The sequence below is a fragment of the Pararhizobium capsulatum DSM 1112 genome (assembly GCF_030814475.1).
Taxonomy (GTDB): Bacteria; Pseudomonadota; Alphaproteobacteria; order Rhizobiales; family Rhizobiaceae; genus Pararhizobium; species Pararhizobium capsulatum.
In genome coordinates, this window is sequence record NZ_JAUSVF010000001.1 from 795,203 (window position 1) to 909,009 (window position 113,807).

General features: G+C 60.0%; 102 protein-coding genes and 7 pseudogenes (2 of these 109 running past the window's edge). 61 read left to right on the forward strand and 48 right to left on the reverse strand.

The features are described from left to right. Together QO002_RS03730 and alr are read right to left on the reverse strand one after the other, a co-directional pair. A protein-coding gene (locus tag QO002_RS03730; protein WP_307226819.1) for a D-amino acid dehydrogenase crosses the window boundary here: on the reverse strand, nucleotides 1–7 show its beginning. It extends 1,244 nt beyond the left edge of the window; 7 of the gene's 1,251 nt are visible here — the first part of the coding sequence; the start codon lies at nucleotides 5–7; its stop codon lies off the left edge, out of view. A gap of 24 nt (nucleotides 8–31) precedes the next feature. Beyond that, a pseudogene (alr, locus tag QO002_RS03735) lies at nucleotides 32–1,164 on the reverse strand (alanine racemase). Between the two features lie 126 nt (nucleotides 1,165–1,290). Here alr and QO002_RS03740 point away from each other — a divergent pair. Beyond that, nucleotides 1,291–1,752 carry an Lrp/AsnC family transcriptional regulator gene (locus QO002_RS03740; protein WP_307226821.1) on the forward strand — a complete coding sequence of 154 codons (462 nt, stop codon included), beginning with the start codon at nucleotides 1,291–1,293 and terminating at the stop codon, nucleotides 1,750–1,752. Between the two features lie 80 nt (nucleotides 1,753–1,832). On the opposite strand, the gene QO002_RS03745 is transcribed toward QO002_RS03740, so the two are convergent. Further along, complete coding sequence (locus QO002_RS03745; RefSeq protein WP_307226823.1) at nucleotides 1,833–2,900, reverse strand: proline racemase family protein; 1,068 nt, start codon at nucleotides 2,898–2,900, stop codon at nucleotides 1,833–1,835. Nucleotides 2,901–3,153: 253 nt separating this feature from the next. Then, nucleotides 3,154–4,056 carry a LysR family transcriptional regulator gene (locus QO002_RS03750; RefSeq protein ID WP_307226826.1) on the reverse strand — a complete coding sequence of 301 codons (903 nt, stop codon included), beginning with the start codon at nucleotides 4,054–4,056 and terminating at the stop codon, nucleotides 3,154–3,156. A gap of 97 nt (nucleotides 4,057–4,153) precedes the next feature. On the opposite strand from QO002_RS03750, the gene QO002_RS03755 reads away from it, so the two are divergent. The 4 genes and pseudogenes from QO002_RS03755 to QO002_RS03770 all read left to right on the forward strand — a co-directional run bounded on the left by QO002_RS03755 (nucleotide 4,154) and on the right by QO002_RS03770 (nucleotide 7,076). Beyond that, nucleotides 4,154–5,341, forward strand: coding sequence for an MFS transporter (locus QO002_RS03755; protein ID WP_307226828.1), 1,188 nt, complete (start codon nucleotides 4,154–4,156; stop codon nucleotides 5,339–5,341). 30 nt (nucleotides 5,342–5,371) lie between these two features. Further along, on the forward strand, nucleotides 5,372–6,118 hold the full coding sequence (locus QO002_RS03760; protein WP_307226830.1) for an SDR family oxidoreductase: 747 nt from the start codon (nucleotides 5,372–5,374) through the stop codon (nucleotides 6,116–6,118). 48 nt (nucleotides 6,119–6,166) lie between these two features. Then, a pseudogene (locus QO002_RS03765) lies at nucleotides 6,167–6,600 on the forward strand (cyclophilin-like fold protein). Between the two features lie 47 nt (nucleotides 6,601–6,647). Continuing rightward, the gene (locus QO002_RS03770; protein ID WP_307226831.1) at nucleotides 6,648–7,076 is read left to right on the forward strand and encodes a lipocalin-like domain-containing protein; all 429 of its coding nucleotides are present in this window, start codon (nucleotides 6,648–6,650) and stop codon (nucleotides 7,074–7,076) included. A gap of 307 nt (nucleotides 7,077–7,383) precedes the next feature. On the opposite strand, the pseudogene QO002_RS03775 reads toward QO002_RS03770, so the two are convergent. The 4 genes and pseudogenes from QO002_RS03775 to QO002_RS03790 form a co-directional block, all read right to left on the reverse strand. After that, nucleotides 7,384–7,618, reverse strand: a pseudogene (locus tag QO002_RS03775) (transposase domain-containing protein); the annotation flags it as partial. Nucleotides 7,619–7,691: 73 nt separating this feature from the next. Beyond that, entirely contained in the window at nucleotides 7,692–8,594 is a 903-nt protein-coding gene (locus tag QO002_RS03780; protein WP_307226834.1) for a bifunctional methylenetetrahydrofolate dehydrogenase/methenyltetrahydrofolate cyclohydrolase, read from the reverse strand. A 4-nt stretch (nucleotides 8,595–8,598) separates the two neighbouring features. Further along, nucleotides 8,599–9,489, reverse strand: coding sequence for a formyltetrahydrofolate deformylase (purU, locus tag QO002_RS03785; protein WP_307226836.1), 891 nt, complete (start codon nucleotides 9,487–9,489; stop codon nucleotides 8,599–8,601). A 295-nt stretch (nucleotides 9,490–9,784) separates the two neighbouring features. Continuing rightward, nucleotides 9,785–10,387: a helix-turn-helix domain-containing protein gene (locus tag QO002_RS03790; protein WP_307226838.1), complete on the reverse strand. Its 603-nt coding sequence runs from the start codon at nucleotides 10,385–10,387 to the stop codon at nucleotides 9,785–9,787. Nucleotides 10,388–10,629: 242 nt separating this feature from the next. Here QO002_RS03790 and QO002_RS03795 point away from each other — a divergent pair, with 242 nt between their 5' ends. The 5 genes and pseudogenes from QO002_RS03795 to istB (QO002_RS03815) all read left to right on the forward strand — a co-directional run bounded on the left by QO002_RS03795 (nucleotide 10,630) and on the right by istB (QO002_RS03815) (nucleotide 15,210). Next, nucleotides 10,630–11,376, forward strand: coding sequence for an electron transfer flavoprotein subunit beta/FixA family protein (locus QO002_RS03795; protein WP_307226840.1), 747 nt, complete (start codon nucleotides 10,630–10,632; stop codon nucleotides 11,374–11,376). Nucleotides 11,377–11,406: 30 nt separating this feature from the next. Continuing rightward, nucleotides 11,407–12,336, forward strand: coding sequence for an electron transfer flavoprotein subunit alpha/FixB family protein (locus QO002_RS03800; RefSeq protein WP_307226843.1), 930 nt, complete (start codon nucleotides 11,407–11,409; stop codon nucleotides 12,334–12,336). Nucleotides 12,337–12,406: 70 nt separating this feature from the next. Next, nucleotides 12,407–12,796: pseudogene (locus QO002_RS03805) on the forward strand (NAD(P)/FAD-dependent oxidoreductase); the annotation flags it as partial. 109 nt (nucleotides 12,797–12,905) lie between these two features. Further along, nucleotides 12,906–14,426, forward strand: a complete 1,521-nt coding sequence (gene istA, locus QO002_RS03810; protein ID WP_307226845.1) for an IS21 family transposase — start codon at nucleotides 12,906–12,908, stop codon at nucleotides 14,424–14,426. Beyond that, complete coding sequence (istB, locus tag QO002_RS03815) at nucleotides 14,416–15,210, forward strand: IS21-like element helper ATPase IstB (protein ID WP_307226847.1); 795 nt, start codon at nucleotides 14,416–14,418, stop codon at nucleotides 15,208–15,210. Before istA (QO002_RS03810) ends, istB (QO002_RS03815) begins: the two co-directional genes overlap by 11 nt. A gap of 1,005 nt (nucleotides 15,211–16,215) precedes the next feature. Here the strand turns inward: istB (QO002_RS03815) and QO002_RS03820 are convergent. Continuing rightward, nucleotides 16,216–16,443 (reverse strand): annotated as a pseudogene (locus tag QO002_RS03820) (magnesium chelatase domain-containing protein); the annotation flags it as partial. 298 nt (nucleotides 16,444–16,741) lie between these two features. After that, entirely contained in the window at nucleotides 16,742–17,734 is a 993-nt protein-coding gene (locus tag QO002_RS03825) for a FadR/GntR family transcriptional regulator (protein ID WP_307226850.1), read from the reverse strand. On the opposite strand from QO002_RS03825, the gene QO002_RS03830 reads away from it, so the two are divergent. Both QO002_RS03830 and QO002_RS30860 read left to right on the forward strand, forming a co-directional pair. Beyond that, the gene (locus QO002_RS03830) at nucleotides 17,627–18,277 is read left to right on the forward strand and encodes a GDSL-type esterase/lipase family protein (RefSeq protein ID WP_307233129.1); all 651 of its coding nucleotides are present in this window, start codon (nucleotides 17,627–17,629) and stop codon (nucleotides 18,275–18,277) included. The genes QO002_RS03825 and QO002_RS03830 overlap by 108 nt on opposite strands. 341 nt (nucleotides 18,278–18,618) lie before the next feature. After that, on the forward strand, nucleotides 18,619–19,125 hold the full coding sequence (locus tag QO002_RS30860; protein WP_370878448.1) for a GDSL-type esterase/lipase family protein: 507 nt from the start codon (nucleotides 18,619–18,621) through the stop codon (nucleotides 19,123–19,125). Nucleotides 19,126–19,177: 52 nt separating this feature from the next. Here the strand turns inward: QO002_RS30860 and QO002_RS30865 are convergent, their stop codons facing one another. Then, nucleotides 19,178–19,564, reverse strand: a complete 387-nt coding sequence (locus QO002_RS30865) for a hypothetical protein (protein ID WP_370878449.1) — start codon at nucleotides 19,562–19,564, stop codon at nucleotides 19,178–19,180. Between QO002_RS30865 and QO002_RS03840 the strand changes: the two genes are divergently transcribed. From QO002_RS03840 to QO002_RS03855, 4 genes and pseudogenes are all read left to right on the forward strand, one after another. Continuing rightward, a complete protein-coding gene (locus tag QO002_RS03840; RefSeq protein ID WP_307226857.1) occupies nucleotides 19,532–20,305 on the forward strand; it encodes an ABC transporter substrate-binding protein in 774 nt (257 codons plus the stop codon). The genes QO002_RS30865 and QO002_RS03840 overlap by 33 nt on opposite strands. 29 nt (nucleotides 20,306–20,334) lie before the next feature. Continuing rightward, nucleotides 20,335–21,823 (forward strand): annotated as a pseudogene (gene istA / locus QO002_RS03845) (IS21 family transposase). Next, a complete protein-coding gene (istB, locus tag QO002_RS03850) occupies nucleotides 21,820–22,686 on the forward strand; it encodes an IS21-like element helper ATPase IstB (RefSeq protein ID WP_307225648.1) in 867 nt (288 codons plus the stop codon). Before istA (QO002_RS03845) ends, istB (QO002_RS03850) begins: the two are co-directional and overlap by 4 nt. Before the next feature lie 211 nt (nucleotides 22,687–22,897). Continuing rightward, nucleotides 22,898–23,986, forward strand: a complete 1,089-nt coding sequence (locus tag QO002_RS03855; RefSeq protein ID WP_307233131.1) for an ABC transporter ATP-binding protein — start codon at nucleotides 22,898–22,900, stop codon at nucleotides 23,984–23,986. Nucleotides 23,987–24,574: 588 nt separating this feature from the next. On the opposite strand, the gene QO002_RS03860 is transcribed toward QO002_RS03855, so the two are convergent. The 11 genes from QO002_RS03860 to rsmI form a co-directional block, all read right to left on the reverse strand. Next, on the reverse strand, nucleotides 24,575–26,161 hold the full coding sequence (locus QO002_RS03860; RefSeq protein ID WP_307226860.1) for a hypothetical protein: 1,587 nt from the start codon (nucleotides 26,159–26,161) through the stop codon (nucleotides 24,575–24,577). Then, the gene (locus QO002_RS03865) at nucleotides 26,089–26,841 is read right to left on the reverse strand and encodes a hypothetical protein (RefSeq protein WP_307226863.1); all 753 of its coding nucleotides are present in this window, start codon (nucleotides 26,839–26,841) and stop codon (nucleotides 26,089–26,091) included. Before QO002_RS03865 ends, QO002_RS03860 begins: the two co-directional genes overlap by 73 nt. A gap of 1,007 nt (nucleotides 26,842–27,848) precedes the next feature. Next, nucleotides 27,849–28,796, reverse strand: a complete 948-nt coding sequence (gshB, locus tag QO002_RS03870; RefSeq protein ID WP_307226865.1) for a glutathione synthase — start codon at nucleotides 28,794–28,796, stop codon at nucleotides 27,849–27,851. Between the two features lie 349 nt (nucleotides 28,797–29,145). After that, nucleotides 29,146–30,957 carry a hypothetical protein gene (locus QO002_RS03875; protein ID WP_307226867.1) on the reverse strand — a complete coding sequence of 604 codons (1,812 nt, stop codon included), beginning with the start codon at nucleotides 30,955–30,957 and terminating at the stop codon, nucleotides 29,146–29,148. Nucleotides 30,958–31,794: 837 nt separating this feature from the next. After that, on the reverse strand, nucleotides 31,795–33,009 hold the full coding sequence (locus QO002_RS03880; protein WP_307226869.1) for a calcium-binding protein: 1,215 nt from the start codon (nucleotides 33,007–33,009) through the stop codon (nucleotides 31,795–31,797). Between the two features lie 158 nt (nucleotides 33,010–33,167). After that, nucleotides 33,168–34,277: a sn-glycerol-3-phosphate import ATP-binding protein UgpC gene (locus QO002_RS03885; RefSeq protein WP_307226871.1), complete on the reverse strand. Its 1,110-nt coding sequence runs from the start codon at nucleotides 34,275–34,277 to the stop codon at nucleotides 33,168–33,170. Between the two features lie 11 nt (nucleotides 34,278–34,288). Then, nucleotides 34,289–35,131, reverse strand: a complete 843-nt coding sequence (ugpE, locus tag QO002_RS03890; RefSeq protein ID WP_307226874.1) for a sn-glycerol-3-phosphate ABC transporter permease UgpE — start codon at nucleotides 35,129–35,131, stop codon at nucleotides 34,289–34,291. A 13-nt stretch (nucleotides 35,132–35,144) separates the two neighbouring features. Then, nucleotides 35,145–35,969 carry an ABC transporter permease subunit gene (locus tag QO002_RS03895; RefSeq protein ID WP_307233133.1) on the reverse strand — a complete coding sequence of 275 codons (825 nt, stop codon included), beginning with the start codon at nucleotides 35,967–35,969 and terminating at the stop codon, nucleotides 35,145–35,147. A gap of 465 nt (nucleotides 35,970–36,434) precedes the next feature. Beyond that, nucleotides 36,435–37,733, reverse strand: a complete 1,299-nt coding sequence (locus QO002_RS03900) for an extracellular solute-binding protein (RefSeq protein ID WP_307226876.1) — start codon at nucleotides 37,731–37,733, stop codon at nucleotides 36,435–36,437. Between the two features lie 104 nt (nucleotides 37,734–37,837). Next, nucleotides 37,838–38,206, reverse strand: a complete 369-nt coding sequence (locus QO002_RS03905; RefSeq protein ID WP_307226878.1) for a YraN family protein — start codon at nucleotides 38,204–38,206, stop codon at nucleotides 37,838–37,840. Then, complete coding sequence (gene rsmI / locus QO002_RS03910) at nucleotides 38,196–39,125, reverse strand: 16S rRNA (cytidine(1402)-2'-O)-methyltransferase (RefSeq protein WP_307226880.1); 930 nt, start codon at nucleotides 39,123–39,125, stop codon at nucleotides 38,196–38,198. Before rsmI ends, QO002_RS03905 begins: the two co-directional genes overlap by 11 nt. A gap of 302 nt (nucleotides 39,126–39,427) precedes the next feature. On the opposite strand from rsmI, the gene QO002_RS03915 reads away from it, so the two are divergent. The 5 genes from QO002_RS03915 (at nucleotide 39,428) to pyrF (ending at nucleotide 44,858) form a co-directional block, all read left to right on the forward strand. Beyond that, a complete protein-coding gene (locus tag QO002_RS03915) occupies nucleotides 39,428–41,020 on the forward strand; it encodes an arylsulfatase (protein ID WP_307226882.1) in 1,593 nt (530 codons plus the stop codon). A gap of 339 nt (nucleotides 41,021–41,359) precedes the next feature. Further along, nucleotides 41,360–42,478 (forward strand): DNA polymerase III subunit beta, encoded by a 1,119-nt coding sequence (dnaN, locus tag QO002_RS03920; RefSeq protein WP_307226885.1) that lies wholly within the window; start codon nucleotides 41,360–41,362, stop codon nucleotides 42,476–42,478. A 489-nt stretch (nucleotides 42,479–42,967) separates the two neighbouring features. Beyond that, nucleotides 42,968–43,564, forward strand: coding sequence for a phospholipid N-methyltransferase PmtA (gene pmtA / locus QO002_RS03925; RefSeq protein ID WP_307226886.1), 597 nt, complete (start codon nucleotides 42,968–42,970; stop codon nucleotides 43,562–43,564). A gap of 11 nt (nucleotides 43,565–43,575) precedes the next feature. Continuing rightward, nucleotides 43,576–44,157 (forward strand): histidine phosphatase family protein, encoded by a 582-nt coding sequence (locus QO002_RS03930; RefSeq protein ID WP_307226888.1) that lies wholly within the window; start codon nucleotides 43,576–43,578, stop codon nucleotides 44,155–44,157. Beyond that, complete coding sequence (gene pyrF / locus QO002_RS03935; RefSeq protein ID WP_307226890.1) at nucleotides 44,154–44,858, forward strand: orotidine-5'-phosphate decarboxylase; 705 nt, start codon at nucleotides 44,154–44,156, stop codon at nucleotides 44,856–44,858. The genes QO002_RS03930 and pyrF overlap by 4 nt, the downstream gene beginning before the upstream one ends. A gap of 11 nt (nucleotides 44,859–44,869) precedes the next feature. Here the strand turns inward: pyrF and QO002_RS03940 are convergent, their stop codons facing one another. After that, nucleotides 44,870–45,973, reverse strand: a complete 1,104-nt coding sequence (locus tag QO002_RS03940; protein WP_307226892.1) for a NosD domain-containing protein — start codon at nucleotides 45,971–45,973, stop codon at nucleotides 44,870–44,872. A 91-nt stretch (nucleotides 45,974–46,064) separates the two neighbouring features. Here QO002_RS03940 and QO002_RS03945 point away from each other — a divergent pair, with 91 nt between their 5' ends. From QO002_RS03945 to QO002_RS03955, 3 genes are all read left to right on the forward strand, one after another. Beyond that, nucleotides 46,065–46,352, forward strand: coding sequence for a DUF1330 domain-containing protein (locus QO002_RS03945; protein WP_307226895.1), 288 nt, complete (start codon nucleotides 46,065–46,067; stop codon nucleotides 46,350–46,352). A gap of 133 nt (nucleotides 46,353–46,485) precedes the next feature. After that, a complete protein-coding gene (locus tag QO002_RS03950) occupies nucleotides 46,486–47,466 on the forward strand; it encodes a complex I NDUFA9 subunit family protein (RefSeq protein ID WP_307226897.1) in 981 nt (326 codons plus the stop codon). Nucleotides 47,467–47,703: 237 nt separating this feature from the next. Continuing rightward, nucleotides 47,704–47,868 carry a hypothetical protein gene (locus QO002_RS03955; RefSeq protein ID WP_307226899.1) on the forward strand — a complete coding sequence of 55 codons (165 nt, stop codon included), beginning with the start codon at nucleotides 47,704–47,706 and terminating at the stop codon, nucleotides 47,866–47,868. Between the two features lie 273 nt (nucleotides 47,869–48,141). Here QO002_RS03955 and QO002_RS03960 read toward each other — a convergent pair whose 3' ends face one another. Continuing rightward, on the reverse strand, nucleotides 48,142–48,948 hold the full coding sequence (locus tag QO002_RS03960) for an undecaprenyl-diphosphate phosphatase (protein WP_307226901.1): 807 nt from the start codon (nucleotides 48,946–48,948) through the stop codon (nucleotides 48,142–48,144). A 167-nt stretch (nucleotides 48,949–49,115) separates the two neighbouring features. Here QO002_RS03960 and QO002_RS03965 point away from each other — a divergent pair, with 167 nt between their 5' ends. From QO002_RS03965 to QO002_RS04005, 9 genes are all read left to right on the forward strand, one after another. Beyond that, the gene (locus QO002_RS03965; protein ID WP_307226903.1) at nucleotides 49,116–49,808 is read left to right on the forward strand and encodes a glutathione S-transferase family protein; all 693 of its coding nucleotides are present in this window, start codon (nucleotides 49,116–49,118) and stop codon (nucleotides 49,806–49,808) included. A 15-nt stretch (nucleotides 49,809–49,823) separates the two neighbouring features. Continuing rightward, the gene (gene queG / locus QO002_RS03970) at nucleotides 49,824–50,984 is read left to right on the forward strand and encodes a tRNA epoxyqueuosine(34) reductase QueG (protein ID WP_307226905.1); all 1,161 of its coding nucleotides are present in this window, start codon (nucleotides 49,824–49,826) and stop codon (nucleotides 50,982–50,984) included. Next, nucleotides 50,984–51,856, forward strand: coding sequence for an SDR family oxidoreductase (locus tag QO002_RS03975; RefSeq protein WP_307226907.1), 873 nt, complete (start codon nucleotides 50,984–50,986; stop codon nucleotides 51,854–51,856). The genes queG and QO002_RS03975 overlap by 1 nt, the downstream gene beginning before the upstream one ends. A 426-nt stretch (nucleotides 51,857–52,282) precedes the next feature. Next, nucleotides 52,283–52,606 carry a septal ring lytic transglycosylase RlpA family protein gene (locus QO002_RS03980; RefSeq protein ID WP_307233135.1) on the forward strand — a complete coding sequence of 108 codons (324 nt, stop codon included), beginning with the start codon at nucleotides 52,283–52,285 and terminating at the stop codon, nucleotides 52,604–52,606. A gap of 327 nt (nucleotides 52,607–52,933) precedes the next feature. After that, entirely contained in the window at nucleotides 52,934–54,223 is a 1,290-nt protein-coding gene (locus QO002_RS03985; RefSeq protein WP_307233137.1) for an RsmB/NOP family class I SAM-dependent RNA methyltransferase, read from the forward strand. Nucleotides 54,224–54,583: 360 nt separating this feature from the next. After that, nucleotides 54,584–55,864, forward strand: coding sequence for an imelysin family protein (locus QO002_RS03990; protein WP_307226909.1), 1,281 nt, complete (start codon nucleotides 54,584–54,586; stop codon nucleotides 55,862–55,864). A gap of 209 nt (nucleotides 55,865–56,073) precedes the next feature. Further along, on the forward strand, nucleotides 56,074–57,585 hold the full coding sequence (locus QO002_RS03995; RefSeq protein ID WP_307233139.1) for a di-heme oxidoreductase family protein: 1,512 nt from the start codon (nucleotides 56,074–56,076) through the stop codon (nucleotides 57,583–57,585). Next, nucleotides 57,585–58,703 carry an imelysin family protein gene (locus tag QO002_RS04000; RefSeq protein WP_307226911.1) on the forward strand — a complete coding sequence of 373 codons (1,119 nt, stop codon included), beginning with the start codon at nucleotides 57,585–57,587 and terminating at the stop codon, nucleotides 58,701–58,703. The genes QO002_RS03995 and QO002_RS04000 overlap by 1 nt, the downstream gene beginning before the upstream one ends. A 6-nt stretch (nucleotides 58,704–58,709) precedes the next feature. Beyond that, nucleotides 58,710–59,819: a DUF1513 domain-containing protein gene (locus tag QO002_RS04005; protein ID WP_307226913.1), complete on the forward strand. Its 1,110-nt coding sequence runs from the start codon at nucleotides 58,710–58,712 to the stop codon at nucleotides 59,817–59,819. Between the two features lies 1 nt (nucleotide 59,820). Here the strand turns inward: QO002_RS04005 and QO002_RS04010 are convergent, their stop codons facing one another. After that, entirely contained in the window at nucleotides 59,821–60,348 is a 528-nt protein-coding gene (locus tag QO002_RS04010) for a GNAT family N-acetyltransferase (protein WP_307226915.1), read from the reverse strand. Between the two features lie 186 nt (nucleotides 60,349–60,534). Between QO002_RS04010 and QO002_RS04015 the strand changes: the two genes are divergently transcribed. From QO002_RS04015 to istB (QO002_RS04040), 6 genes are all read left to right on the forward strand, one after another. Continuing rightward, the gene (locus tag QO002_RS04015) at nucleotides 60,535–60,987 is read left to right on the forward strand and encodes a TspO/MBR family protein (protein WP_307226918.1); all 453 of its coding nucleotides are present in this window, start codon (nucleotides 60,535–60,537) and stop codon (nucleotides 60,985–60,987) included. A 72-nt stretch (nucleotides 60,988–61,059) separates the two neighbouring features. Beyond that, a complete protein-coding gene (locus tag QO002_RS04020; RefSeq protein WP_307226920.1) occupies nucleotides 61,060–61,512 on the forward strand; it encodes a PaaI family thioesterase in 453 nt (150 codons plus the stop codon). Further along, nucleotides 61,509–62,147 carry a 5'-methylthioadenosine/S-adenosylhomocysteine nucleosidase gene (locus tag QO002_RS04025; RefSeq protein WP_307226922.1) on the forward strand — a complete coding sequence of 213 codons (639 nt, stop codon included), beginning with the start codon at nucleotides 61,509–61,511 and terminating at the stop codon, nucleotides 62,145–62,147. The genes QO002_RS04020 and QO002_RS04025 overlap by 4 nt, the downstream gene beginning before the upstream one ends. Before the next feature lie 302 nt (nucleotides 62,148–62,449). Further along, nucleotides 62,450–64,012: a glutamine-hydrolyzing GMP synthase gene (gene guaA / locus QO002_RS04030; RefSeq protein WP_307226924.1), complete on the forward strand. Its 1,563-nt coding sequence runs from the start codon at nucleotides 62,450–62,452 to the stop codon at nucleotides 64,010–64,012. Between the two features lie 247 nt (nucleotides 64,013–64,259). After that, a complete protein-coding gene (gene istA, locus QO002_RS04035; protein WP_307226926.1) occupies nucleotides 64,260–65,780 on the forward strand; it encodes an IS21 family transposase in 1,521 nt (506 codons plus the stop codon). After that, nucleotides 65,770–66,564 (forward strand): IS21-like element helper ATPase IstB, encoded by a 795-nt coding sequence (gene istB, locus QO002_RS04040; protein WP_307226847.1) that lies wholly within the window; start codon nucleotides 65,770–65,772, stop codon nucleotides 66,562–66,564. Before istA (QO002_RS04035) ends, istB (QO002_RS04040) begins: the two co-directional genes overlap by 11 nt. A gap of 67 nt (nucleotides 66,565–66,631) precedes the next feature. On the opposite strand, the pseudogene istA (QO002_RS04045) reads toward istB (QO002_RS04040), so the two are convergent. The 8 genes and pseudogenes from istA (QO002_RS04045) to QO002_RS04080 form a co-directional block, all read right to left on the reverse strand. Then, a pseudogene (istA, locus tag QO002_RS04045) lies at nucleotides 66,632–67,916 on the reverse strand (IS21 family transposase); the annotation flags it as partial. Nucleotides 67,917–67,993: 77 nt separating this feature from the next. After that, nucleotides 67,994–68,536, reverse strand: coding sequence for an SRPBCC family protein (locus QO002_RS04050; protein ID WP_307226928.1), 543 nt, complete (start codon nucleotides 68,534–68,536; stop codon nucleotides 67,994–67,996). Then, nucleotides 68,520–68,879: an ArsR/SmtB family transcription factor gene (locus QO002_RS04055; protein WP_307226931.1), complete on the reverse strand. Its 360-nt coding sequence runs from the start codon at nucleotides 68,877–68,879 to the stop codon at nucleotides 68,520–68,522. The genes QO002_RS04050 and QO002_RS04055 overlap by 17 nt, the downstream gene beginning before the upstream one ends. Nucleotides 68,880–68,979: 100 nt before the next feature. After that, nucleotides 68,980–69,639 carry a glutathione S-transferase family protein gene (locus QO002_RS04060; RefSeq protein WP_307226933.1) on the reverse strand — a complete coding sequence of 220 codons (660 nt, stop codon included), beginning with the start codon at nucleotides 69,637–69,639 and terminating at the stop codon, nucleotides 68,980–68,982. Continuing rightward, complete coding sequence (locus QO002_RS04065) at nucleotides 69,636–70,076, reverse strand: SRPBCC family protein (protein ID WP_307226935.1); 441 nt, start codon at nucleotides 70,074–70,076, stop codon at nucleotides 69,636–69,638. The genes QO002_RS04060 and QO002_RS04065 overlap by 4 nt, the downstream gene beginning before the upstream one ends. Continuing rightward, the gene (locus QO002_RS04070; protein ID WP_307226938.1) at nucleotides 70,073–70,480 is read right to left on the reverse strand and encodes an ArsR/SmtB family transcription factor; all 408 of its coding nucleotides are present in this window, start codon (nucleotides 70,478–70,480) and stop codon (nucleotides 70,073–70,075) included. Before QO002_RS04070 ends, QO002_RS04065 begins: the two co-directional genes overlap by 4 nt. A gap of 32 nt (nucleotides 70,481–70,512) precedes the next feature. Next, nucleotides 70,513–71,376 carry a sigma-70 family RNA polymerase sigma factor gene (locus tag QO002_RS04075; protein WP_307226940.1) on the reverse strand — a complete coding sequence of 288 codons (864 nt, stop codon included), beginning with the start codon at nucleotides 71,374–71,376 and terminating at the stop codon, nucleotides 70,513–70,515. A gap of 162 nt (nucleotides 71,377–71,538) precedes the next feature. Continuing rightward, a complete protein-coding gene (locus QO002_RS04080; RefSeq protein ID WP_307226942.1) occupies nucleotides 71,539–71,844 on the reverse strand; it encodes a putative quinol monooxygenase in 306 nt (101 codons plus the stop codon). A gap of 152 nt (nucleotides 71,845–71,996) precedes the next feature. On the opposite strand from QO002_RS04080, the gene QO002_RS04085 reads away from it, so the two are divergent. The 7 genes from QO002_RS04085 to QO002_RS04115 all read left to right on the forward strand — a co-directional run bounded on the left by QO002_RS04085 (nucleotide 71,997) and on the right by QO002_RS04115 (nucleotide 78,153). Beyond that, entirely contained in the window at nucleotides 71,997–72,365 is a 369-nt protein-coding gene (locus QO002_RS04085; RefSeq protein ID WP_307226944.1) for a YciI family protein, read from the forward strand. Between the two features lie 149 nt (nucleotides 72,366–72,514). Further along, nucleotides 72,515–73,177 carry a 2'-5' RNA ligase family protein gene (locus tag QO002_RS04090; RefSeq protein ID WP_307226946.1) on the forward strand — a complete coding sequence of 221 codons (663 nt, stop codon included), beginning with the start codon at nucleotides 72,515–72,517 and terminating at the stop codon, nucleotides 73,175–73,177. A 228-nt stretch (nucleotides 73,178–73,405) separates the two neighbouring features. Further along, nucleotides 73,406–74,317 carry an alpha/beta fold hydrolase gene (locus tag QO002_RS04095; protein ID WP_307226948.1) on the forward strand — a complete coding sequence of 304 codons (912 nt, stop codon included), beginning with the start codon at nucleotides 73,406–73,408 and terminating at the stop codon, nucleotides 74,315–74,317. 147 nt (nucleotides 74,318–74,464) lie between these two features. Beyond that, nucleotides 74,465–75,526, forward strand: coding sequence for a succinylglutamate desuccinylase/aspartoacylase family protein (locus tag QO002_RS04100; protein ID WP_307226951.1), 1,062 nt, complete (start codon nucleotides 74,465–74,467; stop codon nucleotides 75,524–75,526). A gap of 8 nt (nucleotides 75,527–75,534) precedes the next feature. Next, on the forward strand, nucleotides 75,535–75,885 hold the full coding sequence (locus QO002_RS04105) for an arsenate reductase (RefSeq protein ID WP_307226953.1): 351 nt from the start codon (nucleotides 75,535–75,537) through the stop codon (nucleotides 75,883–75,885). 3 nt (nucleotides 75,886–75,888) lie between these two features. After that, on the forward strand, nucleotides 75,889–76,362 hold the full coding sequence (ybaK, locus tag QO002_RS04110) for a Cys-tRNA(Pro) deacylase (protein WP_307226955.1): 474 nt from the start codon (nucleotides 75,889–75,891) through the stop codon (nucleotides 76,360–76,362). A 540-nt stretch (nucleotides 76,363–76,902) separates the two neighbouring features. After that, on the forward strand, nucleotides 76,903–78,153 hold the full coding sequence (locus QO002_RS04115; RefSeq protein WP_307226957.1) for an aminopeptidase: 1,251 nt from the start codon (nucleotides 76,903–76,905) through the stop codon (nucleotides 78,151–78,153). Between the two features lie 171 nt (nucleotides 78,154–78,324). Here the strand turns inward: QO002_RS04115 and QO002_RS04120 are convergent, their stop codons facing one another. From QO002_RS04120 to rph, 5 genes are all read right to left on the reverse strand, one after another. Then, nucleotides 78,325–81,396, reverse strand: a complete 3,072-nt coding sequence (locus tag QO002_RS04120) for a hybrid sensor histidine kinase/response regulator (RefSeq protein WP_307226958.1) — start codon at nucleotides 81,394–81,396, stop codon at nucleotides 78,325–78,327. 129 nt (nucleotides 81,397–81,525) lie between these two features. Further along, nucleotides 81,526–82,701 carry a radical SAM family heme chaperone HemW gene (gene hemW, locus QO002_RS04125; protein ID WP_307226961.1) on the reverse strand — a complete coding sequence of 392 codons (1,176 nt, stop codon included), beginning with the start codon at nucleotides 82,699–82,701 and terminating at the stop codon, nucleotides 81,526–81,528. A gap of 38 nt (nucleotides 82,702–82,739) precedes the next feature. Next, complete coding sequence (gene rdgB / locus QO002_RS04130) at nucleotides 82,740–83,396, reverse strand: RdgB/HAM1 family non-canonical purine NTP pyrophosphatase (RefSeq protein WP_307226963.1); 657 nt, start codon at nucleotides 83,394–83,396, stop codon at nucleotides 82,740–82,742. A gap of 11 nt (nucleotides 83,397–83,407) precedes the next feature. After that, complete coding sequence (locus tag QO002_RS04135) at nucleotides 83,408–83,824, reverse strand: VOC family protein (protein ID WP_307226965.1); 417 nt, start codon at nucleotides 83,822–83,824, stop codon at nucleotides 83,408–83,410. A gap of 261 nt (nucleotides 83,825–84,085) precedes the next feature. Beyond that, nucleotides 84,086–84,805: a ribonuclease PH gene (rph, locus tag QO002_RS04140; RefSeq protein WP_307233141.1), complete on the reverse strand. Its 720-nt coding sequence runs from the start codon at nucleotides 84,803–84,805 to the stop codon at nucleotides 84,086–84,088. A 177-nt stretch (nucleotides 84,806–84,982) separates the two neighbouring features. Here rph and hrcA point away from each other — a divergent pair, with 177 nt between their 5' ends. Beyond that, nucleotides 84,983–86,065: a heat-inducible transcriptional repressor HrcA gene (hrcA, locus tag QO002_RS04145; protein ID WP_307226967.1), complete on the forward strand. Its 1,083-nt coding sequence runs from the start codon at nucleotides 84,983–84,985 to the stop codon at nucleotides 86,063–86,065. Nucleotides 86,066–86,153: 88 nt separating this feature from the next. Beyond that, nucleotides 86,154–86,765: a nucleotide exchange factor GrpE gene (grpE, locus tag QO002_RS04150; protein ID WP_307226969.1), complete on the forward strand. Its 612-nt coding sequence runs from the start codon at nucleotides 86,154–86,156 to the stop codon at nucleotides 86,763–86,765. Nucleotides 86,766–86,943: 178 nt separating this feature from the next. Here grpE and QO002_RS04155 read toward each other — a convergent pair whose 3' ends face one another. The 8 genes from QO002_RS04155 to lptC all read right to left on the reverse strand — a co-directional run bounded on the left by QO002_RS04155 (nucleotide 86,944) and on the right by lptC (nucleotide 94,375). Then, a complete protein-coding gene (locus QO002_RS04155) occupies nucleotides 86,944–88,179 on the reverse strand; it encodes a D-arabinono-1,4-lactone oxidase (RefSeq protein WP_307226972.1) in 1,236 nt (411 codons plus the stop codon). A gap of 15 nt (nucleotides 88,180–88,194) precedes the next feature. Continuing rightward, the gene (locus QO002_RS04160; RefSeq protein ID WP_307226974.1) at nucleotides 88,195–88,962 is read right to left on the reverse strand and encodes an SDR family NAD(P)-dependent oxidoreductase; all 768 of its coding nucleotides are present in this window, start codon (nucleotides 88,960–88,962) and stop codon (nucleotides 88,195–88,197) included. Nucleotides 88,963–89,071: 109 nt separating this feature from the next. Continuing rightward, entirely contained in the window at nucleotides 89,072–89,536 is a 465-nt protein-coding gene (gene ptsN / locus QO002_RS04165; protein ID WP_307226975.1) for a PTS IIA-like nitrogen regulatory protein PtsN, read from the reverse strand. A 164-nt stretch (nucleotides 89,537–89,700) separates the two neighbouring features. Further along, nucleotides 89,701–90,276: a ribosome hibernation-promoting factor, HPF/YfiA family gene (gene hpf, locus QO002_RS04170; RefSeq protein WP_307226977.1), complete on the reverse strand. Its 576-nt coding sequence runs from the start codon at nucleotides 90,274–90,276 to the stop codon at nucleotides 89,701–89,703. 261 nt (nucleotides 90,277–90,537) lie between these two features. Continuing rightward, nucleotides 90,538–92,088: an RNA polymerase factor sigma-54 gene (gene rpoN, locus QO002_RS04175; protein WP_307226978.1), complete on the reverse strand. Its 1,551-nt coding sequence runs from the start codon at nucleotides 92,086–92,088 to the stop codon at nucleotides 90,538–90,540. Nucleotides 92,089–92,316: 228 nt separating this feature from the next. Next, a complete protein-coding gene (lptB, locus tag QO002_RS04180; RefSeq protein WP_307226981.1) occupies nucleotides 92,317–93,123 on the reverse strand; it encodes an LPS export ABC transporter ATP-binding protein in 807 nt (268 codons plus the stop codon). An 11-nt stretch (nucleotides 93,124–93,134) separates the two neighbouring features. Next, a complete protein-coding gene (locus QO002_RS04185) occupies nucleotides 93,135–93,695 on the reverse strand; it encodes an LptA/OstA family protein (RefSeq protein ID WP_307226983.1) in 561 nt (186 codons plus the stop codon). A 14-nt stretch (nucleotides 93,696–93,709) separates the two neighbouring features. Beyond that, a complete protein-coding gene (lptC, locus tag QO002_RS04190; protein ID WP_307226985.1) occupies nucleotides 93,710–94,375 on the reverse strand; it encodes an LPS export ABC transporter periplasmic protein LptC in 666 nt (221 codons plus the stop codon). 202 nt (nucleotides 94,376–94,577) lie between these two features. Here lptC and sppA point away from each other — a divergent pair, with 202 nt between their 5' ends. The 3 genes from sppA to QO002_RS04205 all read left to right on the forward strand — a co-directional run bounded on the left by sppA (nucleotide 94,578) and on the right by QO002_RS04205 (nucleotide 96,429). After that, nucleotides 94,578–95,534: a signal peptide peptidase SppA gene (gene sppA, locus QO002_RS04195; protein WP_307226987.1), complete on the forward strand. Its 957-nt coding sequence runs from the start codon at nucleotides 94,578–94,580 to the stop codon at nucleotides 95,532–95,534. Nucleotides 95,535–95,680: 146 nt separating this feature from the next. Beyond that, nucleotides 95,681–95,983 (forward strand): integration host factor subunit beta, encoded by a 303-nt coding sequence (locus QO002_RS04200; RefSeq protein WP_307226989.1) that lies wholly within the window; start codon nucleotides 95,681–95,683, stop codon nucleotides 95,981–95,983. A gap of 104 nt (nucleotides 95,984–96,087) precedes the next feature. Further along, complete coding sequence (locus tag QO002_RS04205; protein ID WP_307226991.1) at nucleotides 96,088–96,429, forward strand: DUF1049 domain-containing protein; 342 nt, start codon at nucleotides 96,088–96,090, stop codon at nucleotides 96,427–96,429. Nucleotides 96,430–96,443: 14 nt separating this feature from the next. Here the strand turns inward: QO002_RS04205 and QO002_RS04210 are convergent, their stop codons facing one another. After that, complete coding sequence (locus tag QO002_RS04210; RefSeq protein WP_307226993.1) at nucleotides 96,444–96,890, reverse strand: SRPBCC family protein; 447 nt, start codon at nucleotides 96,888–96,890, stop codon at nucleotides 96,444–96,446. Between the two features lie 127 nt (nucleotides 96,891–97,017). Between QO002_RS04210 and QO002_RS04215 the strand changes: the two genes are divergently transcribed. From QO002_RS04215 to olsB, 5 genes are all read left to right on the forward strand, one after another. Further along, entirely contained in the window at nucleotides 97,018–98,199 is a 1,182-nt protein-coding gene (locus QO002_RS04215; protein WP_370878450.1) for an RsmD family RNA methyltransferase, read from the forward strand. Further along, nucleotides 98,196–99,074 carry a TrmH family RNA methyltransferase gene (locus QO002_RS04220; protein WP_307226995.1) on the forward strand — a complete coding sequence of 293 codons (879 nt, stop codon included), beginning with the start codon at nucleotides 98,196–98,198 and terminating at the stop codon, nucleotides 99,072–99,074. The genes QO002_RS04215 and QO002_RS04220 overlap by 4 nt, the downstream gene beginning before the upstream one ends. Continuing rightward, on the forward strand, nucleotides 99,071–99,562 hold the full coding sequence (lspA, locus tag QO002_RS04225; protein WP_307226998.1) for a signal peptidase II: 492 nt from the start codon (nucleotides 99,071–99,073) through the stop codon (nucleotides 99,560–99,562). Before QO002_RS04220 ends, lspA begins: the two co-directional genes overlap by 4 nt. 132 nt (nucleotides 99,563–99,694) lie before the next feature. Beyond that, complete coding sequence (locus QO002_RS04230; RefSeq protein WP_307226999.1) at nucleotides 99,695–102,001, forward strand: hybrid sensor histidine kinase/response regulator; 2,307 nt, start codon at nucleotides 99,695–99,697, stop codon at nucleotides 101,999–102,001. A gap of 104 nt (nucleotides 102,002–102,105) precedes the next feature. Next, nucleotides 102,106–102,984 (forward strand): l-ornithine N(alpha)-acyltransferase, encoded by an 879-nt coding sequence (olsB, locus tag QO002_RS04235; RefSeq protein ID WP_307227001.1) that lies wholly within the window; start codon nucleotides 102,106–102,108, stop codon nucleotides 102,982–102,984. Between the two features lie 208 nt (nucleotides 102,985–103,192). Here the strand turns inward: olsB and QO002_RS04240 are convergent, their stop codons facing one another. Continuing rightward, nucleotides 103,193–105,478 (reverse strand): NADP-dependent malic enzyme, encoded by a 2,286-nt coding sequence (locus QO002_RS04240; protein ID WP_307227003.1) that lies wholly within the window; start codon nucleotides 105,476–105,478, stop codon nucleotides 103,193–103,195. A 104-nt stretch (nucleotides 105,479–105,582) separates the two neighbouring features. Here QO002_RS04240 and mutS point away from each other — a divergent pair, with 104 nt between their 5' ends. From mutS to trpS, 5 genes are all read left to right on the forward strand, one after another. After that, nucleotides 105,583–108,327, forward strand: coding sequence for a DNA mismatch repair protein MutS (gene mutS / locus QO002_RS04245; protein ID WP_307227006.1), 2,745 nt, complete (start codon nucleotides 105,583–105,585; stop codon nucleotides 108,325–108,327). Between the two features lie 113 nt (nucleotides 108,328–108,440). Next, nucleotides 108,441–111,287 (forward strand): [protein-PII] uridylyltransferase, encoded by a 2,847-nt coding sequence (locus QO002_RS04250; RefSeq protein ID WP_307233145.1) that lies wholly within the window; start codon nucleotides 108,441–108,443, stop codon nucleotides 111,285–111,287. Next, nucleotides 111,284–112,870 (forward strand): murein biosynthesis integral membrane protein MurJ, encoded by a 1,587-nt coding sequence (murJ, locus tag QO002_RS04255; protein ID WP_307227008.1) that lies wholly within the window; start codon nucleotides 111,284–111,286, stop codon nucleotides 112,868–112,870. The genes QO002_RS04250 and murJ overlap by 4 nt, the downstream gene beginning before the upstream one ends. 11 nt (nucleotides 112,871–112,881) lie before the next feature. Further along, nucleotides 112,882–113,274 carry a VOC family protein gene (locus QO002_RS04260; RefSeq protein ID WP_307227010.1) on the forward strand — a complete coding sequence of 131 codons (393 nt, stop codon included), beginning with the start codon at nucleotides 112,882–112,884 and terminating at the stop codon, nucleotides 113,272–113,274. 110 nt (nucleotides 113,275–113,384) lie between these two features. After that, a protein-coding gene (gene trpS / locus QO002_RS04265) for a tryptophan--tRNA ligase (protein ID WP_307227012.1) crosses the window boundary here: on the forward strand, nucleotides 113,385–113,807 show its 5' portion. 645 nt of this gene lie beyond the right edge of the window; only the first 423 of its 1,068 coding nucleotides appear in the window; it begins with the start codon at nucleotides 113,385–113,387; the stop codon falls past the right edge of the window.

A 113,807-nucleotide genomic window follows, 5' to 3' on the forward strand; every position in this document is an offset into this window, starting at 1 on the left:
CTTTCATGATATCCTCAACGATGAAGAAGGTTCAGCGGTAGTGCCGCTGGTATCGGTGGCCGAGACCGCTGAGAATCTCGTAGGAAATGGTCCCGGCGTCGCGGGCGAAGTCGTCCAGCGTCTGGTTTGGCCCGAGCACCTCAACAAGACTTCCGAGCGTCAGCCGTTCCGCCGGTAAGTCGGAGATGTCGACGATGATGCTGTCCATCGAAACGCGGCCGACGATCGGCAGCCGGACGCCGTCGCAATAGACGGCACCCCTATCCGAGAGGCTGCGTGGCAGGCCGTCTGCATAGCCGGCGGCGATAGTCGCGAGCCGCGTTTCGCGCTTCGTGATATGGGTCGCGCTGTAGCCGATGCCGTTCCAGCCGGCACGGTGCGCGTCTGCACGACGGCGACATCGAGGTGGACAACCGGCTCCATCGGGTTATCCCGACTGCCTGTCGGTGCGCCTCCGTAAAGCGCGACACCCGGGCGAACGAGCACACCATGGTAGACCTCGCCGAGAAAGATGCCGCCGGAATTGGCAAAGCAGACCGAGAACTGGGAAAATTCGGCCGCCACCTTTGCCATTTCAGCGCGCTGGTCGCCGTTCTGCGCACTGTCCGCATCATCAGCGGAAGCCAGATGGCTCATGATGAAATGAACGTCGACGCCGTTTTCGACTTTCACGAGGTCGGCGAGAGCCGCGCGGTCTTCCGGGGCAAGACCCAGGCGCGACATGCCGGTGTCGAACTGCAGGACAGCAGACAGCGTCCGGGTCAACGCACTGGCTGCCGATGCCCATTGCCGCCACTGTTCCAGCGAATTTATAACGGGGACAATATCCTGGCGTGCGCAGGCCTCTTCATTTCCTGGCTGCAGACCGTTAAGCACGAACATAGCCGCATCCCGAGGCAAAAGCCTGCGCAACGCGAGGGCTTCCCCGAACTCGGCTATGAAGAAGTGTCGGCAGCCTTGGCCGTAGAGTTTCTGTGCGATGCGATCCGCGCCAAGGCCATAGGCATTCGCCTTTACGACAGCCGCGACAATCGCCGGCGCGACCTCGGCGCTGAGGCGTTTGTAGTTGCGGGCAAGTGCGGCCAGATCGATGGTCAGATAGCCCGATGCGCCACCAGCGTCCGCTTTCGGCTCATGCACCTTGCTGGGTAAAAAACCATCCATTTTCCGTCTCCCGAATCTCATCGCACCCTATTGAAAGAATCGGAGAATATCCGGCCGGAAGACGCTTGATTATTGCGTGAGTGGATGATTATTGAACGAAATGACAAATTATTGGAAGAATCTGCAATGGGGGCTCTCGACACGATCGATCGCAATATTCTCCGTCTTCTCCGGATTGACGCGCGGATGAGCAACGCAAGTCTCTCCGCCGAGGTCGGTCTGTCGCCGTCCGCCTGTTTACGGCGGATCAAGCTGATGGAACAGTCAGGCGTCATCCGCGGCTACACCGCTCTTGTGGACGCAGGAAATGCCGATGCCAGTATCGCAGTCATCATCAACATCACCCTGGAACGGCAAACTGAAGATCACCTCGACCGCTTCGAGGCGGCCGTGCGCAAATATCCGGAAATCCGGGAGTGTTTCCTGATGACAGGTGGATCAGACTATCTGCTGCGGGTCGAGGTCGAAAGCGCGGGCGAGTTCGAGCGAATCCACAAGGAAATTCTTTCCAAACTCCCGGGCGTTCTGCGCATCCACTCGAGTTTTTCGATTCGCAACGTGTTAGCGACGCGGCCCAAGAGAAATTGAGTCTTCCCATGCCTAGCCCGACGTAACGATTTGTTGCCTCGCAAGGAGGTCAACGCCAGTCAATTTGAGGCGAGCTATAGTCATCGCATAACGACTTTGTCCAAGCCGTCCTGCGGGGTCAAAGGATCGTCGAAATCAACCACGATGCGGGATTGTGAGGTAACCCATCCCGTGCCCGCAATCTGTGCTCGAACACCCTCAAATCCATGATAGGCGAGTTCTTCGGTTAGTGTCGCCTTCAACGAAGTCCCGAATATTGAGACTGTCTTCAGCGTTTCTCCGTAAGAAATGCGCTTCTTGTCGTAGAGTTGGACCAGCATCGCAGTCGTGGGTACTCCTGCCGGAGATCGAACGACACTTTCGCAAGGGTAAACATAATTGCAGGCCCGGCATTCCAAGGTCGTTTCAGCGCCCTGTTCGGGCTCTCCTACAAATTGAACGAACGATAGCGGTCCTTCGTCACCGAACACTGGGTGAACTGGGTTCACGACGCGACGTGCTTCTGCGAGGAAACTTTTCGCAAATCTGACCAACTCCGCTTCCTCTTCTCGAACCAATCTAAAGCCGAAATCCGAGGCTCTGACGAGAGGATAGAAAGCGCCAGTCCACACGAGATCGAATGGTATCGTTCCGATCCGTGGAACATCCACCGTTAGATTTTTCGAGTATAGAAACGACGGAGTGTCTGACTGATAGTGTACGCCTCGTACCTTGCCACCGCGGCAATCGGCCGTGATTTTCACGAGACCCCCGGGTGCTTCCAGGGTAATTTCAGTGGGGCCTTCCTTCATGGGAATGCGGCCGGCCTCCAACAACGCGATTGCGGTGCACATCGTGTTTGTCCCGGAAATGAGTGGATACCCCATCACTTCCATAATGATGTATCCGGCGTGCGCCTCCGGGATCGATGAAGGTACCACCAAATCCGCATAGAGCGATGGGTGGCCGCCCCTGGGTTCATCAAGGAGGAGCTTTCGCAGACCGTCCGCCTCGGTGCGGAGATATTCCATTTTTTCCCGCACGCTTGATCCCGGGAGATTTTTAACGCCTCCGAGAACTATACGGTGAAGGTCGCCACCAACGTGCACATCCACGACATCGACAAAGCCTCGGTTAACACCGACGCCAACGCGAACATTCTCCAGCAAAGCGTTCTCCTTAAAAGGGTGACCGGCCCCAGAGTATCGTGGCTATTGCCGTGGAGAAGAGCGAAAAAATTGTTTCTGATATTAGCTGAAATGTAGGCTGGCTGGCTCATCGGAAGGATATCGACAGAGGTTTCTGCGGCGTAAGCGATGTGCTGATCCCACCTTGGCTGGATAACACCGAACTGTCGTATCAAGCTTCAATCGCAGAAGAGCGCTACGGTCGGATAGCGCCACTAGGAGACATTGGAACCTATCACGGTTTCCGCTGTCTATGCCGAAAAGCATCGACGAACGCCGAGAAGGCTGGCGAAGAATTGCGCCGGCTCGGATAATAGAGATGGTAGCCTTGGAAGGTCGGACACCAGTCCGAAAGCACCTGCCGCAGCCGCCCACGCTCGACATGTCGCAAGACGAGGTCCGTGGGCACGTAGGCAAGACCGATGCCGTCCAAGGCAGCGTCTATCGCGGGAGCGATGTTGCTCAAGGTAAGCTGGCCCTCCACCCGCACGCTGAACTCACGGCCGTCGCGCTCGAATTCCCAGGCATAAAGCCCCCCGGACGTTGGAAGGCGAAGGTTGACGCAGTTGTGGCCTGTCAGGTCCTGCGGGATTGACGGCGGCCCATGCCGCTCCAGATAGTCGGGCGAGGCAACGACGGAATACGACACGTCGGGTCCTATGCGCACGGCCACCATGTCACGGGCGACGGCCTCGCCAAGACGGACGCCGGCGTCGAACTGTCGCTCGACAATGTTGGTGAATCCGTTGTCGACAATGATTTCTACCGTCACGTCGGAGAAGTCCCGCAGAAATGCCGAGAGCCGGCGGCGGAACACAAGCTCGACTGCATCGTCGGGGCAGACGACCCGGACCTCACCAGACGGCTTGTCGCGCAGCGCGCTGATGGCGCTGATACCCACGCTGATGCTGTCGAAATGGGGCTGGATGCTCTCCATAAGGCGTTCGCCGGCCGCCGTGGGTGCGACATCCCGAGTTGTGCGGGAAAGAAGCCGAATGCCCAGCCGCTCTTCCAGCGCGCTGACTGTGTGACTGAGCGCCGAGCGTGTGAGGCCAAGCTTGGCGGCAGCGCGCGTGAAGCTCCGCTCCTTGGCAACTTCCAAGAATGCTCTCATCTCGGTGAACTCGTCCCGCCGCATTGTTGAATGTCCTTCACCTTAACATGCAGATTATACCTTCTAGTCTGTCTAACCCCGTTTGGCTATCTATTGCGGCAACCGCAAAGGAGAGCCCTGAATGGCCATTGAGCTGACAGCGAATGACGCAATCTCGGCAGAAACCGTAGAAACCCCATGGGCGGCCGTGACCTGCCTGTCGCTCCTGACCTTTCTTCTGGTCGGATTGGAGTTCCTGCCGGTCAGCCTCCTGACTCCGATCGCCGGAGAACTATCGGTATCGGAAGGACAGGCCGGGATGGCCATCACCGTCTCGGGCGTCTTCGCTGTAATCACCAGCCTCTTCGGCAACGGCTTTCTGTCGAAATGGGACAGGAAGGCAGTCGTCCTGCTCTACACCGGGGTTCTGGTCCTCTCCAGTCTGACAGTCGCCCTCGCTCCCAACTTCGCCGTCTTTCTCGCGGGTCGGGCTCTTGTCGGCGTCGCGATCGGCGGTTTCTGGTCGCTGTCGACAGCCATCCTCGCACGTCTGGCATCGAAGTCGGACCTGCCGAAGGCCATCGCTCTGCTCCAGGGCGGCACCGCGCTCGCCATCGTTGCAGCGGCTCCTCTCGGCAGCTTTCTCGGCGGGCTGATCGGCTGGCGCGGCACCTTCCTGATCACGGTCCCGATCGGTCTCGTCGCCCTGATCTGGCAATTTGCCGTTCTGCCGAAGATGCCTGCGACGGAAACCGTGTCGGTCGGCCGGATGTTGCGCCTCTTGCGCAACCCCGCCTTCCTGATCGGCATGGCGGCGACGGGTCTCGTCTTCATGGGGATGAACGCGCTTTCGATCTATCTGCGTCCGTTTCTCGAAGGTGTCACCGGGGTGGAACTCAACACGCTCTCGCTGATGCTTCTGGGTGTCGGACTCGGCGGTTTGGCCGGGACTTCCCTGATTGGCTTCGTTCTGCGCCGACACCTGACCGCCGCGCTTATTGGTCTGCCGGGCACGGTCGCCCTGATCGCTCTCCTGCTGATCGGCTTCGGGTCTTCACCGTGGGCCACCGCGGTCCTTCTCGTGCTCTGGGGATTCTTCTCGACCCCGACCCCGGTGGCCTGGAACACTTGGATGGCGAGGCTGGTCCCCGATGAACTAGAAGCGGCGGGCGGTATCCAGGTCGCTCTGATCCAGTTGGCCATTGCAGGCGGGGCGTTTGCAGGCGGCGTTCTTTTCGACATCGCAGGCTGGTGGAGCGCTTTCCTTCTGGCCGCCCTCCTTCTTGCGGGCTCCGCCGCGTTCGGAGCGCTCGCCGGCCGCCGCGTTTGACCTCTCAACAATCTCGAACAGGAGAACATCATGACTCAAGGAATCGAAAATAAAGTCGTCGTCATCACCGGCGCGAGCAGCGGACTGGGAGAAGCTACGGCACGCCATCTCGCCGAGCGAGGTGCCACTGTGGTGCTCGGTGCCCGACGGCGTGACCGCATCGATGCACTGGCCGACGAACTCACCGCAAAGGGCTACAAGGCCAGGGCGGTCCAGACAGATGTCACGGACAGGCAGCAGGTTAGCAACCTGGTGGACACGGCGGTGAGCGAATTCGACCGCATCGACGTCATGCTGAACAATGCGGGCCTGATGCCGCTTGCCCCGCTCGAACGTCTCAAGGTGGACGAGTGGAACCGCATGATCGACGTCAACATCAAGGGCGTGCTCTACGGCATCGCCGCCGCGCTGCCGCATATGAAGGCGCGGAAGTCCGGACACATCATCAACGTTTCCTCGGTCTACGGGCATGTCGTCGATCCGGGTGCCGCTGTCTACTGCGCCACCAAGTTCGCCGTCCGCGCACTCTCCGAAGGGCTGCGCAAGGAGGTGAAGCCTTACAACATCCGGACGACCATCATCTCGCCCGGAGCCGTCAGCACCGAGCTTCTCGATCATATCAGCGAGAGGGATATCCAGGCAGGCACGAAGGAGTTCGTGAGCAAGATCGCCGTGGGTGCGGACACCTTCGCCCGGACGGTCGCCTTCGCGGTAAACGAGCCAGACGATGTCGACATCAACGAAATCCTGTTCCGGCCCACGGCGCAACCAGTTTAACAGGACCCGCATCATGGCGACGAACACCTTGGCTATGACCCGGCGGGGATCGTAGGTGGCGCTCTGGCGGCCGCGACTTTGCCCTTTGGGGTACGTGGGCAGGACGGCCGCGATCCCGCTAGCCAGGAGCCGACCGACGTCAAGATCAGAATGACCTTCAACGACCTGTCGCTGACGGCCACGCTTTACGACAATCCATAAGCGCGCGATTTCGCCTCGATGCTTCCTCTGGACCTCAGGATCGAGGATTTTGGGGGAACGAGAAGATCGTCCGTCTGCCGCGGAAGCTGACCGAGGAAGGCAGCGGCCCGTTCGGAAACGAGCGGCCCGGCGACCTCTGCTACTTCAAGCCATGGGGCAATTTCGCCCTGTTCTACGACGACTACCGCTGGGACGGGCTGATCCGTCTCGGCCGCTTCGACGGGGGCTTCGAGCCTCTGCTCGTTCGCGGCGGATACCCCGTGCGGATCGAACGGATTTGAATTATCCACGCCACCATCCGAAGAGGACTAACCGAATGAAAAACTTCATGATCACACTTATGGCACTGACGCTGGCCGCGTCCTCTCCCGCCTTCGCCAATGACAGCAAGTCTGCGATAACGGGGACGTGGCGCATGACGTCGCTACATGTCACCGACGCGAGCGGCAAGCAGACCGAAATCCCCTATTCAGGCCAGGTCATCTTCTCGCAAGGCGGAACGCTCTCCGTCCAGGCGATGAACCCGGACGCCGCCGCGGAACCGACGCCCTATACGGCGAACGGATATGAGGCGTACTACGGCCCGGTGGAAGTCGACGAAACCAAAAAGACGTTTGCCATCATGGTGGAATCGTCACTTGTCCGAAATCTCATCGGTCAGCGCATGGAGCGGAGGTTCGAGGTCGATGACGATCAGCTCACAATCACGCCCGCCGATCCCAAGGAAGGCTGGCGCGTGACCTACGAAAGGCTCTGAGGAGAATGGCCCACTGAGAGTAAGCTGGAAACGGAAGGAGGCGCTCGACCCGAACGGGAAGCGCCTCCTTCGTTAACCCGGATGACGTCGAACGTGCCAGCTATGCAGCTTGCCACAGGATGTCATCGAAACGGGTGATACGCGATAGATGGACATCGGAATGCTCCTGTTCAAGATGCGCAAAAATATGACATCCCGACGGTGCGATCCGCCCCAACATATTCAATAGACAGGTTGCTCAATCGGCTGGTTTGCTCTTTGAGCGCGCTAGCGGCCAACCCCGATGGATGACCGCAACGGGCGGTGGTCAATTGCGGGAACTGCAATTTATGGCGGGATAATTCCACGGCAAAAGGCCATCAATCTCGCTCTGTTTGTGGCCAGTGACGATGGCCGTGAGGGTGGCGGTCAGATAGGCCAGCGGATCGACGGCGTTGAGCTTGCAGGTCTCGATGAGCGATGGTCGCCCAATTCTCCGCTCCGGCATCGTGGCCCGCGACTAGTGCATTCTTACGATTGAGGGAAATCGGCCGAATGGTTCGCACCGACGATCACGACGTCGAATTCCATGTTCTCTCGGTCGGGGCCGGCCGTTGTGCCGTGGTCTCCAGAGAGTCAGAACTTCGGCGCGGGCTTTCCGGCTTTGCGATGGGCCGCGACGACGGTGTTGGCCATCAGCATAGCGATCGTCATAGGCCCGACACCGCCGGGAACTGGGGTGATGCCGCCGGCAACTTCGGCGCATTCGGCAAAGGCGACATCGCCGACAAGCCGCGACTTGCCTTCACCATTCTCGGGTGCCGCGATCCGGTTGATCCCGACATCGATCACCGTCGCGCCGGGCTTCACCCAGTCCGCCCTGACCATTTCCGCGCGGCCGACGGCGGCGACCAGAATATCCGCGTTGCGGCAGGCGACGGGTAAGTCTTTCGTCCGAGAGTGGGCGATGGTCACCGTTGCGTTGGCCGCCAGTAGAAGTTGCGCCATCGGCTTGCCGAACAGGTTGGAGCGGCCGACAACAACGGCGTTCAGACCGGAGAGATCGTTGCCGTGCTTGTGTTTGACCAGAACCATCGCGCCGGCGGGTGTGCAGGAGACAAGCCCACCATCGAGATCGCCGGTCGCGACCTTGCCGGCGTTGACGACGTGCAAGCCGTCGACGTCCTTCTCCGGCAGGATGGACTGGATGATCGGATCGGAGCTCAGGTGGTTCGGCAGCGGGAGCTGGACGAGGATGCCATGCAGGCTTTCGTCGACATTTAGCGTCTCGACGAGGCTTGCCAGTTCTTCCTGCGTCGTCTCCATCGCCAGCGTATGCTGGACGGATTTGAAAGCGCATTCTTCGGCCATGCGCCTTTTAGCGCCGACATAGGCATGGCTCGCGGGATCGTTTCCGACGATGACGACGGCTAGACCGGTCTTGACTCCTGTATCTCTCTCTAGCGCTGCGGCAGACGCCTTCACGGCTCTGATGACAGACGCGGCGATTTGCTTTCCATCAATTTTCTTGGCGACCATCGTTTTAGCCCATGCGTTCTGAAGCGAAGGAGCCGGGGCTGGCGGGGAAGACGATTGTCTTGTTGCCGTTCATGAAGACGCGGTGGTGGATATGGGCGTGGACGGCACGGGCCAGAACCTGGCTTTCGACGTCGCGGCCGATCGAAACGTAGTCTTCCGCCGACTGCGCGTGGGTGATGCGGGCGACGTCCTGTTCGATGATCGGACCTTCATCGAGGTCTTCCGTCACGTAGTGGGCTGTTGCCCCGATCAGCTTCACGCCGCGCTCGTAGGCCTGCTTGTAAGGGTTCGCTCCCTTGAAGGACGGAAGGAAGGAGTGGTGGATATTGATGATCCTGCCCGACATCTTCTTGCAGACGGCGTCCGAAAGGACCTGCATGTATCGGGCGAGCACGATGAGCTCTGCGCCGGACTGCTCGACGACCTCCATCAGCTTGGCCTCCGCCTGCGGCTTGTTCTCCTTGGTCACCTTGATGTGGTGGAAGGGGATATCGTGGTTGACGATCAGCTTCTGGTAATCGAAATGGTTGGAGACGACGCCGACGATCTCGATCGGCAACGCCCCGATCTTCCAGCGGTAGAGCAGATCGTTCAGGCAGTGGCCAAAGCGAGAGACCATGAGGAGAACCTTGGTTCTCCGATCGCCTCGGTTGAAGGCGTAGTCCATTGAAAATCTCTTTGCCACCTCGGCGAAGTCCTGACGGATATCGGCTTCGGCGACGTTGGTTTCAGAGCGAAATCCGACGCGCATGAAAAAGCGGCCGGTCTCCAGATCGTCGAACTGAGAACTGTCCGTGATGTTGCAGCCCTTCTCAGCAAGATAGCCCGAGATGGCGGCGACAATACCGCGTGTCGATTGGCAGGATACATTGAGGACAAGAGAATTGGCGGTCACGGGAGACTCCAAAAAGAATAGCGGCATTTGCGTTTGGGGCAGATGACTTTGGCTGCTTCCAGATTTGTTTGGGTCCACATCGGTCGGGCCGATCTGGCGCGCTGTCCCAACTAGGCTCTTCATGAAAAAATAGCAATAAAATTTCACGTATGAATAAAAGTTTTTTGGTTCTTGTTTGTGCGGATGGGGAGATTGCTCCGGAAACGTGGAACAAATGCCACAAGAGCCAACCAAAACGGGGGCGGTGTCCGTTCGCAAACGGAAACAGCCTTGCACCAACTTATAGGCGGAACGATCAGTACTGTGGTGGCGTGATTATCCAGACGACTTTGGTCGGCTCGTTACCTGGATTGGCGCAGCGATGAGTCGCCGTGCTTTTGAACGAGAAACTGTCACCTGCGTTCAGGGTGAAATGTTGGCCGGAAACCCATAGATCGAGAGTTCCGCTGATGACAATTCCCGCCTCAACGCCGTCGTGGCTGTAGTCACCGCTGTCGGCACCGACATCGATCGTACTCATCAGCATTTCCAGAGGGCCGCTGAGATTGGGCGAGAGCAACTCTTCCTGAATGCCCAGCTTCGTGAATGTAAGCTTCCGCCTGTTGTCAGCGCGAACAATTATGTCTTTTTCGTCCGCTGGAACATCGCTAGCATGAAAAAACCAGTTGATCTGGACACCAAGCGTCGTGCTGATTTTTTTCAGGACCCCGATCGGCAACTTGGATTGGTTTCGCTCGATCTGGCTGAGATATCCGACGGAGATTCCAGCGGAGTCCGCTACCTCCTGAAGTGTCATGCCCTTGGCTTTGCGCAATTCTCTGATTTGCGATCCGATAACATCCTCATCTGTTTGAGTCTCGTCTGCAGCTTTAAGCCTCTCGGCAGCGCGTTCCGGCATGATCAATTCCTTCCAAAGTGAGAATTGCATATCTCCGCGCAGTTGCAGAGGCAACACTCAACTAACTCCACATTATTCATGAATTGGATATTTTGAGAAAAAATGCGGCATACGTGAAAAATCAATACAAAAATTTCATATTGAAAAAAATAGAGCATGGCTGTACAAGCGTCCTGTCACGCTTTCGTCCGAAGACACAGGTCCGGCCGGAGAATGGCACTTTCTCAAATTGGAGGTTGGCCGTGAAAATTATCGTCCCCGTGAAGCGTGTGGTCGACTACAACGTTAAAATCCGGGTGAAGCCGGACGGTACAGGTGTCGAGCTCGCCAATGTGAAGATGTCGATGAACCCGTTCGACGAGATTTCCGTCGAAGAGGCGCTGCGCCTGAAGGAAGCCGGCAAGGCGTCGGAAGTCGTCGTCGTCTCCGTCGGTCCGGCCAAGGCTGAGGAAACGCTGCGCACGGCTCTGGCCATGGGTGCCGATCGTGCGATCCTGGTCGAGACCGACGATGCGGTCGAGCCGCTGGCCGTCGCCAAGATCATCAAGGGCGTGGCGGAAGCCGAACAGCCCGGCCTGATCATCGTCGGCAAGCAGGCGATCGATGACGATTCCAATCAGACCGGCCAGATGCTGTCGGCTCTCCTGGGCTGGGCGCAGGGCACCTTTGCTTCGAAGATCGAGATCGGCGACGGCAAGGCGCAAGTGACGCGCGAAGTCGACGGCGGCCTGCAGACCATCGAGATCAAGTTGCCGGCCGTGGTCACCACCGACCTGCGCCTCAATGAGCCGCGCTACGCCTCGCTGCCGAACATCATGAAGGCGAAGAAGAAGCCGCTCGACAAGAAGACGCCGGCCGACTTCGGCGTCGATACCAGCCTGCGGCTAAAGGTCCTCAAGACCGAGGAGCCCTCGGGCCGCAAGGCCGGCGTCAAGGTGAACAGTGTCGAGGAACTGGTGTCTTTGCTGAAGACCGCCGGCGTCCTGTAAATCAAGCGGAAGAACAAGGAGTTTACTAACATGGCCATTCTACTTCTGGCTGACCACGACAATGCAACCCTGTCCGACCAAACCGCCAAGGCACTCACGGCGGCAACCGCGATCGGCTCGGATGTCCACGTCCTAGTTGCTGGCTCCGGTGCAAAGGCTGCGTCCGATGCGGCGGCAAAGCTCTCCGGTGTGTCGAAGGTGCTGCTCGCCGAGGACTCAAGTCTTGCCAATCAGCTGGCCGAGCCGCTTGCGTCGCTGATCGTCTCGCTTGCCCCCGGCTATGATACGATTATCGCGGCGGCGACGGCCTCGGCCAAAAACGTCATGCCGCGGGTCGCAGCGCTTCTCGACGTCGCGCAGGTCTCAGAAATCATAGAGGTCGTCTCCGCAGATACGTTCAAGCGGCCGATCTATGCCGGCAACGCCGTCCAGACGGTCCAGTCGGGTGAAGCCAAGAAGGTGATCACCGTGCGCACCGCCTCGTTCGCCGCTGCTGGCGAGGGTGGATCGGCCCCAGTCGAGACGGTGTCGGCTGCCGCCGATCCGGGCCTATCGTCACATATTTCCGATGCACTGTCTTCGTCGGACCGTCCGGAACTCACTTCCGCGAGGATCATCATCTCCGGCGGCCGTGCGCTCGGCTCCTCGGAGAAGTTCCAGGAAGTCATCCTACCCGTCGCCGACAAGTTGGGTGCAGCGGTCGGCGCATCGCGCGCCGCCGTCGATGCCGGCTATGCGCCGAACGACTGGCAGGTGGGCCAGACCGGCAAGGTCGTTGCACCGCAGCTCTACATCGCGGCAGGCATTTCCGGTGCCATCCAGCACCTCGCCGGCATGAAGGACTCGAAGGTCATCGTCGCCATCAACAAGGACGAGGAAGCTCCGATTTTCCAGGTCGCAGATTATGGCCTCGTCGCCGATCTATTCGAAGCCCTGCCTGCGCTTCAGCGAGCTCTTTAATTCCTCTGCTACGTCTACCCAACTTCGATAGCTGCCGGTTTCGCCAGCATCCTCAAATGGAAAAAGCACGATGATCAATATACCCACCAAGGCACGCGTTGTTATCGTCGGCGGAGGCATCTCTGGATGTTCGGTAGCCTATCATCTTGCAAAGCTCGGTTGGACAGACATTGTCTTGCTAGAGCGAAAGCAACTGACCTCCGGCACGACCTGGCATGCCGCCGGTCTTATCGGCCAGTTGCGCGCTTCGCAGAATATGACCCGTCTGGCGAAATACTCCGCTGACCTTTACGTCAAGCTTGAGGCAGAAACCGGGATCGCCACGGGAATGCGCCAAAATGGCTCCATTACGGTTGCACTTACCGAGGAGCGAAAGGAGGAAATCTATCGACAAGCAAGCCTTGCCAGGGCGTTCGATGTCGATGTCCAGGAAATCTCCCCGCAGGAAGTCAAGATGTTGGTTTTCACGCAGAACTGAGCCGGTTAGGCGCATAATTTCCATTGAGAATTGAGCCATGTGAACCTTTCCCCCCAACGCGGTGAGCGACGGGGGCAACGGAGTGATCCACATGGGACTTTTAAACATCATCCGCCGGATGGCGCTGCGCGAGAAGCAGTCGATCCGGGAGATCAGTCGGCGCACGGGGCTGTCACGCAACACGATCGCGAAGTATTTGAGCGCTGGTACGATCGAGCCGACGTTCGCGGTACCGGAGCGACCGAGCAAGCTTGATCCTTTCGCCGATAAGCTCTCTGGCTGGTTGAAGACCGAGGCCGGGAGGTCGCGCAAGCAGCGCCGAACGCTGAAGCAGCTTCATGCGGACTTGGTGGTTCTCGGCTTTACCGGCTCCTATGGTCGGGTCGCCGCATTCGCCCGTGACTGGCGGGCTGAGCAGCAGAAAGCGGGCCGCGGCATATTCGTTCCGCTATCCTTTCGCCCAGGCGAAGCATTCCAATTCGATTGGAGTGAAGATTATGCCGTGGTAGGCGGCGAGCGCACGAAGCTGCAGGTCGCACATATCAAGCTGTCGCACAGTCGGGCTTTTCTGGTCAGGGCCTACCTGCTGCAAACGCACGAGATGCTGTTCGATGCCCATTGGCACGGCTTCCGTGTGTTCGGCGGCGTACCTGGCCGTGGCATCTACGATAACATGAAGACGGCGGTCGATCGCGTAGGCCAGGGCAAGGAGCGGCAGGTCAACATCCGCTTCCTGGCGATGACGAACCATTATGTCTTTGCGCCCGAGTTCTGCAATCCAGCGGCAGGTTGGGAGAAAGGTCAGGTCGAGAAGAACGTCCAGGATGCCCGACCACGCTTGTGGCAACAGATGCCGGACTTTCCAGATTTGGCGGCGTTGAATGCCTGGCTGGAACAGCATTGCCAGGACCTATGGAGGGAGACTGCGCATGGCACCTTGTCCGGCACGATCGCGGATGTCTGGGCTGATGAGCGGGCAGCATTGATGTCGCTCCCCGCCATGTTTGACGGCTTCGTCGAGCAGAGCAAGCGCGTCTCGCCGACATGCCTGATCACCTTTGAGCGTAATCGTTACAGCGTGCCAGCATCGTTTGCGAACCGGCCCGTCAGCCTGCGGATTTATCCCGAGCGACTGGTCGTTGCGGCCGAGGGCAATGTCCTATGCGAGCATGAGCGGGTCATTGAACGCAGCCACGACAAACCGCCGAGGACGATTTATGACTGGCGACATTACCTTGCCGTCATCCAGCGCAAACCCGGTGCCCTGCGCAATGGTGCGCCCTTCCTGGAATTGCCGTTGGCCTTTCGACAACTGCAAGACCAGATGCTTCGCCGCCCCGGCGGTGATCGTGAGATGGCGGACATACTCGCTCTTGTCCTTCATCACGACGAACAGGTCGTCCTCAGGGCTGTGGAACTGGCTTTGGATGCGGGGGTGGCGACCAAGACGCATGTGCTGAACCTGCTGCATCGGCTGATCGACGGCAAGACAATCGATGGTCCCGACATCGATACGCCACAGGCGCTGACCTTGCTGCGTGAACCCAAGGCCAACGTCGAACGCTATGATGGCCTACGCGCCCGGATCGCAGGAGGTCGCCATGCGTCATGATCCTGCCAGTGCCGCCGTCGTCATCATGCTGCGTAGCCTGAAGATGTATGGCATGGCCCAAGCCGTCACAGACCTGATCGAGCAAGGGGCTCCTGCCTTTGATGCGGCCGTGCCCATCCTGTCACAGTTGCTGAAGGCCGAGATGGCCGAGCGCGAGGTCCGCTCCATCGCCTATCACATGAAGGCCGCTCGCTTTCCTGCGTACAAAGACATCTCCGGCTTCGACTTCGCTGACAGCGAAATCAACGAGGCTACCGTGCGCCAACTGCACCGATGCGAGTTTATGGATGGGGCGCAGAACGTTGTCCTAATCGGTGGCCCTGGCACTGGAAAAACGCATGTCGCGACCGCTCTTGGAATCCAAGCCATCGAGCATCATCGCCGAAAGGTCCGCTTCTTCTCGACCATCGAACTGGTCAATGCTCTCGAGCAGGAGAAGGCCAAGGGCAAGGCGGGCCAGATCGCGGAGACCTTGGTGCGCCTCGATCTGCTCATCCTAGACGAGTTGGGATACCTGCCGTTCAGCGCCTCAGGCGGCGCACTACTCTTCCACCTTCTGAGCAAGCTCTACGAGCGCACCAGCGTCATCATCACAACCAATCTCAGCTTCAGCGAGTGGGCAACCGTCTTCGGCGACGCCAAGATGACGACCGCTCTGCTCGATCGTCTGACCCACCGTTGTCATATCCTGGAAACTGGAAATGACAGCTTCCGCTTCAAAGCCAGCTCGGCCGCCGCAGCCCAGAAGAAAGGAGAAAAAGCCAATCTCTTGACCAAACCCTGATCAGAAAACCATACTTAGAGGTGGCTCACTTCTCGGTGGAAAAACCGGCTCAGTTCCGCGTGAAAACCAACACCCTGCAAAACTTTTCACCGTACAAATGCAGCACTGTGGTCAGATTGTAGCGCTTGCGATGCCCGCTTATCGAGAAACTATATTCGGTGATACCGACGTCTTCAATTTCAACCAACGACGACTCCCCACCAGCTCGAGAACCGTGATCTGGTGTCTTGATTTAGAAATAATTATTAAGTTGAGGTCTTGATATAAGTCGCTTTCCCGCTTACCACCTGAATAACAAGACTTCGGTATTCAGTATAATTCAAGACTTCAAAGCGATTTTGGTACTTTACTTCTTGGTTGTTTGTCAGAGGTACTGTTATGATTACATCATTTTTATCAATTTGTCGATCCTTAAATGGAAAATCTGTCGATATCTACTTATGTTCGACAATCGGACTCTGAAGGCTAGCCATGCCACCTGAGATTTTTCCGAAGAAGCATTTTCTGATCGATTGGTCTTCAATCGGCGTCGGTCGTGCTCCTGAGCGACCCCTCCATTTGCGCCGTCGCCAATCAGGATGCGGAAAAACTCTCACCCGCAGTCAAGAGAAAGTGCGTACAGGGTTGTCGGCTAGTGGCCGGCCGCGCAGCGATGTGATGATGGGGGAAACTTGCAGTACGCTATCGTGCTAGGCAGGTAGGCTCATGGCCAGTGACTGCAGACGACGACAAATTGGCAAAAGGTGCCTGACGGCATCCTGCACACACGTTACCAATTTGATCGTCTATATAATTTGATCAGCAGGTTCCGACGCTACGAAGCTCGCCGACCCACAAGGCTGACTGCAGCATCGAATCGTCATGAATGGCTGAGGTTCGACCGGCCTTGACCATCTTCCGCGCCACGTTACCAATATCCATATTCGTGCAAACCTTGGCGATAACATGTTGTAAAGTTTCGTCGATTTGCCACGAATATGATCGCCAATGTGGCTTCCGGATTTCCTCTTTTGGCAGGTCGGCGGGCGCGAGATTGACGGTGATGCGCTTGGGCGGGAGCGACAGGCCCGAAGCGTGAAGAGCGGCTCGCACCCGCTCGCGGCTTTCGGCAACCGCCTTGTCCGGCAAACCGACAATCTGCATGCCGACCTGACCCGGCGCCACCATGACCTGCACATCCACAGGTACGCCTTCTATTCCCTGAAATGCAACCGTACTGACACGTGCGACCATTCCTGCCCCTTTCGTGCGGGCTGGGCCAGAACCCGCCTCTGGCTTTTCCCTCGGGTTGTGAGGGAAAATCTTGCACGGAATACGGAATAAAACAAGAACAATTATCGAACGATTTCGCGTCAGGCGATTGTTTTGATTGTGGCCGGTTGTACCGCGCGAGCAAAAAAGAACAACCAGGTACAGCTTAGGAGAGCTTTGCGCGGGTATTCTTTACGGGTGTATTGATCTGCAATTTTCTCAATCTGAACGATGGATTGAGGAAGGCAATGTCACGTCGGCGCTTTGGTAAACTGTGCTATCAGGCGAGATCTGCAACGCGTCCCGGCGATAGGCGATCAACCCGGCCGGACGCACGGGCAAACACAGCGTGAAGGATTTGCTTCGCCTTATCGCCATCCCCGTTGCTGATCGCGGCCGCGGTATCGCTGTAGTCCGCCATCCGGCATGATTGCACAAATGCGCCGAGCACGCCGCGATGGTGAACTCGAAGACCTTCAACCGCATTCGCGGTCAGGCTCCGCAGAAACGGGTTTCCGGCCGCAACGGCAATCCGCTCGTGAAATTCGAGTATGAGGTCGCCACGTTCCTCGTTTGGCGCAGTCTTTATCTGTGCCGCGATCTCAGGCAACGCAGCAACCGTTGATGGTCGCATCAAGGCGACACGCTCGGCCAGTGCGGGTTGAGTATGGGCCAGAACGCCCAGAAGATCTTCGCCAAAGTGCGGAAATTGCCGGCTTTCGCTGATCCAAGCGGTAATTTCGCGGTCGATCAGGTTCCAGGACTGGGTATCGAGGATCGCGGTACCACGGCGCCGACGTGTTTCCACCACGGATTTGGCCGCAAGATATTTGGTCGCTTCCCGTATGACGGTTCGGCTGACCCTGAGCTGCTCGCCGAGCTCATCCTCTTTCGGAAGATATCCGTTTGCACCCCATTGCTTGGAAACAATAGCCATGAATATCTGTTTGGCTGCCAGCTGATTAAGGTCGACATTCTGCTCGCGCAGAGGAGTCAATGCGCTCCCGATCTCGCGGGGGGCACTGGCCCGCGGTATTGGATCGGGGCGGCGGTAGACGGTCATTATCAGTTCCTGGAACGCGCTTGTTAAGTGAATTGGATGCACGCTTTTATAATAGATGGTACGTATTAAGTCAAACCGCGAAGACGGTGTTTGGGGGCCAACGTGACGACAATACTCTGTTTCGGCGATTCCAATACCTGGGGATGCCCGCCGTTCATCAATCTCGCGCTTGCGCCCAATCGGATACCGAAGGAGCAGCGATGGGCGCACATTATGGCGCGCGAGGCGGGGCAGAATGTCGAAGTCGTAGAAGATGGTTTGAGTGGGCGCACCACTGTTTTTGACGACCCGATCGAGGGGGATCACAAAAACGGATCGCGCCTGATCGTGGCCTCCATTGAAACCCATGCTCCGCTCGATCTTATCGTGATCATGTTGGGTTCCAACGACTTCAAAATGCATTTCAATTCCTCTGCTTTCACCTCGGCCAGAGGCGTGCTGACGCTCGTTCAGCAGATCAAAGGATATTACGTTTTGGCAGAGCGAAATCCTGAGATTCTCATCGTCGCGCCCCCTGCCATAACCCAGCGAGCCGAGCCGGAATTCTGGGGCGATGCATGGCGTCGCTGCGATGGACATGCTGAATATCTAAGGCAGGTGGCGGAGCGAACCGGCTGTTTTTACTTCGATTGCAATCTGGTCGCACGCGCCGGCGAGGATGGCGTGCATCTGGATCTGGCAGGACACCGGGCTCTCGGGCAGGCGCTCGGTCGGGAGGCGCGTCAGATATTGGCGCTTGCAATGACCAGGTAATATCGTCCTATTTACATCATTCGTATTATGTATTAATCGAGTCCTTGAGGAAGCGGCCGCATTCTTGTGCTGCCGAAAATGAGGGGAGGGGCCATGTCGCACTACGGCATGTGTAGCGCCATTGCGCGCGTTTGCGAGGTCACCACGGCAGGGAAGCGCAGGTCTTCTTTCTTCCGGGCAGGGGCGTGCCTGGTAGCAGAGCATCGACATGTGCGGGGATGTGACCGCGCGCGTGCAGCACATGCCGCCGATAGCCCGTGGGCCCTTTGGCAGTACGCTGTCTTCACCTTATTTCGCATGACTGATGGACCGCGCCCGGCGTGAAAACAGGATGGATGTTAATGAGCAAGCAACCGGTAATTCTATGTTTCGGAGACTCCAATACCCATGGCACGCCGCCCATGAGAAGTGTGACGGATCTCGAGCGGTTTCCTCCGGAGAACCGCTGGCCAGGTGTGGTGAGATCCATCCTGGGTCAGCGCGCGCATATCGTTGAAGAGGCTCAGCCCGGACGGACGACAATCTACGATGATCCAACAGGCGGGGGTGATCGTGACGGGTTGACGGCACTCAAGATCGTTTTGGAAACCCACCGGCCCATCGACTGCATCGCCCTTATGCTGGGCACCAACGATCTTCATGCCCGGTTCAACTTGAGTGCGTGGGTCATTTCCCTGAACATCAACCAACTTGTTCTGAAGATCAAACAGATGCCCTGCGGGCCAAGCGCAGGTGAAGCTGCCCAAAATTCTGCTCATCGCTCCACCTCCGGTTCTGGAGCAGGGCTTCGCAGCAAAGGCCCTCATAGGAGCAGCCGCCAAGTCGCAGGAACTGGCAGGGTATTATGAGCAGATTGCCACGGCCGCCGATGTCGATTTTTTCGACGCAGGTTCGGTCATCTCAGTTGATCCCCTGGATGGGGTTCGTTTCAGCGCCGAAAGCAACGTGAAGCTTGGCGAGGCGCTTGCGACAAAATTTATCGAAATTCTCGGTCTGAATGCGGATGACGGGTGGCGTGAATTGAGGAGGCCAAAACGGGCCGATACCCGCAATACGCTCGACGAGCGGGCTTGAGGGGCAACGATCAACAGTGCGCGAGCGGGACAAAGCCCTCTGTCCCAGGCGCGTGTGGAGGAAGAAATGATGCAATTGGTGAAATCTGAAATCCGGCTGGCTTGCCACCGTTCGATAAGAAGATCTCTTGTCGGCGCGATGGCGCTGAGCGGTATCGTTCTGGCTGCTGCTTTCCCTGCGATGGCGCAGGACAAGCCATTTGCCGGTCAGCATCTGTCGGTGCTGATGGTCGGTCATCCGACAAGCGACGCCATTCAGAAAATGCTGCCCGACTTCACGGCGGCGACTGGCATCGAGGTCGATCTTGAAGTCATTCCGGAAGCGGATGCGACGCCCAAGATGCTTTTGGAATTCTCGTCGGGATCGGGCCGTTACGATGTGGTCGAGAACAATTCGGTCATGCTGCCCGGGTTCGTGAAGTCCGGATATGTTGCGCCCCTGGACGAGTTGCTGAGCAAACATGGGGAGTTCGTGGATCTGGCAGATTTCGTGCCGCGATATCTGGAGACCAATAAGGTCAGTGATCATCTCTACGGCCTGCCGGTCATCGGTGAGAGCACCTTCCTGATGTACCGCAAGGACCTGTTTGAACAATATGGCATCTCGGTGCCAAAGTCTTTTGATGACATCGAGGCAGCAGCCAAGACGATCAAGGAGAAAAGCAACGGTGAGGTGACCGGCATAACGATGCGCGGTCAGCAGGGTATTCAAGGTGTCTACGTCTGGGCGTCCTATCTCTGGGGAATGGGCGGATCATTCCTCACCGAGGATGGGAAATCGGCTCTGGATTCTCCCGAGGCAGCAACGGCATTGACCCGTTTCGCCCACGTCCTCAACGAATACGGCCCCGTGGGCGTTGCCAACATGGGATGGGTGGGCAGGGCGGTGACAAAGTCTACCAGTGAACGCCGGCATATTGCCTGGCGGGGCGGAGTAAAATCCAGCCAGTGGTAGGGCTGTCCTCTTTTTGAGGGCGGCCGGGGATGTTTGTCGTGGAGAGTTACGCCGCCGTTCGCCGGTTTGTTTTCGTTGAGGGTCACAGCCGCCGCGAGGCCTCTCGGGTCTTCGGTTTAAGCCGTGAGACGGTTTCGAAGATGTGCCGATTCTCGCTTCCACCGGGCTATACGCGCACGAAGCCTGTAGGCAAGCCAAAGCTTGGAATGTTTGCTTCCAGTCATCGATGAGATTTTGCAGTCGGATCAGGCCGGGCCGGTGAAGCAACGACACAGTGCCAAGCGGATATTCGAACGGTTGCGTGACGAACATGGCTTTGGCGGTGGCTACACGGTGGTGAAGGACTACGTCAGGATTTGCCGATCCAAGGGTCGAGAGACGTTCGTGCCGCTATCGCATCCGCCGGGACATGCACAGGTCGACTTTGGCGAGGCGATCGCCATCATCGGCGGTGTGCGCCAGAAGATACATTTCTTCTGCATGGATATCCCGCAGTCGGATGCGTGTTTCGTGAAGGCCTATCCGCGCGAGACGACGGAGGCATTCCTCGATGGGCATGTCTCGGCCTTTGCATTCTTTGGCGGCGTGCCGCTTTCGATCCTCTACGACAACCTCAAGATCGCGGTGGCCAAAATCTGCGGCGACGGCAAACGCGATCGAACCCGTGCCTTCACCGAACTCGTCAGTCACTACCTGTTCCGGGACCGGTTCGGGCGACCGGCCAAGGGCAACGACAAGGGCAAGGTCGAGGGGCTGGTGAAGTTCTCGCGTGCCAACTTCATGGTGCCGATCCCGCAGGTGGCAAGCTTCGAGGCGTTGAACGCAATGCTCGAAGACCGTTGTCGGGGCCGCCAGAGTGAATGCGCCGGTCGGCACACCGAGACCATTGGTGAACGTCTGGTGGCCGATACCGCGGCACTGCGCCGCCTCCCGGCCGTGCCGCTTGAACCCTGCGAGAAGCGTGCCGGTCGTGTCTCATCAATGTCGTTGGTGCGCTATCGCACCAACGACTATTCAGTGCCGACCGCCTACGGCTTCCAGGATATTGTGGTGAAGGGCTTTGTCGAGGAGGTCGTCATCCTGTGTAGAGGCCAGGAGATCGCACGCCACCCACGGTCCTATGGCGAAGGCGTATTCGTCTCCAATCCGCTGCATTATCTGGCGCTGATCGAGATGAAGCCCAATGCGCGCGACCAGGCAGCCGCCTTGCAGGGGTGGGACCTGCCGGAGGTGTTCCAGCATCTGCGCCATTTGCTGGAAGCGCGAATGGGCAATCGGGGTAAGCGTGAGTTCATCCAGGTGCTGCGGCTTCTGGAGGCAATGCCAAAGGACGTCGTCACCTTTGCTGTGACCGAAGCGATCCATCTGGGCGCAGCCGGCTTCGATGCGGTCAAACTGATTGCACTGGCACGTATCGAACGTCGTCCAGCCCGACTTGATCTTGCTGCCTATCCGCATCTGCCGAAGATGGATGTGAAGATTACCTTGGCGGCAGACTATTCGGTGTTGGCAGCATGACCCGCACAGCAAGCGACACGATGCCATCAGGCACAACGGGTGGAACCCCGCAAATCCTTCTGTCCCACCATCTCAAGCAATTAAAACTGCCGACGGTGTTGCGCGAGTATGAGAAGGTAGCACGGGAATGCGCCGAGAGCGGCGTCGACCATCCCCGCTATCTGTTGCGCCTGATTGAATTGGAACTGATCGACCGGGAACGCCGGACAGTCGAACGGCGCATTCGCGCGGCTCGCTTCCCGGCGGTCAAAAGCTTCGACACCTTCGACTTCACGGCCATACCCGGCTTGAACAAGATGCTTGTCCTGGAGCTTGCCCGTTGCGAATACATCCTGCGGCGCGACAACATCATCGCTCTCGGCAACAGTGGCACCGGCAAGACCCATGTCGCGCTCGCTCTGGGCCTCGCCGCCTGCCAGAAAGGCTTCACCGTCACGTTCACCACTGCAGCCTCGTTGGTCAGTCAGCTCCTGGAGGCGCGTGACGAGCGGCGGCTTCTCAAGCTGCAGCGCGATCTGGCTTCGGTAAAACTGCTGATCATCGATGAACTCGGCTATGTCCCCTTGTCATCGACCGGAGCGGAGCTGTTGTTCGAGACCTTCTCGCAACGCTACGAACGCGGCTCGACGATCGTCACGTCCAATCTGCCGTTTGAGGACTGGACGTCGGTGCTAGGGTCCGAGCGGCTGACCGGTGCGTTGCTCGACAGGCTGACCCACCACGTCAGCATCCTAACCATGAATGGTGACAGCTACCGGCTGAAACAGTCCGCCGCCCGCCGCCGCAATCCGTCATCAGGGGCGGAGCAAAACCAGGCCACCCAAACCGTCGACCCCGATACCGGCGAAATCCTCACACCCTGATCGAAATCACCGCCGCCGACATGGAAATGGCCCCGATCGGGGCCATTTCCATGTCGGCAACACAGCCCTGCCGCTGGCCTGGTTTTACTCCGCCGCACTGGCCTGCTTTTGCTCCGCCGTTGACAATTGTTCTTGGAATGGTCGTTCAGGGCAACATTGTCAGAGGTATGACGCTTGGTAGCGTCAAAGGATAATTACGAAGGTTTTGCTGATGAAATCCTTGTCACTTGAAAATGTATCGAAGTCCTATGGTGCTGCGGACGTGTTGAAAAACATTTCCCTCGAAGCGGAAGAGGGCGAATTCGTGGTGCTTCTTGGGCGTTCGGGTTGCGGAAAATCCACCCTGCTGCACGCGATCGCCGGCCTGCATCCCATAAACAAAGGTAACATCTCGATCTATGGCCGGGTCGTCAACGACATCCCCACCCGCCAACGCGACATTGCCATGGTATTCCAGTCCTACGCGCTTTATCCGAACATGACGGTTGCCGACAATATCGGGTTCCCCCTGAAGATGCGGGGACTGCAGAAGCCGGACATCACGGGCAAAGTGCTTGACGTGGCGCGGACCCTGCAACTTGAAGCGTTGCTGGACCGGCTTCCGCGGCAGCTTTCGGGCGGGCAGCGCCAGGCGATCGGGCGATCCTTGGTGCGTGATCCCAAGATCTTCCTGTTCGATGAGCCCTTGTCGAACCTCGATGCAAGTCTGCGCGTCGAGATGCGCGCCGAGATCAAGCAACTGCATCAACGAATCGGCAAGACGATCGTCTATGTCACGCATGATCAGATAGAGGCCATGACCCTGGCCACGAAGATCGTGATCCTCAACAAGGGGGAGATCCAGCAGATCGGAACACCTGCCGAAGTCTATCACCACCCTGCCAATCTGTTCGTCGCCAGGTTTATCGGCTCGCCTGCCATCTCGCTTCTGGAGTGCACGGTCGAGGGCCGGGAGTTGGCAGAAACGCTGGTATGTGGGAAGGACGAACATCAACTCAACCTGCCTGTTCGAGCCGCTGATAAGCTTGGTCACGGAAAACACGTCCTTCTTGGCCTGCGTCCCGAGCATATTCGTTTGGGCCGGCACCAAGGGGCGGCGGCGCGCGCCTCGGTGGGATTGGTCGAGCCTACAGGCCCCGAGGACGTGGTTTTTCTGGATATCGGCGGGCAAAAGGCCATCGCCCGATTTCCGACAAACGCTGTCGTGCAGGGGCAGATAATCGATATCGATCTGGACGTATCGCGAGCCGTCATATTTGACGCTGTCAGTAATCAAAGGCTTGCTGCAAATTTCATCTGACGCCAGCGTCGCGCCCTATCGGGTTGCGCGGTCGATCAGGTAGGCCAGAAGAAGCCCGGCCCCGTCCTGATTGTATGGTCGCGGCGGCGCTTATTTTAGTTCTTCAGGATTGAAGCCTCGCAGCTGCCCAACAGACTATGATCTTGGGTGAATTCTCACGCCAATGTTGGCAGTGTTGGGTGGCAGTGTTGGGTGGCAGGATATATCCTCATGTAAACACTGGATATTATATGGATTTTGACAATTATTTCGGTGGATTTTTTAAGTAATGAAGAGGGTAATCAATCCGGAATTCGCCTCAGCCGCATAGAATGGAGAAAGTTGTATTTTTGGGGAAACGGTTTTTTATTATTTATAGTTTCTGTGAAAAACGAGTTTTCCACACTCGTTTAAAAATGTTCAAAGTATAAAATCAAAAGTTCTCACTCAGGCGAAAGCAAAAATACAAAGACCGAAATCCGTCCAAATCCATGATTGCGGCGCGACAATCAGGATGAGACCTCTCATCCAGATCGCCGCGCTATATCCATGATCCTCCGACCCATACAATTTGTTCCTGACAAGTGAGAAGGATGCAGGCAAGGAGCCTTAGTCCTGGTGATTATTCTGACGCAGCGCACGAGGGACAATGCGGCGTCCGATGTCCGAATTCAGGAGGCCATCAATATGATCCTGGGTAAACTTATGACCATTTTCCATCAGAGATATCAGGATCGTAATGCTGGTAAAGAAGTAGGTGAACCCGACCGCGAATTTCAGCTGTGCCGCCTGGTCTTTGCCGAATGTCTTCTCGCAAAAGAACACCCATCGACAGTAGACCTGTGGGAAGGTGGCAAGAGCGGCAAACTTTGGAAGCCTGTTAACCATCCAATGACGTAAATCGACGAAGTCGCCGAGGATTTTCTTCAACGTCTTCTTGGCGTGAAGGTAAGCCGGATCGGTGCTTTTGACCATTTGGTACTTCTGGCGGAATAGGGCAACCTCATAGGCAATCTTGGCGGCCATGAAGATCAGCAGGGCAGGAGCGACGGAGGCCAGCTCGTATCCCAATTTCGTACCGAGGAACTCGTCATGGTTCAGCGCGGTGATGGTGCCAAAGAATGCGCCGATAATCCCTCCGCCAAAGAGGGCAACCGGGATGCGTTGCTTGAGCCTTTGTGCCAGGGGATCCGCTGTCTCAACGGCCTGGAGCCAACCCGTAAGCTTGCTGCAGAAGCCTTCGGTCAATCTTTCCATGATCGGCTGGCCAAGCGCGAAAGCCGCTGCAGCGGCCACATCAATTTCCAAGGGTGCCGTTACCCCGTCGGGGTTAAGGTTGAAGGCACGTACGTCGCCCCAGTCGAAAGTCAGCATCACCCCGACATCGGCGATTTCCTTTAGCCCGGTGGCGAGGTAAGCGAGGAGGGTGTCGGCGAGCTGAGGAAGGGCGGTGATCTCGATACCCCGGGCCTGCTCCAGATCGTGGATGCTCAAAGCATCGACCGTCGCTTCGAGGTCGACTTCGAACTCCTCGATGTCAACCGGCCAGTTGGGTGTTGGCGGCGTGCCCAGGTCTGTTCCCGCTAGCTGCTCGATCTTGTGCGTGGCGTCACGTGCGGCAAGGAAGTAGAGAAGCCTGGCATCGGGAGAAGGATGAAGCGCCTTGAAGTTGTTGTGCATATTTCGCCAACTGGGCATACCTGGAACAACCTTTTTGCTCAGATCAGGGTCGGCGCAGGCGCGGGCGACCCGTTCGATAGCTGGCATGGGATCAGCGGTGACGTCGTCAAAATGCTTGTGGCGTGTATCCGTGTCTCCAAAGTCGTAAATTCTCTTGCTGCTATCTGGCTTGACCAGGTACATGCGCTCGGCCTTTTCAAGGACCTTCGGGGTCAGCTCCTGCAGTTGCAGCAAGCACGGATCGACGTCTGAGAACAAATCGGGCCGGATGACGCGGAGAACCGATATGATGTAGGCCTCGCAAGAGGTGAACCCATAGTTGCGACCGGTGGTCAGGGTTTCGCCACGGTTGGTCGACCTCTTATGAAGTTCCTCGATCTGGAGGATGATGGACATGCCCTCGACATCGATTTCCCAGGAAGGAACGACCTCGAACGGATAAATCACGCGATCCAGCCGCTGATTGGGCTCGAGACCGCGGTTGCCGCTTTTGTCGGCCGCATATAGTTCTGCCATGGTCGCGACCCAGTGTTTTCGGCGGACAACGGCGAGCATATTGGCAGGCCCGAGCTTCTTGTTGTCGGAAGGGGGCGCAAATGCCCTGGAGAGATTGTCGGTCGGTTCCACGGAACAAGGCGATCGCATCCGGTGACCTCTCTGAGGATGTCTGCGGCCACCTTCTGTCCCGTTTCATCCGGTACCAGCAAGATGGAGAGGGAGATCGGCTCACCATCCTCCTTCTTATCTGGAACAACGACGCCTTCGGTGTGCACACCTGCACAGGACCCGCTACGCTGACGATGGAATAGCAATGGCACGGAAAACTCGCCACCACCCTTGGCTTTGACTGTCGCCATGACCTCGCGAATGTCATCCGGCGTCAGTACGGACGAACTGAGAAGCAAGGCCCAGCGCGGATCGAGGGGAATGGCTGGAACGAGGCCCAGCTCACATTCAATGCCGGTCTTTCTGCCGTTCACGGGGTTGTCGAACATGGTTCCGATTGCGGCGCGGCAACGCTCTACGAGTGGATAATTCTCCTGCTGGGCTGCAACCAGACCGACCGTGCCGCCGCCAGGAAGGTCATTGGCAATGAGCGCAAGTCTTGCCTCAAGATCGTCCTCCGGGAGGGCGTTGTAACGCTCCAGGAGCGCAGAGAAATCAGCGCCCGGGTGGGCACTCTGGCCGCCCGACATGGGGGGTCGTGCAAGTGGGACGTGCCGGCGCTCATGGTACTGATGTTCAACGTTGTTTGGATATGAGTGTGGTTGAAACGGTAAGGCAGTGATTGAAGGGGTTGTGGGAAAGTGGGATGAAGGTGGTTGGGAGACAGGAAGGAACGGGGGGAACGGTCGCTCTTTATGCTTTCGAGAGAGGTTCAGGTCGGCTGACCGCCTCGAAAATTTGGGGGGAACGCCGCGAAGTTGGCTCGTCTTGATTGGTGCTGGTATCCACGAATTGAGGTCCAGCCGCTGGTGGCGTGGAACTTGCCCAGATACGAGCGAGCGGATGACAGTCGTGTCAATTTAGACGGCGGTCAGCCCCAATAGGGGTGACGGTGGAACGGACGCGGGCTGATTTTTCGTGACGTGGCTTCGTTAATGCGGAAAGGCCGCTGCCGGCAGATAATGATTGGGGCATACTGTCTGAAATCTCCTTGGGGTTCGGCGCTAAAGCAACCTGCTTCGTATTCGGCATCACGCATGGGTTCATCTGCGGCAAGTTTTTAAGGGTTGGAACTGGTGATCCTTTTAGGGTTAAGGCTGGCGGGATATATGTTTGTGTAGTGTTTGTTTCTTCGTATATTTGGCTGTCCGTTCCTTTGTGCATGCGATTTGAGAATGACGATGAAACATCCCGCTTGCTGAAGGTCAGGTTTTCCGCGGTGGTAATCCGCTTGAGACGCCGTCGATCAGATGGAATGGCGTCCCTTTGACATCAATTTCGCGTCAGGCGATTGTCTGGATTGTGGCCGGTTGTGCTCCGCGAACAAAAAAGAATACCCGGGTACAACCAGAGGAAGGGGCAGGCTGTTGTTTGTAGATGCTCCGTGTCTGATCGCGTCGGAGCTGATGATAACAGCCGGTATTCGAGCGGGGATTTTTCGGGGGTATCTTTTTAGGGGCAAGGATTGCCCCTCACCCTAGCCCTCTCCCCGCTTGCGGGGAGAGGGGACGATCGAGAGCGGGGCCGCTCTCCTACATCAAGCCCGTTTGCGTTCGATCGCGTCCCAGAGAAGGGCGGCGACATCGGCGCCACCGAATTTCCTGACTTCGCGGATGCCGGTGGGGGAGGTGACGTTGATCTCGGTCATCACGTCGCCGATGACGTCGATGCCGACAAAGAGGAAACCACGCTCCCTCAAGGCCGGGCCGATACGGGCGCAGATTTCGCGTTCGCGGGTGGTCAGCTCGGTTGGCATCGGCGTGCCGCCGGCATGCATGTTGGAGCGGGCATCGTGCTCAGCCGGAACACGGTTGATGGCGCCGACGGGTTCGCCGTCGACCAGCAGGATACGCTTGTCGCCCTTGCGCACCGCCGGCAGGTATTCCTGGGCGATGAAGGGCTCGCGGAACATCTGGCCGAACATTTCGAGCAGCGAGGACATGTTGCGGTCGTCGCGGGTCGAGTGGAAGACACCGGCGCCGCCATTGCCATACAGCGGTTTCAGGATGATATCGCCCATCTCGGCGCGGAAGCTGGCGATCTCGGCGGGATCGCGGGTGATCAGCGTCTTCGGCATCAGATCGGGAAATTCGGTGACGAAGATCTTTTCCGGCGAGTTGCGCACCCAGGCCGGGTCGTTGACAACAAGCGTCTTCGGGTGGATGCGCTCCAGCAGGTGGGTGGAGGTGATGTAGGACATGTCGAAGGGCGGATCCTGGCGGAGTAGCACCACATCCATGGTCGAGAGGTCGATGCGCTCGGCATCGCCCAGTGTGTAGTGATCGCCCTTGATGTCGCGCAGTGTCATCGGCTGGACAGTGGCGAAGACCTTGCCGTCGCGCAGCGACAGCTGGTTGGGCGTATAATGGAAGAGCTTGTAGCCGCGGCTTTGAGCCTCAAGGCTCATCGCGAAGGTACTGTCGCCTGCGATGGTGATGCCGGAGACATGGTCCATCTGGACCGCGACATTGGTGATCTTCGCCATAGGTCGTTTCCTGTTGATCGTCGTTGTTAAGCCGCGCCGTTCTGGAGAATGTCCGGTTCAGATTGAACCATAAATCCTCCAGATTCTTGTGTTTCCGTTTGTCTTTTCGGGAAAACCGGTTTCCACTTTTCCCTGACAAACTCTAAAGCATATCGCGATCTGTCAGATTCGCTTCCCACGCTTCAGCTCCTTGTTTTTGCGCATGTCGTTATCGCAAAAAAAACGCTGCACACTTTTGCGCGACATGCTTTACATCAAATCGCGTCTCCGGAAACCTGCAGATTTCCGCCGGCTTGCCATCTGGGTGCGACAAGGCTTCCCCCAGCGTGGATTTCCAGGCGTCGTGATGTCATCTGGATAGATCGTCTCTCGACCCCCGCGTTCGCTCGTTGAGGCCCCTTGCCGTGTCCCTTCCGGCTGCTCGGCTTTCAGGCGGTGTTGGTGAGGGGGCCTGGGAGGGGATCACGTCAATAGGTTTGGATTTGTCGAAATAACGCATCGACCAGGCATGTCCGGCCTCTTCCAGCTGTCTGTTATTTTCCCGAATCCCCTCCAGCAAGCCGGGATCGACGCTTGCCGGCGGCAAGTTTCTCATCTTCGTACCGAACTCATCGATAACATGAGGAATGCTGGCTTCTCTTTGCCGCTCTGTTTCGGGATGTCGGCCAAGGATCTTGTCCTGCTCGAGCGTGGCATAATGATTTTCCCCGGAAAATCCTCGATAGTTGCCGGTCGGCCTCCCATTTTTGACATTCAGCAGAAAAATATCGTGCTTTTCGAAACTGTCGATGAGCGGGGAATAGTTGTAATCGACAACCACGAGCTTCTCACCGTTGATCAGCTGGTTGCCTACCCGGACGAGTACTGGCGGCAGGGGCGCTGTGTGGCGAGGAACATAATGATCCAGCGCGTTCTGTATCTGATCGCTATTGGTGATATTTCGAAAATACTCGGCGTTTCGTTGTTTGGACGTGTATGGCTCGTGGTAGGATTTGCCATCAGCAGACAAAACATGCAGCTCTTTTCCGTGAAGTATACGGCCACCTTCAAGGTTTACGTATTCTTCCGCATCCATGAATGTATCGTCATCGATCCGGACGATTACCTTGGGAAGATCATTTCGCGCCGGCCGTCCTGTTATCGCAGCAAATTTCGCTTGCGCGGCATCCCGTTGGTATTGTGAATTATGAAGCTCGTTATATTTGCCGACAGACAAAAACCCATCCGGGTTGTCACGTAAGAATACATCCTTCCCAGGGTATAAGGACGAAAAGTCTTTCAGGTTTTGCGCACCGATCTCGTGACGCCGAAACAGCAGAAAATCGCCCCTTGCGTCATCGACGATGAGTTTTACATTGGCGAGTGCCGCGTTGCCATGCGGGGTAAGGCGCATGGAATCGGGGCCTGATTTGATGAGAACGACGTTGTCTTCCGACTGAAGGTCATCGGAGCGTGGCCTATAGTCAAACGAAGTGGCAATCTTCGGTTGCTCCTCCCCTGAAATATAGATTTTTGTTTCTTCCTGCTCTACCGACCTGCGTGCATCTATCCCCTCTTGATTATTTGTGCCGAATTCAAACGCATCGAGCGCGTCGTCCTCCATGGCGTCCAAGACGTCATCCGCAAATTCGTCACTTCTGTCACCGGCTTTGTCGCCCTGTCGCGATGCGTCGGCCGATTGCGTGGCTGCGGAGGCTTCTGGCAATTGCGCCGCGTGGGCGGCTGGACTTGAAGGAGCCGCGCTTTCGTCTGGTTCCAAACGCAAGTATTTGCTGGGGCGATCGTCGTCCGTGAAATCGCGGTAAACCGGGCTTGCCGGCCTCTTCCGGCCACGGTTCAACCGATCATCACTTTGGTCTCGCCCGTTGCCGGCCGTGCTCCGTCCTGCAAACTCAAGTGCGTCGAGCTCTTTTGCAGTCATGTTGTCCAAGACGTCATCGGCGAATTCATCCCCACCGCCCTTATCGCCCAGTCGCGATGGACCGGCCAAGGGCGTGTGTGTGCCGACCGCCGAGGATGCGCGGTATTCCCTCCTGGCCGACTTTGAAGATGGTCTACCCGGTGAGACAAAAGATTGTGTTTCGGACATAACCCCAAACTTAAGATAAATCTGTCTCAGTTTGTCCAATTCGCTTTCTAGGTTGCTGACGATCTCATTCATCCTGTGGTTTATTTGAAGAAATTTACTTTAGAAAGGTCGTTTCTTACAACTAGAAACAATAATTTACTGTAATTATATCGGAATTTATCTGGAAAACTCAACTAAAATAACCCTGAGAAGCTTGAATTAGAGTTTCATTTGTAATTGATGTAAAGTACGGAATTCCCTTTCACGGCTTGCCGGTCATTATGTTCACGGTCCTTGGGTACGGGTAAGCGGATACGGATGTGCCTTCACGCGGCGTGGTTCGCCCGTGGTTTGGGTGGAATACTCGGCCGGGACACATCGAGTGCCTGGTTGAGGTAGTAAAAATGACACGCGATGTGTCCCGTCTCGGTGGTTTTTACCTGCAACTCCGGTTCCTCTGCAAAGACGGTACCCCTTTCGGTGGGACCGAAGTCAGGAGGCATTGACGCCACCAGCCGTCTGCTTGTGTGCCTCACAGGCACGCCCCGCTCTCTTTCAAGCGAGAGGGAAACCATTTTCTGCAAGCCCCCTTGGCCGCGCCTGCGTTTCAAACCCAGACCAAAGGCACCGGCCCCACCTCGCCGGCAACGCTTTCCGGTGTATCCGATGGCAGGACGGGAGGAGTGTGGCACGGGTGGATGGGGCGGGGATTGGCGGGGATGAGTTTTGTTGAGTTTCTTCGGCCGACGCCACAGGCGGGTTCAAGGCGGCAGCTTAGAGTTTGTCAGGGAAAAGCGGGAACCGGTTTTCCCGAAGAGACAAACGAAAACAAAAGAATCAAGAGGATGTCTGGTTCAATCTGAACCAGACATCCTCTAGGCGCCAGCAACATACGGCCGCCTTGGCCGGGCCAGTCGGATGATGCGTCGATCACGAATCGAAGATAAAGTCGGCGGCCGTGAATTTCGCTTTCAGGATATCCTCGATAACAATCGAACCATGGCTGAAGGTGATGAGGGTGTCGTCGCCGGATTGGGTGATCTTCAGGTCCGAGATCGAATCGATCTTGCTGAAATCGCGGAAGTGAATTTTGTCCTCGCCATCGGTGAAGGTCTTGATGTGATCGGTGCCGAGTTTCTGGTTGTCGCGGTTGCGGAATATGAAGTGGTCGTCCGTTCCCTTGGTGCCGTAGAGCGTATCGTTACCCTGGTAACCTTCCATCCAGTCATCCGTGCCCCCGCCACCCTTGATCACGTCGTTGCCTTCACGACCGCCGAGATAGTTGGCCTTTTTATCGCCGATGATCGTGTCGTTGTACTTTCCGCCGTTGACCTCCTCAATGTTCTTGATCGTGTCCTTGTCGCCGAAACCATCGATGGCCGTTCCCTTGGAAAGATCAACCGTGACCTTTCCTCTGCCGCCGCGCTCGGCGTCGTGCGAATAATCGATACTGTCCCAGCCGGCACCGCCATCGAACACGTCATTTCCAGCAAGTCCGCCGAATTCCTGATCGCTACTGCCGCCGATGAACTTGTCGGCGAAATTGGTGCCTCGGATGCTTTCGATACCGATGAGCTTGTCGGTGAAGCCGTAGGCATCCTTGACAGTCGTATTGTTGACCAAGATACCCTTTGCTGGAATCCAGCTGTGATTGCGAGGTCCGTCGGAATAATCGACCACATCCCAGCCGCTACCGCCGTCATATGTGTCATTCCCGAGGAAGTCCTTGATGTAGTCGTCTCCGGCGCCGGCCTTGACCGTGTCGTTGCCTGCACCGGTTTCGATATCGTCGCCCTTTGCGGTACCTGTGATTATATCGTTGCCGCCGAGGGCGATTCCCTTGAAGTCATAGAGATGGTGGAAATTGTAGCTTTTGATGCTCAGCCCGGTGATCGTATAGATCGCCTGGCCACTCGCATTGTACGACGTTGCGCCCGTTACCGTTCCGCCCGTGATCTCCGTACCCGAAATTGAAAATGCCGAGCCCGTCAGTACGAGCTTCTTGGTCCATCCCGTCTCGAAATCTGAAAACGTATAGGTGACCTTCTTATGGTCGCTGCTCACGGCGAGGGTGAAGGCTGAGTTTTCAGAGAAGACATCCCAAAAATATTCGGGCGCATACTTCGTGTAGGTCACACTTGCCATAGCGTCATATCCCCCATGTTGACGGCCGCACCCCGGCGACTTCTGCGGGTAGGATCGCGCAAATCCTGCTGCTCCTCAATTTACCCTTTCGGACTAGCTCGATTGGTATATGGGCGCGGGCAATAGCATCGCGATGCAGCGATGCCGGTTTCAGCTCTTCACCCGACCACCGCCTCCAAGGCCCCCGTCACCACGCGCTTGCCGCCGCCGAAAGCCTGCGTCAGCCGCTTGCCCGTCGTGGTATCGAAGAAATGCAGGCGCGACGGGGCGAAGGTGAGCGCGAGGGTGTCGGCGATGTCGAGTTCCGGGGAGAGGGCGGCGGTCAGCGGCTTGCCGTCGACGGTGCCGTGGACCAGGCGCTGGGCGCCGAGTTCCTCGATGTAGCTGACCTTCAGGGAGAACGACTGTTCGCCGGATGAGGCGATGCGCAGGTCTTCGGCGCGGATGCCGACGGTAAGGTCGGTCGGCAAAGCGGAGAGGGGGCCGGTTTCGAGGATCTGCGAGCCGAAATGCAGGCGGCTGCCTTCGCGCGTGGCGCGCAGAAGGTTCATGGCGGGGGAGCCGATGAAGCTGGCGACGAAGGTGGAGGCGGGGGTGTGGTAAACCTCGAGCGGGCGGCCGATCTGTTCGATCTCACCGCCGTTGAGGACGACGAGGCGATCGGCCAGTGTCATGGCTTCCAGCTGGTCGTGGGTGACGTAGATCGAGGTGGTGCCGAGGCGTTTTTGCAGCTGCCTGATTTCGCCGCGCATCGAAACGCGCAGCTTGGCATCGAGGTTCGACAGGGGCTCGTCGAAGAGGAAGGCGGCGGGTTTGCGCACGATGGCGCGGCCCATGGCGACGCGCTGGCGCTGGCCGCCCGAGAGGGCGCGCGGCTTGCGCTCCAGGTATTTTTCGAGTTCCAGCATGCGGGCGGCTTCCGCGACGCGGGCGTCGATCTCGGCCTTGGGGGTGCCGCGGTTCTTGAGGCCATAGGCGAGGTTGTTGTAGACGGTCATGTGCGGGTAAAGCGCGTAATTCTGGAAGACCATGGCGATGTCGCGTTCGGCGGGCTCGACATCGTTGATGATGCGGTCGCCGATCTCGACGGTGCCTTTGGAGATGGTCTCAAGCCCGGCGACCATGCGCAGCAGCGTGGACTTGCCGCAGCCGGAGGGGCCGACCAGCACGATGAACTCGCCATCGACGATATCGATCGACACGGATTTCACCGCCTCGACGCCGCCGGCATAGATCTTCGAAACGTTGGTGATGTTGATCGCTGCCATCGGTCGTTCCTTTACTTGTCGCTTTCCGTGAGACCCTTGATGAACCAGCGCTGGAAGATCATGACGATCATGACAGGTGGCAGCATGGCGAGGATCGCCAGGGCAAAGGCCTGATTGTAATCGGGAATGTTGGAGCCGACCCAGACGAGCAGGATCTGCTTGATGCCGCGCACCAGCGTGAAGAAGCTCTCGTCGGTGGTCATCAGCGTCGGCCAGAGATACTGGTTCCAGCCATAGACGAACATGATGATGAAGATCGCCGCCATCATGGTTTTCGATAGCGGCACGATCACGTCGATGAAGAACTTGAAGGGGCCTGCGCCGTCGATGCGGGCGGCCTCCAGCAGTTCGTCCGGGATCGATTTGAAGAACTGGCGGAAATAGAAGGTGCCGGTGGCTGACGCCAGAAGCGGCACGATGAGACCGGTGTAGGTGTTCGTCAGGTGCAGCGTGTTCATGACCTCGTAGGAGGGCAGGATGCGGACTTCGAGCGGCAGGAGCAGGGTCGTGAAGATCATCCAGAAGGTGACGGTCGCGAAGCGGAAGCGGAAATAGACGAGCGCGTAAGCCGCGAGCATCGACAGGATGATCTTGCCGGCGGCGAAGCCGAGGCCAAGGATGAGGGAATTCATCATCATGCGCAGGCCGGTGATCTTGCCGGTGAAGCCGCCCTGCTTGGTGAGCACCGTCTGGTAGGTCTCGATGAAATGGCCGCCAGGCAGGATGGAAAGGCCGTTGCGATGGATATCGGTCGCCTCATGGCTGGACGTCATCAGCGCCACCAGAAGCGGGCCGACCATGATGAAGACGCCCAGGATGAGGATGAAATGATCGAAGAGTTTGACGCGCTGCATGGCCGGGCTCCGCTCAGGTGTAGTGGACGCGCCGCTCGATGAAGCGGAACTGGAAGATGGTGAGCACGAAGACGATGATCATCAGGATGACCGACTGGGCCGAGGATCCGCCGAGATCATTGCCGCGGAAGCCGTCCATATAGACCTTGTAGACGAGCGTGATCGGGTTGTTGGCGGCCTTGTCCTTCACCATCACGTCGATGACGCCGAAGGTATCGAACAGGGCGTAGGTGGTGTTGATGATCAGCAGGAAGAAGGCGGTGGGGGCGAGCAGCGGCAGGATGACGGTCCAGAAGCGGCGGAAACCGGAGCGGCAGTCCATCAGGGCTGCCTCGCGCACGGAGACGGGGATGCCCTGCAGGCCCGACAGGAAGAAGATGAAATTGTAGGGGATCTGCTTCCAGACGGAGACGATGATCATGGCGGCGGCCGTGTCGTTGTAGTTCAGCCCGACTTTCATCTCCCAGCCGAACAGGCCGGCGAATTTCACCAAGGGGCCGATGTGCTGGTCGAACAGCATCATGCCCATGAGGCCGGCGACCGGCGGGGCGATGGCGTAGACCCAGATCAGCAGTGTCTTGTAGGTGGCGTTGCCGCGGATGACGCCGTCTGCCTTGACGGCGAGCAGCAGGCCGATGGCGAGCGAAAAGAAGGTGACGAGGGCGGTGAAGACCGCGGTGAAGCGGGCAATGCCGAGGTATTCTGACGATTTCAGCACGTCGGTGTAGTTGCTCATGCCGACGAAGGTGGAGCCGAAGCCGAAGGGGTCCTCGAGGTAGAAGGACGACTGGATCGCCTGCACCGACGGCCAATAGAAGAAGATGACGATGATCGCCATCTGCGGGGCAAGAAACAGATAGGGCAGGTAGGGTGAATTGAACTGCACGCGCTTGGCGAAAGACGGCTCCGAGGGGGCGGCGCGGAAACGACGGAAAAAGCCGGCCGTCGTCGGGGCTGTCGGGGAGAGCGATGGTGCGTGCGTCATGGGTCGGAGCCTCAAGAGAGTGCTTTAGGTGTGGAGGTATTGCCCCTCACCCTAGCCCTCTCCCCGCAGGCGGGGAGGGGGGCGATCGTAAGTGTGGCGGTCTTCTCGTGTCATCATAGGATGGCGAGGAGGTGCCGCTTGTCCCTTCTCCCCGCGAGCGGGGAAGAGGGTGGCCGACAGACCGGATGAGGGGCGGGGTGGCTCGGAGTTTGCCGCGCCACCCACCTCTGTCAGCTCCGCTGACATCTCCCCCGCAAGGGGGGAGATCGACCCGAGACTCTGGTCACCTCCCCCCGCAGGGAGGGGATGGGGCCGAGATCAGCCATCCGTCTTCGCAAAACGGGCGAGAAGTTCGTTGCCTTCCTTCTCGATCGTGTCGAAGGCGTCCTTGACGGAGACTTCGTTGGCGAAGATGCGGCCGTATTCGCGTTCCATGATTTCGCGGATCTGCGGGTAGAAGCCGAGGCGATAGCCCTTCGACCATTCGCCGGCCGGCAGCATCAGCTGCTTGATGCCGACTTCGGCGGCCGGGGTCTTCTCGTAGTAGCCTTCCTTCTTGGCCATTTCGTAGGCTGCCTTGGTGATGGCAACGTAGCCCGTGGCTTCATGATAGAAGACCTGGATCTCAGGCGAGGTCAGGAACTGGAAGAAGTCGGCAACGCACTTGTTCTCTTCGTCGGTCTTGCCGGACATGGCAAACAGGGCAGCACCGCCGATGAAGGACGAGGTGCCGGCACCCTTGATCGAACCCCAGTAAGGCAGGAAATCGGCCGAGAACGGCATCTGGGTCGTTTTGGTCAGGCCGCCGAAGGAGCCGGAAGAGCCGATCCAGAGGGCGGCCTTGTTTTCTTCGAACATCTTCTGGTTATCGTTCCAGCCGGCGCCGTAATAGGCGAAGTAGCCTTCATCAGCCCAGGCCTTCAGCTTGTCGAACATCATGACGAGGTTCGGGTCGGTGACCTTCAGCTGGGTATCGACAACGCTGTCGTAGCCGTTGTTGTTGGTGGCGAACTGGATGTTGTTACGCGAGAAGAAGTTCTCGGTGAACTGCCAGGTCAGCTGCGACTGGACGAGCGGGATGTAACCGGCTTCCTTCAGCTTCGGAGCAATCGCTTCGAATTCTTCCCAGGTCTTCGGGGCTTCGACGCCGGCCTTTTTCAGGGCTTCGTCGTTGACGTACATGATCGGCGCCGAGGTGTTGAACGGCATGCCGACGAACTTGCCGTCTGCATCGGCGTAGAAGTTGCGGACGCCGTCGATGAAGGCGTTGCGGTCGAAGGTGTAGCCAGCCTTGGTGATCAGGTCTTCAGCCGGGATGACGGCGCCCTTGGCGTTGATGATCGTGGCGGCACCGGCGTCGAACACCTGCAGAATGTTCGGCTGTTCGCCCGAACGGAAGGCGGCGATGCCGGAAGCCAGCGCTTCCTCATAGGTGCCCTTGGAAACCGGGGTGAGCGCGCAAGCGGTCTGCGAAGCGTTGAACTTCTGGGCGACTTCGTTGATGACTTCGCCGTTGCGGCCGGCCATGCCGTGCCACCAGGTGATGTCGGTTGCGGCAAGCGAGGAGGTCGCGGAGAAAGCCAGCGCGAGGCCGGTCATCGTGATGTTCTTGATCATGGCAGTTCCTTTCACCAGGGTTAAGGTGAGGAACCCGCTAAAGCCCTTTCATGACGGCGCGATAACGCTTTGATGTCTGTTCTGTAACAACAGTGCACAGGTGTTCAAAAAGCGTCAATGAGATGCACCGGCCAGCGCCACGGGCTGACGGAGATGATGTCGTAGCGGATGGAAAGCCTTGTGGCGTCGGGCTGGCGGGAAAGCCAGAGATCGCTTGCCGCGCGGATGCGGCGCTGGGCCGTGGGCGAGACGGCGGTGACGGCGCTGTCGAGGTTTGCACGGGCTTTCACCTCGATGCAGGCGACGAGGTCTCCCTTGCGGGCGATGATGTCGATTTCTCCGAGCTTGGTGCGGTAGCGGAACGCAACGATCCGGTAGCCTTGAAACACAAGTGCAAGCATGGCGCGATACTCGGCGATCGCACCCCGGCGCAGCGCCTTCAGTTTTCGGATATCGGCCGGTTCACGCGCCATCGCGCTCCTTCAATTGCAGGAGGCGATCGTAGAGGTCCTTGCGGTTGAGGCCAGTGCGCTTTGCGGCTTCAGTCGCGGCCTTGCCGGTGGACAGATCCTTCGCGAGGGCAGAGAGGAGGACATCGACATCCTTTTCCTTCGGCGGTGCCGGCGCATCGGGTGGGGCGATGACGAAGACGATCTCGCCCTTCACGTTTGCGCCCTCGTCATAGAAGGCCTTCAAGTCGGCGAGCGTGCCGCGGCGGAATTCCTCGAAGGTCTTGGTCAGCTCCCGGCAGACGGCGGCGGTGCGGGCTTCACCGAGAACATCGCAGGCCGCCGTGACGGTCGCGGCGATGCGGTGGGGGGATTCGAAGAAGATGAGGGTAGCGGGGACGGTGGCGAGCTCGGTCAGGCGGTCGCGGCGGGCCTTGTCCTTCGAGGGCAGGAAGCCGGCGAACAGGAAGGTTTCGTTGGACAGGCCTGAACCGACCAGGGCGGCAAGCGGCGCAGATGGGCCGGGGATGGGCACCACGCGATGGCCGGCCTCTATTGCCGACTGGCCGAGGCGGTAGCCGGGGTCGGAGACGAGGGGCGTGCCGGCGTCGGAGACCAGCGCCACGGACTTGCCGGCCTCGAGCGCTGCAATCAGCCGCGGGCCGGCTTCGTCGGCATTGTGTTCGTGATAGGCGTAGGGGCGGTTGACGATGCCGTAGCGGTCGAGCAGGACGCGGGTGACGCGGGTATCTTCGCAGGCCAGCACATCGGCGCCGGCCAAGGTTTCGAGCGCGCGCAGCGTGATGTCGGAGAGATTGCCGATGGGGGTTGCGACGAGATAGAGCGCCGGCTCCAGCGGACGTGCGGGCACGGCGATGTTGTGGATGCGGTAGGACTTCTGCCTGTCGCTTGCTCCGCTGCCGTTGTCTGCCTGGTGTTCCACTGTGTTTTCTTTCTATGTGCTTTGCCGGTCTTTATGGGCGAGCCGTGCGAAGGCGGCAAGAGCTGGTCGATGGATATGGCAAGCCGTACAGCCGGGGGTCTTCTTTTATGCCGGCGAGGCATTTCGGTAGAGAGGCCGTCGTGAACTTGAAGCGCGACGTGTTGACGGCTTCGCTTGATATTGCTGTAACATGGCTCAGCCAGTTTGAGCGGCGTCTCTACGCTATCCATCGACTTTTCGCTCGGTGGTGCCGGTTTCAAATGGAGACGTGCCTCGCGATTTCACAAACTGGGGAAACTGGCATGAGAATGAAGACGCTTCGCACTCTGGTTCTGCAGACGGCCGTGCTTGCTGCCATCCCGACGCTCGCGCTGGCGCAGTCTGTGCTGAGCAAGGCCGAGCGCACCAGTGAGAGCATGGAACCGGCGCTGGTTCATGCAGATCAGGCAACAGCAGCCCAGAAGAAGTTGGACGAACTGATGGCCCGAACCGGTCGGCGGCCAAACATCGTCTGGCTGGTCGTTGACGACATGGGCTATGGCGATCCCGGCGTATTCGGCGGCGGCGCTGCGATCGGCGCAGCCACCCCCAATATGGACAGGCTGGCGCACGAAGGCCTGACGATGACCTCGACCTATTCGCAGGCCACCTGCACGCCGACGCGCTCCGCCATTCTGACCGGGCGGCTTCCGGTGCGCACCGGCCTGACGCGTCCGATCCTTGCTGGCGACAAGATCACCAAGAACCCGTGGGCCGATGAGACGTCGCTGCCGAAGCTGCTTGGCGACGCGGGATACAAGACAGTTCTGTCCGGCAAGTGGCATGTCGGCGAAAGCGTCGGCATGCGGCCACAGGATATCGGCTTCGATGAATTCTACGGCTTCTACGAGGCCGAGAAGGAAATCAGCCAAGGCGTCGACAAAAGGCGTTATCCAGATCTTGTTCTCAATCCCGAACGGTTGGCAATGCTGAAAAAGACCGGTTCGAGCACCGCGCTCGTTCACGGGTTCAAAGGTGGCGAAACCAAGGACGTCGAGCAGATCGACAGCATCGGGAAGATGGCCGAAGGCGACCGGATGCTGAAGGAATTCAGTGTCCAAAAGATCAAGGAGCTTGCCGGGGGTACGGCTCCCTTCTTCCTCGAACATGCCTTCATGAAGGTGCATGCCGACAACTTTGCCTCCAAGGCCTTCGAAGGCAGGAGCGCCAGCAAATACCCGTACAAGGACGACGTGGTGGAGGTTGACGCCTATATTGGCGAGATTGTCGACGCACTCGACAAGGCCGGGGTGCTCGACAACACCTTCATTTTCGTGACCTCCGACAATGGGCCGCAGCTCGATACCTGGCCGGATGCTGGATACACGCCGTTCCGCGGCGCGAAAGGTTCTGCCTGGGAAGGCGGCGTGCGCGTGCCCGGCATCGCCTACTGGCGCGGCATGATCAAGTCCGGCCGCGAAAGCGATGATCTCTTCGATCTGATGGACCTGTTCAACACATCGCTTCACGTGGCCGGTGTGGCGGACAAGATCCCGACCGACCGCTATATCGACGGCATCGACCAGACCTCGTTTCTCCTGGCCGATGACGGCCAATCAAACCGCGAGAAGGTCTATATCTGGAACGAGCAGAACTTCATGGCCATGCGCATGTACGAGTACAAGATCCATGTGAAAGTGGTTCAGGAGCAGGCCCAGTGGTTGAACATCGACATGACCACCGTCAGCGATGTCGGCCTCGCACCCTGGCTGTTCAATCTCTACATCGACCCGAAGGAGCAATACCCGGTCGGCCACCGCATGAACGCTTTCCTGGCCTCGATGGCGGCGGAGATGAAGGCGCACGGGGCGACGTATAAGAAGTATCCGCCGAAGAATATTGGCCTCGGGCAATAAGCAGCAACACGGTCGGTCGCTTTATATTGACTGCTTTTTCTGCAATGCCGATCACATGCCCTGTGACAGGATTCTGCAGACGATTCCGAAGGCGGGTCAGGCGGAAGTGATATGCTGCTGTTTCCGACGCAGCCCTGCAACGTGTGTGGATATGACGGGGATACTGGGGACGACCGCTCGTTCTTGCTCACAATAGTCCTCTCCCTCCCGCGATAGCGCTTGATTTCCGCGGCTTCTTTCTGCCATTTTGCCCGTCCACATCCTTGTGGGCCCGACGGGGCGTCAAATGTAAATGCCGGGAGGCATGCTTCCGGCACTGGTTGAAAGCGGTAGCATCCCATGCGCATTACTCTCGAGCGGTCCAATCTCCTGAAGTCGCTGAACCACGTTCACCGCGTGGTCGAGCGCCGCAATACCATTCCGATCCTCTCCAACGTGCTGTTGCGCTCCGATGGCGCAAGCCTGGAGATGAAGGCGACCGACCTCGACCTCGAAATTACCGAAGCGACGCCTGCGCAGGTCGAGCAGGCGGGCGCAACGACGGTGCCGGCGCATCTGCTCTACGATATCGTCCGCAAGCTTTCCGACGGGTCTGAAGTGGCGCTCGCCACCAACACTGAAGGCACGGCGATGACGGTGCAGTCGGGCCGCTCGAAGTTCTCGCTGCAGTGCCTGCCGCAATCCGACTTTCCGGACCTGACCGCCGGCGCCTTTACCCACACCTTCCGCATCAAGGCGACGGACCTGAAGATGCTGATCGATCGCACCCAGTTTGCGATCTCGACGGAAGAAACCCGCTATTATCTCAACGGCATCTATATCCATACGATCGAAAGCAACGGCCAGCTGAAACTGCGCGCTGTCGCGACCGACGGGCACCGGCTGGCGCGCGCCGATATCGAGGCGCCGTCGGGTTCCGAAGGCATGCCGGGCATCATCATTCCGCGCAAGACCGTCAGCGAATTGCAGAAGCTGGTCGACAATCCCGATGTCATCGTCACCGTCGAGGTGTCGGACGCCAAAATCCGCCTGACCATCGGCTCGATCGTCATGACCTCCAAGCTGATCGACGGCACTTTCCCGGATTACCAGCGCGTCATCCCCGCCAACAACGAAAAGGAACTGAAGATCGATTGCCAGTCCTTCGCGCAGGCCGTCGATCGCGTCTCCACCATCTCGTCGGAACGGGGCCGTGCGGTAAAGCTGTCGCTCACCGAGGGCCAGCTGACGCTTACCGTCAACAACCCTGATTCCGGCAGCGCGACGGAAGAACTGCCGGTCGGTTATGACAGCGATCCGCTGGAAATCGGCTTCAACGCCAAGTACCTGCTCGATATCACCGCCCAGCTTTCGGGCGACGAGGCCGTGTTCATGCTGGCCGATCCCGGCTCGCCGACGCTGGTGCGTGATCTCGCAGGCGACGATGCGCTTTATGTCCTGATGCCGATGCGCGTCTAAAGCGCGTCGCGATCTTTCAGATTCGCTTTCCACGCTTTGGCTCTTTGTTTTTACGCATGTCGTTATCGCAAAACCGCTGCGCACTTTTGCGCGACATGCGTTTAACCTTCAGCCCTGGCCGGCCTGCAGATGGCGCTTTCCCATGCTTCCGGTGCTCACGTACCGAAGTACGCTCAAGCTCCGGGGCACGGAAAATCACCATTTTCGACTCGGCCTGAACTGAATGTCGATCGGTCCTCGCGCTAAAGCTCGCTCGCCGCTGCATCGAACGGTTCGGGAGCGGCTGACGCCGCCCGGGCCGTTTTTTTATGCGTGACTTCTGATAAATATGCGACAACGAGGCTCGCTCGTATTTTCACTACATCTTAATGACGTGAAGAGACTTGTTTTTGTCGCAACTCGCAACACATAATCCACTGCGTCGAAGACTCTGTTCATGAAGGCGGAGATTCGCTGTCAGCGGTGCTCAACCGGATTACGGGAAGAAAAATGAATTTTCGTCTGAAGCAGCGTTTTGAAAAGAAATTTGACGAGGAAATCCGGTTCTTCAAGGGCTGGAAGCAGAACATGAAAGCGGTCGGCTCGATCATCCCGACCTCCGGAATAACGGCCCGGCGCATGGCGAGCGTGATCAATCCGCATTCCGGCCTGCCTGTCCTGGAGCTTGGCCCCGGTACCGGGGTGATCACCAAGGCGATCCTCGAAAAGGGTGTGGCGCCTCAGAGCCTTGTCTCCGTTGAGTTTTCCACCGATTTCTACCAGCACCTCCTCGAACGGTTCCCCGGCGTTGATTTCATCAACGGCGATGCCTTCGACCTGAAGACGACCCTCGGCGAACGGCGCGACCAGCAATTCGATTGCGTGATCTCGGCTGTGCCGCTTCTGAATTTTCCGATGTACAAGCGCGTGGCGCTGATCGAGGATCTGCTGTCGCGCATCCCCGTCGGCCGCCCGGTCATGCAGATCTCCTATGGTCCGCTCTCGCCCGTCGTGGCGCTGCCGGATCGTTACCAGATCTCCCATTATGATTTTGTCGTGCGGAATATTCCGCCAGCCCAGCTTTGGATCTACCGCAAGGCTCATTGAGGCCAGAGGGCATGTTCGGGGTTTATATCACCCATCCCCAGGTTCGGATCGATCCGACTGTTCCTGTGCCGCGATGGGGATTGTCGGAGCTTGGGACAGCCCGCGCCACGGACACGGCCGGGGGTGACTGGGTGCGGCGGATCGGCCGGTTTCTTTCCAGCGACGAAACGAAGGCTGAGGAGACGGCGGCGATCCTTGCGGCTGGACGAAAGGTGGAAATCCTTGCCCGCTCCGGCGAAAACGACAGGTCGGCGACCGGATTTCTGCTGCCCGATGCCTTCGAGGCGGCGGCCGACTGGTTCTTTGCCCACCCGACCGAAAGTTTTCGCGGCTGGGAACGAGCGGCGGATGCGCAGGCGCGGATCGTCTCTGCCGTATCCGGCGTGCTCGATGCGCATAACCCGGAAGTCCCGATCGTTTTCGTCGGCCATGGCGGTGTCGGAACGCTGCTGAAATGCCATCTGGCCGGCGTGCCCATCGCACGCCATGATCAGCCGGCAGGCGGTGGCAATCTCTTCGCATTTTCCCTTGCGGATCGTTGCCTTGCATGCGACTGGACCCCGATGGAACAATGGCGGGGATGGATGGCATGACCCTGAATGCACGCGACAGACTGATCATCGGTCTCGACCTTCCGACGATCGGCGAGGCTGAAAAGATCGTGGCCGCTCTCGGCGACGAAGCGAGTTTCTACAAGATCGGATATCAGCTTGTCTTTGCCGGCGGGCTGGAATTTGCCCGCGATCTCGCCCAGGGCGGCAAGAAGGTCTTCCTCGACATGAAACTGCTCGATATCGACAACACGGTGGCCAAGGGCGTGGAAAACATCGCCAGGATGGGTATGTCGATGCTGACCCTGCATGCCTATCCCAAGGCGATGAAGGCGGCTGTCGAGGCGGCGAAAGGTTCCGATCTCTGCCTGCTCGGTGTGACGGTGCTGACGTCCATGGATGCAGAAGACGTCAGGGATGCGGGCTATGCGCTCGATCCACGCGCACTGGTGCTGAAGCGTGCCGAACAGGCGCGGGAGGCCGGCATGGGCGGGATCGTCTGCTCGGCGGAAGAATCGGCTGCGGTGCGCGGCATTGTCGGTGCGGGCATGGCCGTCGTCACCCCCGGCATCCGCCCGACGGGCAGCGACAAGGGCGATCAGAAGCGGGTGATGACGCCTGCCGACTCGCTGGCTGCGGGCTCAAGCCATCTGGTGGTGGCGCGGCCGATCGTCAAGGCGGAAGATCCACTTGCGGCGACACGAGCCATTCTGGCCGAGATGGATCGCGCGCTTCAGGCGTGAGCGCCGGCAAGTCATTCCACCCTGTTGTGTTCGATCACGTTGGTATCCTCATCATTGCGGATCAGCGAGACGTCGCCGCCGATCACTATATTCCCGGCAACCCTGTTGAACTCGGCGAAATCCCGCGAAATTAACCCGCTGCCGAAGGGGGCCGAGGGGGCTGTCAGGCAATAGAGACGGGCGCCGTTGCGGGAGTTCAGCCAGATGGCGGGTTCGGCTCCACCCTTCGAATAGGAGAAGGTGTTGCCGCTGATCTCGTTATACTGTGGCGACTGGTGGCGGATGGTGCCGCCTTCACCGCAGTTGCGATAGAGGAAGATGCCGCCTTTGACGGGGTCGTTGAACCTGTTGCCGGAGATAAGGTTGTAGGCCGATCCATCCACGGCGATCTGTTCCCGGGATTTGGTGATGACGGCAAAGCTGTTGGCGCGGATCGTGTTGCGAGCCGATTCCGCGTCGAGATAGATCGCCGTGCCGCCGCTGCGCCCGCTGAATGCGGAGTTCTCCACCGTCAGGCCGGTTACACCGGGCGCGACATAGAGCGGGATTTTTCCATCGGCGATGAAGCGAAGCTGCGACAGGTCGATGTTGCGGGGTGCCGATGCCTGAGCGTGTTGTGTATGGCCTGCCTTGAGCGATGACAGCCGGACGTCTTCCGCCTGACCGTTGGCGCCAAGTCCTTGCACGCGGATCGCGCCTTTGACGGTGCAGTTCTTGACCGTGATGTCCTGCGGCACGCTCCAGCGCCCGTCTTTCGCCCTGGTCGAGCGGATGAGGATTGTCGGCCGGCCGGAATTGACGGTGCCGCGCGAGCCGTCGAAGGTGGCGCCGGCACAGTCAATGGTGATGCCGGAGGCCTTTTCGCCGGAAAGCAGCAGGCGCTTGCTGATGATGTCGGTCTTTTCCAGCATCAGCGAGCAGTTGAGCTCGATGCTCGATGCCTGTTGCGTCGCCGGCTGGCGAAGCGCAGCATATGTCCTGGGCAGGCACGCGGGGGCCGGCGCAGTCTGCGAAGCGGCCACGACCGGGTGCGGGAGGCAGAGCCAGGATGTTGCAAAGGTGAGGGCGATGATCGCGCCCAGCGCCGTTTTCAAACCTGTCCGTTTCGATGCCATGCATGCGCTCCGTCATTCATCCGCTTGACCCCTTCGGCAAATTGCCGGAAGACGATCATCTCATGCTTGCGGCGAGAAAGAGGAGAAGGCAATGGCAAAGGGATACTGGATTGCACGCGTCGATGTTCGCGATGCCGAGCGCTACAAGGATTATGTCACGGCCGCCAAGCCGGCCTTCGAAAAATACGGCGCCAACTTTCTGGCGCGCGGTGGCGAGCACGAGCGTCTGGAAGGGCATGTGCGTGCCCGCAACGTCGTGATCGAGTTTCCTTCGCTCAAGGCCGCCCATGATTGTTACCACTCGCCCGAATACCAGATTGCGGCCGCGATCCGCCAGGCGGTTGCGGATGCCGAGATGGTGATTGTCGAAGGCGTCTGAGCGCGCTTTGAAGCCTGCGTCGGAATGCGGCGCGAAAGCCTGCGTGATAAGCCTTCACCTCGCGGGGTGATTGGGCTATGTACCCGTTAGATATCAAGCAACGCGCCTAGCGAACTTCAGGAGTGCCTGTGCCATGACCTTGTCCAATGTTCCGCCGCTCGTCACGGTTTTCGGTGGGTCGGGCTTTGTCGGCCGTCATGTCGTAAGAGCCCTTGCGCGGCGCGGCTACCGCATTCGTGTCGCCGTGCGCCGTCCCGACCTCGCGGGCTTCCTGCTGCCGCTCGGAAATGTCGGCCAGATTTCGCTGGTCCAGGCCAATCTGCGCTACCGCAAGTCTGTCGATGCCGCGGTTCAGGGTGCAAGCCATGTGGTCAATTGCGTCGGCATTCTCTTCGAGAGCGGCCGAAACACCTTTGACGCCGTCCAGGATTTTGGCGCCCGTGCGGTCGCTGAAGCGGCCCGTGCCGCCGGTGCGCAGCTCACGCATGTTTCGGCCATCGGCGCCGATGCCAACAGCGAATCGCTCTACGCCCGCTCGAAGGGACGCGCCGAACGGTCGGTGCTCGATATCCTGCCGGAAGCTGTGATCCTGCGTCCGTCGATCGTCTTCGGTCCGGAAGACCAGTTCTTCAACAAGTTTGCCGAGATGTCGCGCTTCGCACCGGCGCTGCCGCTGATCGGCGGCGGCGAGATGGCCTTCCAGCCGGTCTACGTTACCGATGTTGCCGAAGCGGTAGCGACCTCCGTCGACGGCAAGGTCGCCCGCGGCACGATCTACGAACTGGGCGGCCCGGAGGTCCTGACATTCCGCAACTGTCTCGAGATCATGCTGAAGACGATCGATCGCAAGCGGGCTCTCGTGCCGCTGCCGTTCGGCATTGCATCGCTGATCGGCTCGATCGCCTCGCTTATCCCCTTCATCAAGCCGCCGCTGACCCCCGATCAGGTCATCCTGCTGCGCAGCGACAACATCGTGTCCGAGGCTGCACGCAGCGAAGGCCGCACCCTCACGGCATTCGGCATCGAGCCGACATCGGTTGAAGCCGTCCTGCCATCCTATGTCGTGCACTATCGTCCGCAGGGCCAGTATACCCGCTCTGGCAACGCGGCCTGAAACGAACAATCAATCCGGAGACTTCGCGGGCCGCCGGGGCAATCCGGCGGCTCTTTTCGTTTGCAACACCGCGAAACGTTGCACTTCTGCCGCACTCGTTTTGAGCTTTGGTATTTACCTCGGATTCAACATGTTCCGATATTGATAACGGCCGTCGCAACGCTTAGAGAGCAGCCGCGCTGAGCCTTGCGAATCCTTGAAGGCGGCACGTCATTCCTATCGAGAGGCAGACAGTTCATGGGTAAGTCGATCGCACTCTTTTTTGCGTGCGCAGCGCTGATCATCGTCGCCGGTTCGTTCGCAGCGCCGAAGACCGTTGCGGGCCATCACGGCGATTGCTCTCCGGCCTACGGCGTCGACCCCTGCACCACGGCCTCGATCGGCACGCTTCCGGAAAATTGATCGCTTTCTAGATTCTTTTGTTTCCGTTTGTCTTTTCGGGAAAACCGGTTTCCACTTTTCCCTGACAAACTCCACTGCATAATTCCTTAAACCGGAATCGGTTTAAGGAATTATGCAGCAGGTATAAAGTGCTACAGCGAACCTTGGTGCGTCAGATATGACGCACGGCGCTGTAGCGACATCAGCGCCTGCAACGGCGCTTCTCGTTTATGGCGGGGGCCAGGAACCGCATGCAACCTCTTGAATGGGGCTGCATGCGGTTTTCGTTTGGGATCAGCCGAACAGCCAGAGGCCGATCAGGCCTGCAATGCCGACGACGATGCGCCAGATCGCGAAGGGCGCAAATCCTCGGCTGGAGACGAAGTTCAGAAGCGACCGCACGACGAGCAATGCCGAAACGAAGGCGGCAATGAAGCCGACGGCAATCAGCGAGGCATCGTTGAAGTCGAGCGCGTTGCGGTTCTTGTAGAGATCGAGCGTGAAGGCGCCCAGCATCGTCGGCATCGCGAGGAAGAACGAGAACTCGGCAGCAGACCGCTTGTCGGTTCCCATCAGCAGCGCGCCGGCAATGGTTGCGCCGGAACGGGAGGTGCCGGGGATCATCGCAAGGCACTGGAAAAGGCCGATCTTGAAGGCGAGCGAGGGCGGATAATCCATCACATCGCGATATCTGGGCTGAAGCGGCAGCCTGTCGATCGCGTAGAGAATGACGCCGCCGACGATCAGCACGATACAGATCAGCACGGGCGTTTCAAACAGGACAGCCTTGATGAAGTCATGGGCAATCGCGCCGATGACCGCGGCAGGCAGGAACGCCAAGAGCACCGACAGCAGGAAGCGGCGTGCCTTTTCGCTTGTGGGCAGCGCGAGCGCGATCTGCAGGAGACGCTGGAAATAGACGAGCAGGATTGCCAGGATCGCACCGAGCTGGATCAGCACGGCAAAGGTGTTGCCCGGCGACTTGAAGCCGAGGAAATGTCCGGCGAGCAGAACATGTGCCGTGGACGATACGGGGATGAATTCGGTAAGACCCTCGATGAGGCCGAGGATAAGTGCGCTGATGATCGATTGATCCGCCATGAATTAAGTATCCCTGAAGCATTGGGGGTTAGCCTGGGGGGCCATGAAGGCGTTGGCTGATTCGCTTGTGTTTGCGACAGCAAATTCCTATAGCTTTTTCACACGCCCCACGGCTAGACCAAACCGCCGCGCGCTCTCCCGATAGAACTGACGAAGCCCGATCCCCCATGCCGACATTATATCATCACCCCATGTCCACCGCGTCCCGGTTCGTCCGGCTGATCCTGTCGGAGTACGGTTACCAGACCGAACTGGCAGAGGAGCAACCCTGGGAAAAGCGCAGGGACTTCCTGACGCTCAATCCGGCCGGCACGCTGCCCGTCTATGTCGATGACAGCATGCGGGCGCTCTGTGGCGCCATGGTGATCTCCGAATATCTCGACGAGACCAATGGCGTGCTGAAGCGCGATCGCCGCCTGCTGGCGGAAGATCCGTTCCAGCGCGCGGAAATCCGCCGTCTGGTCGAATGGTACCTGCAGAAGATGGAAGCCGATGTGACGCGCCCCCTGGTGCGCGAGCGTATCTTCAAGCTGCAGATGACGCCGGACCAGGGCGGCGGTGCGCCGGATTCAAAGGCGCTACGCACCTCGCGCGCCAATATCCGCCAGCACATGAAGTATCTCTCGTGGCTGGCCGGTTCGCGCACCTATCTTGCCGGCGACCGGCTGTCCTATGCGGACCTCGCCGCCGCGGCCGCGATCTCGGTTCTCGACTATCTCGGCGAAATCGACTGGACGGAATCACCGATGGCCAAGGACTGGTACCAGCGGCTGAAATCGCGGCCCTCCTTCCGCCCTCTGCTGGCCGAACGCGTGCGTGGCCTGACCCCCGTTTCGCATTACGCGGACCTGGATTTTTAAGAAGGGGCGTCTTCCATGCTTGGCGGCCGCCCATCGCAAGACAGGCAGGACGCCAGACGCTTGAAGCTGACGGCGTTCCTGAAGCAGGAAGCCCGCGACAAGGGCTTCGATCTCTGTCGCGTGACCTTGCCGGATTCGATCCCCGAGGCGCCGGCACGGCTGAAGCGGTTCATCGCGGACGGCCAGCACGGCACCATGGAGTGGATCGCTGAAACGGCGGAGCGGCGGGGCGATCCAAGGGTGCTCTGGAGTGAGGTGCGCTCGGTCGTCGTCTTTGCGATGAATTACGGGCCGGACCACGATCCGCGCGGCGTTCTCGCGATGCCGGATCGCGGCGCGATCTCGGTCTACGCGCAGAACCGCGATTATCACGACATCATCAAGGGCAAGCTCAAGGAAGTCGCGACGCGCTTTGCGGCGCGTGCGGGCGTGGATGTGAAGGTCTTCGTCGATACGGCGCCGGTGATGGAAAAACCGCTCGCCGAGCAGGCGGGGCTTGGCTGGCAGGGCAAGCATACCAATCTCGTCAGCCGTGAATTCGGTTCCTGGCTGTTTCTCGGCAGCATGTTCACGACGGCCGATCTGGTGATCGACGAGCGCGAGGTGGATCACTGCGGTTCCTGCCGCGCCTGTCTTTCCGCCTGCCCGACGGATGCCTTTCCCGCACCTTACCGGATCGATGCGCGCCGCTGCATTTCCTATCTGACGATCGAGCACAAGGGGCCGATCGACCCTGACATCCGGCCAATGATCGGCAATCGCATCTATGGCTGCGACGACTGTCTTGCCGCCTGTCCCTGGAACAAGTTTGCCGCAACGGCATCGGAAATGAAGCTGAAGGCGCGCGAGGATCTGAAGGCGCCGCGGCTTGCGGATCTCATGATGCTGGATGATGCTGCATTCCGGGCCTTGTTTTCGGGCTCGCCGGTCAAGCGGATCGGCCGGGATCGTTTCGTGCGCAATGTTTTGATCGCAGCTGGAAACTCCGGCGATCGGGAGATGGTTGCGCCCTGCCTTGCGCTGGCAGGCGATGCCTCGCCGGTGGTGCGGGGCATGGCGGTCTGGGCCCTCTCGCGGCTGATGGCCTCTGGCGAATTCCGTGAATTTGCGGCAAGACGGCAGGATGAGACCGATCCGGATGTGATCGGGGAATGGACCACTGCGGGAGTGACGTGATGCATGTTTTGATCCTGGGAGCCGGCTATTCCGGCAAGGCGATCGCCAAGGAACTTTTCTCCCAGGCCGCAAGCGTCACAGGCACCACCCGCTCGGCGGAAAAGCTGGTGGAGCTGGCCGGGCTCGGCATCGATGCTCTTCTTTATGACGGGCAGGATATCTCGGCGGAGCTGGCAGCGGCGATGGCGCGATCGACCCATCTCATCCAGTCCATAGCGCCCGGGCGCGATGGTGACCCGATCACGCGTCTCGGGGTTGATCGCATGCACGAATTGATGCCCGCGCTCGAATGGGTGGGCTATCTTTCAACCGTGGGCGTTTACGGCGATCACAAGGGTGGCTGGGTCGATGAGGAGAGCCCCTGCAAGCCCGTATCGCTGCGCTCGCGCGAGCGGGTTGAGGCGGAAGCGGCCTGGACACGTTTCGGCGAAAAGGCCGGTATTCCCGTCGGCATTCTTCGGCTGGCGGGCATCTACGGGCCGGGGCGCAACACCTTCCGCAATCTTGCCGAGGGAACCGCCAAGCGCCTGATCAAGGCGGATCAGGTTTTCAACCGTATTCGGGTCGAGGATATTGCCGGCGCAACGGGGCTGCTGATAGCGCAGAAGGCGGGCGGCATCTTTAACATCACCGACAATGAACCGGCCCCGCCGCAGGACCTCGTGACGCTCGCTGCCGAGATGATGGGCGTCCAGCCGCCGCAGGAGCTTGCCTTTGAAAATGCCGAACTGACGCCGATGGCGCGCTCCTTCTATGGGGAAAACAAGCGGGTCTCCAACGGCAAGCTTCGGGCAACAGGCTACGAGATGCGCTTCGCCGACTATCGCGCTTCGCTTTCGGATCTCTGGCGGAACGACAATTGGAGGGGGTGAGCGTTACAATCAAAGAGAGAGGATTATAAGGCAATACATCTTTTGAAATAAGTTCTAAATACAACCATTACGGGATGTTGCGATTTTCTAGCCTGTGGATTGGTGGATTTTTGGCGATTTAAAAAAATTTAATCCGATTTTTATCGGGTACTAGAACTATTGTTTTATGATTTAAGCTGATTTTTGTTTACGCATTGAATCTAAAAGGATTCTCCTATGCTCTTCGAAAGATTCAATTTTTTGTGTTTTTTAAAATCCTCGGAACCGCCCGAAGTCCTAACGTACGGTTAAAGGTTGAAGCACGTTTTCGCCACTTTTCGTCATGACAAACATAGGCTTCGTAAGACTTGACTAAATTTCAAGCGAAGGGGTCAATGTTTGAACAACCGCAAATTTTCAGCCGCAGCGGCGGCATTCGTCTTTGCCTTGGGGGCATCACTTACATCGACAACATCAGCTGAAGCCAAGAGTGCCGCATGTGGCGGCGCGTCGTGGTATGCGCTGGGTTCACGCACCGCCTCCGGCGAGCGCATGAACGCATCCAACCTCACCGCTGCCCACCGCAGCCTGAAATTCGGCACCAAGGTTCAGGTCATCAACAAGCGCAACGGCAAGAGCGTCGTCGTTCGCATCAACGATCGCGGACCCTTCATCCGCGGCCGCGTACTCGATCTCTCCAAGGGCGCAGCCTCCCAGATAGGCATGATCCGTTCTGGTACGGCCAGCATCTGTTATCAGGTTATCGGCTAGAACCGATCGGCATTCAGTCCATGCCGGTCTGCAAATGGCGCTTTCCTGCGCTTCCGGTGCTCACGTACCGAAAGTACGCTGCGCTCCGGGTCACAGAAAATCACCATTTTCGATCCGTCCTGAACTGAATGCCGATCGGTTCTTGAACGTACACGACTGTTGAACGTGCCAGCCCGGGAAAGGTTCCGGGAGGGATGTGAAGGCGGTTGGAGAGCGCGGCTCTCTGACTTTGGAAGGCGAATAGGACTTCAACCCGCCGCCGATATCGATGGCGGCTTGCTCTCGCGCTCCATCATCGCTACCACGGCGGAAAATGGAGTAATGAAGATGCGACTGGGTGGCAGGCTTGCCGGAGCCATTGAAGTTCTGGCCGATATCGAAGCGCGCAAACGTCCGGTGGCCGATGCCCTGAAAGATTGGGGCCTGGCGCACCGCTTTGCCGGATCGGGCGACCGCGCCGCGATCGGCAATATCGTCTATGACGCCCTGCGCATGAAGCTTTCCCACGCCTATCTGATGAACAGCGACAGCGCCACCGCGCTCGGCCATGCTGTTCTCTTCCGCCAGTGGGGCGTGACGCCCGAGCAGCTGGCAGCGGAGCTGGAAGGCGACCGCTTTGCGCCGGAGCCGCTGACCGAAGACATGAAGGCCGCATTCGCCAGCCGCAAGCTGGAAGATGCGCCTCTCCACGTGCAGGGCGATATCCCGGAATGGCTGCAACCCTCTTTCGAGGATAATTTCGACGAGGAATGGCTGGCGGAAGCCCAGGCGCTTGCCGGCCGCCCTTCGCTCGACCTCAGGGCCAACACGCTGAAGGCGAGCCGCGAAAAGGTGCTGAAGGCGCTGGAGCGCAGCGGCGTCGAACCGACCGTGATTGCGCGCAACGGCGTGCGCGTCAAAGCCGGCGAGGGCGCCTCGCGCCTGCCAAACGTCACGGCCGAGCTCTCGTTCCAGAAGGGCTGGTTCGAGGTGCAGGACGAAGGCTCGCAGATCGTTGCCGATCTCGTTTATCCGCAGGAAGGCGATCAGGTTCTCGATTATTGTGCCGGCGGCGGCGGCAAGACGCTCGCCATGGCGGCGGCGATGAACAACAAGGGCCAGATCCACGCCTATGACACCGACCGCAAGCGGCTCGCCCCGATCATCGAGCGGCTGAAGCGCGCAGGCACCCGCAATGTCCAGGTGCATGACCGCTTCGAGGACCTGGCACCCTTCATGGGCCGCTTCGACAAGGTTCTGGTCGATGCGCCCTGCACCGGCACCGGCACCTGGCGGCGCCGGCCCGACATGAAATGGCGCCTCACGCAGAAGAGCCTCGAAGAGCGCATCGGCCAGCAGCGGGAAGCGCTGATCAGCGCGGCGAATTTCGTCAAGCCGGGTGGCCAGCTCATCTATGTCACCTGTTCGATCCTGCCGGAAGAGAACGAAGCTCAGGTCTACGCTTTCTGCGAGGAAAACCCGGATTTCGAGATCATCTCGGCTGCCGACCGCTGGGCCGAGCTTTTCGGCGAGGACAAACCGCAGCCCTGGTCTGCGGACATGATGAGCGTGACGCTGACGCCGGCCGCTACCGATACGGACGGGTTTTTCTTCTGCGTGATGGAGCGGGCTTCCTGAAGCACTCCCACTTCTCCCCAAAGGGGGGAAGTGCCGTACGTATGTGAGACGATGAGGGGGGCTTCGCCGCAAATTCTGTGCCGGCCGGCCCCCTCATCGGCCCTACGGGCCACCTTCTCCCCGCTGGGGAGAAGAGGGAGCGGGCTTCCGTCACTTCCCCGCGCAACAGACCTCCTCCGACGCCCCTTCCACATTGAAAATATTCTAAACTATACTCTTTGACACCAGTTTGCTTTTGGTCCATGACACCGGGGTTGTTTTAGGTGTGCCTCATCCGGGGCCGCCGGGGACTGCCCGCCGATTTCTGCGACGGGTGGTGGGGATACCGAAAGTCATTCGGAAAAGACATCAGGAGAGGTCATGACCACATCATTTCTTCGCAGCGCCGTGCTGGCGCTCGTGACCGCGACATCGGCGCTGGCGATCCAGCCGGCCAATGCGGCAACCGATGCTGCCGCTGTCGTCAAGCACTATACCGAACTTGGGCACGCCAAGTATGAGGATGCGCTGAAAACAGCCGAAGCGCTCGACAAGGCCGTCGACGCGCTGATCGCGACCCCGAGCGAGGCGACGCTCAAGGCGGCCCGCGAAGCCTGGCTTGCGGCCCGCAACCCCTATCAGGAAACTGAAGTCTACCGCTTCGGCAATCCGATTGTCGACGATTGGGAAGGCAAGGTGAATGCCTGGCCGCTGGACGAAGGCCTGATCGACTATGTCGACCCGAGCTACGGCACTGAAAGCGACGAGAACGCGCTGTTCACTGCCAATGTGATCGCCAACAAGACGATCAAGATCGATGGCAAGGATGTGGATGCCTCCAACATCACGCCGGAGTTGCTCTCCGGCACGCTTGCGGAAGCCGGCGGCGTCGATGCGAACGTCGCGACCGGCTACCATGCCATCGAGTTTCTGCTCTGGGGCCAGGACCTGAACGGCAACGGCCCGGGCGCCGGAAACCGGCCCTATACCGACTATGACAAGGCCAATTGCACCAACGGCAATTGCGACCGCCGCGCCGCTTACCTCAAGGCTGCGAGCGAACTGCTGGTTTCCGATCTCAAGGAAATGGTTGCCAACTGGACGCCGGATGGCGCAGCCACCAAAAATGTCGAGGGCGACGCCAAGGCCGGTCTTGCTGCGATCCTGACGGGCATGGGCTCGCTGTCCTATGGCGAACTGGCCGGCGAGCGCATGAAGCTCGGCCTTCTGCTGCACGATCCGGAAGAGGAGCACGATTGCTTCTCCGACAACACCTACAACTCGCATCTGCATGACGCGATCGGCATTCAGGCTGCCTATCTGGGTGAATATACCCGGACCGACGGTACCAAGATGGCTGGCCCTTCGCTCTCCGAAATCGTGGCCGCCAAGGACCCGGCGCTCGACAAGGAAATGAAGGACAAGCTGGCAGCAACCATCACCGCGATGGAAGCGATGGCAAAGCGCGGCGACACGGTCGAGAAGTACGACCAGATGATCGCCGAGGGCAATGTCGAGGGTAACGCCACCGTCCAGGCCGCGATTGACGGGCTGATTGCCCAGGCCAAGACCGTGGAGCGCGTTATTGCCGCACTCGATCTCGGCACAATCGAGCTTGAAGGTTCCGACAGCCTGGATAATCCTAACGCTGTCTTCCAATAAGCAGAAAAGGCGGGCGGCAGCGTTTCGTGGTCGCCCGGTTTTCGCGAATGCGCATCATGCCGATTCGCCATCTCCTTCTGCCGTCCGTTGCCGCCCTCGTGCTGGCGACGGGCGGTTTTTCCGTTTTCCGGACGGAAGGTGCGGTTGGCGAGCCGATGAGGGGGATTTCTCCGCAAACTGGGGGTCAACCGGCCCCCTCATCCGGCGCTATGCGCCACCTTCTCCCCGATGGGGAGAAGAGGGAGATCGCGACCGCCACTGAACCATCCGCAGCTTTGGACAAACCACGCACGGATCTTTCCGAGAAAGATCGTGCCCGCGTTCGCGATGTTACCCAGCCAACCACCGATTTCGCCAAAGCCGAGCCTTTCGAGGCGATGTCCGGCGGTGCCGCGACGTCGATCGCGCCGGTCAGCCGCGATATTTTCTCGCAGTTCTCCGCCAATATCAGCTTTGAGGAAGAACAGACCTTCCGTCTTGGAAACGCGCTTTTCCGCAAGCTCTGGGTTTCCTCGCCATCGTCCACGCAGGCTTCCGACGGGCTTGGCCCGCTCTACAACGCCCGTGCTTGCCAGACCTGCCATCTCCGCGACGGGCGCGGTCACCCGCCTGATGGAAATGCCGATACGACCTCGATGTTCCTGCGGCTGGCGCGCACCCCGCAAACCGCGGCCGAGCGTGCGGCGATGGCTTCCCGTGAAGTGCTGAATTTTCCCGATCCGGTTTATGGCCGGCAGCTGCAGGACAGCGCCGTGCCCGGCTTGCCGGCCGAAGGTCGCATGGTGATCTCCTATACCGAGGATCAGGTGACCCTTGCGGATGGCGAGAGCGTTTCGTTGCGCCGGCCATCCTACGGCATCGCCGATCTCGGCTACGGGCCGCTTGATCCCGGCACCACCCTATCGCCGCGGGTGACGCAGGCGATGGGCGGGCTTGGCCTGATCGAGGCTATCCATCCGCAGGATATCCTGGCGAACGCCGATCCGGACGACCGGGATGGCGACGGCATCAGCGGGCGGGCCGCAATCGTGCGCGATCCGGCGACCGGGGAAAAGATGCTCGGTCGCTTCGGCTGGAAGGCGCAGAGCGCCACCGTGCGCCAGCAGAGCGCCGATGCCTTTGCCGGCGATATCGGCATTTCCACGCCGTTTTCCAAAAGAAGCCATGGGGATTGTACCGAGCGGCAGCCCGCTTGCCTTGCCATGGCCGACGGGGTTCAGCCGCGGCTCGGCGATACGGAAGCGCCCGATCCGGTGCTCGATCTCGTTACCTTCTATGCGGAAAACCTGGCGGTGCCGGCGCGTCGCAAGGCGAGCTTTCCCGAGACGCTTGTCGGCAAGAAAATTTTCTACGAGTCCGGCTGCATCTCCTGCCATGTGCCGAAATTCGTCACCCGCCGCGATGCCGGCAACACGGCGCATTCCTTCCAGCTGATCTGGCCTTATTCCGACGTCCTGCTGCATGACATGGGCGATGGACTGGCCGACGGTCAGATCGTCGGGGAAGCCTCGGGGAGGGAATGGCGCACGCCTCCGCTTTGGGGTATCGGTTTGACCAGGACGGTCAGCGGTCACACATTTTTTCTGCATGACGGTCGAGCCCGGAACCTCACCGAAGCCATAATGTGGCACGGCGGCGAGGGGCAGAAAGCCCGCGACCGGTTTGCAGCCCTTGAAAAGGCCGACAGGCAGGCCCTCATCACGTTCCTGGAGTCTCTTTGATGCGCCGACTACCGTTTCTTTCTCTCGGATTTTCGCTGCTGGCAACGATTGCGGCCGCGCAGGACAGCAACGGGGTGACGCCGCGCGTCGTCAACGAGGCGGCGGTGCCGGCTGTGATGGAGAAGGCGGTCGACGGGTTTATCCGGCCGGGGTACCTCGAATTGATGGAGACGACGGAAGCGCTTTCCGAGGCGAGCCATCTTTTCTGCGAAAACCCCTCAGAGGAAAGCCTCGGCAACCTGCAACTGGTCTTCGACGACATTGTGCAGAAATGGTCGACCATCGAGATCGTTCGCGTCGGCCCTGTCCTGGACGGGAACCGGTTCGAGCGGTTTCTGTTCTTTCCCGACCGCAAGAGCACGGGCCTGAAGCAGGTCCAGCGGATCCTCGCCACCAAAGACGAAACGGCAACCAATCCCGAGACCCTCAAGATCAAGAGCGTGGCCGTCCAGGGGCTGGGCGCGCTCGAATACGTGCTCTACGGCACTGGCGCAGAAGACATAGCCAACGAGCCCAACGGTTTCCGATGCCGCTACGCCGCCGCCATTGCCGACAATCTCGTGGAGGTTGCCACCGACCTGCACGAGGCCTGGGAAAAGCCGGATGGTGTGCAGGCCGACTGGAAGAAACCGGGGCCTGACAATCCGGTGTTCCGCGATAACAAGGAGGCCGTCACGGCACTCCTCGGCGTGCTCGTTCATGGCGTGGAAACGGTGAAGGACCAGCGCATCCGGCCGTTCTACGCCGGCATCGTCAATGGCGTCCCCGACAAGGGCCACCCGAAGCTGGCGCTCTACTGGCGCTCCGGCAACACCATGCCGTCGCTGCACACGAATTTCGAGGCGCTGGAGACCCTGTTCGACGCTGCCGACATGCGCTCGCTGCTACCGGCTGACAGCAAGTCTGTCGCAAGTTCGGCGAAGTTCGTCTTCAAGTCGCTGGTCCGCGTTTCGGAGGAGGTCGATCTGCCGATCGACGAGGCGATCGTCGATGACGAGCAGCGCGCCAAACTCGATTTCATCGTCCTGAATACCGACGACCTGTTGCAGCGGCTGAACAAGGATTTCGGCGGCGCGATCGGTCTCAGCGCCGGTTTTTCCTTTTCGGATGGAGATTGATCGGCCATGGCCGGTACCCGTTTGCTGAAGCGTGATGCGCAGCTGATCGAGCGGCGCATCTTCCTGAAGATGGCGGGCGCCGCCTGGGCAGCGACCTTGGCGCCGGGTGCTGCCTTTGCGCTTTCGCGCGCCGCCGCCGTCTATGCCTCCGGGTTCATGGCGCCGGATGGGTCCTACGGCATCGCCACCGTGACGGAAGCTGGCGAGATCGTCGAGCGGGTGGCCTTGCCCGCGCGGGCGCATGGCATGGCCTTTTCCACGGCGACGGGAAAGAGCGTCGCCTTTGCGCGCCGGCCCGGAACCTATGCGATGATCTTCGATCCGGCCGGGCGGTCCGAGCCGGTCGTTATTACCGCAGTGGAAGGCCGACACTTCTTCGGCCACGGCTGCTTTTCCGCCGATGGGCGGCTGCTTTACGCAACCGAGAATGATTTCGCCGCCAATCGCGGCATGGTCGGCATCTATGACGGCACCGATGGTTTTGCGCGGATCGGCGAGTTCCCCACCTACGGAATCGGCCCGCACGACATGACGCTGTCTGCCGATGGAAAGCTGCTGGTGATCGCCAATGGCGGCATCGAGACCCATCCGGATTTCGGCCGCACCAAGCTCAATCTCGACCATATGGAACCCTCGCTGGCGCTGGTCGACACGAAGACCGGTGCACTGATCGAACGCCACACCATGCCCGACCGCTGGCGCCAGCTTTCCACCCGGCATGTCGATATCGATGCCAAGGGGCGCATCTGGTTTGCCTGCCAGTATGAGGGCGCGCGCAACGACCTGCCGCCGCTCGCCGGCTCCTTTGCGCCGGGCGAGGATGTTCGGTTTGTCGATCTGCCTGACGAGACGACGATTGCTCTGGGTAACTATGTCGGCGCAGTTGCAGTCAACAAGGCAGAGGGGCTTGTCTGCCTGACGTCACCGAAGGAAGGCGTGGCGGTGACGCTGGATGCGGGAACAGGCAAGGTGCTGCGGCAGGAAATGATCGCGGATGCAGCCGGCGTCGCGCCATCGCCGAAGAGCTTTGCGGTTTCGAGCTACGACGGCGATTTTGCCGGGCGCCACAGCGATGTCGCCTGGGACCAGCATATCGTGCGGATCGGCGTCGTTTAGGTCAGATGTCCGCCAGTTGGGGGAGGTCCGACCAGAGATAGGCGAGCTGCTCATAGTCGCGGTTGCCGACCCGGACCATGCTTTTTGCCGTAACGGTGGCGCCGAGGCGTTCGTAGAAGCCGCGATTGGGATTTTCGGCGAGCACCCAGGCAAACAAGCCGGTTGCGCCACGGCTCAGGCAATCCCTGGCGACGGCCTTGATCAGCATTCTGCCGACCCCTGCGCCCTGCGCCTGCGGGCGGATGTAAAGCGCATAGAGTTCCATGATGCCATCGGAAACCGTGCCGCGCGCCGGGCCGTAATTGGCAAAGCCGACAAGCCCATCCGCATCCACCGCCGCTTGATACGACACGCCTGCGGCACCCATCCGCCGGGCATGGCGCATCGCCTGATCCTGTTCTGTCATGCCATCGAGATAGGCACCGTCGATGATGCCGCGAAAGGCGTGGCGCCAGGTTTCGACGAGGATTTCGCCGATCCCGGGGATATCTTCGGCCTCGGCGGGGCGGATGCGGAAGGGTTGGTTCATGGAAGGAATATGGGAGCAACCGCGCGTGGGTGGAAGGGGAGGAAAGGTGCGGCATCTCCCGTCTCCCCGCTTGCGGGAGAGGGGACGACGGAGCTTTTTGCAGGCCCGGGGCAAAAAACTATTTTCGGGCTTCGAAAACGGCGTGTTCTGTCTGGACGCAACACCACCAGGCCCTACATCCCCGCCATGTCCAAACCACTCGTCTATGCCCTCTTCATCATCCTCGTCGTTGGCTGCGGCCTGCTGATCGGCATCAACAACATTCCCGGCGAATGGTATCAGTCGCTGGCAAAGCCGGCTTTCAATCCGCCGAACTGGATCTTCGGGCCAGTCTGGACGCTGCTTTACGTCATTATCGGCTTCGTCGGCGCACGCAGCTTTCTCCACCACAGGCATTCGCCGATGATGCGGCTGTGGGTGGCGCAGATGATCTTCAATTTTGCCTGGTCGCCGCTGTTCTTCGGCCTGCAGGAGATCGCGCTGGCACTGATCGTCATTCTGGCGCTGCTGGTATCGCTGGCTCTCTTTCTCGCCGTCACCTACGGGCGCGACCGGCTCTCCTTCCTGCTTTTCCTGCCCTATCTGGCCTGGGTTGCCTTCGCTTCCTTACTCAACCTTTCGATTTTCCTCATGAATTGAGCTTGTCGGTCGCGGTCGTGCGTGCCAGTGTCGGCAGGGAAAAGACGTGCAAAAGGGACAGCAGCGAACACGATGAATGACGACAGACCGGCGGATTTTCGCGCACGAATCCGCGACAGTTTCAGCAAACAGGCAGCGATGCGCACGATCGGAGCGGAACTGACGCGTGTCGAGCAGGGCACCGTCGAGATCGAGCTTCCCTTCGACGAGAAGCTGACGCAGCAGCACGGTTTCCTCCACGCAGGCATCATTTCCGCGGCCCTTGATGCCGCCGGCACCTATGCCGCCTATTCAGTGCTCGATCCCGATGCCTCGATTTTGACGATCGAATTCAAGGTCAACCTGATGTCGCCGGGGCGCGGCGAGCGTTTCCTGTTTCGCGGCGAGGTGACCAAGCCCGGCACGACGATCATCGTCTCCGACGGGCGCGGTTATGCGATCTCGCCGGATGGCCCGGCCAAGCTGATCGCCTCCATGACCGGCACGATGATGGTGATCCGCGGGCGCGAAGGGATCGAGGGATGAGTTTTGAGCTGAAGGACGTTGCCGGTCGCAAGATTCTCTATGTCATGGCGGCGGATGCCGAATATGGCGCGCATTTGCGGGCGCGCATCTCGCCTTTGATGACGGGCGTTGGCCCTGTCGAAGCGGCAGTGGTTCTGACGCGGACCTTGAGCGAACTCAATGGCCGTGGGGCGCTGCCCGATCTCGTCGTCTCGCTCGGCTCTGCTGGTTCGGCAAGGCTGGAGCAGGCGGAGGTCTATCAGGCGACCTCAGTTGCCTATCGCGACATGGATGCCTCGCCGCTCGGTTTCGAGAAGGGAGCAACGCCGTTTCTCGATCTGCCCATCGTCGTCGACCTGCCCTTGCGCATTCCTGGAGTGCTGGAAGCGAGCCTTTCGACCGGGGCGAATATCGTCTCGGGTGCTGTCTATGAGACGATTGCGGCCGATATGGTCGAGATGGAGACCTTCGCCGTGCTTCGCGCCTGCCAGTCGTTCGGCATTCCGCTGATCGGGCTGCGCGGCATCTCGGACGGCAAGGTCGAACTCAGCCATATCAACGACTGGACTCAGTATCTGCATATCATCGACGAGAAGCTGGCGGCGGCTATCGATGCGCTGGAAGCAGGCGTCGCCTCGGGTGCGATACCTCTGTAGCCTGCAGGGCATAGGGATCGGCTTATGATGCCGTAATCCCCCTCTTCTCCCCAGCGGGGAGACGTGCCGAGCGAAAGCGAGGCGATGAGGGGGTCTTGGCCACAAATTCGAAGCCAGCCGGCCCCCTTATCCGGCCCTTCGGCCACCTTCTCCCCGCTGGGGAGAAGAGAAAGCAAGCCGTACCTCCATGGGCGATAGCCTGCTTTAATCGCCGGAAATTGTGCGGGTGCAATCTAATCGTTGCACTTCAGCGAGGCATTATTTAAAGGCTCGCCATGATCCCGCTTGCTGAAAGATCCGTCATGACCCAGACAGCGCATCCCGATACCGTTCTCATCATCGATTTTGGCAGCCAGGTCACCCAGCTGATCGCGCGCCGCGTTCGCGAGGCCGGCGTCTACTGCGAAATCGTGCCATTCCAGTCCGCCGAGGAAGGCTTCCACCGGCTGCGGCCGAAGGCCATCATTCTCTCGGGCAGCCCCGCCTCGACGCTGGAGATCGGCTCGCCGCGCGCGCCGCAGATCGTCTTCGATTGCGGCCTGCCGGTTCTCGGCATCTGCTACGGCCAGCAGACCATGTGCGAACAGCTGGGCGGCAAGGTCGAGGCCGGTCATCACCGCGAATTCGGCCGCGCCTTCCTGGAAATCGACAAGGAATGCACGCTGTTTGAAGATGTCTGGCCGGTCGGTTCGCGCCATCAGGTGTGGATGAGCCATGGCGACCGCGTCACCGCGATCCCCGAAGGCTTCGAGGTCGTGGCGACCTCCTCCAATGCACCCTTTGCCTTCATCGCCAACGAGAAGCGTCGCTTCTACGCCGTGCAGTTTCACCCGGAAGTGGTGCACACGCCTGACGGAGCCAAGCTGCTCTCGAACTTCGTGCACAAGGTTGCGGGCCTCAAGGGCGACTGGACGATGGCCGCCTATCGCGACCAAGCGGTCGAAGCGATCCGCGCGCAGGTGGGCGATAAAAGGGTCATCTGCGGCCTTTCCGGCGGCGTCGACTCGTCCGTTGCCGCACTGCTTATCCACGAGGCGATCGGCGACCAGCTGACCTGCATCCTCGTCGACCATGGCCTGATGCGCAAGAACGAGGCGGCGGATGTCGTTGCCATGTTCAAGGAGCATTACGACATCAAGCTCGTGCATGTGGATGCGGCTGATCTCTTCATCAATGCGCTGGAAGGGGAGAGCGATCCGGAAAAGAAGCGCAAGACCATCGGCAAGCTGTTCATCGACGTCTTCGAGGAAGAAGCCAGAAAGCTGGGCGGCGCGGAGTTCCTGGCACAGGGCACTCTCTATCCTGATGTCATCGAAAGCGTCTCGTTTACCGGCGGCCCTTCGGTCACCATCAAGTCGCACCACAATGTCGGCGGCCTTCCGGCCCGCATGAACATGAAGTTGGTGGAGCCGCTGCGCGAGCTGTTCAAGGACGAAGTTCGGGTGCTTGGCAAGGAGTTGGGTCTGCCCGAGAGCTTCATCGGTCGTCATCCCTTCCCGGGTCCGGGCCTTGCCATCCGCTGCCCCGGCGGCATCACCCGCGACAAGCTGGAAATCCTGCGCGAGGCCGATGCCGTCTATCTCGACGAAATCCGCAAGGCCGGTCTCTATGACGCGATCTGGCAGGCTTTTGCCGTGCTGTTGCCGGTACAGACCGTTGGCGTCATGGGCGATGGGCGTACTTACGAGTTCGTCTGCGCGCTGCGCGCCGTGACGTCCGTCGATGGCATGACGGCGGATTTCTACCACTACGACATGGAGTTCCTCGGCCGTGCGGCGACCCGCATCATCAACGAAGTCCGCGGCATCAACCGCGTCGTCTATGATGTGACGTCGAAGCCGCCGGGCACGATCGAGTGGGAGTAGGAGAAACGGCAGCGATCGGCGGCTTTAGCGTGGAATATCGTAGAAAAGGCGGGAACATCAGTGACTTCTATTAATCGCGGAGCTTGGATCATCAATTGGTCATCGATCGCTGATAACGATTTGATTTAATGATTGTTGGTTTTCACGCAGAACTGAGCCGGTTAGGCGCATAATTTCCATTGAGAATTGAGCCATGTGAACCTTTCCCCCCAACGCGGTGAGCGACGGGGGCAACGGAGTGATCCACATGGGACTTTTAAACATCATCCGCCGGATGGCGCTGCGCGAGAAGCAGTCGATCCGGGAGATCAGTCGGCGCACGGGGCTGTCACGCAACACGATCGCGAAGTATTTGAGCGCTGGTACGATCGAGCCGACGTTCGCGGTACCGGAGCGACCGAGCAAGCTTGATCCTTTCGCCGATAAGCTCTCTGGCTGGTTGAAGACCGAGGCCGGGAGGTCGCGCAAGCAGCGCCGAACGCTGAAGCAGCTTCATGCGGACTTGGTGGTTCTCGGCTTTACCGGCTCCTATGGTCGGGTCGCCGCATTCGCCCGTGACTGGCGGGCTGAGCAGCAGAAAGCGGGCCGCGGCATATTCGTTCCGCTATCCTTTCGCCCAGGCGAAGCATTCCAATTCGATTGGAGTGAAGATTATGCCGTGGTAGGCGGCGAGCGCACGAAGCTGCAGGTCGCACATATCAAGCTGTCGCACAGTCGGGCTTTTCTGGTCAGGGCCTACCTGCTGCAAACGCACGAGATGCTGTTCGATGCCCATTGGCACGGCTTCCGTGTGTTCGGCGGCGTACCTGGCCGTGGCATCTACGATAACATGAAGACGGCGGTCGATCGCGTAGGCCGGGGCAAGGAGCGGCAGGTCAACATCCGCTTCCTGGCGATGACGAACCATTATGTCTTTGCGCCCGAGTTCTGCAATCCAGCGGCAGGTTGGGAGAAAGGTCAGGTCGAGAAGAACGTCCAGGATGCCCGACCACGCTTGTGGCAACAGATGCCGGACTTTCCAGATTTGGCGGCGTTGAATGCCTGGCTGGAACAGCATTGCCAGGACCTATGGAGGGAGACTGCGCATGGCACCTTGTCCGGCACGATCGCGGATGTCTGGGCTGATGAGCGGGCAGCATTGATGTCGCTCCCCGCCATGTTTGACGGCTTCGTCGAGCAGAGCAAGCGCGTCTCGCCGACATGCCTGATCACCTTTGAGCGTAATCGTTACAGCGTGCCAGCATCGTTTGCGAACCGGCCCGTCAGCCTGCGGATTTATCCCGAGCGACTGGTCGTTGCGGCCGAGGGCAATGTCCTATGCGAGCATGAGCGGGTCATTGAACGCAGCCACGACAAACCGCCGAGGACGATTTATGACTGGCGACATTACCTTGCCGTCATCCAGCGCAAACCCGGTGCCCTGCGCAATGGTGCGCCCTTCCTGGAATTGCCGTTGGCCTTTCGACAACTGCAAGACCAGATGCTTCGCCGCCCCGGCGGTGATCGTGAGATGGCGGACATACTCGCTCTTGTCCTTCATCACGACGAACAGGTCGTCCTCAGGGCTGTGGAACTGGCTTTGGATGCGGGGGTGGCGACCAAGACGCATGTGCTGAACCTGCTGCATCGGCTGATCGACGGCAAGACAATCGATGGTCCCGACATCGATACGCCACAGGCGCTGACCTTGCTGCGTGAACCCAAGGCCAACGTCGAACGCTATGATGGCCTACGCGCCCGGATCGCAGGAGGTCGCCATGCGTCATGATCCTGCCAGTGCCGCCGTCGTCATCATGCTGCGTAGCCTGAAGATGTATGGCATGGCCCAAGCCGTCACAGACCTGATCGAGCAAGGGGCTCCTGCCTTTGATGCGGCCGTGCCCATCCTGTCACAGTTGCTGAAGGCCGAGATGGCCGAGCGCGAGGTCCGCTCCATCGCCTATCACATGAAGGCCGCTCGCTTTCCTGCGTACAAAGACATCTCCGGCTTCGACTTCGCTGACAGCGAAATCAACGAGGCTACCGTGCGCCAACTGCACCGATGCGAGTTTATGGATGGGGCGCAGAACGTTGTCCTAATCGGTGGCCCTGGCACTGGAAAAACGCATGTCGCGACCGCTCTTGGAATCCAAGCCATCGAGCATCATCGCCGAAAGGTCCGCTTCTTCTCGACCATCGAACTGGTCAATGCTCTCGAGCAGGAGAAGGCCAAGGGCAAGGCGGGCCAGATCGCGGAGACCTTGGTGCGCCTCGATCTGCTCATCCTAGACGAGTTGGGATACCTGCCGTTCAGCGCCTCAGGCGGCGCACTACTCTTCCACCTTCTGAGCAAGCTCTACGAGCGCACCAGCGTCATCATCACAACCAATCTCAGCTTCAGCGAGTGGGCAACCGTCTTCGGCGACGCCAAGATGACGACCGCTCTGCTCGATCGTCTGACCCACCGTTGTCATATCCTGGAAACTGGAAATGACAGCTTCCGCTTCAAAGCCAGCTCGGCCGCCGCAGCCCAGAAGAAAGGAGAAAAAGCCAATCTCTTGACCAAACCCTGATCAGAAAACCATACTTAGAGGTGGCTCACTTCTCGGTGGAAAAACCGGCTCAGTTCCGCGTGAAAACCAACAGCCGCAGCACCTGGATGAACTCACGCTTACCCCGATTGCCCATTCGCGCTTCCAGCAAATGGCGCAGATGCTGGAACACCTCCGGCAGGTCCCACCCCTGCAAGGCGGCTGCCTGGTCGCGCGCATTGGGCTTCATCTCGATCAGCGCCAGATAATGCAGCGGATTGGAGACGAATACGCCTTCGCCATAGGACCGTGGGTGGCGTGCGATCTCCTGGCCTCTACACAGGATGACGACCTCCTCGACAAAGCCCTTCACCACAATATCCTGGAAGCCGTAGGCGGTCGGCACTGAATAGTCGTTGGTGCGATAGCGCACCAACGACATTGATGAGACACGACCGGCACGCTTCTCGCAGGGTTCAAGCGGCACGGCCGGGAGGCGGCGCAGTGCCGCGGTATCGGCCACCAGACGTTCACCAATGGTCTCGGTGTGCCGACCGGCGCATTCACTCTGGCGGCCCCGACAACGGTCTTCGAGCATTGCGTTCAACGCCTCGAAGCTTGCCACCTGCGGGATCGGCACCATGAAGTTGGCACGCGAGAACTTCACCAGCCCCTCGACCTTGCCCTTGTCGTTGCCCTTGGCCGGTCGCCCGAACCGGTCCCGGAACAGGTAGTGACTGACGAGTTCGGTGAAGGCACGGGTTCGATCGCGTTTGCCGTCGCCGCAGATTTTGGCCACCGCGATCTTGAGGTTGTCGTAGAGGATCGAAAGCGGCACGCCGCCAAAGAATGCAAAGGCCGAGACATGCCCATCGAGGAATGCCTCCGTCGTCTCGCGCGGATAGGCCTTCACGAAACACGCATCCGACTGCGGGATATCCATGCAGAAGAAATGTATCTTCTGGCGCACACCGCCGATGATGGCGATCGCCTCGCCAAAGTCGACCTGTGCATGTCCCGGCGGATGCGATAGCGGCACGAACGTCTCTCGACCCTTGGATCGGCAAATCCTGACGTAGTCCTTCACCACCGTGTAGCCACCGCCAAAGCCATGTTCGTCACGCAACCGTTCGAATATCCGCTTGGCACTGTGTCGTTGCTTCACCGGCCCGGCCTGATCCGACTGCAAAATCTCATCGATGACTGGAAGCAAACATTCCAAGCTTTGGCTTGCCTACAGGCTTCGTGCGCGTATAGCCCGGTGGAAGCGAGAATCGGCACATCTTCGAAACCGTCTCACGGCTTAAACCGAAGACCCGAGAGGCCTCGCGGCGGCTGTGACCCTCAACGAAAACAAACCGGCGAACGGCGGCGTAACTCTCCACGACAAACATCCCCGGCCGCCCTCAAAAAGAGGACAGCCTACCACTGGCTGGATTTTACTCCGCCCCGCCAGGCAATATGCCGGCGTTCACTGGTAGACTTTGTCACCGCCCTGCCCACATGCCTCTTCCGCGCCGGCAACCAGGGTGACGAGAAGCTCGTCCAGCTGCTCGAACTGCTCGGGCATTCCACCTTCCATGCCTTCGATGGCCTCGTCTAGCGCTTCCTTCGTGGGATAGAGTTCGTGCAGGACCAGCAGCGTCTTGCCGGCTTTTTCCTCGAAGGTCACCGTGGTCACGGCGGCGTCTTCACTTTCCTCGTTCGTCCAGACGAGGCGGGCGTTCGGGATCACGTCGAGATACTTGCCGAAGAATTCCATGGCGCTTGAGGCATCCTGGCCGAACGCAACACGGTACCCGCCGCCGACACGAACATCCATCTCGCAGGACAGCATGGGCACGCCTATCGACTTCGGCGCCCACCACTGCATGAACAGCTCGGGTTTGGTCCACGCCGTAAACACGATGCGCGCGGGGGCGTTGAAGATCCGCGTCACGACGAGCTCACGCTCGGACGTCCGTTCGGTCGTCGTGCTGTTGGTCAGGGGCTGACCATCATTTTTCTTGTCCATCGACTTCCTCCCTCCGTTTCAGTTCCTCGATAACCTCGTCCAGCGCGTCGAAACGTGCGGCCCAGAGCTGGCGATACCGCTCGATCCATGCCGCCTCTTCCTCCAGGCGGCGCAGACCGAGCCTGCAGGTTCGCACGCGGCCGATCTTCTCGGTGATAACGAACCCTGCCTGCTCCAGGACGCCGACATGCTTCTTCATCCCCGTGAGCGTCATGCGGAACGTGTCGGCAAGCTCCGTGATCGACGCGTCTGCCCGTGCAAGCTGCTCCAGAACGCCACGTCGGGTGGCGTCCGAGAGCGCGGCGAACGAGGTGTCGAGACGGGGTTGCATATACTGAACCATTCGGTTCAGTATCTAGCACGCGGATTGGTGGAATGCAAGGGAGGCCGTGCGGGCGGCCATGCCCGCCGGCCTCGGCACCAGCATCGAATATCGGCAGGCTTCAGTTCACGGCTGCTATCTGATCCGCCCTGGCGAAATGCGCCATCTGATCCGCATGTGCCTTGACGAAGGCCGGGCGGGCCGTGGCGCGAGCGACATATGTGCGGCAGGCGGGATAGTCCGCAAGGCCATCAAACCGGTCCACAAGGCGCAGCACATCCACCATCAGGATGTCGGCCACGGAAAAGCGACCGGCCAGCCATTCGCGCCCAGCCAGAACCGGCTCCAGGTGCTTCAGACGGTGCTTGTGAAGGAAGTTGTCAAACAGCGTCCATCCAGGCGTGTCGTCGTTGTTGCCGGAGAAGATCAGCAGGGACCAGGGCAGGCTTGCCATCTCGACCGAGTTGAGCGCCGCAAACAGCCATTCTTTCGTGTCGCTGCGTCCGCGCGGATCGGTTGGCATCAGTGCATCGCTGAGCTCCGCCAGATGCAACAGGATCGCGCCGCTCTCGAAGATCGACAGGTCGCCATCAGTCAGCCACGGCACCTGTCCGAAGGGCTGGTGGGCGAAATGCTCGGCGTCACGGTCGCCGAACGGCACGCCCGTGACGCGATAGGGCAGGCCGGCTTCCTCCAGCGCCCAGCGCACCCTCAAATCGCGCACAAAACCGCGCGGCGTTTCGGGAACCCAGTCGAAGGTGGTGAGGGTCAGGTCGCTCATTGTCTCTCTCCCAGGAAAATCGGTAGCTTGTCGAGCAGGCCACTCCAGCCCTGCTCATGGCTTTTCCGCGCCTCTTCGTCGGGCAGGCCTTCGTGGATCAGGGTCAACTCGGTGCCGCCGTCGAGCGGCCTGAGCAGAAATGATACCAAGGACTCCCGTTCGGGCATGCCGGCCCATTCCCAGGTGAAGACCAGCTTCTGCTCTGGCAGCACGTCCTGATAGACGCCGGTGGGATTGTACTCCTCGCCGTTCAAGAGCCGGAACAGGATGCTGAACCTGCCACCGGGCCGCACGTCGGCCTCGGCCTTGAGGGTCGGCCCGGCATCGGGACCCCACCATTGCAGCATCTGTTCGGGCCGGGTGATTGCCGCCCAGACCCTGGCGGGTGAAGCCTTGATCCTGCGGACGATGGTGACACTCGGAAGGCTGATATTCATCGTGCATCATCCTCTTCGACGAAGGCGACGAGCCGGTCGAGGCTCGCCGTCCAGAAGCGCTCATAGTGTTGGAGCCATGCCATCGCTTCCTGCATCGGCCCCACCGACAGGCTCACGGACACGGTGCGGCCGGTCTTGATCCGGGTAATCAGGCCGGCATCCAAGAGCACGTCGAGATGCTTCATCAATCCGGGCAGCTTCAGCGACAGCGGCCGGGCGAGCTCGCTGACGGAAAGACCCGGCTCATCCTTCAACCGCAGCAACAATTCTCGCCGTGTCGGATCGGCGAGGGCGGAGAAGGTGCGGTCGATAGCGGATGCTTGATACTTCACCATATAGTGAAGTATTGCCGATGTCCGCGGCGGTGTCAACGTCGGCGTTTCGAAGCGGTTGACGGTTCGCAAGGAACCTCGGCCGCGGAGCGATGGCCCGGCGGTTAGTCCAGCCGGACCCAATCTATGGCTTCGAGCACATAGGGTGCGAACGCGAAATCGCGGATGTCGATGATCTGGTTTTCCGACCATTCGATCAGAACGAAATGCGCCGGTCGGTCCATCGGCCCGGTGCTGTCGAAAACCAGCATGGCCGGCTGTCCTTCAACCGCACCGAAGGCGAAGCGCCATGTCTCCAGCTCCGAATAGCGCGTGAAATAGATCCCGATCCTGTCGCGTCCTCCCAGCCGAAGCCGGTTCACCAGATCGAGCTTCACGTCATCGGCGAGCATGGCACGGATTGCGTCGAAATCGCCGCTCTGGAACAGGCGGACATAGGCGGTCATCTTCTGCCGGTCCTGATCCGACATCAGCGGCACCCTGACATCTTCGGGCGCCTGCGCAAGCTGCCGCAGGGCAACGCGCCCGCGCTGCAGCGCCGATTTGGCGGCTGCCGGAGAGCAGCCCGCGATACCGGCGATCTCGTCGACGGAATGCCCGAGGACATCCTTGAGGATCACCGCACAGCGCTGGAGTTCAGGGAGCCGCAGAAATGTCTGAAAGCTGACCGCGACGATATCCGCCTCGGGCAGGGGCGTCGCCTCGATGTCTTCGGTGAGCGAAACGACCATGCTTCTGGACCTCTCACGCAGGAAATCGAGGCTCGTATTGTGGGCGATGCGAAACAGCCAACTCTCGAGACTATCGACCTCGACGCCCTGGGCGCGCGCGTGCAGCGCCTTGACGAGCGTATCCTGCAAGACATCCTCGCCATGGATCGCCGATCCCGTCATGCGGGCGCAGTAGCGATGAAGGCGCGGGCGAAGCGCATTCAGGCGGTCCTCGAACGGGTCGGCGGTCGCTGGCATTCCTCAGTCCTCTCGATCTGGCGTCACGATATTGACCGCCAGGGTCAGCGGTTAATCGGCTGTTTTGTGCATCTCACGCGCCGGGACGAACAAAGACATTTGGTTGAAATGCCCCTGTCGTCAAAAAGGGACATTTCAGCATCCGAGGCTATGGGCCGGCCTTTATCGGGCCTCGCTCAACACCGATGAACCCATGATCGACTCGAGGCTCGCAAGTTCGAGAATTTTGGGAAAATAGGCTTTCATGCGCGGATCGCTGCGCATCGCCTCGACGGCGGCAGGGGTTTCCCACTCGGAATAGATGACGACGCCGGTGCCGTCATCTGCGGCGACCAACCGGGTCGTCTTCCAGCCTTTGAGTGTACGGATAACCGTGTCGGTGCTCTGCTTCAACAGCGCGAGCAGCGCATCCTGCTTTTCGGGTTTGACCTTCAGCAGATTGATCACGATGACGGATGTGTCGGACATGGCATGTTGTTTCGAACACACCAAGGACGACCGGAAAGGTGAAAACGGATCGCAACGTTGAAAAAAATTGCGGGACGATGTCGATTTCCGCAAACTCCGTTCGTCGTTTCAGTGCCGGATTGATGATGCCGGCTCAAGCAAGGAGACAGACGATGCGTGTGATGGTGCTGGTAAAGGCGACCGGAGACAGTGAAAAGGGCTTTTCCCCCACGCCCGAGACCATGGAAATGATGGAGGCGATGGGCCGCTTCAACGACGAGCTTGAAGCGGTCGGCATCCTCGTCACCGCCGATGGCCTCAAGCCGTCCTCGGACGGCAAGCGTGTTGCCTTCAATGGTTCCAGCCGCACGGTCATCGACGGGCCTTTCACTGAGGCCCGCGAACTGGTCGCAGGATTCTGGCTCTGGAACGTCAAGGACATGGACGAGGCCGTCGCCTGGGTGAAGCGCTGCCCCAACCCCATGCCAGGTCCGAGCGAGATCGAAATCCGGCCGCTGTATGAGATGTCTGACTGGCAGTGAGGGGCGCAGGAGACGCATGCGGCCGGTTTTCGGTTGTTTTGAAAGAGTCTCGAATATCAAGGAATAAATTCGTACATGTTCCTATTTCGTTCTTGATTGAATCGATCCTTTCGCTATAATCCGGGCATCATTTGAGAGAGGATTTAGCGATGCTTGGACAGTCCGGGAATGAGAACGTGCGCCTTGAGCAGGCTTCTTTCTGGGGGGAGGCTCCCAAGCGCCGAGGCGGTGGCCGGTTCGACGAGCGGGCGCGCTCCAACCTGTTTCTCGCTGTCGTACCGGAACAGGCGGCGGCGCATCAGGCCTGCGAAATCGGCCACCGATTGGGCCGCGAGCACAGGCTTTCCCATACCCCGCGCCCGCTCGAATTGCTGCATGTGACGCTGAACCCGATCGGCTCCTACATGACGCTTTCGGAAGCAGATGTGTTCACGGTTTCGGACGCCATGGCGTCGGTGCGGGCAGCGCCTTTCGAGGCCAGTTTCGATCGGGCGGCAAGCTTTTCGCATGGGGATCGCAAGCTCCTGGTTCTCGGCAGCGCAGTGCGCAGCGAAGAGCTTATGGATCTGCATGTGCAGCTGGCCAAGGAGATGTGGGGTGCCGGAATGACCTTCACCTACAATCCGCGCTTCATGCCGCATATGACGCTGAGCTACGGCGAAACGGCGATGCCGGAGACGATGCTGGCCGAGCCGGTTCGCTGGATGGTGCGCGAGGTGGTGCTGATCCACAGCCTCGTCGGGGAAGGCCGCTATGAATATCTCGGGCGGTGGCCATTGTCGGATGATCTGGAGCGCCGCGCTGTCGGATAGGGCTGCATTTGCAGGGTGAGATGGCTCGGCCTTTCAAGGTTCAGGCAAGGGAATTCGCTTGTGATCGAGTTCGGAAGGCCGGGTTCATCCTTTGATGATCATTGTTCGGGAAGGCCGAACATGAATTCCGCTTTTTTACAGCTAGTTCGAACGAAATTCCTATGCCATCTTCCTGTCAACGAGGATGCCAATCCGGCGCAACGCCACGTTTTATCAGGAGAAATTGCCATGCTACGTTCCATCTTGGCCGGCCTTATGCTGGCAATCGCTGTTCCGGCGGCGGCGGAAGTTCCGCAGTTCCCGGAAACCTTCAAGACGCAGGAGATCGCCACCAACGGCACCACCTTGCATGTCCGCACCGCAGGCAAGGGGCCGGCCGTCGTGTTGTTGCATGGATACGGCGAAACCGGCGATATGTGGGCGCCGCTGGCGGTTGCGCTGTCTCACGATCATCAGGTCATCGTGCCCGATCTCAGGGGCATGGGCTTCTCGGCCAAGCCCGAAACCGGCTATGACAAGAAGACGGAAGGGCAGGATATCGCCGGTGTTCTCGATGCGCTCCATGTCGATCAGGCCGATGTCGTTGCCCATGATATCGGCAACATGGTTGCCTTTGCGTTTGCTGCGCAATATCCGAAGCGCGTGACCAAGCTGGTGCTGATGGATGCGCCGCTTCCCGGTGTCGGCCCCTGGGAGGAGATCCTGAAGAACCCGCTGCTCTGGCATTTCCGCTTTGGCGGTCCGGATATGGAGCGTCTGGTCGCTGGTCGCGAGCGCATCTATCTCGATCGTTTCTGGAACGAATTTTCGGCTGACCCGAGCAAATGGGACGAGGCATCGCGCAATCACTATGCGGCACTTTACGCCCAGCCCGGCGCCATGCATGCAGGTTTTGCGCAGTTTGCCGCCTTCGATCAGGATGCGGTCGACAACAAGGCTTTTCTTGAGAAGGGCAAGCTGACGATGCCGGTGCTGGCTGTCGGTGGCGAGAAGTCCTTCGGCACGACCATGGCCGCTGTCGCAGGCTTTGCGGCAACGGATGTCACCGGCGCGGTGATCCCCGCATCGGGCCATTGGCTGATGGAAGAGCAGCCGGAGGCAACGGTCGCCGTCATCGTGCCTTTCCTGGATAAGAAATAACACTGGTTTTCAAGCGTGTTCAAAGGTGCCGCGTCTCGTGCGCGGCGCCTTTTTGTCGCCTGGCAGGCGGGGACAGGCGGCTTGCACTCCGCCGAGGGAACGACCATACATCGCATTTGACGGTGACATATCAGGGACCAAGAGACAGTGCAGACATCCGAAATCGTGATTGCAGGCGACACACCGGGCATCGAGTGGCGGCTTCCCGTCATCCGTTTCAAGGGCAGCGATGCCAAAGCGCCATCCGTTTATATCCAGGCCGCCCTGCATGCCAATGAACTGCCGGGAACGGCGCTGTTGCATTTTCTCTGCGCACGGCTGCGCAAGGCGGATGAAGAGGGTGCCATTCTCGGCGATATCACCATCGTTCCGCAGGCCAATCCGATCGGCGCGGCCCAGTCGCATTTCGGCGAGATGCAGGGTCGTTTCGATCTGGCGTCCCGCACCAATTTCAACCGTGAATTTCCGCTCGTTGCGCTCGACGACAGGGAGAGCCTGCTGGAAGGGCGAGAGGCGCTGACGGCCGTTAACAGGCTGAAGCGCGAACTCTTGCATATGGCTGTTGGTGCGGACCTGATGCTGGACCTGCATTGCGATGACCAGTCGCTGCAATATGCCTATATCGACGATGCCTTCTGGCCAGAGGCCTCCGATCTCGCCGCAGCCTTGAAGATGGAAGCGGTGTTCCTTTCGGATGGTGAGAGCACTGCCTTCGAGGAAGCTGTCGGTTATGCCTGGAAGCATGAGGGCAAGGCGGCCAAGAAGACGCGGCTGCCCGGACGCCTCGCCGTCACTGTCGAGTTGCGCGGCCGCTGCGATGTCTATCCCGAGATGGCCAAGGCAGACGCTGATGGCCTCTGGAATTTTCTTGCCGGCCGCGGCGTGGTCCGCGATGATGCCTTTGTCGCGACGCCCTATGAAGGGCCGGCTTTTGCCCTCGACAATATCGAGATTATCCGCGCGCCGCAGGCCGGGATGGTGCTGTTCCATCGGGATATCGGGGATACCGTCAAAGAAGGCGATCTGCTCGCCACCATCGTCACGCGTCCCGGCATGGCCGAGGGCGATATCGAGATCAGGGCGCCGCAGGAGGGACTGGTCGCCACCCGTTCCTCGGCTCGTTTCGCCCGCCGGCGTGACGACCTGATGAAGATTGCCTGCGCGGAGCCGAGCAAGGCCAAGCGCAAGGCAGGGACACTGGAAGACTGAGGCGGGCAATGACGGTCAAGATTTACGGCATCAAGAACTGCGATACGATGAAGATGGCGCGCGCCTGGCTTGACGGTCACGGTGTCGCCTATGCCTTCCACGACTACAAGGGCGAGGGTATCGACCGGGCGACGCTGACGGGCTGGTGCGATGCCTTGGGCTGGGAAGCCGTGCTCAACAAGACAAGCACCACATTCCGCGGCTTGCCGGAGGCAGATCGCCAGAACCTCGATCAGCAAAAGGCGATCGACCTCATGCTGGTGCAGCCATCGATGATCAAGCGACCGCTGCTCGACCGGGGCGGCCATCTCACGGCGGGCTTCAAGCCGGATATCTACGGGGCGCAGTTCAAGGGCTGATCCATGTCGAAGACGACACGCGCAACGCAATTTCTCGCCAAGGCCGGCGTGGCCTTCACGGTTCACACCTACGACTATGACCCTTCCGCCGACCGCATCGGCATGGCGGCTGCCGAGGCGTTGGGCGAGGAACCTTGCCGGGTGTTGAAGACGCTGATGGCCGAAGTGGATGGCAAGCCGGTCTGCGTCGTGGTGCCATCGGATCGCGAAGTCAGCATGAAGAAACTGGCCGCGGCTTTTTCGGGCAAGTCCGCCAACATGATGAAGCCGACCGATGCCGAGCGGCTGACAGGCTATCATGTTGGAGGAATCAGCCCCTTCGGACAGAAGAAGCTCGTGCCGACCGCGATCGAAGAGGCGGCGCTCGCCGAGCCGCATGTGTTCATCAATGGCGGCCAACGCGGACTGCAGGTGCGACTGGCGCCTGCGGATGCGCTGATGGCACTGAAGGCGATTGTCGCGCCACTGGTGGCGTAAGGGGCGGCGCGGTCTTTATACGGCTGCATTCGCCCATCGTGCGGGGGCCGAATGTCGATTGGTCCCAGCGCTGGCAAGGTCCAGCGACCCGTATCGTGATCAAGGCGAATTCAGGCACAACTCCCGTTCCCCTGACGTTCATGCGCAGCCGCAACCGTGTTCTTGAACCGTTCAGAGACATATACCCAATTTGGGGACTGTCCTGTCGCCCATCGTCTCCTATGGTTGTACCGATTCGTGCAAGCCATAAGGAGTTGTGATGAGTGAGGCGAGAGTGGTCATCAAGAGGTTCCAGGGCGTGTGGGTAGCCTCGATTTTCCACCTTGAAATCACGGAGCATCGAGGTTTTGTGACGCAACAGGAGGCCGAGGAGCATGGTAGAAAGCGGGCTCAGCAGCTGCAGGGACGCCCGACATCGCCCGACGCATGAAGGCCTGGAACGGCCTGCTGCAAGCTTCAGTCGTTTCGTGCTTTCGGCTTCTGTTTTGACGCCTGTCGCGATAGAACGGGGCAACGCGCTACGAAGCAGCAGGAGACAGCATGGACGCGACATCAACCAAATCCCTTATCGATCCCGTGAAGCTTGAAAAGCTTGCCGAAGTCGCCGTCAAGGTGGGCTTGAGGCTGGAGCGTGGCCAGGACCTCGTCATCACCGCGCCGATTGCCGCTTTGCCGCTGGTCCGCCTGATCACCAAACATGCCTATATGGCCGGTGCCGGTCTCGTCACGACCTTCTATTCGGATGAAGAGACGACGCTTGCCCGCTACCAGTATGCCCCGGATGATAGCTTCGATCGGGCATCCGGCTGGCTTTATGACGGCATGGCCAAGGCCTATGCCGGCAATGCGGCGCGACTGGCGATCTCCGGCGACAACCCGATGATGCTGGCGGCGCAGGATCCGGCCAAGGTCGCTCGCGCCAACAAGGCCAATTCCATCGCCTACAAGCCGGCGCTCGAGAAAATTTCCAATTTCGACATCAACTGGAACATCATTTCCTACCCCAACCCCGCCTGGGCCAGGCAGATGTTCCCGGACTTGGCCGAGGATGTCGCGGTCGGCAAGCTGGCGGATGCGATCTTTGCGGCATCGCGGGTCGATGTTGCCGATCCGGTCGCAGCCTGGGCCGAACACAATGCCAATCTGCGCAAGCGGTCGAGCTGGCTGAACGGCGAGCGCTTCTCGGCACTGCGCTTCACAGGACCGGGCACGGACCTGACGGTTGGTCTGGCTGACGGTCATGAATGGCATGGCGGCGCCTCCACGGCCAAGAACGGCATCACCTGCAATCCGAACATCCCGACCGAAGAGGTCTTCACCACGCCGCATGCGTTGCGCGTGGAGGGCCATGTGTCGAGCACCAAGCCGCTTTCCCATCAGGGTACGCTGATCGACAATATCCAGGTTCGCTTCGAAGGCGGCCGGATTGTCGAAGCGAAGGCGTCGAAGGGCGAGGAAGTGCTGAACAAGGTGCTGGATACCGACGAGGGCGCGCGCAGGCTTGGCGAGGTGGCGCTGGTGCCGCATTCATCGCCGATCTCCGCGAGCGGCATCCTGTTCTACAACACGCTGTTCGATGAGAACGCTTCCTGCCACATTGCACTCGGCCAATGCTATTCCAAGTGCTTCCTCGACGGTGCTTCGCTGAGCCAGGAGCAAATCAAGGCGCAGGGCGGAAATTCCAGTCTCATTCACATCGACTGGATGATCGGCTCCGACAAGGTGGATATCGACGGCATTCTGCCCAATGGCGGCAGCGTCGCCGTCATGCGTCAGGGCGAATGGGCCTGACGTACACCGAACGACAAAGTTGAGAGAGCAGGCAGGCGGCGACGTCTGCCTGTTCCATATGAGGCTAACGTCAGAGTTTGTCAGGGAAAAGTGGAAACCGGTTTTCGCGAAAAGACAAACAGAAACAAAAGAATCTAGAGGATGTCTGGTTCAATCTGAACCAGACCTCCTTTAGAGGCCGAGGCTTTCAATCGCCCTGGTGATCTCCGGTGTTCCGAACGGTTTCTTGAGGAGGGCCGTCCGTGCCGGATCGTCAAGCTTCGGGGCCTGGTCCTGGCCGGTTGCAAAGACGATGCCCATGTTCGGATATTGTTTCCTGACTGTTGCGGCCAGTTCCGCCCCCGACATGCCCGGCAGGCCAAGATCAGTAATCAGGATGGCGATGGGCTGTACTTCCAGAATGGCCAAGGCCTGTTCGGCGCTGCTTGCTTCCTCCACGGTGTGGCCGAGTTCCATGAGAATATCCGACGTCGACATGCGGATTAGGAAATCGTCCTCGACGAGAAGCACGCGGTAGAAAGTCTTTTCCTGAGGTGGCGATGGCGCAGGGGCGGACGCAAGACGTTGGATGGCCTCGGCGCGCTGGCGGTGATTGTTCAGCACGTGACGGATCTTGCGGGCGAGAGACTCGCGCGTGTAGGGCTTGCTGAGGAGCTCGACACCGGGATCGAGCCGGCCGCCGTGAACGATCGAATTTTCCGTGTATCCCGAGGTGAACAACACGGCGATTTCGGGCGATCGCTCCTTCACCTGCCGCACGAGATCGGTGCTGCGCAGCGGTCCGGGCATGACGACATCGGTAAACAGGAGATCGACGGCGGCGCCGCTTTCGATGACGGTGAGTGCGCCGGCCGCATCCCTGGCCTTCAGAACCCGGTAGCCGAGATCACCCAGAAGCTCGACCACGGTGTTGCGGACCTGATCGTCGTCTTCGGCAACGAGGATGGTCTCGCTTCCGCCGGTCACAGGCCCGAACCCGTCTTCGACGATCACATCTTCCGTCTGCCGGATGCGGGGGAAATAGAGCTTGATCGTCGTGCCCTGGCCGACCTCGCTGTAGATCTTCACATGGCCGCCGGATTGCTTGACGAAACCATAGACCATGGACAGGCCCAGCCCGGTTCCCTTGTCGATCGGCTTTGTCGAGAAGAACGGCTCGAAAACCTGCTTCAGGATGGACGCATCCATGCCGCAGCCGGTATCGGTGACGGCGAGCATCACGTACTGGCCAGCTTCAACGTCATCGTTCTGGCGAACATAGTCATCGTCGAGAAATGCGTTGCCGACTTCGATGGTCAGCTTGCCGGCGCCATCCATGGCGTCGCGGGCGTTGATGGCGAGATTGAGCAATGCGTTTTCGATCTGCGTCGGGTCCACCAACGCATTCCAGAGACCGCCGGAGCGGCTGGTCTCGATCTCGATCGCTTCTCCAAGCGTCCGGCGCAGCATGTCCTCGATGCCGGTGACGAAGCGGCCGATATTGACCACCTTCGGTTCGAGCGGCTGGCGCCGGCCAAAGGCCAAGAGCTGGCTTGCGAGCTTGGAACCTCTGTTCACGCCCGCCAGCGCATTTTCGATACGCTTCTGGGCACGCTCGTTGCCCTGTACGTCGCCGGACAGGAGCTGGAGGTTGCCGGAGACCACCTGCAGCAGGTTGTTGAAATCATGCGCCACGCCGCCGGTCAGCTGTCCCAGAGCCTCCATTTTCTGGGACTGGCGCAACGTTTCTTCCATTTTCATGCGCTCAGTGATTTCGCTGGCGACCCGTTGTTCCAGATTGCTGTTGACCTGTTGCAGCTCCTGTTCGGCGCGCTTGCGCTCAGCGATTTCAAGCTCGGCCGCCTGAAACAGCCGGGCATTGTCCATGCCGATCGCCGCGAGGCCTGCGGCGCTGATCACCAGGTCTTCATGATCCTGCTTGAAGAGGCCGGGTTTAGGGTGGCCGAAAAACAGGCCGCCGATCACCTCGCCGGAACGGGAAATGACGGGAACCGCGAGATAGCTGCGCACCGGCAGGTGGCCGGACGGCATGCCGTGATAGGGGCCGCTATGGCCATAGCGCGGGTCGGTGAGGATATTGTCGGAACGGATAACCCCTTCACCCTTGAAGGTCGGCTGGAAGACGGACGTCGCGCGCGGCATGGGGAAGCTGGAAAAGCTTTCGCGCGGCACGCCGGACAGCGCATAGAGCATGTAGCTCTCGCCCTTCTCATCCAGCACATTGTAGAAGAAGGCACCGAATTTCGCGCCGGTCATGGCGACGCCGGCATCGGTGATCATCTGCACGACCTTGTCGAGGTCGCGTTCGGCAGCGAGATCCGCACCCAGCTTGTTGAGAACGCTGAGGACGGCGGTTTCGTGTCTCAGCGCCAGTTCGGCGTGCTTCTGCTCGGTTACATCATTGCCCTGGACGAAAATCCCGAGGTTATTGCGCTCCTCGTCAAGAATGGGTTGATAGATGAAATCGAGATAGCGTTCTTCCACGACACCCGCGGATCGTTCAAGCCGGACCGGGGTCGAATTGCCGACATAGGCCTCGCTGCTCTCGGTGACGGTATCCAGCAGTTTCTCGAAGCCCTGGCCCCTCAATTCGGGCAGCGCTTCCAGCAATGGCAGACCGATGACATCGCGATTGCCGATCAGGCGCAGATAGGCCTCGTTGGCGAGTTCGAAGCGGTGCTCCGGGCCGGTCAGCATGGCCATGAAGCCGGGCGCCTGTTCGAACATCCTCTTCAGTCGTTTCCGCTCGCCTCTGATGGCGCGTTCGGCCTTCACCTTGCTGGTCGTTTCGACGACGATCGCCATGACCGCAATCGGTTTTCCGCTCTCGCCAATGATCGGCGAGTAGTCGAGGTTCATCCAGGCAGGCTCGAGCTGTCCGCTGCGCTGGAGTGACAGCTTCTGATCCGTATAGGCAAGCGTGCCGCCGGCGAGACCGACCTTCATGACATTGTCGTTGAAATCGGCCACTTCCGGCCAGCCTTCACGCACCTTCGAGCCCAGGAGCTGCGGGTGCCGGCCGCCGGCAAAGACGGAATAGGCATCGTTGTAGATCATGATGCCGTCTTCGCCCCAGAGCGTCACGATCGGCACGGGCGACTGGAGGACGAGCGCGATGGTCGTCTTCAGGCTCTGCGGCCAGGTCGTGACGCAGCCGATGGAGGTCAAGGACCAGTCATGAGCGGCGATCAGCCCGGCAAGCTCGCCATTGTGGGCCAGGAAGGCAAAGTCGTCATGTCGCATGGGTCGCCGCGGTCTAGAGGATGAAGCAGATAACTAGGCGCCGTTCGGCTGCCGGAAAGAGGCAGCCCTGCGATTTCTGGCGAGGGAAAATTCCACGCATTCGTCCTGCCCTGCAAGGCTTTGAGCCTGTCAGCAGGCGAGGTCCGCCACCACGGCATCGAGGATCAGCATGCCGGCCGGCGTGCAGCGCAGGCGCGAATTGCCAAGACGCTCGATGAAGCCATGCTCGATGAGGAACTGCTCGCGATCCGGGTCCGGCTCGCGGCCCGACAGTCTCTGCCAGCGGACGAGATCGATGCCTTCCTTCAGCCGCAGGCCCATCAGCAGCAGCTCGTCGGCCTGTTCGTCGCGACCCAGGATTTCCTGGTCGACCATGCCGTGGCCGGTCTTCTCGACCAGCCGCAGCCACTCCTCCGGCTTCCGTTCCGTGGCGGTGGCGAGCTTGTCGGCGCCGAGCGTCAGGCGGCCATGGGCGCCGGGGCCGATGCCGGCATAGTCACCGTAGCGCCAGTAGGTGAGGTTGTGGCGGCTTTCCGCGCCGGGAACGGCGTGGTTGGAAACCTCGTAGGCCGGCATGCCGATGGCAGCCGTGATATCCTGTGTTGCCTCGTAGAGAACGGCGGACTGTTCGCCGTCGGGCACGATCAGCTTGCCGGCCTTGTGCAGGCCGTAGAAGGGCGTGCCTTCCTCGATCGTCAGCTGATAGAGCGAGAGATGGTCGACGGCATAGGAGACCGCTTCCTTCAGCTCCTTTTCCCATTCCTCGACCGTCTGTTTCGGCCGGGCGTAGATGAGGTCGAAGGACATGCGCGGGAAGATATCGCGGGCGAGACCTATGGCCTTCAGGGCATCCTCGACATTGTGCAGGCGACCGAGGAATTTGAGGTCGGCGTCGTTGAGCGCCTGGACGCCGAGCGAGACGCGGTTGACGCCGGCGGCGCGGTAGCCGCGAAAGCGGGTCGCCTCGACGCTGGAGGGGTTGGCCTCCATGGTGATCTCGATACCATCAGGCACATGCCATTCCCTGGCGATGCCGTTCAGCACGGCCTCGACCGTGGCCGGATCCATGAGCGAGGGAGTGCCGCCGCCCATGAAGATGCTGGTGACCGTGCGCGGGCCGGAAAGGCGGCGAGCCTCCGCCATTTCCTTCAGGAAAGCCGCGACGAAACGCGGCTGGTCCACCGGCTGATGACGGACATGGCTGTTGAAATCGCAGTAGGGACATTTGGCGGCGCAGAAGGGCCAATGCACGTAGACCCCGAAGCCGGGGTCCGTGTGGTCGCCAATGGAGTTGAAAATGGCCATTCCGTTCGTTTCTTCGGACCTTGTCCGTCTGTGGTGGCTCAGATGCCTTTCGGGGCATCAAGGCAGGTTTCGGCAAAAAGCTTGAAGGCGCGGGCGCGATGCGACAGCGCATCGGCATCGCCCGGTTTCCAGCCATGTTTTTCCTCGGCCGTCATTTCACCGAATGTGGTGTCGTAACCATCAGGTTGAAAGACCGGATCGTAGCCGAAACCGCTTGTGCCGCGCGGCGGCCAGACCAGATGGCCGGCGACTTCGCCGCGGAAGAGTTCGACATGGCCATCCGGCCAGGCAAGGCAGAGCACCGAGACGAAGCGGGCGGTTCGGGCCTCACGCGTGGTCGCACCCTTTTCCTGAAGCGCAGTTTCCACCTTCTGCATCGCCATGGCGAAATCGCGGGTGCCATCTGATGTTTCAGCCCAGTTTGCCGTATAGACGCCGGGGGCGCCATCCAGTGCATCGACGACGATGCCGCTGTCATCCGACAGGGCGGGCAGGCCGGAAGCGTTGGCGGAGGCGAGCGCCTTGATTGTCGCATTCTCCTCGAACGTCGTGCCGGTTTCATCCGGCTCGATGAAGTTGAGGTCGGCAGCGGATTTGGCGGAAAAGCCGAGCGGGCCGATCAGGTCGTGGATTTCCCGGATCTTGCCGGCATTGTGACTGGCGACGATCAGGGTCTTGTCTTCAAGCTTGCGCATTGGGTTTTCTCTCAGTCGATGTTCCAGAGGCCGGGTTCGGCGCATTCAAGGCTGTTTCCGGCGGGATCTCGGAAATAGAAGGACCGGGCACCGGTCGGCCAGCGGATGTCGGCCTCGACGGCGATGCCGGCGGATTTGAGTTTTTCGGCGAAGCGGTCGAGGTTTTCCGAGGCCACGCGGAAGCAGGCGTGACCTTGACCCTTGGTGCCGTGTGGCGGAACGGGCAGGGCGCCTTCGTGGGGCGGGTTCACCGTCTCTTCCGGATTGAAGATCAGAAGAACGCTTTGGCCGCAACGGAAAAAGACGTGGCGGTTTCCGGCGCGGGTGATCTTTTCGAGGCCGAGGATGGTGCCGTAGAAGTGTTCGGCGGCGTCGAGGTCGTCGGCGTAAAGGGCGGTTTCGAGGATGCCTTCGAGGGCGTTAGCCATGGTGATGACCTCTCGTGAGCTTGGAATATGCCGCTCCACCCCCCTCTGTCAGCGCTGCTGACATCCCCCCCGCAAGGGGGGAGAAGGGGAGTATGCCGGTCGCCCCAGCCAATCTCCCCCCTTGCGGGGGAGATGTCACGAAGTGGCAGAGGGGGGTGGCGGCGGCTTGCTCTGGCTTCGGCAGGGCGCGCCAAATCTTTCCCCGCGAGAGGGTTAGGGTGAGGGGCAATCCTGTCGTTGAAAGTGCCATCGGTTCCTGACTTAACCTGCGACAGCCTGCTTCTGCAGCGTCACCAGTTCGGCGATACCGTTCTTGGCAAGGCCCATCAGGATTGCGAATTCGGTTTCGGAGAAGGGCTTGCCTTCTGCAGTGCCCTGGATCTCGACGATGCCGCCGGAGCCGGTCATGACGAAATTGGCGTCGGTTTCGGCAGCGGAGTCTTCGAGATAGTCGAGATCGATCACCGGCTGGTCGGCGAAGATACCACAGGAAATCGCGGCGATATGGTCCTTCAGAACCTTATCGACCTTGATCATGTTACGGGCTTCCATCCACTTCAGGCAGTCGTGAAGGGCAATCCACGCCCCTGTGATCGAGGCGGTGCGGGTGCCGCCATCGGCTTGGATGACGTCGCAGTCGATCGAGATCTGGCGTTCGCCGAGCGCCTGAAGATCGACGACAGCGCGCAGCGAGCGTCCGATAAGGCGCTGGATTTCCTGGGTGCGGCCGCTCTGCTTGCCAGTGGCGGCTTCACGCTTCATGCGTTCACCGGTGGCGCGCGGCAGCATGCCGTATTCGGCGGTGACCCAGCCCTTGCCGCTGTTACGCAGCCACGGCGGCGTCTTGTCCTCGAGGCTTGCCGTGCACAGCACATGCGTATCCCCGAATTTCACCAGACAGGAGCCTTCGGCATGCTTGGAAACATTGCGCTCGAAGGAAACCTTGCGCATCTGGTCGGTTTTTCTGCCGGAGGGCCGCATCATGAACTCCTTTGATGTTCGTGCAGCCTTCTAGCCTATGTTGACGCGAAGGGAAATCATTTCGGTGCGAGATAAAACCGCTGTATCCAAGGGGCTGGCGCGCATTTTCTCTTTTGCACTCCTGCGGCGGATCACTATATTTCATGCAGATGCAACAGCATGGAATTTGCAACGTAGATGGTAATCAACAGATCCGGGGCCAGTGACAGGCTTTCCTCGCTCGACGAGCGTTCGGGAGAGATTTTTCGCCGGATCGTCGAGAGCTATCTCGAAAACGGCGAGCCGCTCGGCTCCCGCAGTCTTTCGCGGTTGCTGCCAATGTCGCTTTCGCCCGCATCGGTGCGCAATGTGATGAGCGATCTCGAAGATCTTGGTCTCATCTATTCTCCCCATATATCGGCGGGCCGCCTGCCAACCCAGATCGGGCTGCGTTTTTTCGTCGATGCCTTTATGCAGGTTGGCGATCTTTCCGCGGAAGACCGCGCCTCGATCGACCGGCATGTGCGCCGCAGCGACCACGGACAACCGGTGGAATCGCTGCTGACCGAGGCAAGCCAGATGTTGTCGGGCATGTCACGGGGCGCGGGGCTGGTGATAACGGCCAAGTCCGATCCTATTCTGAAGCATGTCGAATTCATGCGGCTTGCCCCGACGAAGGCTCTTGCCGTTCTTGTCGGCGAGCATGATCAGGTCGAAAACCGCATCATCGAACTGCCGAGCGGCATCACCAGTTCGCAGCTGACGGAGGCCGCCAACTTCCTTAACGCCCATCTCGCCGGCCAGACGCTGCACGAGGCGCGCGGCCAGCTGCAGAAGGTCAAGGAAACGGTGCGGCTGGAGCTTGATGCGCTGTCGCAGGATCTGGTCGAGCGCGGTCTTGCCATCTGGTCGGGCGGCGACAGCGACGACAAGCCGACGCAACTCATCGTCCGTGGCCGGGCCAATCTGCTGGAAGGTCTTGCCGGTGCCGACGATGTCGACCGGCTGCGCATGCTGTTCGACGATCTTGAAAAGAAGGACAGCCTGATCGAAATCCTCAACCTTGCCGAAAGCGGGCCGGGGGTGCGTATCTTTATCGGCTCGGAAAACAAGCTGTTTTCGCTGTCCGGCTCGTCGCTGATCGTCGCGCCCTACAAGGATAGCGATGAGAAGATCGTCGGCGCAGTCGGCGTCATCGGCCCGACGCGCCTCAACTATTCGCGCATCGTGCCGATGGTGGATTATACGGCACAGCTGATGTCCAGGCTGTCGCGCGGATAGCGGCATTTGCCCAAGGCCGCGTTTGCGCCCTTGATTTTTGGCGTCCGAAGCTCGATATCGGCACCATCTAGACTTTCCGGAGACCGGTATGACCGAAGACACGAAGAATTACGGCCCCGAGGCCTATGAAACCGAAGGCGCCGCGGCAAGCGAAGCTGCTGCTGAAGCCGGTGCTGAGGTTACCGAGCAGGAGCTGCTCGAAGCTGCGCGCGCCGAAACCGCCGAGATGCGCGACCGTTACCTGCGCCTCGCCGCTGAAATGGACAATCTGCGTCGCCGCACCGAGCGTGACGTCAAGGATGCCAAGTCCTATTCCGTCGCCGGCTTTGCCCGCGACATGCTGGCCGTTTCCGACAACCTGCGCCGCGCTCTCGATGCCATCCCGGCAGAGGCCCGTGCTGCAGGGGATGCCGGGTTCAACGCGTTGATCGAAGGCGTCGAGATGACCGAGCGCTCGATGCTGTCGGCGCTGGAGCGCCATGGCGTGAAGAAGCTTGAGCCCGAAGGCCAGAAGTTCGATCCGAACTTCCACCAGGCCATGTTCGAAATTCCGAATCCGGACGTGCCGAACAACACGGTGGTTCAGGTCGTTCAGGCCGGTTACACGATCGGCGACCGCGTCCTGCGGCCGGCCATGGTCGGCGTTGCCAAGGGCGGCCCGAAGATCGCGATCGTCGACGGCGAGACGCCGGCGGCTTAAGGCTGGTGCGAAGGGGTTCACCCCCTCTATCACTTCGTGAGATCTCCCCCTCAAGGGGGGAGATTGTTCATTTCCCTTGATAGCTTCGTTTACATGAGCGAGAGCGCGCCTCTTGCGACCCCCCTTGAGGGGAAGATGCCCGACAGGGCAGAGGGGGGTAAATCCCTCAACATTCACTTCATCCAAACAACTGCTTCAGATGGTCGTTCAGGAACCGCCCTTCCGGATCGAGCTTGTTCCTCAGCGCCCGGAAATCGCCAGCGCGCGGATAGAGCGCCGTCACATCCTCTGCGCCGAGGAAGTGGAGCTTGCCCCAGTGCGGGCGGGAGCCGAACTGGCGCAGGATATCGTCCACATCCTTCAGGTAGTTCCAGTAGTCGGTGCCGGGCTCGCCGGAGACTGACAGGGTAATGGAATCTTGCTCGAAGAATGGGCTGATCCAGCCGGGATCGCCGGCGGTGAAGCGGTATTCGATCGGGTAGATGCAAGTCGGATGCTTTTCCAGCATCAGCTTGCGCACTTCCATGCAGGCCTGCTTGCCGTAGCGCAGAGGCACGGCATATTCGAGCTCGTGGAAGTTCGGGACGTATTCGATCGGGTAGATCTCCGAGGAATAGGCGATCTTCTCGAAACCCCTCTCCATCGGCGGCTCGGTGGTGATGTCGATCGTCTTCATCTCGCAGACATCCGACAGGCTGTCGGTGGTCGAGACGGAAGACGTGTCCGGCAGGCAGTAGCAGTGGCGGCTTTCCGGTACGGGGCACCAGAAGAAGCCGAAATGCCGGTGGTTTGCCGCGAGATCGTCGTGTTGCTCCATGCATTCGTCGAAGGTGCAGCGCCAGAGCTTTTCATGCAGATTGTAGCTCTCCATCGCCTGCAGGGTGATCTCCGAGATCACGCCGAGCATGCCGATGGAAACCCGCGCCGCGTTCAGGAGGTCGGGTCGGCTTTCATCGACGATGAGGATACTGCCGTCGGGCTGCACGAGCCGCATGCCGACAATCTGGGAGGCCATGTTGCCGAGCTTGATGCCGGTGCCATGGGTGCCGGTGGTCAGCGCGCCGGCCAGCGCCTGGCTGTCGATATCGCCCTGGTTGATCAGCGAGAGGCCGGCTTGCTTCAACGCCTTGCCCAGCGTGTTGATCGTCGTGCCGGCGTGGACGGAGACACGCTTGCGGGCCGTGTCAATATTGGTGATGCCCTGCAGCCCGGAGAGGGTGAGGTGCAGGCCGCTCGTGAGTGCCACGGGTGTAAAGGAATGGCCCGAGCCTGCGCAGCGGACGTTCAAGCCATCTGATGTCGCCTCCCGCACCATGTCCGCCAGCGCGGCTTCACTGTCGGGAGCGCCTTTGTGTCTGACGATGCACGACTGGTTTCCGACCCAGTTGCGCCAGTGTCCGCCTGCTTCCATCATGGTTCTCTCCCTGGCTCACACCGCCGTAAAGCAGTTGTCGACGAAAAGATGGGTGCCGTTGACGAAGCTCGATTCATCGCTGGCGAGGAAGAGGGCGGCCTGGGCCACTTCCATCGGGTCGCAGAGCCGGCCCTGCTGGGCGGCGATCGCGGCATCCGAAACATCGACACCGTATTTGGCGAGACCCACCAGTTCGCGCTTGCCGTGGTCGGTGGCGATGAAGCCGGGGCAGACGGCGTTGGAGCGGATGCCGCGATCGCGAAACTCGACGGCGATGGCGCGGGCGAACATATGGCAGGCGCCCTTGGTGGTGTCGTAGAGCACTTCCATCGGGGTCGCGGCGACGGCCGAGATCGAGGACGTCGAGACGATGCTGCCGCCACCGGCCGCCAGCATGCCGGGCAGCACGGCCTTGGTCATCAGGAACATCGAGCGGACATTGACGGCCATCAGCCGGTCCCACTCCTCCTCTTCTGTCTCAAGGAATGGGCCGACGGCGAGGATGCCTGCGTGATTAAAGAGCACGGTAATCGGCCCGAAGGCGTCCTCCACCGCCTTCACCGCGGATTTGACCTCCGAGGAGACCGAGACATCGGCGGGTGCGAAAATTGCCTCACCGCCTTCAGCGCGGATTGCCGCGGCAACTTCCTCACCCTTGCTGCGTGGCAGATCAACGATGCCGACGCGCGCGCCTTCCCGAGCGAAAAGCTGGGACGCAGCAAGGCCGCAGCCTCCCGCGCCGCCGCTGATCAAAGCCGTTTTACCTGCAAGCCTGCCTGCCATGTCGTTCTCCTCGTTTTATGTTTGCGAGGATATTATCGACAAAACAAAGGCTGTCGATATCCGGGATATCAACAGCCTTTAAAAATCAAACAGGTAGAGGCGACAATGATCAGGCCGCGTTGGAGGCCTGGTCGTCGCTGAGGAAGGTGTAGATGGCGGAAACGGAATCCGTTCCCCTGAGTTTTGCCACCATGTCCTGATCGCGCAGGACGCGCGCGATGCGCGAGAGCGCCTTCAAATGATCGGCGCCCGCGCCTTCAGGCGCAAGCAGAAGGAAAACCAGATCGACCGGCTGATCATCAAGCGCTTCGAAATCGACGGGCGTTTCCAGGCGCGCGAAAATGCCGACGATCGAGGTGAGGTGCGAGAGCTTGCCATGCGGTATGGCAATGCCGTTGCCCACGCCGGTCGAGCCGAGGCGTTCGCGCTGGAGAATAACGTCGAAGATTTCCCGCTCGGAAAGGCTGGTGATCTTGGATGCCTTAACCGCCAGCTCCTGAAGGAGCTGTTTCTTGGAGTTGGCCCTCATGGCCGGAATTATCGCATTCTGCTGCAGCAAGCCTGCCAATGCCATTCTGGTTGTCCTTGTTGCCCCAGGATAAGGTCCATCGTCCAGCTTCGTGCCGGGGATAGCCTTTCCGATCGTCTCACGACGGTTTCGACGGCCCGGTCAAGGCCCCCAATCACCGCCAGGAAAAACGGAGGTGGAAACGGCTTTCGCCGTCTCCACCCATCCGCTCAGCCCTTAATATTGGAGGAATCGATCCAGCCAATATTACCATCGTTGCGCCGATAGACGATATTCAACTGCTCATTGCCTGGGCTACGGAACATCAAAACCGGCTCGTCCGTCATGTCGAGCGCCATGACGGCGCTTGCAACGGACATGGTCCTGAGTTGTTTGGAACTCTCCGCGACAATCGTCGGCGCGTAATCCTCCGGAAGATCATCGTCTTCGTCGGGCACGGAATCCATCACGGTGTAAGCTACTTCGGCAAATCCTGCATGACCATTGCCATTGTGGTGATCCTTGAGCTTGCGCTTGTAGCGGCGGATGCGTTTTGCAATTCGCTCCGACGCTGCGTCAAATGCCGCTTGCGGGTCATTCGCTTCGCCACTTGCCTGCAAGGCTGCACCGCTGTCGAGGTGTATCTTGCAATCGGCACTGAAACGAGATCCAGACTTTTCCACAGTGACTTGGCTTGAATATCCTCCGTCAAAATATTTCGTAACGGCCTGTCCTATCTGGTCTTCAATTCGCAGACGGAACGTTTCGCCGATTTCCATATGTTTACCGGATACACGCACACTCATGGAGTTTCCTCTCTTTTCGTGATTTGCGTAGCCAGTCTATTCCAACCGCATCCGTCATCCAAGCACTTCACGCACGCAAACGAATTTTGCGTCGCTCGGCCTGAAATGTCTGGGATCGGTCAATTGCGGGCTTCAAGCCCTGCCTTCAGCGGCGGCCTAATACAGGCGATGCCGCGGGAAGTCAAGGGAATGGTTAAAAATCGAATAAGCTTCGAACTCGACCTGTTGGAAAGTCGAGGATCGAGGATATCCGGTTCCGCTTCACGCCGATACTTTGGCAATCGCGCGTTTTTCCCGGCGGCGCTGCACCGACGACGGGATATTCATGGCTTCTCGGTATTTGGCAACCGTTCGTCGGGCGATGTCGATGCCACCTTTCTTCAAGAGATCGACGATATCGTCGTCGGAGAGCACCGCGCTCGGGCTCTCCAGCGTGATCATGTTGCGGATCCGGTGACGGACGGACTCGGCTGAGTGTCCGTCTCCGCCCTCGGCGGAGTTGATCGAAACCGTGAAGAAATATTTCAGTTCGAAAAGCCCGCGCGGGGTGAGCATGTACTTGTTTGATGTCACGCGGCTGACAGTGGATTCATGCATCTTGATCGCGTCGGCCACCGTCTTGAGGTTCAGCGGTCGCAGGTGATCGACGCCGTTGACGAGAAAGGCGTCCTGCTGGCGCACGATCTCGGTCGCCACCTTCATGATGGTGCGGGCGCGCTGGTCGAGGCTGCGGGTCAGCCAGTTGGCTGTCTGCAGGCATTCAGACAGAAAGGCATGGTCGTCGCTGTTCTTCGGCGCGTGGCGTGCCACGGTGGCGTAGTAGCTGTGATTTACGAGGACACGCGGCAGGGTTTCCGGGTTCAGTTCCACGGCCCAGCTGCCGTCCGGCGCGGCGCGCACGACAATGTCGGGAATGATGGCCTCGGAGGCGCCCGTTTCGAAGCCGGTGCCCGGCTTGGGATCGAGCTTGCGGATTTCCGCCAGCATGTCGATCAGGTCTTCCTCGTCGACGCCGCATATCTTCTTTAGCGTCGCAAAATCGCGCCGCGCCAGAAGTTCGAGATTGTCAATAAGGGCGGCCATGGCCGGATCCAGCCGATCCCGCTGACGCAGCTGGATCGCCAGGCACTCGCTCAAGGATCGTGCAAACACGCCGGGCGGATCGAGCTGCTGCAGGCTTTCCAGCACGCGGGCAACATCGGCCGGGACGGCGCCCAGCCGATCCGCGATCTCGCCGATATCCGCATGCAGATAACCTGCATCGTCCAGATGATCGGCCAGATGCTGGGCAATCAGCCTGTCGCCGGGCGCGTGGACGCAAAAGGGAATCTGGGTATCGAGGAAATTGCGCAGCGTGGTCTGGTTGGCGACGAAATCTTCAAGGTCGTACCCGTCATCGCCGCCGCCAGGCATGGATTTCCACTGGCCAAGCAACTCCGGCGCGTCGGCCCGCTGAGGGGTCATGTCATCGGGAAACACGTTCTCGAAATTGGAATCGAGCTGCTCGTTCATCCGCTCGCTGGTTGTCGAGGTGGCGCTTTCATAGACGTCGCCCAGCGGTTCGTAAGCGGGGGCGTCGTCGCCGGATGCTGCTTCGTCGGCCGCATGAAACTCATCCTTGCCATGCCGCTCGCCGCCCGCCACATCGTCATTGGCGGTGAATTCCAGAAGCGGGTTCTTCTCGACTTCCTGCTCTATGAAGTGCGTCAATTCCAGATGCGTCATCTGCAGAAGCTGGATCGACTGCATCAGCTGAGGCGTCATGGCCAGGGTTTGGCTTTGGCGCAGGAAGAGGCTGGCGGATAATGCCATTCGGACGCGAAACTCCCCTCAAATTTAAGGGTCTGCCGACCTTTGGCATGCAAAGGCCCGGCGTTGATCCCTCAACTGGCCCAAAAATTGCTTATTACGAAGGTTTGGTCAAGCGCTGGTCGTAAATAAGATGAAATACGTCGAAAAGGTGTGGTATCGACGTTCTGCGGCCACCAAACATTCAATATCGCTTAAAAACATCTGGAATCTAAAACGGCGCTTCCAGGCTCAAAGGCTGAAATTGTCGCCCAGGTACAGGCGTCGCACATCCGGGTTGGTCACGATGTCGTTTGCCCGGCCATGGGTCAGGACTTCGCCCGCATGGATGATGTAGGCGCGATCGATCAGACCCAGCGTTTCGCGGACATTGTGGTCGGTGATCAGCACGCCGATGCCCCGCGACGTCAGATGCCGGACCAGCGCCTGGATATCGGCAACCGAAATCGGATCGACGCCGGCGAAGGGCTCGTCCAGCAGCATGAAGGTCGGATCGGTGGCAAGGGCGCGGGCGATTTCCAGGCGTCGGCGCTCGCCACCTGACAGGGCGACGGCCGGCGATTTGCGCAGATGCGAGATGTTGAACTCGCCGAGCAGTTCGTTCAGCTTGTTTTCGCGCCGTTCGCGGTTGTTGTCGTGAAGCTCCAGCACCGCGCGGATGTTTTCTTCGACGGTCAATCCGCGAAAGATAGAGGCTTCCTGCGGCAGGTAGCCGACGCCGAGCCGTGCGCGGCGATACATCGGCATCGTCGTCACGTCGTTGCCATTGATCTCGATGGAGCCTTCATCAACCGGCACGAGGCCGGTGATCATATAGAAGCAGGTGGTCTTGCCGGCGCCGTTGGGACCAAGCAGGCCGACGGCCTCGCCGCGACGCACGACAAGCGAGACGCCGCCAACGACACGGCGGCCACGATAGGATTTCGTCAGGCCGCGTGCGATCAGCGTGCCGTCGTAGCGCGCTTTGTCAACGGGGCGGGCCGGCGCGGCCGTGTCGGTCTTGGCGCGCTTGCGCTTATGAAGAAAAGGAATGTTCACGAGGGGCCGCGTCAGTTGGTCTTCTGGGATTTCGGATCCAGCTGGATCTGGACTCGACCGCCGCAGGCTTGAAGCTGTGCTTCGCCGGTGTTCATCTGAACATCGAGCTGGCAGCCGGTGAAGACATTCTTGCCTTCGGAAAGCACCACCTGCTTGCCCTTCAGCACCAGGGTCTGGGCCGTCATGTTGAACACGCCGATATCGGCGGTCGCCTGCTGGGTGCCAGACTGAAGGAAAACCTTGTCCTTGACTTCGATACGATCGATATCGGCATTGCCGCTGGAGATCGCGCCGCCGCCGCCCTTCTTATAGAAAACGACCATGCTGCCGGCCTGGAGCGTCGTCGTGCCCTGCACGACCTTCACGTTGCCGGTGAAGATGGCCTTGCTCTCGGGATCCTTGATCTCCAGCTTGTCGCTCTCGATCTGGATCGGGGCATCATTGGAAAGTTCCAGGCCTTTGATCTTGCTCTTGGTTTCCTGCGCAAGCGCGGGCGCTACGAGTGTCGGCGCAACGCCGAGAAAAAGGACTGCTGCGGCAATGCGAAATGCTGAAAAGGAATAAGCCGACATGGGTGCACCGGTTTCTAGTTGGCTGTCTTGCGGATGGTGCTGGGGTCGACGACGACTTTCACCATGCCCTCGAATGTAACAATGCGTCCCTTATCCGTCATTCTCAGCCGCTGTGCAACAATGGAACCGCCGTTCAAGCTGATCGCGATCGGTCGATCCGTGTTCATTTCTCCGGCGTTAATATCGAGATAGGCGGTCTGGAAGTCTGCAACGACGCCATTGTTCATCGTTATGCTGAAAGGCTTGTTCATGTCGAGCGTGTTCTTGCCGCGATCATAGATGCCGCTTTCGGCTTCGACGGTCGCTTTGAGCGTGTCATTGACCGGCATTTCCGCATGGATCGTTTCGAGCGTGATGATATCGGGATTTGCGATATCCTGGAGGGCGCGCTTGGCTTTCATCGAATAGCTGATGTTCTGCTTGTTACGGCCTGATATCGCCGGGTTCTGCATCACGATCTTGCCGTCTTCGATGGTTGCATTTTCGATCTGCAATTCCTCAGGCAGGAAAGCGCGCACGACCGAAACGGCCACGAAGACGAGCGCGATCGCCGTGGCGGCAAGCGGCAGCAGGATCTTCAGCCGCGCGACCCGGCGCGAATGGCGCACCGCTTCCGAATAGACGTCCGGGACAACTGGCCCGGAATGCGGGAGAGCGCCGGAAAAAGACATTTCATTCATGAAGAAACCCGTCGTCGCCGCGCTTCAGAGCTCCGATGCGCAGTCTGCCCTGTTTATGAATTCAGAATTCAGTCGGTGACTTACCGTGAATATGGAGATTTTTTTGTCCTTGCACAAGGAAGGCTCGAAAAACTTCAAAATGAGGTTACATCCGCTTCGCGCGGCGCTATGCATGGCGCTTCAGCAAAGCAAGGGAAAACCCATGGATCAGCTTGCCATCGCCGACCGGCGGCAATTGCGACGCAAACTCGGTTTCTGGCGTATCGCCTGCATTCTCATGATCTTGGCAGCGGCAATCGCCGTCTATTTCTGGGGCAGTGCGCAATCGGGCCTGACAGCCCGCCCGCAGATTGCCCGCATCAGCATCTCGGGCATCATCCAGGACGACCGGGAACTGCTCGAGCGGCTTGACCGGATCGCCAAGGCCGATGCGGTGAAGGGTCTCGTCGTGACGATCGAATCGCCCGGCGGCACGACCTATGGCGGCGAGACGATCTACAAGGCGATCCGCAAGGTCGCCGAAAAGAAGCCGGTGGTTTCGGATGTGCGCACGCTCGCGGCATCCGCAGGCTACATGATCGCCATTGCCGGCGACCAGATCATTGCCGGCGAGACCTCGATCACCGGTTCGATCGGCGTACTGTTCCAATATCCGCAGATCAAGACGCTGATGGATCGGCTCGGGGTATCCCTGGAGACCATCAAGTCGGCGCCGCTGAAGGCCGAGCCCAACCCGTTCCATCCTCCAAGCGAGGAGGCGAAGGCGGTCATTCAGTCGATGATCAACGACAGTTTCGACTGGTTCGTCGATCTGGTTGCCGAGCGCCGCAAGATGCCGCGCGCCGAGGCCCTGAGACTTGCCGACGGTCGCATTTTTACCGGGCGTCAGGCGCTGAAGGAAAAGCTCGTGGACGCTCTTGGCGGCGAGGAAGAGATCAAGGCCTACTTCAAGAGCCGCAAGATCGACGCCGATTTGCCTGTCGTCGATTGGAAGGAACCCGCCCGTTCATGGCCCTTCGGTTTCGGCTCCCTTGCCTCGGAATGGGTCAAAGCATTGGGATATGAGGTTTTTCCGCAGCTTGGCGGGCTCGAAAAGTTGAGCGGAGACAAGTTGTTTCTTGACGGTCTTCTCTCGGTTTGGCAGGTTGGCAGCAACTGAGAGCCGACCGGGAGACGGCGAGGGCCGATCTTGATGGCCAGAAATGGCTGTTCTGATTTGTGGGTCGGCTTGTGGGGTTGAAACCCGTCCTGCTTGCTATACGTAAAATACGAAGAACAAACGATAAAAACCGAGAGGGGGCAACAGTGATCAAGTCAGAGTTGGTGCAGATTGTCGCGGCTCGCAATCCGCATCTCTATCACCGTGACGTCGAGAATATCGTCAATGCGGTGCTCGATGAGATCACCGACGCGCTCGCGGCGGGAAATCGCGTGGAATTGCGTGGCTTTGGCGCCTTTTCGGTGAAGAACCGTCCGTCGCGCTCGGGTCGCAACCCGCGCACCGGCGATTCCGTCTTCGTCGAGGAAAAATGGGTGCCGTTCTTCAAGACCGGCAAGGAACTGCGCGAGCGGCTCAATCCCGGCACGGATGACGAAGACGACGAATAATCGTCGTCATGAAGACGGCGGACTATCGTCCGTCGCTTCGGAGCCGCCGATCTGCGTCGTGACGGCGAACCGTGATCCGCGCACGCATCGGAGACCATCAGAGAATGAAGAAGATCATCAACCTCGTCGTGCTGGTGCCGGTCGGCATCGTGCTGATCGTGCTGTCGGTTGCCAACCGGCAGAGCGTGCGGCTGGCGCTCAATCCGTTCAATCCCGAGGATAGTGTTCTTTCCGTTTCGGCGCCGTTCTTCGTGTTCCTGTTCCTCGCGGTGATCTTCGGTCTCGTGCTGGGTTCCTTCGCCACCTGGGTCAGCCAGCACAAATATCGCAAGCGGGCGCGCAACGAGGCGCATGAGGCGGTGAAATGGCACACGGAAGCCGAAAAGCAGCGCGTGCGGGCGGAAAATATCCCGTCGCAGGCGCTGATCCCTTCGAAATCGGTGTGATCACGGTGACCTGATCAGGCGCGCGCCCTCTCGCTGACGGCCGCGTTGAAATCGTCGAAGAAGCGACGGGCGAGTTTTCCGACCGTCGCGTCGATCAACTTGCCGCCCATCTGTGCGAGCTTGCCTTCGACATCGGCCTTTGCCTCGTAGGAGAGCAGGGTCTCATTGCCTTCTCGAACCATCACCACATCGGCGCTGCCGCGGGCGAAGCCGGCAAGGCCGCCCTGGCCCTCGGCCGAAATCGTATAGCTGTCGGGCGCATGGATGTTGCTGAGCAGGATTTTTCCGGCGAAGGTGACGGAGAGGAAGCCGAACTTGACCTTTACCGTTGCGAGCGTTTCTGTCTCGGACAGGCGCTCCATCGACTGGCAGCCGGGGATCAGGCCCTTCAGGAATTCCGGGTCGTTGAGTGCTTCCCAGACGATCCGGGGCGGTGCTGCAATCCTGACATCTCCTCTCATGTCGCTGACATCGTTCCTTTCGCGTGCTTCCCAGTCCTATATGCGAGGCTGAAACCGCTTTGCCAAGTGAGGGAGCGGTGCTATTTGCTCGCAGACAAAAGATGCAAGATCGTGAACGGATGACGGCGTGAAAGACAGAGGCTCCAAGGGAAAAACTGGTGGTAAGGGTGGTGGCGCGGGCAAGCCTGCCGGCCGCTCGTCCTCTTCGGCACCGTTGCGGGCCGGAGCCAGTCGTGTTGCGGGCCGCCCGGCGCCAAAGCCGCGTCCGCATGTCGAGGAGCAGAGCGCCCGTCCTGCCAATGGTCGTCCCGAGAAGGCACGCCCCGAAAAGAGTGTGGAACGATCCGCCGCGGCGGAGAGTGAGCAGCGTCCCCTGCTTGTCCTGCGCGAAGGCGAGAAACCGGGCGAACGCGTGCCGATCATTCTCGAAACCAAGGGTTCGAGCGATTATCACCTCATCGACAGCGGTCATGGGCTGAAGCTGGAGCAATACGGCCCCTACCGGATCGTGCGCCCGGAAGCGCAGGCACTTTGGCCGCCGGGGCTTCCCGTCCATGTCTGGGACAAGGCGGATGCTTTCTTCACCGGCGACACAGATGAAGACGGCATCGGGCGCTGGCGGGTTTCCAGGGAAGCGCTGGGCGAGACCTGGCCGATGCGCATTCTCGATGCGGATTTCTACGGTCGCTTCACCGCCTTCCGCCATGTCGGCGTCTTTCCCGAACAGCTTGCTCACTGGAGCTGGATGAAAAACGAGGTCGAGACGGCAGGAAGGCCGCTGAAGGTCCTGAACCTCTTCGGCTATACCGGCGTTGCCTCACTGATCGCCGCCAAGGCGGGGGCGGAAGTGACCCATGTCGACGCCTCGAAGAAGGCGATCGGCTGGGCGCGGGAGAACCAGGCGCTCGGCCGGGCCGAAAGCCTGCCGATCCGCTGGATCTGCGAAGACGCGATGAAGTTCATCCAGCGTGAAGCGCGTCGCGGCAGCCGCTATGACATCATCCTCACCGATCCGCCGAAATTCGGCCGTGGTCCCAATGGCGAAGTCTGGCAACTGTTCGACCATCTGGCCGATATGCTCGACATCTGCCGCGAAATCCTGTCGCCGCAGGCGCGTGGCCTCGTGCTGACGGCCTATTCGATCCGGGCAAGCTTCTATTCGATCCATGAGCTGATGCGCGACACCATGCGCGGCCGCGGCGGGGTGGTCGAGTCGGGCGAGCTTATCCTGCGCGAGGGCGGCCTTGACGGCAAGACGCCGGCCCGCGCGCTTTCCACCTCCCTTTTCAGCCGATGGGTACCGAAATGAGCCATGACAACCACCACGATGGCGGCCCGCGTCGCGCGAGTTCCCAGCGGGTAGGGCAGGTGAAGGAAGTCACCAGCCTCACCAATCCGATCATCAAGGACATCAAGGCTCTCGCCCAGAAGAAGACCCGCGATGAAACCCGCAGCTTCCTCGCTGAAGGCCTGAAGCTGGTGATCGATGCGCTGGAACTCGGCTGGACGATCAAGACGCTGGTTTACGCCAAAGCTGCCAAGGGCAAGCCGCAGGTCGAGCAGGTGGCCTTGAAGACCGTTTCCCACGGCGGGCTGGTACTCGAAGTCAGCGAGAAAGTGCTATCCTCGATCACCCGCCGCGACAATCCGCAGATGGTCGTCGGTATTTTCGAGCAGCGCTACAAGAACCTCAGGGACGTGAAGCCGGCAGCGGGCGAGACCTATGTCGCGCTCGACCGGGTACGCGACCCCGGCAATCTCGGCACGATCATTCGCACGGCGGATGCAGCCGGGGCATCCGGCGTCATCCTGCTGGGTGAAACGACCGATCCGTTTTCGCTGGAAACCGTGCGTGCCACCATGGGCTCGGTTTTCGCGATGCCGGTGATCCGCGCCAGCAATGCCGAGTTCATCAAGTGGCATAAGTCATCCGGCGTGCGCGTGGTCGCCACCCATCTTGCCGGCGCGGTCGATTACCGCACCATCGATTATCGCTCCAGGCCTGTCGTCATACTCATGGGCAACGAGCAGGCCGGCCTGCCGGACGAACTGGCGAAGGAGGCCGATGCGCTGGCCCGCATTCCGCAGCAGGGCAGGGCGGATTCGCTCAATCTCGGCATCGCCACCGGCATCATGCTGTTCGAGGTACGCCGCCATCTTCTCGCATTGGACGGCAAGGCATGAACGAACGGACGGCACTTTTCTCCCGGCCGGTTCCGATCGCGGTCTTCATCATCCTTGCCGTCATGCTCGACCAGCTTGTGAAGGTTGCCGTCGAGATGTGGCTTCCCTTTGGCGAAGACGTGGCGCTCTTGCCGGTGCTGGCACTGCACCGGATCTACAATTACGGCGTTGCCTTCTCGATGCTCGACCATATGGAAGGCTGGTTCATCGTCGGCATGCGGCTGATCGTCGTCGCCTTCGTGCTCTGGCTCTGGCGGCGCACGCCGGGCAACCGCACCTTCGCCCATCTCGGCTATGCGATGATCATTGCCGGCGCGCTCGGCAACCTCGTCGACCGGCTGCTGTTCGGCTATGTAATCGACTACATCCGCTTCCACACCGAAAACTGGTCCTTCGCCGTCTTCAATCTGGCCGACGGTTTCATCAGCATCGGTGCCGGCGCCATCATCCTCGACGAACTCCTGCAGCCGAAAAGCAAGGATCGTTAAAAGTTTACGGATCGCCGGAAGGCATTCGGAACCCTTGCCGTGCTAAGCCTCCGACCCAGAGGAAAGAAGCTCTGGACCTGAGAGGAGGGGGCGAGGCTTGCCGTTGTGCAAGTGACCGCCCCGGCGGACGACATGGGCGAACTGTCGAACCTTCATCACCGTATTTCGCGCGAACTCGTCGCGCAGGGCCATCCGTTTGGCGACCGCTACCGGACAACAGCTTCGGTTGAAGACGATATCGAGGATCTGGAGCTCGAGACGCCCGAAACAGCTTTACCCGAGCGTTATTCCGTCCTGAAGCCAGCCCTTGCGGGGGCGGGACTTCTCTGCTCCGCCGCCGTGCTCGGCACGGGCGCGGACGCGGGTTACGAGCTTCTCTCCGGCGGGCTTGCCCTGGCCGGCATGGCCGGCGCGGCAGTGTTGCTGATTGACTGGTATCGCTCGTTGAAATCCACATCTCCGATCGCCGTAAACGTGCCGTTGAGCGAGCGCGTCAGCGATCGCAAATGGGAACGCAGCGAAGCCTCCGGGCTGCTATCGACAATCCACGACGCGCTTGGCGACATTGCGCTCGTACGCGAGCCCGCTGGCAAGATCGTCGAGGCCAATGGCGTGTTCCGTCGCGTGACGGGGCAATCTCGCCCGGAAGGCATGACCTGCGAGGCGCTCGGGATCGAATTCGAACCAATGCCCGAACCACATCACTACCGGGTGCGGATCGCGACGGTCATCGGCCTGCGCGTCTTCGACTGGCATGATGTCATGGCCCGCCAGTCGGGCAGCGGCATGTTGATGATGCACAGCATTGCCCGCGATATCACCGAAGAAAGCCGGGTGGCGCGCGAGAGCGACGACGCCCGCCGACGCGCGGAAAATGCCAGCCAGGCGAAATCGCGGCTGCTTGCGACTGTCAGCCATGAAATCCGCACGCCCCTGTCCGGCATTCTCGGCGTCACCCACCTGATCAGCCAGACGCGCCTGACCGGCGAACAGAAGAACTACCTTGCCGGCATGCGCCAGTCGGGCCACGCACTCGTCCAGCTTGTCGATGACCTGCTTGACTTCTCCTCTATCGAGGCAGGCCGCTTCCAGCTCCGTCCATCGCAGGAAGCGGTGCGCCACACCATCGAAAGCGTGGTGGAGATGCTGTCGAGCCGCGCCCATGAGAAGGGCATCGAGATCGGCGCAACCATCAGCGCCAGTGTGCCGGGACTGCTTGAGTTCGATGCCGCCCGGCTTCGGCAAGTTCTGTTCAACGTCATCGGCAATGCCGTGAAATTCACCCACACGGGCGGCGTCTTCGTCAGCGCCGATCTGGTCGGCAGCACGCTTCTTGTTCGTGTTGAGGATACCGGTCCGGGCATGAACCGCGAAGAGCAGGCGCGTGTTTTCGACGAGTTCGAGCAGGCGGGTGATAATCTCCAACGCAGCGGCGGTTCAGGCCTCGGGCTTGCGATCTCACGGCGGATCATCGAGCAATTCGGCGGCAGCCTGACGCTCTCCAGCGAGCCGGGCAGGGGAACCACGTTCGATATCCGCTTTCCGGTCAATGCCTGCGAGCGGCCGGCCTCGGCCCACGGCCGCAAGGGCACGCTGGAGGGATCGCGCGTTCTGGTCATGGCGCCAGGCGGACCTGCATCCCGCGCCCTCTTCGAAACCGTGACGACGCTTGGCGGGCATTGCGTGCGTGCCGAAACCTTCGGCGATGCGCAGATACATGCGGGGTGGGCGGCATCCGGCCAGGCATCGCTCACCGATATCATCGTCGATCATCGCCATGCCGCGCAGTTCCGCCGGTTGTTGGCCGATCTTCCCGGTCTGGCGCAGCTCAATCTCCGGCGCATCTACCTCGTCAATCCGGAAGAGCGCAACGGTCGTCCGATGAACCAGATCGATGGCTATCAGGCATGGCTGATCCGGCCCCTGCGCGAGCGGTCGCTTGTCGAGGTTTTGAGGGGACGGATGAAGGGTATGGAAGTGCGCGACGCGATCAACGACAACAGGCCGATGCTGCGCGAAGTGCCAACCCTGCGCATCGAACCCGCGCGCCAGGGGGTGCTTCTTGCTGAAGACGATCCGGTCAATGCGCTGATCATACGCTCGATTCTTGAAAAGGCCGGACATACCGTCCGGCCGGTGGGGGATTTCGGGGCGCTTGCGACGGTGCTCTTCGATGCGCCGGCATCCGAGCGCATGATGCCGGAACTGATCGTTACCGATCTGAACATGCCCGGCGGCACGGGTCTCGACATGCTCGAGCGCTTGCGCCAGGAAGAGCGAACGGGGTACCGCCGTGGCTCTATCCCGGTGATCGTATTGACATCGGACACGAGCGACGAAACCCGGGAAACCCTGATCGCGGCAGGCGCCAGCGCCGTGCTTCCAAAGCCGGTGGAACCGGCGCGGTTGACGGCAGAAATAGAGCGTCTGCTCAGATGATGAAACGTCATCCCCAGACGGTTTTCCTGCGCTCGCCATGTCACTATGCTGTCGCAGAAACATGGTTTAAGCCGGGCAGAACGAAGTGATCAGGATCAGCGGAAATGACGATAGAAATCTTGGATCGGACCGGCTTGATTGAGCAGCCGCAGTTGCGCGTCCGGACTTCTGTGGCTCCTGCTGGAGACATCCTTGGCCGGATCGGCACGCTGGAAACCCGGCTTGCGCGTTCCAACTCCGAGATCGATGCCGCACAGGCCGTTCGCTACCGCGTCTTCGTCGAAGAGATGAAGGCAAAGCCGACGCCGGATGCTGCGCGCCGAAAGCGCGATATCGACGCATGGGATGTCGTCTGCGACCATCTGCTGGTGCTTGACACCGCCATCGAAGGCGATGCCGAAGAACAGATCGTCGGCACCTACCGCATTCTGCGCCAGGACGTTGCACGTCGCACCGGGGGCTTTTATTCGGCCTCGGAATTCGAGATCGAGTCACTCCTCGACCGCCATCCTGGCAAGAGTTTCATGGAGCTTGGCCGCTCCTGCGTCCTGCCCGACTATCGCACCAAACGGACGGTCGAGCTGCTCTGGCAGGGCAATTGGGCCTATGCGTTGAAGCACGGCGTCGATGCGATGTTCGGCTGTGGTTCCTTCCCCGGCAATATTCCGGAAGTGCATGCGCTGGCGCTGTCCTTCCTTCATCACACCGTTGCTGTCAGTGGCGAGTGGCAGGTTTCCGCCCGCCCGGAGCTGTTTCGAACAATGGACCTGATGCCGGCGGAAGCGATCAATACGCGCAAGGCGCTGTCTGCCCTGCCGCCGCTCATCAAGGGTTACATGCGCCTCGGTGCGATGGTCGGCGAGGGCGCTGTCGTCGACCACGCCTTCAAGACGACCGATGTGCTGATCGTCCTGCCGATCAACAACATTTCCGGCCGGTACCTCAACTACTATGGCGCGGATGCAACACGTTTCGCCAGTTAAAATGCTGCAATGCAAAATAGATTGACGCGCTGCAATATATTTGATTTCATCTCAGTGTGACTAGCAGCTTTTGATCATCATTTGGTATTGAGTGGCGTGTATTGTGGGACATTATGTCCTGAAGTATTTGATCAAGGTCGGCATTTCGCATGAAAAAGCCCGCCCGGGAAACCGGAGCGGGCTTTTTTCGTTTCAGCGCCGCCAGATTTTACATCCCGGCATTATGGGCGGCCAGTGCCGCCATGTTGACGATATCCGAATCCTTGGCCGCCATCGAGACGATCTGCACCGACTTGTCGAGGCCGACAAGCAGCGGGCCTATCACGGTCGAGCCACCGAGTTCCTGCAGCATCTTGGTGGAGATCGAAGCCGAGTGGAAAGCCGGCATGACCAGCACGTTTGCTGTGCCTGACAGGCGGCAGAAGGGGTATTGCTCCATGACCTGGGCATTGAGCGCAACGTCGGCTCCCATTTCCCCGTCATACTCAAAATCCACGCGGCGCTTGTCGAGGATATCGACGGCCTCGCGTACCCGCTCCGAGCGTTCACCGGAAGGATGGCCGAAGGTCGAATAGGCAAGCATCGCCACGCGCGGAAAATAGCCGAGACGGCGGGCAAGGCCTGCGGCTTCCTCGGCGATATCGGCAAGTTCCTGCGCGGTGGGCATGTCGTGCACCGCCGTATCGGCAACAAGCACCGTGCGGCCGCGGCAGAGCGCCAGCGACACGCCGATCACCCGGTGGCCGGGTTTCGGATCGATGCAGCGACGCACGTCATCGAGCGCGGTGGAATAGTTGCGGGTGATGCCCGTCACCATGCCATCGGCATCGCCCATCGCCACCATGCAGGCGGCAAAATGGTTGCGGTCGTTGTTGATCAGGCGCTGGGCATCGCGGAAGAGATAGCCCTTCCGCTGCAGGCGGGCATAGAGATAGTCGGTATAGGCGCCGGTGCGCTTGGAAAGGCGGGCGTTGACCAGCTCGATGCCGGGCCGGTCGAGGTCGATACCCTCGCGCTCGGCTATTTCGCGCATCCGGTCCTCGCGGCCGAGCAGAAGGGCGGTGCCGAGATCCTGGTTGGCATAGGCGAGCGCCGAGCGCATCATCCTGACTTCTTCGCCTTCGGCAAAGACGATGCGCTTCGGCTGGCGGCGGACGCGCTCGTAGATGCGCTGCAGGGTGGAGGCGATCGGGTCGCGCCGCGCCGACAGCTGGCGGCCATAGGCGGCAAGATCCGGGATCGGCTTGCGGGCAACGCCACTTTCCATCGCCGCCTTGGCGACAGCGACCGGAATGGCCGAGATCAGGCGGGGATCGAAGGGCACGGGAATGATGTATTGCGGACCGAAACGGGGCCGGTTGCCCTGATAGGCAGCGGCGACATCATCCGGCACGTCTTCCTTGGCAAGGCTCGCCAGCGCCTGGGCGGCCGCAATTTTCATCGCCTCGTTGATGGTGGTGGCATGCACGTCGAGCGCGCCGCGGAAGATATAGGGGAAGCCGAGAACGTTGTTGACCTGGTTCGGGTAGTCGGAACGGCCCGTCGCGACGATGGCGTCGTCACGGATATCGGCGACTTCCTCCGGGGTGATTTCCGGGTCCGGATTGGCCATGGCGAAGATGATCGGCCGAGGCGCCATCGAGCGGATCATGTCCTGCGACAGCGTGCCCTTGCCGGAGAGACCGAAGACCACGTCTGCGCCATCCATCGCTTCGACGAGCGTGCGCTTGTCCGTCTTGAGGGCATGGGCGGATTTCCACTGGTTCATGCCTTCGGTGCGGCCCTGATAGATGATGCCCTTGGTGTCGCAGAGCGTGATGTTCTCGGCCGTAAAGCCCATGGACTTGATCAGCTCGACGCAGGCGATCGCGGCAGCGCCCGCGCCGTTGCAGACGAGCTTCGTCGTCTTGAAATCGCGGCCCGTCAGTGTGAGCGCGTTGATCAGGCCGGCAGCGGCGATAATGGCAGTGCCGTGCTGGTCGTCATGGAATACCGGGATATCCATGACCTCGCGCAGTTTCTGCTCGATGATGAAACAGTCCGGCGCCTTGATGTCTTCGAGATTGATGCCGCCGAAGGAGGGGCCGAGGAAGCGCACGCAGTTGATGAACTCGTCGACATTTTCGGTGTCGACCTCAAGGTCGATGGAATCGACGTCGGCAAAGCGCTTGAACAGCACCGACTTGCCTTCCATGACCGGCTTGGACGCCAGCGCGCCGAGGTTGCCGAGGCCGAGAATGGCGGTGCCGTTGGAAATGACGGCCACCATGTTGCCGCGGGTCGTATAGTCGTAGGCCTTTGCCGGATCGGCGGCGATCGCCTTGACGGGCACCGCAACGCCCGGCGAATAGGCAAGCGACAGGTCGCGCTGGGTCGCCATCGGCTTGGTCGGCGAAATCTCCAGCTTGCCGGGGCGTCCCTGGGAATGGAAATCGAGGGCTTCCTGGTCGGTTACGCTGCGTGCATTGCGATTGGCTTTGCCGTCTTCGGCCATGAAACCTCCTCCGAGTCCTGTGGGCGAAGGCTCCTCCCCGCCGCTTTGTTGTTGTCTTCTATAAACGCGCGTGGATAGTGTGGCACCTGTTTTCTGGGGCCAAAATGACTTTTCTGAACGACCCGACAAGCCGAAATTCCGAGGTTCTTTCTGCCGCCCAGCTGGCGACGGAGGAAAGCCGCTCGACCGCGACGCCGATGATGGAGCAGTATATCGAAATCAAGGCGAACAACCCGGGATCGCTCCTGTTCTACCGCATGGGCGATTTCTACGAGTTGTTCTTCCAGGATGCGGTCGAAGCCTCGCGTGCGCTCGGCATTACGTTGACGAAACGCGGCCAGCATCTCGGCCAGGATATCCCGATGTGCGGCGTGCCGGTCCATGCGGCCGACGACTATTTGCAGAAGCTGATCGTGCGCGGTTTCCGCGTCGCCGTCTGCGAGCAGGTCGAAGATCCGGCCGAAGCCAAGAAGCGCGGTTCGAAATCGGTGGTGAAGCGCGATGTCGTGCGTCTCGTCACACCGGGCACGATCACCGAAGACAAGCTGCTGTCGCCGTCCGAGACGAACTATCTGATGGCGCTCGCGCGCATCAGAAGTGGTGGCGAGCCGCTCCTGGCTCTTGCGTGGATCGATATTTCAACCGGCGTGTTCCGGCTTGCCGAGACGACGGAAAGCCGTCTGCTCGCGGATATCCTCCGCATCGACCCGGCCGAGCTGATCCTTGCAGATACGGTTTTTCACGATCCCGAATTGCGCCCGGTTGTCGATACCCTCGGCCGTGTCGCCGTACCGCAACCGGGCGTTCTCTTCGACAGTGCATCCGCCGAGGATCGCATCTCGCGCTACTACGGCGTCAAGACGCTCGATGGTTTCGGCGGCTTTTCCCGTGCGGAGATGGCGGCAGCATCGGCGGCAATCGCCTATGTCGAAAAGACCCAGTTTTCCGAACGCCCGCCGCTCGGCATTCCCGAGCGTGAAAGCGGCGCCTCGACGCTGTTCATCGATCCGGCGACGCGCACCAATCTCGAACTGGTCAAGACCCAATCGGGAGACCGTAACGGCACGCTGCTGAAGGCGCTTGACCGGACTGTCACCGGCGGCGGTGCGCGCCTGCTCGCCGAACGCCTGATGTCGCCGCTGACGGATCCCGAGCGCATCGCCGCACGGCTGGATTCGATCACCGCGCTGCTTGATCAGCCCCAGCTCTCGGCGGATCTGCGCCAGGCGCTGAAGCATGTGCCGGATATGCCGCGTGCCTTGTCACGCCTCTCGCTCGGCCGTGGCGGTCCGCGCGATCTTGGCGCTATCCTCTCCGGCACGGTCGCCGCCGGTGATGTCGTGCGCCTGCTCAAATCGGGCAATCTCTCCGAGGAGCTGGGCCTGGCGCTCGATTCCATCGCCGGCCTGCCGGAGGAGCTGTCGCAGCGCCTGACGGCGATGCTCTCCGACGAACTGCCGCTTCTGAAACGTGACGGCGGTTTCGTGCGGGCGGGGGCGAGTGTCGAACTCGACGAGGTCAGGGCCCTGCGCGACCAGTCGCGACGGGTGATCGCCGGGCTGCAGCTGAACTATGCCGAGGAAACCGGCATCAAGTCGCTGAAGATTAAATACAACAACGTGCTCGGCTATTTCATCGAGGTGACGGCTGGAAACGCCGGGCCGATGACCGACAGCGATGCGGCGCGTGCCAGCTACATCCATCGCCAGACGATGGCGAACGCCATGCGCTTCACGACGACCGAGCTTGCCGATCTCGAATCCAAGATCGCCAATGCCGCCGACCGGGCGCTGACCATCGAGCTCGAAGCCTTCGATGCGCTGAGCGCGCTTGTTGTCCGCGAGGCCGAGGCAATCAAGGCGGCGGCCTTCGCGCTATCGACCATCGATGTTGCCGTCGGTCTCGCAAGCCTTGCCGAAGAGCAGGGTTATTGCCGCCCGGTCGTCGATGCCTCCACGATGTTTGCAATTGAAGGTGGTCGCCATCCGGTGGTCGAGCAGGCACTGCGTCGCCAGTCGGCCACCGTTTTCGTTGCCAATGGGTGCGATCTTTCGCCCCGCAGCGGCGAGGGCGATGGCGCGATCTGGTTGCTGACCGGCCCGAACATGGGCGGTAAGTCGACCTTCTTGCGCCAGAACGCGTTGATCGCCATCATGGCCCAGATGGGCTCGTTCGTGCCGGCGACATCGGCCCATATCGGCATCGTCGACCGGCTGTTTTCCCGCGTCGGCGCCTCCGACGACCTGGCGCGCGGCCGCTCGACCTTCATGGTCGAGATGGTCGAGACGGCGGCGATCCTCAACCAGGCGACCGACCGCTCCCTCGTCATCCTCGACGAGATAGGCCGCGGCACGGCGACATTTGACGGTCTTTCGATCGCCTGGGCGGCGGTCGAGCATCTGCATGAGGGCAATCGCTGCCGCGGGCTGTTTGCCACCCATTTCCACGAGCTGACGGTACTTTCAGAAAAGCTCGGGCGACTTTCCAACGCCACCATGCGGGTCAAGGAATGGGACGGCGACGTCATCTTCCTGCACGAGGTCGGCCCTGGGGCCGCTGACAGGTCGTACGGCATCCAGGTCGCGCGCCTTGCGGGCCTGCCGGCCTCGGTCGTTGCCCGTGCCCGCGAGGTGCTCGCCAAGCTCGAGGATGCGGACCGCAAGAACCCGGCAAGCCAGCTTATCGATGATCTGCCGCTGTTCCAGGTGGCGATCCGCCGCGAGGAGAAGGCGAAGGCCGGTCCCTCCAAGGTTGAGGAAGCTTTAAAAAGCCTCAATCCCGATGATATGACCCCGCGCGAAGCGATGGACGCGCTCTATGCATTGAAGAAACAACTTGGCAATGCTTGAACGCTACAGTCCCGGCCCAGCCCATTCCGGGTCTGTATATTCCGGGACGAAAGGTCTAAAGCATGCAGCAGCGGCGCGCTGATATCGCCGGACATGAAGACGAGCGGCTGGCGATGAGCTTGAATGATATCGATTTTTCGGACATCCTCGACGTATCGGCGTTGCGGGCGAAATGCAATTTCATTGCGTCCGCCTATGCCGAACAGCGCGAACCGATGCGCCGGGCCTTGCTGGCCGCGTTTCGCGAGGCAAACCAGAAGGGCCGTGACAGGGCGCGCGAATTGCTGAGTGTCGATGGCAGCGGTCTCAAATGCGCCATGCGGATTTCCTGGCTGCAGGACCAGCTGATCACTATCCTCCACCATTTCGTGCTGAACGAGATTTTCGACGCATCCCACACGCCCGAGACATCGCGTCTGGCAGTGGCTGCCGTCGGCGGCTATGGGCGCGGTACGCTGGCCCCGGGGTCTGACATCGATCTTCTCTTCATCCTGCCGGAGAAAAAGGCCGTCTGGAGCGAGCCGGCGATCGAGTTCATGCTCTATATCCTGTGGGATCTTGGTTTCAAGGTTGGTCACGCGACGCGATCAATCGAGGATTGCATCCGGCTTTCGCGCGCCGACATGACCATCCGCACCGCAATTCTCGAGACACGCTATATCTGCGGTTCCATCGGGCTCACCAGTGAGCTCGAGGTTCGGTTCGACGAGGAAATCGTCAAGAATACCGGTCCCGCCTTTATCGCGGCCAAGCTTGCCGAGCGCGACGAGCGTCACCGCAAGGCCGGCGATACGCGTTATCTCGTCGAGCCGAATGTCAAGGAAGGCAAGGGCGGTCTTCGCGACCTGCATACGCTCTTCTGGATCGCCAAGTATTTTTACCGCGTCAAGGATGCGGCCGATCTGGTGAAATTGGGCGTGCTGTCACGCCAGGAACTGAAGCTGTTCGAAAAGTCGGACGATTTTCTCTGGGCCGTGCGCTGCCACATGCATTTTCTGACCGGCAAGGCAGAGGAGCGGCTTTCCTTCGATATCCAGCGCGAGATCGCCGAATGCCTCGGCTATCACGACCATCCCGGCATGACCGCGGTCGAGCGCTTCATGAAGCACTATTTCCTTGTTGCAAAGAATGTCGGCGATCTAACGCGCATTTTCTGCGCAGCTCTCGAGGACCAGCAGGCAAAGCAGCTTCCGGGGTTCACGGCGGCGATTTCCCGTTTTACCCACCGGGTGCGCAAGATCCCGGGCTCGCTCGAATTCGTCGATGACGGCGGCCGTATCGCGCTTGCAAGCCCCGATGTCTTCAAGCGCGACCCCGTCAGCCTGATCCGGATTTTCCATGTCGCCGATATCAACGACCTGGAATTCCACCCCGCGGCGCTTAAGCAGGTGACGCGCTCGCTGAGGCTGATCACGTCGGCCGTGCGGGAGAACGAGGAGGCCAACCGCCTTTTCATCTCGATCCTGACCTCGAAGCGGAAGCCGGAACTGATCCTGCGCCGGATGAACGAGGCCGGTGTGCTCGGCCGCTTCATCCCGGAATTCGGCAAGATCGTTTCGCTGATGCAGTTCAACATGTACCACCACTACACTGTGGATGAGCATCTGCTGCGCGCCGTTGATACGCTGTCGAACATCGACCAGGGCCGCGACGACGAGGTGCATCCGCTTGCAGTCAAGGTCATGCCGGGCGTGGAGGACCGCACGGCGCTGTTCGTTGCAGTTCTGCTGCACGATGTCGCCAAGGGTCGCCCGGAGGACCATTCCGCCGCAGGCGCCAAGGTTGCGCGCAAGCTCGGCCCGCGGTTCGGCCTGTCGCCGAAGCAGACGGAAACCGTCGCCTGGCTGATCGAGGAACATCTGACCATGTCGATGGTCGCCCAGACGCGCGACCTCAACGACCGCAAGACGATCATCGACTTTGCCGACAAGGTGCAGTCGCTCGATCGGCTGAAGATGCTGCTGATCCTCACGGTCTGCGATATTCGTGCTGTCGGACCCGGTGTCTGGAACGGCTGGAAGGGCCAGTTGCTGCGCACGCTCTATTATGAGACCGAACTCCTGCTTTCCGGCGGTTTCTCCGAAGTACCGCGCAAGGAACGCGCGGCCCATGCCGCCGAGGTGCTGTACGAGGCGCTTCCCGATTGGAGCCAGAAGGATCGCAAGACCTACACCAAGCTGCACTATCAGCCCTATCTGCTGTCGGTACCGCTCGAAGACCAGATCCGTCACGCCACGTTCATTCGGGAATCCGACAAGGCGGGCAAGGCGCTGGCAACCATGGTGCGCACCCATCAGTTCCACGCGATCACGGAAATCACTATCCTTTCTCCCGACCACCCGCGCCTGCTTGCCGTTATCGCCGGCGCCTGCGCGGCGGCGGGCGCCAACATTGTCGACGCACAGATCTTCACGACATCGGATGGACGCGCGCTCGATACGATCCTGGTGAACCGGGAGTTCGCCAATGATGAGGACGAGACACGCCGGGCGGCCAATATCGGTAAGCTGATCGAGGATGTGCTGTCCGGCAGGAAGCGCCTGCCTGAGGTGATCGCCAGTCGCACAAAGAGCCGCAAGCGCACCAAGGCCTTCACGGTTACGCCGGCCGTCACCATCAGCAACACGCTGTCCAACAAGTTCACCGTCATCGAGGTGGAGTGCCTCGACCGTACGGGCCTGCTCTCCGAAATGACGGAAGTGCTTGCCGATCTCTCGCTGGATATCGCCTCGGCGCATATCACCACCTTCGGCGAAAAGGTCATCGACACCTTCTACGTGACCGACCTTGTCGGACAGAAGATCGTCAACGAAAACCGCCACAATCATATCGCCGCCCGCCTCAAGGCCGTCATGTCCGACGAGGCCGACGAGGTGCGCGATCGCATGCCCGCCGGCATCATCGCGCAGCCGAACACCGCGCGCCCGGCGGTTGCCCGAAAGACCAGAGCCGAAACATGAGCCTCGTTCGAAAATTTGCAACGGTCGGCGGCGCCACGCTTGGCAGCCGGGTCCTCGGCTTCGGCCGCGAAACGCTGATGGCAGCTGCACTCGGCACGGGGCCGATGGCCGACGCCTTCTATGCGGCCTTCCGCTTTCCCAATCTCTTCCGTCGTCTTTTTGCCGAAGGGGCATTCAATGCCGCCTTCGTGCCGCTCTTTGCCAAGGAGATCGAGGCGAACGGCATTGATGGGGCCAAGCGGTTTTCGGAAGAAGTGCTGGGTGTCCTCTTCACCGTGCTCCTGTTGATCACCATTGCCATGGAAGTGGCGATGCCGTGGCTTGTTTCCTGGATCATCGCGCCCGGTTTCGACGTGGGCACCGAGAAATTTGACGTTACCGTCAAGCTTGCGGTGGTGATGTTCCCCTACCTGATGTGCATGTCGCTGACGGCGATGCTGTCGGGCATGCTGAATTCGCTGCACCATTATTTCGCAGCCGCCGTCGCGCCGATCTTTCTGAACATCGCCTTGATCGCTGCCTTGGGCTACGGCCTTTGGACGGGAGCCGATCCGCTCTCGACGGCCTGGTATCTGTCCTGGGGCGTGCTGGTTGCAGGCCTTCTGCAGATGGCGGTGCTTTATGTCGGTGTGCTGCATGCGGGCATGCGCTTCGGGCTGCGCAGGCCACGCTTCACCCCGAACGTCAAGCGCTTGCTGTGGCTGGCGCTGCCTGCGGCGGTGACGGGCGGGATCACCCAGATCAACCAGATCATCGGCCAGATGATCGCTTCCACCAAGGATGGCGCAATTGCCGTCCTGCAATATGCCGACCGCGTCTATCAGCTGCCACTTGGTGTCGTCGGTATCGCCGTTGGTGTCGTGCTTCTGCCGGAACTGTCGCGGGCGCTGCGCGGCGGGCATGAGCGGGAGGCGGCGAACCTGCAGAACCGCTCGCTGGAATTCGTGCTGTTCCTGACGCTACCGGCGGCCGGTGCGCTGTGGGTCATTTCCGACGAGATCGTGCGGGTGCTTTACGAGCGCGGCGCGTTCTCGACCGATACGACCAGCACGGTTGCGGCGACGCTAGCGATCTACGGCCTCGGGCTTCCGGCCTTCGTGATGATCAAGTCACTGACCCCCGGCTTTTTCGCGCGCGAGGATACGAAAACGCCGATGCGCATTACGGGACTGTCGGTGGCGGTCAATTGCGCGCTCGCCGTCTCATTGTTCCCGCTCTTTGCAGAACGCGGCATCGCCACGGCCGAAGCCACGTCGGGCTGGCTGACGGCCACGTTGCTGTTCATCACGCTGATCTGGCGCGGTCACTGGAATTGGGAAAATGCGCTGGCCTTCCGGGTCGTCCGCCTGCTGATCGCAACCGTCATCATGGCGGTTACGCTCAATTATGCCTCCGCAGCATTGGCCGACTGGCTGGTGCCGGAAAGCCCGCTTCTGGTCCAGCTTACTGCACTGATGATGCTGATCGGCCTGGCGATGGTCGTCTATTTCTCGGTGGCGTTTCTTATCGGCGGTGCGGATGCCTCGATGATCCGGCGCAACCTGAAGCGGAAGGCCAAGCCCGCGCCGCCGCTGGACGCCTAAGAAAGGCCGCCATGAAGCAGGTCATCGCCCGCATTGCCCTCGTCGTCCCGGACTATGATCAGGGTATCGATTTTTATTGTCGCAAGCTCGGCTTCGAACTGCTGGAAGATACAGATATGGGAGAGGGCAAGCGCTGGGTGCTTGTCCGCCCAAAGGGCGCGACCGAGACTGCGCTTCTGCTTGCAAAGGCCGACGGAGACCGTCAGCGGGCGGCGATCGGCAACCAGACGGGTGGCCGGGTCGGCTTCATCCTGTTCACGGACGATTTCGCCCGCGATCATCCGGCGATGATGGCTGCGGGCGTCACTTTTCTTGAAGAACCACGCCACGAAGTTTACGGCAGCGTTGCCGTTTTTGCGGATCCTTTCGGCAATACCTGGGATTTGCTGCAGCCCGCTGCATAAGGGCTCGTTGCAATTCCGCTTGATCGTCCCAACCGCCTTGTGCATAAGCGCGGCCATACGCAACAGAGCCAGAGCAATCTAGGCCTTCCACAAGCCTGATCGAGGACACCATGTCAGACTTCAAGCCGCTCGTCTTTTCCGGCGTCCAGCCGACCGGCAATCTTCATCTCGGCAATTATCTCGGCGCGATCAGAAAGTTCGTGGCGCTGCAGGAAAACAACGATTGCATCTATTGCGTCGTCGATCTGCACGCGATCACCAACCAGCTTGTGCACGAGGACATGCCGAACCAGATCCGTTCGATCGCGGCCGCCTTCATCGCCTCGGGCATCGATCCGAAGAAGCACATCGTCTTCAACCAGTCAGCCGTGCCGCAGCACGCCGAGCTTGCCTGGATCTTCAACTGCGTGGCGCGCATCGGCTGGATGGAGCGCATGACCCAGTTCAAGGACAAGACCGGCGGCAAGAATGCCGAACAGGCTTCGCTGGGCCTGCTTGCCTATCCGAGCCTGATGGCGGCAGATATCCTCGTC

Excerpts from the sequence above, each read along its gene's own strand:
- QO002_RS03740 (WP_307226821.1), top strand. The coding sequence starts at position 1,291 with ATGGGGGCTCTCGACACGATCGATCGCAATATTCTCCGTCTTCTCCGG.
- QO002_RS03750 (WP_307226826.1), bottom strand. The coding sequence starts at position 4,056 with ATGCGGCGGGACGAGTTCACCGAGATGAGAGCATTCTTGGAAGTTGCC.
- QO002_RS03755 (WP_307226828.1), top strand. The coding sequence starts at position 4,154 with ATGGCCATTGAGCTGACAGCGAATGACGCAATCTCGGCAGAAACCGTA.
- QO002_RS03760 (WP_307226830.1), top strand. The coding sequence starts at position 5,372 with ATGACTCAAGGAATCGAAAATAAAGTCGTCGTCATCACCGGCGCGAGC.
- QO002_RS03770 (WP_307226831.1), top strand. The coding sequence starts at position 6,648 with ATGATCACACTTATGGCACTGACGCTGGCCGCGTCCTCTCCCGCCTTC.
- QO002_RS03780 (WP_307226834.1), bottom strand. The coding sequence starts at position 8,594 with ATGGTCGCCAAGAAAATTGATGGAAAGCAAATCGCCGCGTCTGTCATC.
- QO002_RS03790 (WP_307226838.1), bottom strand. The coding sequence starts at position 10,387 with ATGCCGGAACGCGCTGCCGAGAGGCTTAAAGCTGCAGACGAGACTCAA.
- QO002_RS03800 (WP_307226843.1), top strand. The coding sequence starts at position 11,407 with ATGGCCATTCTACTTCTGGCTGACCACGACAATGCAACCCTGTCCGAC.
- istA (WP_307226845.1), top strand. The coding sequence starts at position 12,906 with ATGGGACTTTTAAACATCATCCGCCGGATGGCGCTGCGCGAGAAGCAG.
- istB (WP_307226847.1), top strand. The coding sequence starts at position 14,416 with ATGCGTCATGATCCTGCCAGTGCCGCCGTCGTCATCATGCTGCGTAGC.
- QO002_RS30860 (WP_370878448.1), top strand. The coding sequence starts at position 18,619 with ATGAGCAAGCAACCGGTAATTCTATGTTTCGGAGACTCCAATACCCAT.
- QO002_RS03840 (WP_307226857.1), top strand. The coding sequence starts at position 19,532 with ATGGCGCAGGACAAGCCATTTGCCGGTCAGCATCTGTCGGTGCTGATG.
- QO002_RS30865 (WP_370878449.1), bottom strand. The coding sequence starts at position 19,564 with ATGCTGACCGGCAAATGGCTTGTCCTGCGCCATCGCAGGGAAAGCAGC.
- istB (WP_307225648.1), top strand. The coding sequence starts at position 21,820 with ATGACCCGCACAGCAAGCGACACGATGCCATCAGGCACAACGGGTGGA.
- QO002_RS03855 (WP_307233131.1), top strand. The coding sequence starts at position 22,898 with ATGAAATCCTTGTCACTTGAAAATGTATCGAAGTCCTATGGTGCTGCG.
- QO002_RS03860 (WP_307226860.1), bottom strand. The coding sequence starts at position 26,161 with ATGGCAGAACTATATGCGGCCGACAAAAGCGGCAACCGCGGTCTCGAG.
- QO002_RS03865 (WP_307226863.1), bottom strand. The coding sequence starts at position 26,841 with ATGTCGGGCGGCCAGAGTGCCCACCCGGGCGCTGATTTCTCTGCGCTC.
- gshB (WP_307226865.1), bottom strand. The coding sequence starts at position 28,796 with ATGGCGAAGATCACCAATGTCGCGGTCCAGATGGACCATGTCTCCGGC.
- QO002_RS03875 (WP_307226867.1), bottom strand. The coding sequence starts at position 30,957 with ATGAATGAGATCGTCAGCAACCTAGAAAGCGAATTGGACAAACTGAGA.
- QO002_RS03880 (WP_307226869.1), bottom strand. The coding sequence starts at position 33,009 with ATGGCAAGTGTGACCTACACGAAGTATGCGCCCGAATATTTTTGGGAT.
- QO002_RS03885 (WP_307226871.1), bottom strand. The coding sequence starts at position 34,277 with ATGGCAGCGATCAACATCACCAACGTTTCGAAGATCTATGCCGGCGGC.
- ugpE (WP_307226874.1), bottom strand. The coding sequence starts at position 35,131 with ATGCAGCGCGTCAAACTCTTCGATCATTTCATCCTCATCCTGGGCGTC.
- QO002_RS03895 (WP_307233133.1), bottom strand. The coding sequence starts at position 35,969 with ATGGCGATCATCGTCATCTTCTTCTATTGGCCGTCGGTGCAGGCGATC.
- QO002_RS03900 (WP_307226876.1), bottom strand. The coding sequence starts at position 37,733 with ATGATCAAGAACATCACGATGACCGGCCTCGCGCTGGCTTTCTCCGCG.
- QO002_RS03905 (WP_307226878.1), bottom strand. The coding sequence starts at position 38,206 with ATGGCGCGTGAACCGGCCGATATCCGAAAACTGAAGGCGCTGCGCCGG.
- QO002_RS03915 (WP_307226882.1), top strand. The coding sequence starts at position 39,428 with ATGAGAATGAAGACGCTTCGCACTCTGGTTCTGCAGACGGCCGTGCTT.
- dnaN (WP_307226885.1), top strand. The coding sequence starts at position 41,360 with ATGCGCATTACTCTCGAGCGGTCCAATCTCCTGAAGTCGCTGAACCAC.
- pmtA (WP_307226886.1), top strand. The coding sequence starts at position 42,968 with ATGAATTTTCGTCTGAAGCAGCGTTTTGAAAAGAAATTTGACGAGGAA.
- QO002_RS03930 (WP_307226888.1), top strand. The coding sequence starts at position 43,576 with ATGTTCGGGGTTTATATCACCCATCCCCAGGTTCGGATCGATCCGACT.
- pyrF (WP_307226890.1), top strand. The coding sequence starts at position 44,154 with ATGACCCTGAATGCACGCGACAGACTGATCATCGGTCTCGACCTTCCG.
- QO002_RS03940 (WP_307226892.1), bottom strand. The coding sequence starts at position 45,973 with ATGGCATCGAAACGGACAGGTTTGAAAACGGCGCTGGGCGCGATCATC.
- QO002_RS03945 (WP_307226895.1), top strand. The coding sequence starts at position 46,065 with ATGGCAAAGGGATACTGGATTGCACGCGTCGATGTTCGCGATGCCGAG.
- QO002_RS03950 (WP_307226897.1), top strand. The coding sequence starts at position 46,486 with ATGACCTTGTCCAATGTTCCGCCGCTCGTCACGGTTTTCGGTGGGTCG.
- QO002_RS03955 (WP_307226899.1), top strand. The coding sequence starts at position 47,704 with ATGGGTAAGTCGATCGCACTCTTTTTTGCGTGCGCAGCGCTGATCATC.
- QO002_RS03960 (WP_307226901.1), bottom strand. The coding sequence starts at position 48,948 with ATGGCGGATCAATCGATCATCAGCGCACTTATCCTCGGCCTCATCGAG.
- QO002_RS03965 (WP_307226903.1), top strand. The coding sequence starts at position 49,116 with ATGCCGACATTATATCATCACCCCATGTCCACCGCGTCCCGGTTCGTC.
- queG (WP_307226905.1), top strand. The coding sequence starts at position 49,824 with ATGCTTGGCGGCCGCCCATCGCAAGACAGGCAGGACGCCAGACGCTTG.
- QO002_RS03975 (WP_307226907.1), top strand. The coding sequence starts at position 50,984 with ATGCATGTTTTGATCCTGGGAGCCGGCTATTCCGGCAAGGCGATCGCC.
- QO002_RS03985 (WP_307233137.1), top strand. The coding sequence starts at position 52,934 with ATGCGACTGGGTGGCAGGCTTGCCGGAGCCATTGAAGTTCTGGCCGAT.
- QO002_RS03990 (WP_307226909.1), top strand. The coding sequence starts at position 54,584 with ATGACCACATCATTTCTTCGCAGCGCCGTGCTGGCGCTCGTGACCGCG.
- QO002_RS03995 (WP_307233139.1), top strand. The coding sequence starts at position 56,074 with ATGCGCCACCTTCTCCCCGATGGGGAGAAGAGGGAGATCGCGACCGCC.
- QO002_RS04000 (WP_307226911.1), top strand. The coding sequence starts at position 57,585 with ATGCGCCGACTACCGTTTCTTTCTCTCGGATTTTCGCTGCTGGCAACG.
- QO002_RS04005 (WP_307226913.1), top strand. The coding sequence starts at position 58,710 with ATGGCCGGTACCCGTTTGCTGAAGCGTGATGCGCAGCTGATCGAGCGG.
- QO002_RS04010 (WP_307226915.1), bottom strand. The coding sequence starts at position 60,348 with ATGAACCAACCCTTCCGCATCCGCCCCGCCGAGGCCGAAGATATCCCC.
- QO002_RS04015 (WP_307226918.1), top strand. The coding sequence starts at position 60,535 with ATGTCCAAACCACTCGTCTATGCCCTCTTCATCATCCTCGTCGTTGGC.
- QO002_RS04020 (WP_307226920.1), top strand. The coding sequence starts at position 61,060 with ATGAATGACGACAGACCGGCGGATTTTCGCGCACGAATCCGCGACAGT.
- QO002_RS04025 (WP_307226922.1), top strand. The coding sequence starts at position 61,509 with ATGAGTTTTGAGCTGAAGGACGTTGCCGGTCGCAAGATTCTCTATGTC.
- guaA (WP_307226924.1), top strand. The coding sequence starts at position 62,450 with ATGACCCAGACAGCGCATCCCGATACCGTTCTCATCATCGATTTTGGC.
- istA (WP_307226926.1), top strand. The coding sequence starts at position 64,260 with ATGGGACTTTTAAACATCATCCGCCGGATGGCGCTGCGCGAGAAGCAG.
- istB (WP_307226847.1), top strand. The coding sequence starts at position 65,770 with ATGCGTCATGATCCTGCCAGTGCCGCCGTCGTCATCATGCTGCGTAGC.
- QO002_RS04050 (WP_307226928.1), bottom strand. The coding sequence starts at position 68,536 with ATGGACAAGAAAAATGATGGTCAGCCCCTGACCAACAGCACGACGACC.
- QO002_RS04055 (WP_307226931.1), bottom strand. The coding sequence starts at position 68,879 with ATGGTTCAGTATATGCAACCCCGTCTCGACACCTCGTTCGCCGCGCTC.
- QO002_RS04060 (WP_307226933.1), bottom strand. The coding sequence starts at position 69,639 with ATGAGCGACCTGACCCTCACCACCTTCGACTGGGTTCCCGAAACGCCG.
- QO002_RS04065 (WP_307226935.1), bottom strand. The coding sequence starts at position 70,076 with ATGAATATCAGCCTTCCGAGTGTCACCATCGTCCGCAGGATCAAGGCT.
- QO002_RS04075 (WP_307226940.1), bottom strand. The coding sequence starts at position 71,376 with ATGCCAGCGACCGCCGACCCGTTCGAGGACCGCCTGAATGCGCTTCGC.
- QO002_RS04080 (WP_307226942.1), bottom strand. The coding sequence starts at position 71,844 with ATGTCCGACACATCCGTCATCGTGATCAATCTGCTGAAGGTCAAACCC.
- QO002_RS04085 (WP_307226944.1), top strand. The coding sequence starts at position 71,997 with ATGCGTGTGATGGTGCTGGTAAAGGCGACCGGAGACAGTGAAAAGGGC.
- QO002_RS04090 (WP_307226946.1), top strand. The coding sequence starts at position 72,515 with ATGCTTGGACAGTCCGGGAATGAGAACGTGCGCCTTGAGCAGGCTTCT.
- QO002_RS04095 (WP_307226948.1), top strand. The coding sequence starts at position 73,406 with ATGCTACGTTCCATCTTGGCCGGCCTTATGCTGGCAATCGCTGTTCCG.
- QO002_RS04105 (WP_307226953.1), top strand. The coding sequence starts at position 75,535 with ATGACGGTCAAGATTTACGGCATCAAGAACTGCGATACGATGAAGATG.
- ybaK (WP_307226955.1), top strand. The coding sequence starts at position 75,889 with ATGTCGAAGACGACACGCGCAACGCAATTTCTCGCCAAGGCCGGCGTG.
- QO002_RS04115 (WP_307226957.1), top strand. The coding sequence starts at position 76,903 with ATGGACGCGACATCAACCAAATCCCTTATCGATCCCGTGAAGCTTGAA.
- QO002_RS04120 (WP_307226958.1), bottom strand. The coding sequence starts at position 81,396 with ATGCGACATGACGACTTTGCCTTCCTGGCCCACAATGGCGAGCTTGCC.
- hemW (WP_307226961.1), bottom strand. The coding sequence starts at position 82,701 with ATGGCCATTTTCAACTCCATTGGCGACCACACGGACCCCGGCTTCGGG.
- rdgB (WP_307226963.1), bottom strand. The coding sequence starts at position 83,396 with ATGCGCAAGCTTGAAGACAAGACCCTGATCGTCGCCAGTCACAATGCC.
- QO002_RS04135 (WP_307226965.1), bottom strand. The coding sequence starts at position 83,824 with ATGGCTAACGCCCTCGAAGGCATCCTCGAAACCGCCCTTTACGCCGAC.
- rph (WP_307233141.1), bottom strand. The coding sequence starts at position 84,805 with ATGCGGCCCTCCGGCAGAAAAACCGACCAGATGCGCAAGGTTTCCTTC.
- hrcA (WP_307226967.1), top strand. The coding sequence starts at position 84,983 with ATGGTAATCAACAGATCCGGGGCCAGTGACAGGCTTTCCTCGCTCGAC.
- grpE (WP_307226969.1), top strand. The coding sequence starts at position 86,154 with ATGACCGAAGACACGAAGAATTACGGCCCCGAGGCCTATGAAACCGAA.
- QO002_RS04155 (WP_307226972.1), bottom strand. The coding sequence starts at position 88,179 with ATGATGGAAGCAGGCGGACACTGGCGCAACTGGGTCGGAAACCAGTCG.
- QO002_RS04160 (WP_307226974.1), bottom strand. The coding sequence starts at position 88,962 with ATGGCAGGCAGGCTTGCAGGTAAAACGGCTTTGATCAGCGGCGGCGCG.
- ptsN (WP_307226975.1), bottom strand. The coding sequence starts at position 89,536 with ATGGCATTGGCAGGCTTGCTGCAGCAGAATGCGATAATTCCGGCCATG.
- hpf (WP_307226977.1), bottom strand. The coding sequence starts at position 90,276 with ATGAGTGTGCGTGTATCCGGTAAACATATGGAAATCGGCGAAACGTTC.
- rpoN (WP_307226978.1), bottom strand. The coding sequence starts at position 92,088 with ATGGCATTATCCGCCAGCCTCTTCCTGCGCCAAAGCCAAACCCTGGCC.
- QO002_RS04185 (WP_307226983.1), bottom strand. The coding sequence starts at position 93,695 with ATGTCGGCTTATTCCTTTTCAGCATTTCGCATTGCCGCAGCAGTCCTT.
- lptC (WP_307226985.1), bottom strand. The coding sequence starts at position 94,375 with ATGAATGAAATGTCTTTTTCCGGCGCTCTCCCGCATTCCGGGCCAGTT.
- sppA (WP_307226987.1), top strand. The coding sequence starts at position 94,578 with ATGGATCAGCTTGCCATCGCCGACCGGCGGCAATTGCGACGCAAACTC.
- QO002_RS04205 (WP_307226991.1), top strand. The coding sequence starts at position 96,088 with ATGAAGAAGATCATCAACCTCGTCGTGCTGGTGCCGGTCGGCATCGTG.
- QO002_RS04210 (WP_307226993.1), bottom strand. The coding sequence starts at position 96,890 with ATGAGAGGAGATGTCAGGATTGCAGCACCGCCCCGGATCGTCTGGGAA.
- QO002_RS04220 (WP_307226995.1), top strand. The coding sequence starts at position 98,196 with ATGAGCCATGACAACCACCACGATGGCGGCCCGCGTCGCGCGAGTTCC.
- lspA (WP_307226998.1), top strand. The coding sequence starts at position 99,071 with ATGAACGAACGGACGGCACTTTTCTCCCGGCCGGTTCCGATCGCGGTC.
- QO002_RS04230 (WP_307226999.1), top strand. The coding sequence starts at position 99,695 with ATGGGCGAACTGTCGAACCTTCATCACCGTATTTCGCGCGAACTCGTC.
- olsB (WP_307227001.1), top strand. The coding sequence starts at position 102,106 with ATGACGATAGAAATCTTGGATCGGACCGGCTTGATTGAGCAGCCGCAG.
- QO002_RS04240 (WP_307227003.1), bottom strand. The coding sequence starts at position 105,478 with ATGGCCGAAGACGGCAAAGCCAATCGCAATGCACGCAGCGTAACCGAC.
- mutS (WP_307227006.1), top strand. The coding sequence starts at position 105,583 with ATGACTTTTCTGAACGACCCGACAAGCCGAAATTCCGAGGTTCTTTCT.
- QO002_RS04250 (WP_307233145.1), top strand. The coding sequence starts at position 108,441 with ATGAGCTTGAATGATATCGATTTTTCGGACATCCTCGACGTATCGGCG.
- murJ (WP_307227008.1), top strand. The coding sequence starts at position 111,284 with ATGAGCCTCGTTCGAAAATTTGCAACGGTCGGCGGCGCCACGCTTGGC.
- QO002_RS04260 (WP_307227010.1), top strand. The coding sequence starts at position 112,882 with ATGAAGCAGGTCATCGCCCGCATTGCCCTCGTCGTCCCGGACTATGAT.